At 44.2% G+C, this 115,343-nt stretch carries 95 protein-coding genes (2 of these 95 only partly in view); 73 read left to right on the forward strand and 22 right to left on the reverse strand.

Going from position 1 to position 115,343, the window contains the following annotated elements; translation table 11 throughout:
• The 24 genes from AC58U0_RS16620 to AC58U0_RS16735 form a co-directional block, all read left to right on the forward strand.
• Positions 1 to 513, forward strand: partial view of an MDR family MFS transporter gene (locus AC58U0_RS16620; RefSeq protein WP_497380096.1) — the 3' end only. 684 nt of this gene lie to the left of the window's left edge; only the last 513 of its 1,197 coding nucleotides appear in the window; its start codon lies beyond the left edge, outside the window; it ends in the stop codon at positions 511 to 513.
• Positions 514 to 624: 111 nt separating this feature from the next.
• A complete protein-coding gene (locus AC58U0_RS16625; RefSeq protein WP_497380097.1) occupies positions 625 to 1,689 on the forward strand; it encodes a Gfo/Idh/MocA family protein in 1,065 nt (354 codons plus the stop codon).
• 30 nt (positions 1,690 to 1,719) lie between these two features.
• On the forward strand, positions 1,720 to 2,580 hold the full coding sequence (locus AC58U0_RS16630; protein ID WP_497380098.1) for a sugar phosphate isomerase/epimerase family protein: 861 nt from the start codon (positions 1,720 to 1,722) through the stop codon (positions 2,578 to 2,580).
• Positions 2,581 to 2,620: 40 nt separating this feature from the next.
• A complete protein-coding gene (locus AC58U0_RS16635; protein WP_497380099.1) occupies positions 2,621 to 3,490 on the forward strand; it encodes a sugar phosphate isomerase/epimerase family protein in 870 nt (289 codons plus the stop codon).
• Between the two features lie 824 nt (positions 3,491 to 4,314).
• Complete coding sequence (locus AC58U0_RS16640; protein WP_497380100.1) at positions 4,315 to 5,982, forward strand: sensor histidine kinase; 1,668 nt, start codon at positions 4,315 to 4,317, stop codon at positions 5,980 to 5,982.
• A 9-nt stretch (positions 5,983 to 5,991) separates the two neighbouring features.
• Positions 5,992 to 6,651, forward strand: a complete 660-nt coding sequence (locus AC58U0_RS16645; protein WP_312880255.1) for a response regulator — start codon at positions 5,992 to 5,994, stop codon at positions 6,649 to 6,651.
• A 390-nt stretch (positions 6,652 to 7,041) separates the two neighbouring features.
• Positions 7,042 to 7,785 carry a YveK family protein gene (locus AC58U0_RS16650; RefSeq protein ID WP_497380101.1) on the forward strand — a complete coding sequence of 248 codons (744 nt, stop codon included), beginning with the start codon at positions 7,042 to 7,044 and terminating at the stop codon, positions 7,783 to 7,785.
• Positions 7,769 to 8,404 carry a CpsD/CapB family tyrosine-protein kinase gene (locus tag AC58U0_RS16655; protein ID WP_497380102.1) on the forward strand — a complete coding sequence of 212 codons (636 nt, stop codon included), beginning with the start codon at positions 7,769 to 7,771 and terminating at the stop codon, positions 8,402 to 8,404. The genes AC58U0_RS16650 and AC58U0_RS16655 overlap by 17 nt, the downstream gene beginning before the upstream one ends.
• 51 nt (positions 8,405 to 8,455) lie before the next feature.
• On the forward strand, positions 8,456 to 9,394 hold the full coding sequence (gene galU / locus AC58U0_RS16660; RefSeq protein ID WP_057306555.1) for a UTP--glucose-1-phosphate uridylyltransferase GalU: 939 nt from the start codon (positions 8,456 to 8,458) through the stop codon (positions 9,392 to 9,394).
• On the forward strand, positions 9,363 to 10,079 hold the full coding sequence (locus AC58U0_RS16665; protein WP_497380103.1) for a sugar transferase: 717 nt from the start codon (positions 9,363 to 9,365) through the stop codon (positions 10,077 to 10,079). Before galU ends, AC58U0_RS16665 begins: the two co-directional genes overlap by 32 nt.
• Before the next feature lie 29 nt (positions 10,080 to 10,108).
• Positions 10,109 to 11,041, forward strand: coding sequence for a glycosyltransferase (locus AC58U0_RS16670; RefSeq protein ID WP_497380104.1), 933 nt, complete (start codon positions 10,109 to 10,111; stop codon positions 11,039 to 11,041).
• A gap of 8 nt (positions 11,042 to 11,049) precedes the next feature.
• A complete protein-coding gene (locus AC58U0_RS16675; RefSeq protein ID WP_497380105.1) occupies positions 11,050 to 12,387 on the forward strand; it encodes an O-antigen ligase family protein in 1,338 nt (445 codons plus the stop codon).
• The gene (locus AC58U0_RS16680) at positions 12,387 to 13,172 is read left to right on the forward strand and encodes a WecB/TagA/CpsF family glycosyltransferase (protein ID WP_497380106.1); all 786 of its coding nucleotides are present in this window, start codon (positions 12,387 to 12,389) and stop codon (positions 13,170 to 13,172) included. Before AC58U0_RS16675 ends, AC58U0_RS16680 begins: the two co-directional genes overlap by 1 nt.
• A complete protein-coding gene (locus AC58U0_RS16685) occupies positions 13,165 to 14,676 on the forward strand; it encodes an O-antigen ligase family protein (protein WP_497380107.1) in 1,512 nt (503 codons plus the stop codon). The genes AC58U0_RS16680 and AC58U0_RS16685 overlap by 8 nt, the downstream gene beginning before the upstream one ends.
• A complete protein-coding gene (locus AC58U0_RS16690; protein WP_497380108.1) occupies positions 14,618 to 15,985 on the forward strand; it encodes a lipopolysaccharide biosynthesis protein in 1,368 nt (455 codons plus the stop codon). The genes AC58U0_RS16685 and AC58U0_RS16690 overlap by 59 nt, the downstream gene beginning before the upstream one ends.
• A 31-nt stretch (positions 15,986 to 16,016) precedes the next feature.
• Positions 16,017 to 16,853: a glycosyltransferase family 2 protein gene (locus AC58U0_RS16695; protein ID WP_497380109.1), complete on the forward strand. Its 837-nt coding sequence runs from the start codon at positions 16,017 to 16,019 to the stop codon at positions 16,851 to 16,853.
• The gene (locus tag AC58U0_RS16700) at positions 16,837 to 18,099 is read left to right on the forward strand and encodes a glycosyltransferase family 4 protein (protein ID WP_497380110.1); all 1,263 of its coding nucleotides are present in this window, start codon (positions 16,837 to 16,839) and stop codon (positions 18,097 to 18,099) included. The genes AC58U0_RS16695 and AC58U0_RS16700 overlap by 17 nt, the downstream gene beginning before the upstream one ends.
• Positions 18,068 to 19,210, forward strand: coding sequence for a glycosyltransferase family 4 protein (locus AC58U0_RS16705; protein ID WP_497380112.1), 1,143 nt, complete (start codon positions 18,068 to 18,070; stop codon positions 19,208 to 19,210). The genes AC58U0_RS16700 and AC58U0_RS16705 overlap by 32 nt, the downstream gene beginning before the upstream one ends.
• Before the next feature lie 30 nt (positions 19,211 to 19,240).
• Entirely contained in the window at positions 19,241 to 20,341 is a 1,101-nt protein-coding gene (locus AC58U0_RS16710; RefSeq protein ID WP_057306547.1) for a glycosyltransferase, read from the forward strand.
• 4 nt (positions 20,342 to 20,345) lie between these two features.
• Positions 20,346 to 21,677, forward strand: a complete 1,332-nt coding sequence (locus AC58U0_RS16715; RefSeq protein ID WP_497380113.1) for a UDP-glucose dehydrogenase family protein — start codon at positions 20,346 to 20,348, stop codon at positions 21,675 to 21,677.
• A gap of 32 nt (positions 21,678 to 21,709) precedes the next feature.
• Positions 21,710 to 23,080, forward strand: a complete 1,371-nt coding sequence (locus AC58U0_RS16720) for a sugar phosphate nucleotidyltransferase (protein WP_057306545.1) — start codon at positions 21,710 to 21,712, stop codon at positions 23,078 to 23,080.
• A 226-nt stretch (positions 23,081 to 23,306) separates the two neighbouring features.
• Positions 23,307 to 24,800, forward strand: coding sequence for a glycosyl hydrolase (locus AC58U0_RS16725; RefSeq protein ID WP_497380114.1), 1,494 nt, complete (start codon positions 23,307 to 23,309; stop codon positions 24,798 to 24,800).
• A 19-nt stretch (positions 24,801 to 24,819) separates the two neighbouring features.
• Positions 24,820 to 27,441 (forward strand): discoidin domain-containing protein, encoded by a 2,622-nt coding sequence (locus tag AC58U0_RS16730; protein ID WP_497380115.1) that lies wholly within the window; start codon positions 24,820 to 24,822, stop codon positions 27,439 to 27,441.
• 786 nt (positions 27,442 to 28,227) lie between these two features.
• Complete coding sequence (locus AC58U0_RS16735; RefSeq protein ID WP_497380116.1) at positions 28,228 to 28,728, forward strand: hypothetical protein; 501 nt, start codon at positions 28,228 to 28,230, stop codon at positions 28,726 to 28,728.
• A 142-nt stretch (positions 28,729 to 28,870) separates the two neighbouring features.
• On the opposite strand, the gene AC58U0_RS16740 is transcribed toward AC58U0_RS16735, so the two are convergent.
• From AC58U0_RS16740 to AC58U0_RS16750, 3 genes are all read right to left on the reverse strand, one after another.
• Positions 28,871 to 29,818, reverse strand: a complete 948-nt coding sequence (locus AC58U0_RS16740) for an alpha/beta hydrolase (protein ID WP_497380193.1) — start codon at positions 29,816 to 29,818, stop codon at positions 28,871 to 28,873.
• 64 nt (positions 29,819 to 29,882) lie between these two features.
• Positions 29,883 to 30,284: an NUDIX hydrolase gene (locus AC58U0_RS16745; RefSeq protein WP_497380117.1), complete on the reverse strand. Its 402-nt coding sequence runs from the start codon at positions 30,282 to 30,284 to the stop codon at positions 29,883 to 29,885.
• A gap of 263 nt (positions 30,285 to 30,547) precedes the next feature.
• Positions 30,548 to 31,426 (reverse strand): pentapeptide repeat-containing protein, encoded by an 879-nt coding sequence (locus AC58U0_RS16750; protein WP_497380118.1) that lies wholly within the window; start codon positions 31,424 to 31,426, stop codon positions 30,548 to 30,550.
• Positions 31,427 to 31,694: 268 nt separating this feature from the next.
• On the opposite strand from AC58U0_RS16750, the gene AC58U0_RS16755 reads away from it, so the two are divergent.
• Positions 31,695 to 32,252: a class I SAM-dependent methyltransferase gene (locus AC58U0_RS16755; RefSeq protein WP_497380119.1), complete on the forward strand. Its 558-nt coding sequence runs from the start codon at positions 31,695 to 31,697 to the stop codon at positions 32,250 to 32,252.
• Positions 32,253 to 32,352: 100 nt separating this feature from the next.
• Complete coding sequence (locus AC58U0_RS16760) at positions 32,353 to 33,762, forward strand: PAS domain-containing sensor histidine kinase (protein ID WP_497380121.1); 1,410 nt, start codon at positions 32,353 to 32,355, stop codon at positions 33,760 to 33,762.
• 89 nt (positions 33,763 to 33,851) lie between these two features.
• Here AC58U0_RS16760 and AC58U0_RS16765 read toward each other — a convergent pair whose 3' ends face one another.
• Positions 33,852 to 34,448, reverse strand: a complete 597-nt coding sequence (locus AC58U0_RS16765) for a 50S ribosomal protein L25 (RefSeq protein WP_497380122.1) — start codon at positions 34,446 to 34,448, stop codon at positions 33,852 to 33,854.
• Between the two features lie 164 nt (positions 34,449 to 34,612).
• Here AC58U0_RS16765 and AC58U0_RS16770 point away from each other — a divergent pair, with 164 nt between their 5' ends.
• The 5 genes from AC58U0_RS16770 to AC58U0_RS16790 all read left to right on the forward strand — a co-directional run bounded on the left by AC58U0_RS16770 (position 34,613) and on the right by AC58U0_RS16790 (position 41,884).
• Positions 34,613 to 34,906, forward strand: a complete 294-nt coding sequence (locus AC58U0_RS16770) for a hypothetical protein (RefSeq protein WP_057306536.1) — start codon at positions 34,613 to 34,615, stop codon at positions 34,904 to 34,906.
• Positions 34,907 to 35,092: 186 nt separating this feature from the next.
• Complete coding sequence (locus AC58U0_RS16775; RefSeq protein ID WP_497380123.1) at positions 35,093 to 39,247, forward strand: response regulator; 4,155 nt, start codon at positions 35,093 to 35,095, stop codon at positions 39,245 to 39,247.
• A 2-nt stretch (positions 39,248 to 39,249) separates the two neighbouring features.
• On the forward strand, positions 39,250 to 40,080 hold the full coding sequence (locus tag AC58U0_RS16780) for a CheR family methyltransferase (RefSeq protein ID WP_497380124.1): 831 nt from the start codon (positions 39,250 to 39,252) through the stop codon (positions 40,078 to 40,080).
• Between the two features lie 27 nt (positions 40,081 to 40,107).
• Positions 40,108 to 40,701, forward strand: coding sequence for a chemotaxis protein CheB (locus tag AC58U0_RS16785; protein ID WP_497380125.1), 594 nt, complete (start codon positions 40,108 to 40,110; stop codon positions 40,699 to 40,701).
• 10 nt (positions 40,702 to 40,711) lie between these two features.
• Positions 40,712 to 41,884, forward strand: a complete 1,173-nt coding sequence (locus tag AC58U0_RS16790) for an ATP-binding protein (RefSeq protein ID WP_497380126.1) — start codon at positions 40,712 to 40,714, stop codon at positions 41,882 to 41,884.
• A gap of 340 nt (positions 41,885 to 42,224) precedes the next feature.
• On the opposite strand, the gene AC58U0_RS16795 is transcribed toward AC58U0_RS16790, so the two are convergent.
• Positions 42,225 to 44,141, reverse strand: a complete 1,917-nt coding sequence (locus AC58U0_RS16795; RefSeq protein WP_497380127.1) for a PAS domain S-box protein — start codon at positions 44,139 to 44,141, stop codon at positions 42,225 to 42,227.
• 81 nt (positions 44,142 to 44,222) lie between these two features.
• A complete protein-coding gene (locus AC58U0_RS16800) occupies positions 44,223 to 45,083 on the reverse strand; it encodes an AraC family transcriptional regulator (protein ID WP_497380128.1) in 861 nt (286 codons plus the stop codon).
• Between the two features lie 134 nt (positions 45,084 to 45,217).
• Between AC58U0_RS16800 and lacZ the strand changes: the two genes are divergently transcribed.
• On the forward strand, positions 45,218 to 48,361 hold the full coding sequence (gene lacZ, locus AC58U0_RS16805; RefSeq protein WP_497380129.1) for a beta-galactosidase, LacZ type: 3,144 nt from the start codon (positions 45,218 to 45,220) through the stop codon (positions 48,359 to 48,361).
• A 160-nt stretch (positions 48,362 to 48,521) separates the two neighbouring features.
• On the opposite strand, the gene AC58U0_RS16810 is transcribed toward lacZ, so the two are convergent.
• The 3 genes from AC58U0_RS16810 to AC58U0_RS16820 are packed head-to-tail and all read right to left on the reverse strand — an operon-like array spanning position 48,522 to position 51,180.
• Complete coding sequence (locus AC58U0_RS16810) at positions 48,522 to 50,051, reverse strand: MDR family MFS transporter (protein WP_497380130.1); 1,530 nt, start codon at positions 50,049 to 50,051, stop codon at positions 48,522 to 48,524.
• A gap of 60 nt (positions 50,052 to 50,111) precedes the next feature.
• Entirely contained in the window at positions 50,112 to 50,834 is a 723-nt protein-coding gene (locus AC58U0_RS16815; protein WP_497380131.1) for a pentapeptide repeat-containing protein, read from the reverse strand.
• A gap of 16 nt (positions 50,835 to 50,850) precedes the next feature.
• Positions 50,851 to 51,180, reverse strand: coding sequence for a PadR family transcriptional regulator (locus AC58U0_RS16820; protein ID WP_497380194.1), 330 nt, complete (start codon positions 51,178 to 51,180; stop codon positions 50,851 to 50,853).
• Between the two features lie 175 nt (positions 51,181 to 51,355).
• On the opposite strand from AC58U0_RS16820, the gene AC58U0_RS16825 reads away from it, so the two are divergent.
• The 4 genes from AC58U0_RS16825 (at position 51,356) to AC58U0_RS16840 (ending at position 54,715) form a co-directional block, all read left to right on the forward strand.
• A complete protein-coding gene (locus AC58U0_RS16825; protein ID WP_497380132.1) occupies positions 51,356 to 52,237 on the forward strand; it encodes an NAD(P)-dependent oxidoreductase in 882 nt (293 codons plus the stop codon).
• 115 nt (positions 52,238 to 52,352) lie between these two features.
• Entirely contained in the window at positions 52,353 to 52,574 is a 222-nt protein-coding gene (locus AC58U0_RS16830; RefSeq protein ID WP_497380133.1) for a hypothetical protein, read from the forward strand.
• Positions 52,575 to 52,665: 91 nt separating this feature from the next.
• Complete coding sequence (katA, locus tag AC58U0_RS16835; RefSeq protein WP_497380135.1) at positions 52,666 to 54,117, forward strand: catalase KatA; 1,452 nt, start codon at positions 52,666 to 52,668, stop codon at positions 54,115 to 54,117.
• Between the two features lie 103 nt (positions 54,118 to 54,220).
• Positions 54,221 to 54,715, forward strand: a complete 495-nt coding sequence (locus tag AC58U0_RS16840; protein ID WP_497380136.1) for a hypothetical protein — start codon at positions 54,221 to 54,223, stop codon at positions 54,713 to 54,715.
• Here AC58U0_RS16840 and AC58U0_RS16845 read toward each other — a convergent pair.
• The 4 genes from AC58U0_RS16845 to AC58U0_RS16860 all read right to left on the reverse strand — a co-directional run bounded on the left by AC58U0_RS16845 (position 54,712) and on the right by AC58U0_RS16860 (position 58,661).
• Positions 54,712 to 54,930: a hypothetical protein gene (locus AC58U0_RS16845; RefSeq protein WP_497380137.1), complete on the reverse strand. Its 219-nt coding sequence runs from the start codon at positions 54,928 to 54,930 to the stop codon at positions 54,712 to 54,714. The two genes, AC58U0_RS16840 and AC58U0_RS16845, sit on opposite strands and share 4 nt — an antisense overlap.
• 113 nt (positions 54,931 to 55,043) lie before the next feature.
• The gene (locus tag AC58U0_RS16850) at positions 55,044 to 56,165 is read right to left on the reverse strand and encodes a Ger(x)C family spore germination protein (protein ID WP_497380138.1); all 1,122 of its coding nucleotides are present in this window, start codon (positions 56,163 to 56,165) and stop codon (positions 55,044 to 55,046) included.
• The gene (locus AC58U0_RS16855; RefSeq protein ID WP_497380139.1) at positions 56,158 to 57,246 is read right to left on the reverse strand and encodes a GerAB/ArcD/ProY family transporter; all 1,089 of its coding nucleotides are present in this window, start codon (positions 57,244 to 57,246) and stop codon (positions 56,158 to 56,160) included. The genes AC58U0_RS16850 and AC58U0_RS16855 overlap by 8 nt, the downstream gene beginning before the upstream one ends.
• Before the next feature lie 11 nt (positions 57,247 to 57,257).
• Complete coding sequence (locus tag AC58U0_RS16860; protein ID WP_497380140.1) at positions 57,258 to 58,661, reverse strand: spore germination protein; 1,404 nt, start codon at positions 58,659 to 58,661, stop codon at positions 57,258 to 57,260.
• A gap of 248 nt (positions 58,662 to 58,909) precedes the next feature.
• Between AC58U0_RS16860 and AC58U0_RS16865 the strand changes: the two genes are divergently transcribed.
• Both AC58U0_RS16865 and AC58U0_RS16870 read left to right on the forward strand, forming a co-directional pair.
• Complete coding sequence (locus AC58U0_RS16865; protein ID WP_497380141.1) at positions 58,910 to 59,839, forward strand: DMT family transporter; 930 nt, start codon at positions 58,910 to 58,912, stop codon at positions 59,837 to 59,839.
• Between the two features lie 342 nt (positions 59,840 to 60,181).
• Positions 60,182 to 60,796 carry a YitT family protein gene (locus AC58U0_RS16870; protein WP_497380142.1) on the forward strand — a complete coding sequence of 205 codons (615 nt, stop codon included), beginning with the start codon at positions 60,182 to 60,184 and terminating at the stop codon, positions 60,794 to 60,796.
• Between the two features lie 75 nt (positions 60,797 to 60,871).
• Here the strand turns inward: AC58U0_RS16870 and AC58U0_RS16875 are convergent, their stop codons facing one another.
• Positions 60,872 to 61,243, reverse strand: a complete 372-nt coding sequence (locus AC58U0_RS16875; protein WP_497380143.1) for a hypothetical protein — start codon at positions 61,241 to 61,243, stop codon at positions 60,872 to 60,874.
• A gap of 247 nt (positions 61,244 to 61,490) precedes the next feature.
• Between AC58U0_RS16875 and AC58U0_RS16880 the strand changes: the two genes are divergently transcribed.
• From AC58U0_RS16880 to AC58U0_RS16940, 13 genes are all read left to right on the forward strand, one after another.
• Positions 61,491 to 62,135 carry a chromate transporter gene (locus AC58U0_RS16880; protein ID WP_497380144.1) on the forward strand — a complete coding sequence of 215 codons (645 nt, stop codon included), beginning with the start codon at positions 61,491 to 61,493 and terminating at the stop codon, positions 62,133 to 62,135.
• A gap of 15 nt (positions 62,136 to 62,150) precedes the next feature.
• Positions 62,151 to 62,693: a chromate transporter gene (locus AC58U0_RS16885; protein WP_497380145.1), complete on the forward strand. Its 543-nt coding sequence runs from the start codon at positions 62,151 to 62,153 to the stop codon at positions 62,691 to 62,693.
• A gap of 222 nt (positions 62,694 to 62,915) precedes the next feature.
• Positions 62,916 to 64,496 (forward strand): phosphoenolpyruvate carboxykinase (ATP), encoded by a 1,581-nt coding sequence (pckA, locus tag AC58U0_RS16890; RefSeq protein WP_497380146.1) that lies wholly within the window; start codon positions 62,916 to 62,918, stop codon positions 64,494 to 64,496.
• A gap of 68 nt (positions 64,497 to 64,564) precedes the next feature.
• Positions 64,565 to 65,176 (forward strand): helix-turn-helix transcriptional regulator, encoded by a 612-nt coding sequence (locus AC58U0_RS16895; RefSeq protein ID WP_057306512.1) that lies wholly within the window; start codon positions 64,565 to 64,567, stop codon positions 65,174 to 65,176.
• A 15-nt stretch (positions 65,177 to 65,191) separates the two neighbouring features.
• Positions 65,192 to 65,992, forward strand: coding sequence for a pyruvate, water dikinase regulatory protein (locus AC58U0_RS16900; RefSeq protein WP_497380148.1), 801 nt, complete (start codon positions 65,192 to 65,194; stop codon positions 65,990 to 65,992).
• 41 nt (positions 65,993 to 66,033) lie between these two features.
• Positions 66,034 to 66,999, forward strand: coding sequence for a class II fructose-bisphosphatase (glpX, locus tag AC58U0_RS16905; protein WP_497380150.1), 966 nt, complete (start codon positions 66,034 to 66,036; stop codon positions 66,997 to 66,999).
• A 321-nt stretch (positions 67,000 to 67,320) separates the two neighbouring features.
• On the forward strand, positions 67,321 to 68,631 hold the full coding sequence (gene rpoN / locus AC58U0_RS16910) for an RNA polymerase factor sigma-54 (RefSeq protein ID WP_497380151.1): 1,311 nt from the start codon (positions 67,321 to 67,323) through the stop codon (positions 68,629 to 68,631).
• A 301-nt stretch (positions 68,632 to 68,932) separates the two neighbouring features.
• Positions 68,933 to 70,183 (forward strand): Glu/Leu/Phe/Val family dehydrogenase, encoded by a 1,251-nt coding sequence (locus AC58U0_RS16915; RefSeq protein WP_497380195.1) that lies wholly within the window; start codon positions 68,933 to 68,935, stop codon positions 70,181 to 70,183.
• 19 nt (positions 70,184 to 70,202) lie between these two features.
• On the forward strand, positions 70,203 to 70,496 hold the full coding sequence (locus AC58U0_RS16920; RefSeq protein ID WP_497380152.1) for an SAV0927 family protein: 294 nt from the start codon (positions 70,203 to 70,205) through the stop codon (positions 70,494 to 70,496).
• 147 nt (positions 70,497 to 70,643) lie between these two features.
• The gene (locus AC58U0_RS16925) at positions 70,644 to 72,116 is read left to right on the forward strand and encodes an aldehyde dehydrogenase family protein (RefSeq protein ID WP_497380153.1); all 1,473 of its coding nucleotides are present in this window, start codon (positions 70,644 to 70,646) and stop codon (positions 72,114 to 72,116) included.
• Between the two features lie 134 nt (positions 72,117 to 72,250).
• Positions 72,251 to 73,597 carry a putrescine aminotransferase gene (locus tag AC58U0_RS16930; protein ID WP_497380196.1) on the forward strand — a complete coding sequence of 449 codons (1,347 nt, stop codon included), beginning with the start codon at positions 72,251 to 72,253 and terminating at the stop codon, positions 73,595 to 73,597.
• A gap of 112 nt (positions 73,598 to 73,709) precedes the next feature.
• The gene (locus AC58U0_RS16935; protein WP_497380154.1) at positions 73,710 to 75,842 is read left to right on the forward strand and encodes a sigma-54 interaction domain-containing protein; all 2,133 of its coding nucleotides are present in this window, start codon (positions 73,710 to 73,712) and stop codon (positions 75,840 to 75,842) included.
• The gene (locus AC58U0_RS16940; protein ID WP_497380155.1) at positions 75,832 to 76,086 is read left to right on the forward strand and encodes a biotin/lipoyl-containing protein; all 255 of its coding nucleotides are present in this window, start codon (positions 75,832 to 75,834) and stop codon (positions 76,084 to 76,086) included. Before AC58U0_RS16935 ends, AC58U0_RS16940 begins: the two co-directional genes overlap by 11 nt.
• Positions 76,087 to 76,777: 691 nt before the next feature.
• On the opposite strand, the gene pdxS is transcribed toward AC58U0_RS16940, so the two are convergent.
• Entirely contained in the window at positions 76,778 to 77,662 is an 885-nt protein-coding gene (pdxS, locus tag AC58U0_RS16945) for a pyridoxal 5'-phosphate synthase lyase subunit PdxS (RefSeq protein WP_497380156.1), read from the reverse strand.
• Positions 77,663 to 77,952: 290 nt separating this feature from the next.
• Here pdxS and gabT point away from each other — a divergent pair, with 290 nt between their 5' ends.
• Both gabT and AC58U0_RS16955 read left to right on the forward strand, forming a co-directional pair.
• Positions 77,953 to 79,320 carry a 4-aminobutyrate--2-oxoglutarate transaminase gene (gene gabT / locus AC58U0_RS16950; RefSeq protein WP_497380157.1) on the forward strand — a complete coding sequence of 456 codons (1,368 nt, stop codon included), beginning with the start codon at positions 77,953 to 77,955 and terminating at the stop codon, positions 79,318 to 79,320.
• A gap of 7 nt (positions 79,321 to 79,327) precedes the next feature.
• Complete coding sequence (locus AC58U0_RS16955; protein ID WP_497380159.1) at positions 79,328 to 80,752, forward strand: aldehyde dehydrogenase family protein; 1,425 nt, start codon at positions 79,328 to 79,330, stop codon at positions 80,750 to 80,752.
• Between the two features lie 1,215 nt (positions 80,753 to 81,967).
• On the opposite strand, the gene AC58U0_RS16960 is transcribed toward AC58U0_RS16955, so the two are convergent.
• Positions 81,968 to 83,347, reverse strand: coding sequence for an APC family permease (locus AC58U0_RS16960; RefSeq protein WP_497380161.1), 1,380 nt, complete (start codon positions 83,345 to 83,347; stop codon positions 81,968 to 81,970).
• Positions 83,348 to 83,758: 411 nt separating this feature from the next.
• Here AC58U0_RS16960 and AC58U0_RS16965 point away from each other — a divergent pair, with 411 nt between their 5' ends.
• The 5 genes from AC58U0_RS16965 (at position 83,759) to AC58U0_RS16985 (ending at position 88,060) form a co-directional block, all read left to right on the forward strand.
• A complete protein-coding gene (locus AC58U0_RS16965) occupies positions 83,759 to 84,013 on the forward strand; it encodes a biotin/lipoyl-containing protein (protein WP_497380163.1) in 255 nt (84 codons plus the stop codon).
• Positions 84,014 to 84,110: 97 nt separating this feature from the next.
• Positions 84,111 to 84,785 carry a hypothetical protein gene (locus AC58U0_RS16970; RefSeq protein WP_497380164.1) on the forward strand — a complete coding sequence of 225 codons (675 nt, stop codon included), beginning with the start codon at positions 84,111 to 84,113 and terminating at the stop codon, positions 84,783 to 84,785.
• Positions 84,786 to 84,938: 153 nt separating this feature from the next.
• Positions 84,939 to 86,021 carry a Gfo/Idh/MocA family protein gene (locus AC58U0_RS16975; protein WP_497380165.1) on the forward strand — a complete coding sequence of 361 codons (1,083 nt, stop codon included), beginning with the start codon at positions 84,939 to 84,941 and terminating at the stop codon, positions 86,019 to 86,021.
• A gap of 32 nt (positions 86,022 to 86,053) precedes the next feature.
• On the forward strand, positions 86,054 to 87,139 hold the full coding sequence (locus AC58U0_RS16980; protein WP_497380167.1) for a Gfo/Idh/MocA family protein: 1,086 nt from the start codon (positions 86,054 to 86,056) through the stop codon (positions 87,137 to 87,139).
• 138 nt (positions 87,140 to 87,277) lie between these two features.
• Entirely contained in the window at positions 87,278 to 88,060 is a 783-nt protein-coding gene (locus tag AC58U0_RS16985) for an SDR family NAD(P)-dependent oxidoreductase (protein ID WP_497380168.1), read from the forward strand.
• Between the two features lie 492 nt (positions 88,061 to 88,552).
• On the opposite strand, the gene AC58U0_RS16990 is transcribed toward AC58U0_RS16985, so the two are convergent.
• Complete coding sequence (locus AC58U0_RS16990; RefSeq protein ID WP_497380169.1) at positions 88,553 to 88,663, reverse strand: YjcZ family sporulation protein; 111 nt, start codon at positions 88,661 to 88,663, stop codon at positions 88,553 to 88,555.
• A gap of 256 nt (positions 88,664 to 88,919) precedes the next feature.
• Between AC58U0_RS16990 and AC58U0_RS16995 the strand changes: the two genes are divergently transcribed.
• The 7 genes from AC58U0_RS16995 (at position 88,920) to AC58U0_RS17025 (ending at position 98,541) form a co-directional block, all read left to right on the forward strand.
• On the forward strand, positions 88,920 to 90,266 hold the full coding sequence (locus AC58U0_RS16995; protein WP_497380170.1) for an ABC transporter substrate-binding protein: 1,347 nt from the start codon (positions 88,920 to 88,922) through the stop codon (positions 90,264 to 90,266).
• Between the two features lie 152 nt (positions 90,267 to 90,418).
• Positions 90,419 to 91,450 (forward strand): LacI family DNA-binding transcriptional regulator, encoded by a 1,032-nt coding sequence (locus AC58U0_RS17000; protein ID WP_497380171.1) that lies wholly within the window; start codon positions 90,419 to 90,421, stop codon positions 91,448 to 91,450.
• A gap of 7 nt (positions 91,451 to 91,457) precedes the next feature.
• Complete coding sequence (locus AC58U0_RS17005; RefSeq protein ID WP_497380172.1) at positions 91,458 to 92,573, forward strand: glycoside hydrolase family 88 protein; 1,116 nt, start codon at positions 91,458 to 91,460, stop codon at positions 92,571 to 92,573.
• A complete protein-coding gene (locus AC58U0_RS17010; protein ID WP_497380173.1) occupies positions 92,566 to 93,717 on the forward strand; it encodes a DUF2264 domain-containing protein in 1,152 nt (383 codons plus the stop codon). Before AC58U0_RS17005 ends, AC58U0_RS17010 begins: the two co-directional genes overlap by 8 nt.
• 186 nt (positions 93,718 to 93,903) lie before the next feature.
• Positions 93,904 to 95,559 (forward strand): PucR family transcriptional regulator, encoded by a 1,656-nt coding sequence (locus AC58U0_RS17015; RefSeq protein WP_497380174.1) that lies wholly within the window; start codon positions 93,904 to 93,906, stop codon positions 95,557 to 95,559.
• A 122-nt stretch (positions 95,560 to 95,681) separates the two neighbouring features.
• Positions 95,682 to 96,797, forward strand: coding sequence for an alanine dehydrogenase (gene ald, locus AC58U0_RS17020; RefSeq protein ID WP_497380175.1), 1,116 nt, complete (start codon positions 95,682 to 95,684; stop codon positions 96,795 to 96,797).
• Between the two features lie 904 nt (positions 96,798 to 97,701).
• Positions 97,702 to 98,541, forward strand: a complete 840-nt coding sequence (locus AC58U0_RS17025) for a YitT family protein (protein WP_497380176.1) — start codon at positions 97,702 to 97,704, stop codon at positions 98,539 to 98,541.
• Here AC58U0_RS17025 and AC58U0_RS17030 read toward each other — a convergent pair.
• Entirely contained in the window at positions 98,525 to 99,418 is an 894-nt protein-coding gene (locus AC58U0_RS17030) for an AraC family transcriptional regulator (protein ID WP_497380177.1), read from the reverse strand. The genes AC58U0_RS17025 and AC58U0_RS17030 overlap by 17 nt on opposite strands.
• Positions 99,419 to 99,560: 142 nt before the next feature.
• Between AC58U0_RS17030 and AC58U0_RS17035 the strand changes: the two genes are divergently transcribed.
• The 5 genes from AC58U0_RS17035 (at position 99,561) to AC58U0_RS17055 (ending at position 108,253) form a co-directional block, all read left to right on the forward strand.
• A complete protein-coding gene (locus AC58U0_RS17035) occupies positions 99,561 to 101,531 on the forward strand; it encodes a glycoside hydrolase family 127 protein (RefSeq protein WP_497380178.1) in 1,971 nt (656 codons plus the stop codon).
• A gap of 80 nt (positions 101,532 to 101,611) precedes the next feature.
• The gene (locus AC58U0_RS17040) at positions 101,612 to 103,051 is read left to right on the forward strand and encodes an ABC transporter substrate-binding protein (protein WP_497380179.1); all 1,440 of its coding nucleotides are present in this window, start codon (positions 101,612 to 101,614) and stop codon (positions 103,049 to 103,051) included.
• Between the two features lie 120 nt (positions 103,052 to 103,171).
• Positions 103,172 to 104,086 carry a carbohydrate ABC transporter permease gene (locus AC58U0_RS17045; RefSeq protein ID WP_497380181.1) on the forward strand — a complete coding sequence of 305 codons (915 nt, stop codon included), beginning with the start codon at positions 103,172 to 103,174 and terminating at the stop codon, positions 104,084 to 104,086.
• Positions 104,086 to 104,916, forward strand: coding sequence for a carbohydrate ABC transporter permease (locus AC58U0_RS17050; RefSeq protein ID WP_497380183.1), 831 nt, complete (start codon positions 104,086 to 104,088; stop codon positions 104,914 to 104,916). The genes AC58U0_RS17045 and AC58U0_RS17050 overlap by 1 nt, the downstream gene beginning before the upstream one ends.
• A 244-nt stretch (positions 104,917 to 105,160) precedes the next feature.
• Positions 105,161 to 108,253: a DUF5695 domain-containing protein gene (locus tag AC58U0_RS17055; protein WP_497380197.1), complete on the forward strand. Its 3,093-nt coding sequence runs from the start codon at positions 105,161 to 105,163 to the stop codon at positions 108,251 to 108,253.
• Positions 108,254 to 108,325: 72 nt separating this feature from the next.
• Here the strand turns inward: AC58U0_RS17055 and AC58U0_RS17060 are convergent, their stop codons facing one another.
• From AC58U0_RS17060 to AC58U0_RS17070, 3 genes are read right to left on the reverse strand one after another with little or no spacing between them, the layout of a single operon-like run.
• On the reverse strand, positions 108,326 to 109,174 hold the full coding sequence (locus AC58U0_RS17060; protein WP_057306490.1) for a MetQ/NlpA family ABC transporter substrate-binding protein: 849 nt from the start codon (positions 109,172 to 109,174) through the stop codon (positions 108,326 to 108,328).
• 28 nt (positions 109,175 to 109,202) lie between these two features.
• Positions 109,203 to 109,865, reverse strand: a complete 663-nt coding sequence (locus AC58U0_RS17065; protein ID WP_497380185.1) for a methionine ABC transporter permease — start codon at positions 109,863 to 109,865, stop codon at positions 109,203 to 109,205.
• Entirely contained in the window at positions 109,862 to 110,887 is a 1,026-nt protein-coding gene (locus tag AC58U0_RS17070) for a methionine ABC transporter ATP-binding protein (protein WP_497380199.1), read from the reverse strand. The genes AC58U0_RS17065 and AC58U0_RS17070 overlap by 4 nt, the downstream gene beginning before the upstream one ends.
• A 241-nt stretch (positions 110,888 to 111,128) precedes the next feature.
• Between AC58U0_RS17070 and AC58U0_RS17075 the strand changes: the two genes are divergently transcribed.
• Positions 111,129 to 112,790: a hypothetical protein gene (locus AC58U0_RS17075; RefSeq protein WP_497380186.1), complete on the forward strand. Its 1,662-nt coding sequence runs from the start codon at positions 111,129 to 111,131 to the stop codon at positions 112,788 to 112,790.
• Positions 112,791 to 112,814: 24 nt separating this feature from the next.
• Entirely contained in the window at positions 112,815 to 113,774 is a 960-nt protein-coding gene (locus AC58U0_RS17080; RefSeq protein WP_497380187.1) for an alpha/beta fold hydrolase, read from the forward strand.
• Between the two features lie 45 nt (positions 113,775 to 113,819).
• Here AC58U0_RS17080 and AC58U0_RS17085 read toward each other — a convergent pair whose 3' ends face one another.
• Complete coding sequence (locus AC58U0_RS17085; RefSeq protein ID WP_497380188.1) at positions 113,820 to 114,698, reverse strand: helix-turn-helix domain-containing protein; 879 nt, start codon at positions 114,696 to 114,698, stop codon at positions 113,820 to 113,822.
• 130 nt (positions 114,699 to 114,828) lie between these two features.
• On the opposite strand from AC58U0_RS17085, the gene AC58U0_RS17090 reads away from it, so the two are divergent.
• Positions 114,829 to 115,343: the beginning of a family 78 glycoside hydrolase catalytic domain gene (locus tag AC58U0_RS17090; RefSeq protein WP_497380189.1), read on the forward strand. The gene runs 2,461 nt beyond the window's last position; the window shows 515 of its 2,976 coding nt (coding positions 1-515); its start codon is at positions 114,829 to 114,831; the stop codon falls past the right edge of the window.

The following is a 115,343-nucleotide window of genomic DNA, read 5'->3' on the forward strand; positions in this document are numbered from 1 at the left end:
CTTGTAGCACAGCTATACATTGCCGTTCCATTTCGAGTGAATCAGATTGCTGCAGGAGCCAATATCGGGTTCATTTATAGCTGCGGAGCCATTGTGATGGTACTATTGCAGGTTCCTTTTTCTAAATTAAGTCAGACTAAGATGCAGCCCTTTGGCGTGCTGTCACTAGGTACGTTACTTATTACGGCGGGGCTGTTTACAATTGGGATGTCGGGCTCGATGTTGGGGATTTATGCGGGGGTCATTTCATTAATGCTCGGGCAAGTGTTTTGGCAGCCAATGATGAATACAATGGTGTCTGAATTCGCTGGGACTGGAAGTATAGCCAGTTATTTTGGTTTTAACAGTTTTGCTTTATCCATCGGCGCTATGATTGGTAATGTTGGCGGGGGTTATTTGTACGACTTGGGGAGCATGCTCGGTTGGGGCGCTCTACCTTGGTTCAGCTTCTTCATTGTTGGACTTGCTAATATTTGGTGTATGCTCATAGAACAGAGATCTTATTCTAAATGAAAGCCTTTTTTTGACCATATAATCCATGGATATGCTCATCCTATGCATTCTACCTCAGCAAAAATCATGCTATCCTGATTGCATATGACACGAAGGAGGCAAGTATTTACAATGAGCGTAAATAAATTGAAAATTGGTGTAATCGGTGCAGGTTCGATTTCCGATATGCACTTTGAGTCCTATGTGAAGCAAGCAGACGCAGAATTGGTCGCCGTATGTGATTTGAATCGTCAAAGAGCGGAGGATAAAGCCGCCAAGTATAATGTGGAGCATATTTACACCGATTATCGGGAACTCCTGGCCAATCCAGAAGTGGATGCTGTAAGTATTTGTACATGGAATAATACACATGCTGAGATTAGCATTGCAGCTTTGCGTGCTGGTAAGCATGTTTTAGTAGAGAAACCGCTTTGTAAAACCGTAGAAGAGGCTGAGCGTATTCAAGACGCTGTTCGTGAAACAGGGAAAATTTTGCAGGTTGGTTTTGTACGTAGATATGATACCAATGCTCAGCTCGTTAAGCGCTTTATCGATAATGGTGATTTGGGAGAATTATACTATGCCAAAGCTTCGTGTCTTCGTCGATTAGGTAACCCAGGAGGCTGGTTTGCTGACTCGGAACGATCCGGCGGTGGACCTTTAATCGATATTGGTGTTCATGTAATTGACTTATGCTGGTACTTAATGGGGAGACCGAAACCTGTATCGGTCAGTGGTCATACGTATAACAAGCTTGGGAATCGGGCGAATGTACGCAATCTTTCCTTTTATAAAGCAGCCGATTATAATGTTGATTTGAATACGGTTGAAGATATGGCCAATGCCTTAATTCGGTTTGAAAATGGGGCTTCCCTTATGGTTGATGTTAGCTTTACCCTTCATGCCAAAAAGGACGAGATCGCGGTCAAGCTGTACGGAGATAAGGGCGGAGTGGAATTGGAGCCTGAGCTTGTCCTCGTCACGGATATGCTGGATACCATTTTGAATGTAGCGCCACAGACAGATAGCAAATCGATTAACATAACAGAAGCTTTTAATCAGGAGATCAGTCATTTCTTATCCTGTTGCAGGACTGGGAATTCACCGATTAGTCCAGTTGAAGATGGACTTACCATGATGAAGATTCTTTGTGGTATTTATGAATCAGCTGCCAAAGGTCAGGAAATCAGATTATAACGATCTAGGATCAGAAAAGGAGGAACGGATATGAAACTTGGCGTTAGTACGTATAGTTTATTTCAAGCTCTGAAGTCTGGAGAAATGGACATTTTTGGTGCTATTGATTGGATTGCTGACCAGGGTGGCGAACATGTTGAGATTGTGCCCCTTGGCTTTGATTTACCTGGGAATTTGGAGCTTGCAGATGAGATTCGCCTTAAAGCCCATTCGCGTGGCATCGAAATATCTAATTATGCGATTGGAGCAAACTTTCTAACAGATTCTCAAGAGGCCTATGAACAGGAAATTAAACGGGTCAAAGGGGAAGTTGATCTCGCTGCAAGGCTTGGTGTACAAAGAATGCGCCATGATGTCGCATCAAGTGAGGATCGTTCTATTGCGAACTTTAACAAAGAACTTGAACGTATGGCGGAGGCCTGTCGGCAAATTGCTGATTATGCTTCGCAATATGGCATCATAACGAGCGTTGAGAATCACGGATACTTTGTGCAGCATAGTGACCGCGTTCAAACGTTAATTCAAGCCGTAGACCGTCCTAATTTCCGCACAACGCTAGATGTGGGCAATTTCATGTGCGTAGATGAAGATTCCGTTGCAGCGGTGAAAAATAATCTGCCCTTCGCTTCGATGGTCCATGTGAAAGATTTTTACCTTCGTCCTTCGTACCAAAATCCAGGCAAGGGTTGGTTCCAGACCCTACAGGGTAATCATTTGCGCGGCGCTATTGTGGGCCATGGTGATATTGATATGAAAGAAGTACTGCGCGTTATTAAAAGCTCCGGCTATGACGGATTCATTTCCTTGGAATTCGAAGGCATGGAGGAATGCAAAATGGGTACGATGATTGGGTTGCAAAATATTAGAAGGCTATGGGAAGATGTGGAATAGGCATTAAAATTCAGCGATACGAAAGGTGTGTTGATGCAATATGGGGAATCCAATTGGCATTATGGTTGACAGTCTGCGACTAGGTTTGCGCGATGGTTTGAAGAAAGCCAAAGAGCTTGGTGCTGATGGAGTACAAATATATGCAGTCTCAGGCGAGATGGACCCGGCGAACTTATCACCTCAAGCGCGCAAGGAATTGAAAGCTTACATCGAGTCGTTGGGGCTTAGCATCTCTGCTTTGTGTGGGGATTTGGGCGGTCATGGCTTCCAAGATCAGTCCGTGAATGCCGACAAAATTGAAAAATCAAAGCGCATTCTCGACCTTGCGGTTGAGCTGGGAACCAAAGTCGTAACCACTCACATCGGTGTCGTACCTGAGCAGGCCAATGGCCCTATTTATGAAACGATGCTGCATGCGTGTGAGGAATTAGGCGTGTATGCAAGCAGCTTAGGAGCTTACTTTGCCGTGGAAACCGGTCCAGAAACAGCTGCACATTTGAAAAACTTTCTAGATTCGTTGTCTACTAAAGGTGTTTCCGTTAACTTTGATCCAGCGAATATGGTGATGGTGACTGGCGATGATCCTGTTCAAGGGGTTATCACGTTGAAAGATTATATTGTCCACACGCATGTGAAGGACGGTGTCCGACTGCGTCAGGCTGACCCTCGTGAAGTCTACGGTTCACTGGGTTATCAACCGATGAGTCACGAGCTTATCGCCGAGGCAGCGACATCAGGACCCTATTATCGAGAGCTCGCGCTAGGTGAAGGTCATGTCGATTTCGGTCGATACTTTCAAGCGCTTCGTGACATTGGTTACACGGGCTATTTGACCATTGAGCGTGAAGTTGGGGAGAAGCCTGAAGTAGATATTGCCAACGCGATTGCGTTTATTAAGAAATATCAATAATACATCAGGAAAGTATCGGTATCATCAGTGAATTATCGGTATGCAACGGCGAATTATCAGTGAATTATCAGAAAATCATCTGTAACCCATCAGGAAATCATCAGAATTTCATCAGAAATTCATCTGTAACTCATCAGGAATGACAAGAACTTCGCAATTTTGCGGGTTCTTTTTTTTTCGTGCTCGGTATGGTCTGCCGAGAAGTCGATATTCGGCTTCTCAGACTCTGTCGACGAGCTTCGGCTCGCGGAGCTCTGGCTGTGAGCGCGGTTTTCGCGCTTATTGGTTCTTTTAGGAGGACGGTAGGAGACGTGTTGCTTCGGGTTTGACCGAGATAAGAGGCGGGAGTATGAAGGCTGAGAAGCTGTTTTCCGGGCTTACAGCAACAAAGAGCGATGAGTATTGGTAATAAGCTCGAAAACTGAGCTTAAGTCTTGTATTACCCGATTTTGCCTCTAAAACAGGAATTATGTCAATCCCTGTTTTGAAGCTTCTCAAAGTGAGCTAAAACGAGTTTATGTGCACTAAAGTAGAATTTTTTGCAGGAAATTTATGGTACAAAAGGATGAATTTTTTTATAGCATTGAAATCCCTTTCAGTTTTTTATTCGCCAAATGGTTAGGTCTATGTAATCAAAACGTCTAGACCTTTACTCCTGAAAATCGTTAATTTCCATTTAATGAGACACAAAACTACAAATAATACGAAGTATATAGTCATATACAGCCCTTTTGACTGTAAAAATTTAACTGTTATGATAATGGTAAACTTGGGTATTGTTTAAGGAACCAAATACAAATATCGGTTAAAGGATGATTACACAGATGAGGAAGATGTTCTCTGGTGAAAGTAAAGTCTTTTACTTGTACCGGTATATTTCGCTCGCAGGAACTTCGTTAGTGTATGCCATCGAGGATCGTGGCCCCCCATTACGTTTCAAAATTGGCATCATCTTGGTGCTATTCATCTTTGCCAAGTGGATTACGGACATGTATACCCAAAGTGGCCAAGCCTCTCGCACAATTAAAATAACCGTAGGCTTGGAAATGACTGGGATGATGATCCTGCATCTTCTAAGCGGCGGTATGGACAGTCCGTTCCTTTGGTGCGTATTCAATCCCGCATGGATGGCTGCCAGCTACCTCTCCTCTGTCTACTGCTGGTTTATGATGCTGAGTTACTTCTTATTCGTCACCGCATTTTCCTACTTTTTTGCCAATGACCAGACGCAAACGCTAGCCACTATGTTATTAAATGAAAATCGTTTTTACCTGATGCTATTATTCATGACCCTCTCTATTCAACTATTAGCTGGTGTCAAAAGTAGGCTTGAAATTGCGAACGCTCGAACCACGGAGACGATGGAGCATATGAAGTCGCTGTATCAAATCGTGGAAGCAGCTACGCATAGTGAATCGGAGAATTTGAAAATTATTTTTGCAGAATTTGCGCTAAAGCTGACCAAGCTCAAGATGTCCTTCTTCTGGGATGTTAATGGGAGTGGGAATGGCGGCCACGATCATCTGATTACTCAGGGTATCACCCCTGTTGGCGTAGAAGCTTCCCTGTCTACTGCTATTGAAAATCATGCGGCCGAACTTAGACAGCTAGATAGCTGTATGGTGATGAGCCTTCCTGAGCATGGTGATTTTCTTGTGATTCCCATCAAGTCGTCGACCCGATTCTGGGGAGTGATGGGAGTTAAGGTCGAGCGCTCCAGCTATGAGGAAGGCAGACATTGGTTTGTTAAACAGCTATATTTTCTATCTGAGCTGTGCGCCGTCATTTTGGAGAGGCATCAGCTCGAGCGTATTGAGAACCAGTTGATGATTATCGAGGAGCAGAATCGGATTGCCGACGAGATGCACGACAGTGTTTCGCAGTACATTTTCGGAATTGTGTATGCCGTACATTCGCTCAGTCGCAAATGGAAAGACATTTCAACAGATCAGATTAAGGAGCAGTTGCAAATTATCCAAGAGTCATCTGTAGCGGCATCTCAAGAACTTCGTTCAACCATTTATAGTCTTAGTTCTAGGAAAAATGGCGGTGCTTTTTGGATCACAACCGTTAAATCTCATTTAGACAGCTTGTCCAAGCTGCACGCTGTGAAAGTAACCTTAAATGTGACTGGCGATGATCATGGTCTGCAGGTCAATTATCAAAAGGCTTTGTTCAGAATCATATCGGAAGCAACTGGAAACGCCATTCGTCATGGCCGAAGCAGTCACATTCAGGTAGATCTGAGTATGAAGTCAGATGAGGTAAGGCTTTCTGTCTTGGATAACGGAAGTGGATTCAGTGTTGCAGAACGGCTGTCTGATCCTAAGGTATCCGGACTTGGTGTGAATAACATGGAGCTGCTTGTTCAGTCTTTTGGCGGAACGATTAACATTCAGAGCACGAAAGGAAAAGGTACACATATTCAAGTGACCCTCCCATCCGGGCATCAGGATAAAAAGGAACTAAATGAACTTCAGATGATGGGCTAAAACAAGGTCATGAAGGCTATTCCCATTCTAACGAAAGCTGGTGGTACTTTGAAAGTTGTTATCGTAGATGATCATCCGTTGGTGCGAAAAGGATTGTCAGCTGTGCTAAAGCTTGAAGCTAACATCGAAATTTCTGGCGAATCGGAAACGGTGGAGCACGCACTCCAGTTAATCAAGGAAACGAAACCGGATCTGGCTATCGTGGATCTTAAGCTGGGGAATCGTTCTGGACTCGAAGTGGTTGAAATGATTAAAGATTCGCCATGCCGAAGTATCATTCTGACTTCATCGACCATGGAGCAGGATGTAAGAAGGGCAGAGGCTGTGGGTGCGGATGGTTATGTACTCAAAGAAGCGCTGCCAGAAGAATTGCTGCTTGCCATTAAATTGATTTTCAAAGGTAAAAAGTATTATGATCCAGGCTTGATGGAAATGTTGTTCAAGAAAGAGGAAGAAGACAGCTTCAGTAAGCTTACGCCGAAGGAGCGGGAAGTGTTAATTGGTCTTGGAGAGGGTTTATCCAATCAAGGAATGGCCAAGAAACTGATGGTTACCGAGTTCACAGTCAAGAAGCATGTTAGCCAAATTCTAAACAAGCTATGTGTCAACGATCGTACGCAAGCGGCTTTGTTAGCGCAATCCAAAGGACTAGTCAGCAGTTTTCAGTAAGCCATTTAAGCATTCATGGTCCGAAAGTATACCATCGCTTTATTACATATAGCCATTGGTGGATACACGAAATAGACCCTAAAAATTATAATATCGGGTAATATCATAATTTTGGGAATTCATATAGTATTTGTGTATAACCAACTAACTGACAAAAAGCGGCATTCTTCATTCCTTTTGATCGTAGAGTGCTTCACCTAAGCTACTAACTAGCTAACTCTGTCGAAAAGAGATTGTTGAATGCTCTGGCTAAAGGAGTGATTGAATGTCGGTTCGATAGTGGGGGTTCAGGCAAATAAAACGCTTTCATTGCAAATATCATAGCTCAATTTTTTTGGAAAAGCAATACTGAATTCATCGAGTTTCTAACTATTTTTTCGGGAGGGTACCATGGAGAAATCGATCTTGGATTACTTTGTACTCATTCGCAAAAAGCTGTGGATGATTGCACTTTTCGTTCTTCTTTCCTGTCTGACAACGTTCTATGTCAGCAAGACATTCGTAGAGCCTGTTTACAAGGCGAACACACAAGTGCTGGTTAGCAGCACGTTCAAGAGTGAAGAAGCGATAGATCTTAACGATGTGTCGATGAACTTGAATTTAATTGAGAGCTACAAGGAAATCATGAAGTCAGATCATATCATTCAATTGATGCTGCAGAGTCACCCCGAATTCGGAATGACGCAGAAGCAACTGCTGAAGAATCTGAAAGTGAGCTCCACGGATAAAACACAAATTATCAAAATTGAGCTTGAGGATCCTAGCTATGAAAAAGCGGTTGTGATTACCAAGACACTTGCGGATACGTTCATTAGTGAAGTGCCAAGCTTGATGAATATGAATAATGTCAAGATTCTTTCTAATTCAGATGCTGCTGTGAAGCCATTGCCAGTCAATTCCAGCGTAATCATCAATCTTGCTTTGAGCTTCATTTTATCGGCGATGGCAGCCATTGGTGTTTTCTTCTTCTTTGAAAATATCAATGACACGATTCGTTCTGAAAAAGAAGCCGAGCATATCATTGGTCTGCCAGTACTCTCTTCCATCGGAACGATTAAAAAGGGTAAAGCAGCTAAACCTTCGCGTGCACGAAGCAGAGAGGTAGGGGAAAAGGCATATGTCACAGCTAAGTAATGTTCTTGTGGCTGAATTGGATCCGATTTCGCCGGTTTCCGAAGCATATCGTTCCTTGCGTACAGCGGTACGCTATAAAAAGGTTGTACCAGCAGGTCAAGGAATGGTGCTCATGGTTGCATCTCCTAAGGCGCAAGAAGGCAAAACGACGACCCTTGCTAATTTGGCTATCACCTATGCACAGGAAGGTAAGTCTGTCGTGGTCCTTGATTGTAATTTACGGCAACCAGCCCTGCATGAGATGTTTGGTGCTAAGAATTCGAAAGGCTTGGTCCACTTTTTAACTAAAGGGCTAACCGTCCAAGAAGTCATTACACCGACAGGAATCGTCGGGCTTGATCTCATCGCCAGCGGTGGTCAACCGCTGAATCCATCTGAGCTGTTAGGCTCCGCCCAAATGGATTCCTTGATGAATGGGCTCAGGCAGCGATATGAAGTCATTCTCATCGATTCGCCATCAACGCTTGATTATACAGATGCTTGTTTACTCTCTGAGTATAGTGACGGCGTGATGCTAGTTGCCAAAAATGGCAAGACGAAGCGGGAATGGGCGAAGCAAGCGAGAACTCAGCTCGAGCAGTCCGGAGCCCGAATGCTTGGTATAGTTTTCAACCAATAATTGCATATGTTGACGGATAGACTTTCCATAATCGGTAGGAGGATGAGAGAGATGAAAAAGGTGAAAAAAGCAATTATTCCGGCCGCAGGATTAGGAACGAGATTCCTGCCTGCTACGAAAGCGATGCCCAAAGAGATGCTCCCGATCATCAACAAGCCGACTATTCAATACATCGTGGAAGAAGCCATCGAATCCGGAATCGAAGATATTATTATTGTTACCGGCAAAGGAAAGAGGGCAATCGAAGATCACTTCGATAATGCTTTCGAGTTAGAAAACAAGCTGTTGGAAACAGGGAAGCTGGAGCTTCTCAAGGAAGTTCAGCGTTCATCCAAGGTAGAGATTCATTACATTCGTCAAAAGGAACCCAAAGGTCTTGGACATGCGGTCTGGTGTGCAAGAAGGTTCATCGGGAATGAACCATTCGCAGTGCTGCTGGGCGATGATATTGTCACAGGGAAGGTGCCCTGCCTAAAACAGCTCATTCAACAATATGAATTATCAGAAAATTCAGTTATCGGCGTACAAACCGTACCGCCAGAGCTTACCAATCGTTACGGCGTCATTGATCCAGGTGAGCAAAATAACCGTCTTTATCAAGTGAAAGACTTGGTTGAAAAACCAAAATTAGGCACAGCCCCTTCCAATCTTGCCATTATGGGTAGATATGTGTTCTCCCCTAAAATCTTTGAATTTTTGGAGCTTCAGGAGAAAGGCGCTGGCGGTGAAATTCAACTGACTGATGCGATTCAGAAGCTTAATCAAATAGAACGAGTGCTAGCGTATCATTTTGACGGTATCCGTTATGATGTGGGTGAACGTCTCGGTTACATTCTCACGACAATGGCATTCGCCTTGGAGAGTAAAGATCTTCGGCTAGATGTTCTTGAAGCGATGGCTGCCATCCTAATCAAGGAGCAATATGCACCAATTCTAGAGCATCTGGGAGGTGGAGACCATGAGCTTGCGCGAACTGCAGGAGGATTATGAGTACCTGGGACCTCAGAAAATTCCCCAGAAGAGCTACTACACGGCTGCTACCCCTAGACCGCAAGAAGGGAAAAACGCTGCTTCCTATTTATTTGTAAAACGGATGCTCGATATTATGCTATCCATCATGGGCCTTCTCTTCCTGACACCGTTATTTATCATCATTGCTATCTGGATTAAGGTGGAAGATCCTAAAGGCTCTGTTTTCTTCAAACAAAATCGAGTCGGTAAAGACGAAATCCTTTTTCCAATGTATAAGTTTCGCTCGATGGTGTCCAATGCGGAAGAGTTGAAGCAGCAGTTGATGAGTCAGAATGAAGTTGAAGGCGCGATGTTTAAAATGAAGAATGATCCTCGCGTTACACGCGTCGGGCGATTACTGCGCAAAACAAGTATAGATGAGTTACCACAATTATGGAACGTACTTGTAGGTGATATGAGCTTGGTCGGACCAAGACCAGCTTTGCCTAGTGAAGTTAGTGAGTATACACCATACGAGAAGAAGCGTTTAGCCGTTACTCCTGGTTGCACGGGGTTATGGCAAGTGAGCGGGCGAAGTAATTTAAGCTTCGAGCAAATGGTTGAACTCGATTTGACTTATATCAGAAAACGAAGCATTTTCTATGATTTGAAAATTATCTTGAAAACAGTTTCGGTCCTTCTAGGCTCCAAAGACGCCTTTTAGAGAACAGAAGGGAAAGGAGTAACACCATCGTGCTTATTCAGCCAAAACCAAGGGTATCTATTGTCATCTGTACCTATAATCGTGCGGATTTACTTCAAATCACCTTGAACTCATTACCTGCTTTAAAAGCTATAGATAAAGCTGAGATTCTCATCGTGGATAACAATTCCACAGATCATACGCGTGAGATCTCACTCTCGTTTATTCAGCGTCAAGCAGGGATCACGGACGTTCATTACCTATTTGAACAAACCCAAGGGCTTTCGGCTGCGCGAAATAGAGGTATTCAAGAAGCTAAGGGTGATATTGTCGCCTTTCTCGATGATGATGCAGTTCCTTGCATGGAATGGATACGCACCATCATAGACACATTGGATACTCGGCAAGATGTGTATGCGGTGGGAGGTGTGATTCGACCTCGTTTCGAAAGTGAAAGACCGAAATGGCTGATCGAAGCGCTAGAATTGCCCTATACGATTGTTGATATGGGTGCAACTGTGCATGAATATCCGATGAACAGGCATCCATTTGGCGCGAATATGGCGATTCGCAAATCCTTTCATGATAAATACTTGTTCCCAACCGACCTAGGGAGGAAGGGGACACTGCTATTGTCTGGAGAGGAATCCTGGATATTTGATCAGATGAAGAAAGAAGGGAAGGCTATTCTTTATCAGCCTTCCATGGTGGTTGATCACTTCATCCCGGATAGCCGGTTGACGAAGGATTGGATCAAGCAGCGATATTATTATCAAGGTGTTACGAATGGCTCGATGCATAAGAGTCGTATTAGCAAGCTTGTTCTTCTCGGTAAGGTTGCCAGCAAGGTGCTCTACATTGCCGTAGATGCCTTGTTCGCGCGAACCGAAGGAAGAAAACTGCTGATTACATGCCGAATGCAAAGCATAAGAGGTACGCTAGACACGCTCAGTAGACGTGGAAAAATGCGCTTAATAGGGTGAGGATACTGATGACGCCGGATCTTCCAATTCAGAAAAAGCCAATGTATTACGGTGCGGTCTACGTACTCTTTGCTGTCATGGTGGGCGTAGCGGCTGCTTATCAGCCTATGTTCAGTATCTTGGGGCTGGGTGTGCTTTTCTCATTCGTTTATGCCATCTACCAGCCGGAGAAAATGAGTTATCTAGTCCTGCTCTCAACCGCCATATCGATTAACTACATCGTCGAAGCGAATATGCCTGGGCTAGAGATTATTTCTCTTTATAAACTTGGGATTTTGATTCTGTTAGTTCCCAGTATGCTGCAAAACGGACTTCGTTGGAAGTTCATTTATCCCATAGCAGCTATCGCCAGCATGTTATTCCTTACCATCTTCTTCTCAGATTGGCATCCAAGGCTGACGTTATCACTCACCTTGAAAGCATTTATCGGACTGACGCTTCCCTTCTTTTTTCTCATGATTAAATGGAAAAAAGGGACAGCGCAAAGGCACATCCGGATTATTTGTCTGCTGCCATTGGTAAGTGTTGGAGCTGGGGCGCTGCTTCAATTGGCTCATCTGTATTCGTTTCTCAATGTGGAGTTCACGGGAGCGATTCGGGTACAAGGGGCGAATATCGCACCCCACTTGGCGATGCTAGCTTTTCTAGGCATTACCGTTGCCTTAATAGAGACCAAACGCAATCCGCTGCAAGCCAAGTTTTACTATTGTACATTGGCTGCTAACTTTGCGATTCTGATCGCTACGGGAACTAGAGGGCCTATCCTCGCCATGCTGGCCATGGCTGCTTACTATTTCTTCGATATGGTTAAGCAGTATATCAAAGGGAAGCTGATCTTAATTATCCCACTGCTTTGTTCCTTGGCCTTGATCGGCGGGGCTGTCTATGTACAGTGGGACAATATGACAAAGCGTTCGTTCGAACGCCAGACAGGAACGGGTATTGACTTGTCAGGAAGAACCGAAGCTTGGAGCTATTTCTTGAAAGGGGTGAAAGATTCCCCCCTGACAGGCAGAGGGCTAGGTGCGGTTACCGTTGCGAATGACGGAAGTTTATACGAAGGTTTTGTGGTTCCCCATAACGAGTATATCCGCTTTTATTACGATGCTGGTTATATCGGATGCAGTCTGTTGTTTCTATCTTTACTAGTCTTATTTGGAATGATTTATCGAGTAATCCCGCAGAGAATTAAGATTTACTACGTGGCGTTCATCCTGGCGTTCTTTCTATATTCCTTGTCGGATAACACCTTATCGACTGTTCAATTCATCATTCCTTTTTGCTGGTATTTGAATTGCTTGTATATTCTGTCAACGACAAATTCGAAAAAAGAAGAAGTGATCTGATGAGTAGAGTGACTATGTTCGATGTTAATTTTGATAATTATGATTTTCTGGACTTGCTTGCCTATATGGATGAGGTCATACGTCAGAAAAATCATTCTTACATTTTGACCTGTAATGTCGATCATTTAATCAAGCTCAGAAAGGATGCTGAGTTTCAGAAGGTGTATTCAGGTGCAGGCGCCATTGTTGCGGATGGTATGCCGATCATATGGGCATCGAGGATGCTCCGTAAACCGCTTAAGCAGAAAGTATCCGGCTCCGATTTGTTCACAAAGTTAGGTGAAGCTTTCGCAAGCAGGCAATACAAGCTTTTCTTCTTAGGATCAGCAGTCGGTATTCCGGAGCAAGCGGTAAAGAATCTGAAGCTCATATTTCCAAATCTGAATATCGTTGGCTGTTATTCCCCCTCCTATGGATTCGAGAAGAAAAAAGAGGAGAATGAGCAAATAGTTCAGATGCTGATTGATACGCAGCCTGACATTGTGTTTGTTGGCGTTGGCGCTCCGAAGCAGGAGAAGTGGATTTACCAGAATTACCTTCAATATAAAGTCCCGATTTCTATTGGCGTTGGCGCAACGTTCGATTTCATCTCGGGCACGGTGAAGAGAGCCCCAAATATTATGCAGAAAACAGGATTCGAATGGTTTTGGCGTCTTGTCCAAGAACCGAGAAGGTTGTGGAAGCGTTACTTGGTTCACGATGCAATGTTTGTGGTCCTGCTATGGCGGGAAATTATTAAGCAATTCAAGATGAAACGGGAGGGGACGGGAATCAACAGTGGATGAAATAAGCAAATTGATTAAGCCCCCTTTTATCATGATGCAGGCTAGCCGGATGACAATCCTGTTGGTTGGAATGGCTTTGCTCGTCTCTTTACTCATTGGTTATTCTAGTGCGACTCTGAGCCCTGAGCTTAGTATCCAAATCACGATCCTTTCGATGCTGCTGTTTCCTGCTTTTGTGATGGCCTTGCTGGATTCGCGTCGATTGATACCTTATATCCTGCTCGTTTGGGTCATTTGCCCGGAGATCCGGAGAATTCAGGATTGGATGGAAGGTACGTACCATTCTGTCTCCTTATTGAGCATTGCCCCACTCTTAACGAGTGCGGTTCTTATCATTCCAATCCTTGCCAAGTTTCATCAGATGGAATCTCGCATATACAAGCTGCTCATTTATGTAGGTATTGTGCTGCTGTATGGAAGTCTGATTGGTGCAGCTAAGAATGGGAGCGGAGCCTTCTATGACTTAGCTAACTATGTGATTCCATTATTATTAATCCCTTATGCTGCCTTATCTCATTTCGATAATAAAGCGCTGGATCGCTTAGTTGTCGCATTCTCTAACACCGCTATCTTGGTTGCTGTTTATGGCATTATCCAATATGTGATGGTACCTCCCTGGGATGCATTCTGGATGAACCATGTGGAGATGACCTCAATTGGCCACCCGCTTCCCTTGGAGATCCGAGTATTCTCTACGTTGAATTCCCCAGGACCGGCAGGGATGTATATGGGAACTGCGCTTGCACCGATGATTCTGGAAAAAAGGTGGCGGGGACCGCTGGGCTGGATCGGTATTATTCTGGTAACGGTGGGGCTGCTCATCACATTAGTCCGTTCGGCTTGGGTTATGTTATTCATCGATATCGCCATTTATACGGCTGTATCAGCGGGTAGACAGAAATGGAAATTGATTGCTCAATTAACAGCGGTTATTGCAGCCATGTATCTGATTATTCCAAAGCTGCCCGGTGCACAGGGGCTGATCGCCCGATTGGATACAATGACAGCCATTCAGGACGATCATTCCTATAATGAAAGATTAGACTTCTTTCATACCGTTTTCCCGATGTTATTTGCTAAACCGCAAGGATTAGGTCTTGGCAGTATTGGTGTTGGTACGAAGCTAAGTAACGGAGGAGCACTAGGTGAATATGGCATTTTCGATAATGGATTCGTTGCCATTTTCCTTACCTTTGGTATTCTCGGAGGCTTACTGTTTCTATGGGCCCTATGGCTTGTCACCCGATATCTATTATCCCAAAAAAAACAACCAGGCGGTATAACAGCCTACGGGAAACTAGGGCTCTCAGCTTTGCAAGGAAGTATCGTTTGTCTCGTGTTTGAAAATGGTTATACGGGTTTGAAAGGCTTTCTACTATGGATGGTTGTAGGAATTGGAATCATGGCGCATCAAACGATCGTTCAAGAAAGGAGGCAAATTCCGGATGCAGCAACCAGTCAACTTGAAAATAGTCCGCATAAAGCCTCTATTCGGCTTCATTAAAGCATTCTTTTCAAGCAAAAGTCATATCTCAGCTTCCATTAGAACGATGTTTTTCAGTGTTCTAATCTTAGTGATTAATATGCTTACAGGTATTTTAACAGCACGTTTTCTAGGACCCTCCGGCCGAGGAGAGCAAGCGGCTATGGTCTTATGGTCACAGTTCCTAGCTTTTAGTTTTACTTTCGGTTTGCCTTCCGCCATTATTTACAACGTGAAAAAGAACATGAAGGATTCCGCCAAGCTTTATTCGACCGCTGTTCTCATGGGTTTGACAGCAGGCATGCTTGCAATGAGCCTGGGGATACTGGTGTTACCCTATTGGCTCCGCACGTATTCAGACAGCGTGGTCCTTTTCTCTCAATGGTCCATGGTGCTCGTACCTCTCATCGTATTGTCTCAGATTAATAATGCGATGATGCAGGTGAGAGGCGAATATAAGCTGTTCAACCGTCTGCGCTTTCTTGTTCCGCTTAGTACGCTCATCGGTTTAGGGCTGCTCATCCTAACAAGAACAATGAATCCTTACACGTCAGCCGTGGCCTATCTCGCTCCGGCGGTTCCCTTTTACATATGGACGACAGTGCGCTTACTTAAGCAGTACAAATTCGTGATAAAGGATGCTTATCAGTCCTTCCAGACATTAATCCGATACGGTATTGGATCATACGGTAACGATTTAATGGGCAATGTCTCCTATTATATCGATCAAATTGTTATTATCGGTCTCCTAAATCCAACGGAGCTTGGACTATATGCGGTGGCAGTAAGCCTCTCTCGTGTAGTCAATATTTTCTCCACTTCCATTATTGTGGTGTTGTTCCCGAAAGCATCGGGTTTACCTAAGGATAAAGTCGTTGAGATGACCTTCCGTGTATATAGGATCAGCACTTGTGTCGCTTTACTTTGTTCCATGATGATTATGCTAGTTGCACCTTTCGTAATGCCACTACTATATGGCCCTGATTTTAAGGAAGCGATCAGCGTTTTTCGAATGCTCCTGCTCGAAGTTTCCATATCCGGTGGAACCATGGTTTTGGCTCAAGCGTTCATGGCTTTAGGCAAGCCCAAGATTGTTACGATTCTGCAAGGGATAGGGCTGCTAATCGTCATTCCGTTACTAACGGTACTGATTCCGAAGTTCGGATTGTTCGGAGCGGGAATGGCCATATTATCATCAGGTTTACTGAGATTCGTCTTTATTCTACTTAATGTCAAATTCACCTTGAAGACGAAACTTCCTAAATTATTGATTAATAAAGATGATGTGCGTTGGTTACTTTCAGCAATATCAGCATATAAAGCCAAATAATTTGTTTGAAACTGGGGGAGGGGCGAACGAAATGAGTCACTATAGTGACGCTGTGGGAGAGAATCGGATTTCTGTTGTCATCATTGCACAAGACGATGAGACGAGAATAGCGGGTGCGATTGCCTCCTGCAAGCCTTTTGCAGACGAAATTGTTGTCATTGATGGCGGGAGCAAAGACGGAACAGTCCGTGTGTCTGAGCAGTTGGGCTGCAAGGTATATGTGAACGCTTGGCCTGGTTATGCAAAGCAGCGTATTTATGGCAGTGATCAAGCTGCGTATGATTGGATTTTCGTTATTGATACCGATGAGGTTGTTAGTGAACCTCTAACAGCTTCGATTCAGAAGTTGAAAAGTAACTTGTCTGATCCGAGCAAAGCTTATGCTGTTTTGCGTATTGGTGACTTTCTGGGACGCTGGATGGGCAAGGGCGAGAAGCTTGTCCGTCTATATAACCGCACCGAAATTCAATACCGGGAAAGTCTTGTGCATGAAACGCCGGATGTCGCAAGTGAGAATATTGTGTATGTGCCAGGTGTTCTGTGGCATTATGGTTTCCGCAGCATTCATGATCACCTTCAGCGGTTTAATAAGTATACCGACTTGGAAGCCGAAGGCGCTGTTGCTGCGGGGAAACGATTTAGCCTGCTGCGAATGATCGTTCGTCCTCCCTTGCGATTTGTCCAGAAATATATCGTTCATGGTTTGTATAAAAAAGGGATTCCTGGGCTTGCGGTGTCCCTGTTCTGGGGAATATATGAATTCCTAGTATGTATGAAACAGTATGAACTGGGGCTTGCTCGGAAAAGAGTGAAACAGTCCCAGGAAGAGCCAATTAAGGAGGGGAAAGCTTATGCTACACTGCAATAGTTTGCGGATCCTGTGTACCGGAATGGGTTGGCCATCTGCACAGCCTGGAGGACTAAACACTTATTTCAAACATATTTGCGAAAGCTTAGCTACCCGTCATGAGCTGGAGGCGCTGGTTTGCAGCGCGAACAAGCCGGTCGTTCAAGACGACCTCCGTGTCACGAACGTAGCCGTCACTGATTTGAAGTTAAGTAAAAGACGAGATGCCTTTCGGAAGCACGCTGCTGAACTGATGAATGGGCAGGATATCGATGTCGTGTATTCCCATTTTGCTCCCTATAGTATAGGAGTTGCCATGGAGGCCAAAGCGCGAAAAATTCCGGTGGTGATGACGTTTCATGGTCCTTGGAGCGAGGAAATCAGGCTCGAAGGCAAGGGATTTAAGCATCGAATCAAAACCATGATCGCTAAGAGTTGGGAGATGAAGGCTTATCGGCTGGCGGATGCATTCATTGTATTAAGTGAAACGTTCCGTGATATTCTTCATCACCAGTACGGTGTCCCGCTTTCGAAGATTCACATCATTCCAGGCGGTGCAGATGTTGCCCGGTTCAAGCCGGCTGCGGATCGCACAGCGATAAGAAAGAAATTGCAGCTGGAGGAAGGGACGACAGCGGTGTTGACCTTAAGAAGATTAGTCAACCGAATGGGTCTTCTTCAATTACTGGAAGCTTGGAAAGAGGTTGCGAGAACGATTCCGGATGTTGTGCTGTTCATTGGAGGCAAAGGGCCGCTGCAAGGAGAGTTGGAAAGCCGAATTGCTGAATATGGACTCCAGTCTCGCGTCCGAATGCTTGGCTATATTCCTGATAATGAGCTTGCTGACTATTATCAGGCTGCTGAACTATTCGTTGTACCGTCCCAAGCGTTGGAAGGCTTCGGATTAATTACCGTAGAAGCAATGGCCGCCGGGGTGCCAGTCATGGCGACACCGATTGGAGGCAACCGCGAAATTCTTCAGAAATACCGGCCAGATATGCTGTTTGCAGGTAAAAGCAGCCACGATATGGCTTCTGGTCTAATTCGCTTATTGCGGCACCGTGAAATGTGGCCTACTGCAGAGCAATGCAGAAGCCATGTGTTGGAGAATTACACCTGGGATCGTGTATCCAAACAGGTAGAAAGTGTATTTAATCACGTAATCGATCAGCATATGATTGCTTACGGCGGCAATCGTCAGGTAACCGCTGGAAAGAAAGGAGGACGTGAACAGGATGAGGGTAGCTTATTTGGATCATACCGCTAGATGGAGCGGGGGAGAAGTCGCACTTTATAACATTATTACCCATCTCGGAAACGAAGTTGACCCACTAGTCATCGTAGCCGAGGAGGGGGTACTCGTAGAGCGGTTAAGAGACAAAGGTATCGACGTTCGCGTCTTGCCTTTAAGTGATAAGGTACGCAATCGCAACCGGAATGCAGTGAATTTGCAAGCTGTATCGGCCGCTTTTGAGCTTCTCACCTATGGGAAGAGGCTCTCCAAATTATTGAAAGCAGAACAAGTCGTCTGTGTGCATACGAATTCATTGAAATCTGCTTTTTATGGAGCTGTAGCGGCTAAATTGGCCGGTATTCCTCTCATCTGGCATATTCGGGACCATATCGGAGTTCCTTACTTGAAACCGATCGTCGCTCAGGCGATACGATGGATGTCCCGCTTGCTGCCCAACGGCGTCATAGCGAATTCGAATTCAACCTTGAATGCTCTGCATTTGCCGAAATCGAAAAAAACGTTAGTTGTTTACTCGGCTTTCGCAAAAACGAAGAATTCAGGGATTGCTGTAGAGAAAAAATGGATGAAGCCCTACGTTGTTTTGCTAGTTGGCAGGCTAGCGGAGTGGAAAGGCCAACATATTTTACTCGAAGCTGCCAAGTCGTTTCTACCCGATCAGCAGGTTCAGTTCTGGTTAGCCGGGGATGCCTTGTTCGGGGAAGATGCGTATAAGCAGCAGCTGCTTCAGCAAATGGCAGACAACAAGCTGTACAATGTCACTTTATTGGGGCATGTGGATGACATACAAACATTAATGCAGCAAGCGGACCTTCTGGTGCATACTTCCATAACTCCTGAGCCATTTGGTCAGGTCATCGTAGAAGGTATGGCGGCTGGATTACCCGTAATTGCTTCTAATGAAGGCGGTCCGACAGAAACGGTTGTTGATGGCGAAACGGGACTTCTCATTACGCCCGGTGACCCCGCTTTGCTTGCCGATTCCATACGCTACCTGCTGGAGCATCCAGAGGAGCGGCGCAGAATGAGTGAGAATGGCATAAAACGCGTGGAACAACACTTTGTCATCGAACGAACCGTTACCCAAATCACTCATTACTATGCAGGTTTAATTGCTAATTCGTAATTATCCGCTAGTAAATAAAGGATGGATCAAATGAAAATAGCAATCGCGCATGATTATTTGGTTCAAATGGGCGGGGCCGAAAGAGTGGTTGAGGTCTTTCACCAAATGTACCCGAGTGCTCCCATCTATACGACCATGTTTAGCAATAATCGGCTGCTAGATGAGCTAAGAGATGCGGATATACGGGCCTCCTGGATGCAAAAAATGCCTGGAGGGAAAAGCCATTTTAAAGAAATGCTCCCCCTATACCCGTTTGCGATTAAGGATTTTGATTTCCGAGAATTCGATATCGTGCTTAGCTCAAGCAGCGCTTTTATGAAAAGTATTCAGGTTCCGAAGGAAACGTTTCACCTCTGTTACTGCCATACACCGATGCGATTCGCTTGGGATTATGACACGTATATGGAGCGGCAATCCAATTCAAGTGTGATGAAGCGGCTTTTGAAGATTTATATCGATAGGCTTAAGCAATGGGATCAAAAAACGTCGGCCAACGTGAATCAATTTATCGCCAATTCCTCCGTGGTAAAAAATCGCATTCGTAATTATTATCAACGCGATTCCGATGTGATTTTTCCGCCGATTAATACATCGCGATTCCATAGCTCATCTTCCATTGATGATTATTATTTGATTGTATCGAGACTTGTTTCGTATAAGCGAATTGATCTGGCGGTTGAAGCATTTAATCGAAATGGACTGCCTTTATACATCGTTGGAGAAGGACCCGACATGGTGAGGCTTAAGGCAATGGCCAAAGGGAATATCCGTTTCCTGGGAAGGCTGGATGACGGTTCGGTCACTCAAATGATGGCGCAGTGCCGAGCGTTAATCTTTCCTGGCGAGGAGGATTTCGGCATTACACCGCTGGAAGCGAATGCTGCTGGAAGACCCGTAGTTGCCTATCAGGCAGGAGGTGCGCTAGATACAATTGTGCCTCATGTGAATGGTGTGTTCTTCAAACGGCAAGAGGTAGAGGATCTGCTGCTTGCGATTCAGGAAGTAGAAAACCATGCATGGGATGTAAGGCAAATCGTGCAGCACGCGCAGAAATTTGATGAGAAAACATTCATGGATAAACTAAAAGACTACATGGGTAAGGCCTACCAACAATTCAGAGAGGGGCATTAATCGTATGGATATTGCAGTAATCGGGACGGGGTATGTGGGGTTAGTTTCCGGGGTATGCTTCGCTGAAGTTGGCAATAACGTAATCTGTGTGGATCATGATGAACAGAAAATTGAAAAGCTGCAAAACCTGATATCCCCGATCTATGAACCTGGGATTGAACAACTGATGGAGAAAAATCTCAATGCCGGTCGGTTGGCCTTTACCTCTGATTTGGCACAAGCCATCAGTCAATCCGAGCTCATTATCATTGCGGTGGGCACCCCTTCCTTACCAAATGGAGAGGCTAATCTGGCGTATATCGAGCAGGCGGCCTTGGAAATCGGGAAGGCGATGAACAGCTATAAAATCATTGCAACGAAAAGCACCGTTCCTGTGGGTACGAACGAGCATATTCAAATGATTATTGCCATGAATACGATGCAGTCATTCGATGTCGTATCGATTCCAGAGTTTCTACGGGAAGGCTCGGCGATCGACGATACCCTTCATCCGGATCGGATTGTCCTCGGGATTGAAAATCCAAGCTTAGCCGCACCTCTCACGGAGCTGCACCGTGCATTTACCGATCAAATCTTCGTTACAAGCATTCGCAGCGCGGAAATGATCAAATACGCTTCGAATGCCTTTCTGGCGACCAAAATCTCCTTTATTAATGAGATATCCAACATTTGCGAGAAAGTTGGCGCTGATGTCACCGAGGTTGCTAAAGGAATGGGGCAAGATAAGCGAATTGGCTCTTCGTTCCTAAGTGCGGGTATCGGATACGGGGGTTCTTGCTTTCCCAAGGATACAGACGCGTTGATACAAATTGCTGGTAACGTCGACTATGAATTTCAATTGTTAAAGTCGGTTGTCGAGGTGAATAAATCGCAGCGTTATAAGGTGATTTCCAAGCTGGAGGCGTCCCTCGGTCCGCTTAGCGGCAAATCCGTTGGCATCTGGGGATTGTCTTTCAAACCGAACACAGATGACATTCGTTACGCGCCTTCCATCGAAATCGTTGAAACCTTGATTCGTGCGGGAGCTCGGCTGAAGCTGTACGATCCCATTGCGATAGAGAAATTCAGGGAACGTATCGACCATCCGGCGATTCAGTGGTGCGAGAATGCCCTGGAAGCAGCCACGGGGTCAGACGCCATTTGTTTACTTACGGATTGGGAAGAATTCAAAACGGTTCCGTTGTCACAGCTCATTTTCGTCATGGAGCAGCCGATTCTTATCGATGGTCGTAATGTGTTTAGCAAAGAGCAGGTTCAGGGAACTGGGCTCAAATATTATTCCGTAGGAAGACCAGATTTGATTGGGGCATCCCGTCCAAAAGCGTTGGCTAGATAATAGACAAATAAATCGAGTGGAGCGTGGTATTCATGAAATTGGTTCTTCTTTCCGGCGGGTCGGGTAAACGACTATGGCCATTGTCCAATGATTCCAGATCTAAGCAATTTTTAAGGGTACTTGAAGATGCTGAAGGCAGAAGCGAATCCATGGTTCAACGTGTATGGAGACAACTGCAGAATACGGGCCTCGGTGATGATGCTTACTTAGCGACGAACCGCTCCCAGGTCGAAATGATCATAAGTCAATTGGGTGGCGACGCCCCGCTTATTGTTGAGCCTGAGAGAAGAGATACTTTCCCTGCAATCGCGCTTGCTGCTGCCTATATGTATGATGTCGAAAGTTTACCCCTGAACACAGTGATTACGGTGTTACCGGTAGATCCGTATGTCGATGAGGCTTTCTTTCAGAAAATCAAACAGCTAGAATATGTTCTGCACGAAACGGATGCGAATTTGGCACTAATGGGCGTTGTTCCAACGGTTCCGTCTGAGAAATACGGGTATATCGTTCCCTCTGACAAACGCAGAGAAGGGTCAGAAGCACTTCACGTTAACCATTTTGCTGAAAAACCGAATCGTGAACAGGCAGCAGCCTTGATTGAACAGAAGGCACTTTGGAACTGCGGTGTCTTCGCTTTTCGACTAGGCTATCTCATTGAAGTCATGGTGGAGAAGGGCATCCCGATTCAGTATGAAGAAATGCTTAAAAACTATCATCGATTAACGAAAATTAGCTTTGACTATGAAGTTGTAGAGAAGGAAGCTAGCTGTGTTGTCGTTCCTTACGACGGCTACTGGAAAGACCTTGGCACTTGGAATACACTGACAGAGGAAATGAGTCGATCCCAAATCGGAACGGGCATCGTGACCGAAGATTCCGAGAATACCCATTTGATTAATGAGCTAGACATTCCGGTTACGGTGATTGGGATTAAGGACGCTGTAATTGCTGTCAGCCCTGACGGGATTCTAGTTACGAGCAAGTCGGAAAGTCCTCGCATTAAGGAAGTCATGAATAAAATTGAACACCGTCCGATGTATGAGGAGCGCAGGTGGGGACGTTATCGCGTGATTGACTACGTCAAATATGCAGAAGATAATGAGGTGCTTACCAAACGGATTCTCGTCCATGCAGGTAAAAATATAAGCTATCAGCTGCATTATAAACGCAGTGAAGTGTGGACGATCGTAAGCGGCGTTGCGGATATTGTCATTAATGACAAGCTCTATCAAGTGAAGCCAGGTGATGTCGTTCGAATTCCAGATGGAACCCGTCACAGCATTCGAGCTATAACAGATGTTGAATTTATAGAGGTACAAAGCGGATCCGAATTAGTTGAAGAAGACACGGTTCGTATATGTATGGCATGGAAGGATATCCCCCTTCACCAATTTATTTAAGATTTGTTTTGAAACAACGAACCGCCTTCTATTCGACTTAAAGCGAATGGAAGGCGATTCCTTGTTTGAAAGCATAACTGAAATTGGAAAAACTTTCAAAACATTAATATAATGCTTATACAAATCTAATATATGCCCTGTATGGTAGATTAAGCAGAATGAACACGCGTATAAGAAGCGTAAATCAGGGTTCATTGTGTCAATCTACCATACTGGAGGAAAGATGATGATCGAATTTTTTGGAAAGGCGGGTGTGCGTAAGAAGGTGGTTTCTTTATTATTTCTACTCTCTTTGCTAGCACCGAATTTTTTGCTTCACCCTAACGTAACGAATGCGTCAATTGTTCCTATCAATTCACAGGCAACGGTCGAGGCTAAGGCAGTACTGCAGCAATTGTATGCCATTTCGGGTGTAAGCATCATTAGCGGGCAGCATGATTACCTAGAAAGTCCGGATGAATGGACGAATCAAGTCAAAGGCTGGACTGGTAAATATCCGGGTCTTCATGGTTATGAATTCGGTGCGATTATGGATCAATCCGAAAGTCAATTGGCAGATCAAAGACAAAAGGTGGTTAATAGTGCGATTGCGTGGAATCAGGCTGGCGGTCTGGTAACGATATCATTTCATGAAAGTATTCCGGGAGCGTGCCTCTGCTGGTCGAATGTAAAGAAGGAAATGAGCCAAGCCGATTTTGATAAGTACGTTACGCCAGGTACTCCCCAGTATACGCAGTTGCTTGCAGATCTCGATAAAGCGGCCGTGTACTTAGGGAAACTTAGAGATGCAGGTGTTCCTGTCTTATGGCGACCGTATCATGAAATGAATGGGAATTGGTTCTGGTGGGGTAAGAAGAGCAACTTCCCTGCATTATGGAATATCATGTACGACCGCTTTGTTAATGTGCATAAGTTGAACAATTTGCTTTGGGTTTGGAGCCCGAATGCACCGAATGCAAGTTCTGATTCGTATACAGCCACTTATCCTGGAGAAAATAAGGTGGATGTTCTCGCCGTTGATATCTATGACAATGATTACCATCCGGATTATTACGCGAAAATTGTTGAATTAGCGAATGGTAAGCCTGTAGCCGTCGGGGAAAATGGGGAGCTGCCTAGCGGCACTATTTTGAATGAGCAGCCCAAATGGGCCTACTTGATGACATGGGGCAAAATGCTGGCCGAAAATAATAACCTACAAGAAATTGAAACCTTTTATACAAATTCCAAATTATTGACAAGAGAGTCTCTCCAGCCTATTAAAGCACCTGTTTTACAACCTGTCTTACAGGATGAGAGATATGGGTTGCGAGCGGAATATTTCGATAATAAGGATTTGACTGCTCTGAAGGAAACGAAGGAAGATGCCAAGATTGATTTCAATTGGTCTACGTCGGCTCCTTTTCCTTCCATGCAAGCAGATACGTTTTCCGTGAGATGGACGGGTAAACTCAAGCCCAAATATACGGAAACCTATAAGATTTCTACTTTAAGTGACGATGGCATCCGAGTTTGGGTGAATGGCGTGTTGGTTATTGATAGTTGGTTTAATCAAAGCTGGGTGGAACGAACCGGAACCATTGCGCTAACCGCTGGCGTGCCAGTCGATTTGAAAGTCGAATATTATGATAATACGAATGGTGCTGTTGCCAAAGTCATGTGGACGAGTCCGTCCCAAGTGAAAGAAATTATTCCTACGAGTGCCCTATTACTTCCTTGAAGGTTGAGAGGTATCTACCATGATGAGATATGTGATTGTACCAACTGCCTTGTTGATCTTACTGATCCTGACCTCGGCTTCGAACAACTACGGTGCATCGGCAAAAACAGATTTTGTAAAAGTGATGACAGTATCCAATCAGATTGGTAATCAAATATGGATGTTGGGCAATCAGGACGATTCCGATTTGGAATTTGGAAAAGAAAGCGCAGGACAGAGCAACTATACCGTAACGTCCGACTTGAAGCTGACGGATGCTTGGGATACGGTGCCTCAAGGTCTTAATAAATCCTTGAATCCTACCTTTGCGATCAACTTCTCGCTCACTGAAATACCCGAATATGGTGTTCATTTCCGAGTTCGAATTCTGGATGCTCACAAAGCCATTCCTCAGATGGCGGTTTTCTCCAACAAGATGCTTTCTGGTATCATTCAAATTGCTGGAGTCGGGGGGACAACAAGCACCTACCCGTATAAGAAATTATATGAGCTTTATATTCCTAAGGAGCAGCTGCAGCTGGGAAATAACGAATTGAAGCTGTCAGCCGTAGGCTGTTTGTATTGTACAGCAGATGAGAATAAATTTCTCTGGTGGAAATGGGATTACCTCGCACTAGACGCGCTGTCTTCACCTGCCGAAGAACCGATTCATGGGAGATATGTGGAATCCGGGACGAAAGTAAGCAATCTGTCATTCTACTATGATCAGGGAGCAGTAAGGCACCTTCCTTATGTATTGAAATGGTTAGGAATCGCCTATAGCGGTAATGTAATGAGGGTAGATTGTGCAACCGATGTGAAGCAGGGGTGTTCGTCCATCAAGTCTTATTACGAAACCCTGCGTGATTACAACACTGAGGCGGTAGCGCTACATCTGCATACAGGGAATATTAAGCTGAAAGAGGATGGCACACTGCCAGCAGATGCAGAGAATAAATTACTGGATTATGTGAAGCAGTATGGGTCCATGTTTCAATACTATGAGATTGATAATGAACCAGGCTTATTCAATCGCTCCAAAGGGGTGAATCTAGCCATTGCGAAGTGGTTAAAAACCCATCTTCCTGAGCTTGCTCCTCATGTGAAAACAGTGGCTCCCGGCTGGGCATATGCACCTAAGTACAATATTAGAACATGTAGAAATCAAACTCCGTCTGGTATGTTTAAATGTGGAGATCCCGATGGGTGGGAAGACGATTCGGCGCAGCGAATGGAGCTAGAAGAATTGACAGATTTAACGAATGGGCATGCTTACGGAAATTCGTATTCCGATAATAAGGACGGAAGTTTCCTAGAAAATCTGCAAACCTTCGAAGGTTCAGAGGATGGGCTCAAGAAGCTAATGTTGAATACGGAATATGGAACTTCGGATAATCATACGGATCCCAAAGAATTTGGTGCTACGCAGCCCCATTCGGCGGTCTTCGATCGCATTATGAGGGCTCATATCGGTTATGCTGATATGTTTATGCAGCATGCAGCGTTTTATCCGCAATATTCCTTGTTTGAGTCGGGGAATGATTTAAATAATCAAAACCCAGCGCAAATGAAGATTTATAAGAGCTTAACGGATAATGATACACGTGTTGGGATTATGCGCAGGTTGAATCTAGCCTATGCCACGCATGGGAAGCCGCTAGTTTACGAACTAACGAACAAGTCTGAGTTGGCTGATAAGCTTGTTTATTTTCGCGGCGTGGATACATCGACTTTGCCTGCATTGCCAGGATCAGGAGCGAAGTCGGACAAAATTCTGCTTAACTTCGTAAATTTTGGGACGAGTACGCAAACGATACAAGCCAAAGTAACCATGCCCGAAGCTGCTTTGTACGAAGGAGAAAGATTCGGAGCGGGTGATACCTATGAATCCGCTCGTACGTATTTGACAGGATTGCAAGCGGCTCCTGAGCTTGAATTCAAGGAAACGCTGCTTCCTGGTGAAGCTGTGCAGTATATCCTGACTCGGACAGATAGGGTAAAACCGGCTGCTCCTGCGTGGATTCAGGCAAAGTCTATAGAGAATCATGCGATTGAGCTTAGTTGGGGAGAATCTGAAGGAGCACATAGTTACGATGTTTTACGAAAAATAGGCACGGCTGAGGGCAGTTACGAGGTGATCGCTGAACAAGTTTCAGCTACTGAATTTGTCGATGCGGATACGTTGGTAGGAAACAAATACATGTATCAGATTAGAGTTTCAGGTTCAAAGGAGTTTTCGCAAGCGGCAACGGCGACGGCTACCGATGAAGTTGCGCTAAAGCGGGAAGAATGGGAAGTAACCAGCAGTTCTGGCAAACCACAAGGTGCGATTGATGGCAGTCCTTATACGCGCTGGGATACAGGGACAGCTCAAGCACCCGGGCAATTTTATCAAATTGATTTGAAAAAAGCGTTCACAATCAATAAGATTGTGCTGAGAAGTGAGAACTCGCCGAATGATTATCCAAGGAAGTATGAGGTATATGTATCTTCTGACGGCTTCAATTGGGGACCTTCAGTCGCATCGGGTGTAGGCACAAACGTACTAGAAATCAATATCAATCCACAAAATGCGCGATACGTAAAGATTGTCCAGACAGTGAAAGCAGGGAATTATTGGTCCATTCATGATCTGCAAATTTACGGTCACAAAACGGATTGACAGAAGCTTATGAAGAATAGAAGTGAAAGAAAGCAGCTACTCCGTAGGAGAGCTGTTTTTTTACCATATAAGAAATTATAAGTTTTCGGATCACGAAAACCGCTTTCTTATTGGCGATAAAACCTACCTCTAAAAGCGGTCGCTCATCTTTGAATGGCCTCGATAGAGGTTTTCTCATCGCCAACCCGCACCCAGCATCACCAGATTTTCACGGAACGTAGATGCCTTATTTTGCTCGAAAACGCGTGTTTTCTATTTTCACGGAACGAGCATCCACTATTTCACTTCATTCGAGGTGTAAAAACCGGTAAAAGCCAAAATAGCGTCTCCACGTTCCGCTTATAGGCCCTGCAACGGCATAATTACCAAAATAGCTGATTCTCGTTCCGCGCGGTTCTCAGATTAGCAGCTTATATGTCCGAAATCACTCCACAAAGTGGCTTTGAATTGACTAACTGTTACACGGATTAATAACTTTCACTATGGACCCAGAAGATCGCTCCCTTGGCTGCTAAACCTTCTATTTGAAACCGATTATGAAGCTGATCTTCCCTCATCCAAGCAAAGGAGCTTCGCTTTTATACGATGCACTGTAGGTGGAAAAAACGAGGCATCGGGCGTCTTCCTAGTAATGAGCCAAGTGACAGAGCTGAAATTTGCCGATCAATGAAGTAACATCCTAGAGAAAGTTAGCGACATTTATGAGCGGGAGTTCACACCGCAGCACTAACAGAATACACTTAGAATAGATTACAGTAAACAACGGTGTGACGAGGAGGGGTACAGTTGAGATATACAGTGCAATATATACCTCTAAGTAAGATTAAGCCGGAAAGTATCGCTGCTAAAACCTCATTAAGAAATAAGGAATTTAAAAAAGTTGCACAAGATTTAATGCATCTATTGATTGTGCGTAAAAGCAGAAAAGAAGGTGGTTACGTCATCCAAGGCGGGCATCATCATTTCGATTTCCTCAAAAAGCAAACAAAGAAAAGTTCTGCTGTGTGTCTTGTAGATGAAGGGAAGATTTCGGCTAGCGTGGGGACGCTTATTAATCGGTTCAGGAAACGACAACTACCTTATGATGTTCCTTACATCTCACCGGATCGGATTGCAGTCAACAGCTGGTCTATCATTCGTACTTTTCTGAAAAGGGAGCCCCGATTTCGAAGGCTTTCTCGAAGACAGCAGTTGAAGGTACTCCGGCTTGGTATTCAATATAGGAAAACAACCATACAATCCATGCAAGCAAAAGTAGAAGATCTATTAAAAAAGATTGTGCACTGATGATAAAAGGCAAATCAGGGAAATTAGTTGAATTAAAATAAGATATAAACGAGTAAGGAGCTGCCGCGGGCAGCTCCTTAGTTTTTTGCAGACAAGTGTCCAATATTGTTTATTGATTTATCCAATTGGAGGAGGAATCCTGTTAATCCTTCATATATGTCTCAATAAATTGGGTAACTTCGCGGTTATACCTAACCGGATCGGAATGTCGAGCCAAACCATGCCCGGCACCGGGTACGATCAATAATTGTTTCGGCGAGGGACCGTTCTTGAACAATTCGTATACCATCTCGGTCGGCACGAACAAATCAGCGTCGCCGTGGATGAATAGCATTGGCGTTTTGGACTTTTGGAGTTGATCTAGGGCAGAAGCTTCACCGAAAAAATACCCAGCCCGAAGTTTGGTTAACAGACTGGTCAAATGAAGGAGCGGAAATACCGGAAGCCGATACATTCTCTTCAGTTGGTAAGCTAGTTGGTCCCTTACAGATGTATAGCCGCAATCCTCTACGATGGCTTTGACGTTGGACGGCAAAGCCTCGCCGCTGGTCATCATTACCGTCGCTCCGCCCATAGAGACACCGTGAAGGACGATCTTCGAATGCTCACCCGTATGTCCGATAACTTTGTTGATCCATTGGACGTAATCCTTGCGTTCAGGCCAACCGAATCCGATATAATAGCCTTCACTTCGGCCATGCCCGCGGGCGTCGGGGAGGAGGACGTTAAAGCCTAATGTGTCTCTATACATTTGCGCAAGATTGCCCATCTGCATAGCTTGTCCAGCATACCCGTGCGCGAGAATGACGGTTCTATCCGTCGGTCGATCGGCGGCCATATAATAAGCATAGAGCTTTAATCCATCGTTGGACGTTATGCTCCATGTTTCAACCGGTTGCTCACTCAACCAGTTTTCGTTGCCAATGAACGGATTTTCGACGCTTGTAGTAACAGCTAGATCGGGATTGTTGTTCAAAAAGCTCTTGTCAGCGCGGGCAATGGCAACACGATAGAAATAAAAGCTTGCGGATACGAGGATAAGGAGAACTAGTGCCACTAATGCTACGATCACCAACAAAATCAACAACAAAATCAACAACAAACACCCTTCCTTAGTACATGTTACCAAGTCAAATCAACTCAGATGAAGTAAATTATGAAAGCAACTTCAACTCACTCAATGTATCAAAAATAATTTGGCAAACAGGAGATACACGATCCCGGTCATGATAGGTTAACCAGACCAATTCATCTATTTCAGAAGCCGGACTCAGATTTCCTTCGAAATCCGCGGTATAACATGTCATTTTTACTTGCGTACCTTCCGATTTGCCATGGGCTTGAGCTTCGAACGTTCCAAAATGCGAGACGGTTTCTGGCTTTATTCGAACGGATAATTCCTCTTCTATTTCTCGAACAAGAGTATCGATATCGGTTTCATCGGGCTCCCTTTTTCCTCCAGGTAAATAATAGGTATCTTTTCCTTTGGAACGAGCGCCTAATATTTGACCATCAACAACGTATATCCATGCAATCTTATCAATTATTGAAGCCATTCAGTTCTCTCCCTTAGCCTATTTTTCTGAAATTATAGCATAATGGATTACAAGAGTGTACTTATTGATCAGGCAGCTGCGGCGGACTATTGAGTATAATTGAAGTAGCGGGAATTCGTTTTGAAAAAGGAATTTCAGCTGATTATACCGAAATAGAACATACTGTAAGACGGGCAAGGAAATGGGCAATCGATTGCCATACTTTGTGACTAAATCAAAAAAGGCCAACCAGTAAAAACTGGCTGACCTCATAATATAATACTCTATGCTTTGAAAGTAGACCAATGAGCTGGTCGAGTGAGCGACGGTGGCAACTTGGTGTTAGTATCGCCCTTCGCCGCGTTGAGTTGGGCTTGGGTGAGAAAGATACTATCGGTGAGGTTGGCGCCGCTAAGATCAGCGTCCCGGAAATCGGCCCCGATGAGGTCAGCCACTCTCAGGTCGGCACCTCTGAGGTTAGCAGCAATAAGGTAGGCCCCTCTCAAATTAGCGCCTCTGAGATCGGCACCTTTGAGATTGGCTCCGATAAGGTCGGCTCCTCGACCGTAGGTTTTCTGACGCCCCGCGGGTTTTTTCTGCTTGCGCTGGGCTTCGGCTCGCACGAGCTCGCTCGTCCGTAAAAGCAGAACATTGACATTGGCTCGGTGTGCTGCCACGTCCAGTTCCATGAGAGAGTCGCTGCTAAGGTGCGTAAGGCGTTCTGTTTCGTCGAGCGCAATGCTGAGTTCACCGTGGATAGGACGGGCAGGTTGCAGCGTCAGCGCTTCGGTCAAATACCAGAGCAGCTCATGGAGTTGACGCATGATTGGGAACACCTCGAACATCTGCTTCGCAGAACCTGGGACTTGACGCCAATCGTGTCCGCCGAAGGTGACATGGGAAACCTTTTGCCCTGCGCCGAAGCAGTCATAAACCGTACAACCTCGAAAGCCCAGCTGTCTGAGGTTAGTGTGAACGCCGCAGCGGAAGTCCGATTGCAGGTTGGGGCAGGGCTGGCCGGCGTCTTTGTCGATCGCGAAGTCTGACGATGCTGCGTAGGGCAGTGCGACACAGCACAAGCCGAAGCAATTCTCACAGTCAGATTGCAGACTGAGTGGATTCCTGCCGTTTAAAGTTTCTGCATATTCGTGATTTTCAAACAATGTTGGCCTCCTTCCGCTACACCATATTCTCATACTTGTCTAGTTAATCGCCTAGGCTATGGGATGGTTATAGAATTTGTTTTTATGTATGAAAATGAGTAATTTCTTCAATTCTATTATAGTATTACTGAATATTTTTTCTGTCAATCCTTGTCTGTGTTTAGGAGCTAGTTGGAGATAGAGGAGTTCTCCTAGGATATAGGGTCGAACAAGAAAGGAGTAGATATCTATCTGCGGCAATTGGTTCGTTAATAATTATGATAGATTAATGAAGCCCTTGGAGACCAAAAGATTTATAGATATTCGCTCCGAGTTAATAAGCAAAGCCAAGGGCGAAGTTTTGGAAATCGGATGCGGAACAGGAATTAATTTCAGCTTCTATAGGGACGTATCTGTAACAGCAATTGAACCAAATCCAGTTCTAAGGAAGACCTCGTATGAGCGAACTTCCGAAGCTAAAACTCCTATCCGTGTAATTGAAGGTAATGCTGAGCGATTGTCATTTGCAGATCATTCGTTTGATACTGTGGTTGGGACACTAGTTTTATGTACAATACCAAACCCAGTAGAAGCTATTAGAGAAATTAGTAGAGTTTGTAAGCTTTCTGGAACAATTTTATTATTCGAGCATGTTCGTCATGAAAATAGCATAATAGGCAAGCTACAAGATCTCCTGTCGCCGATATGGAAGAGAGCTTGTGATGGGTGCCATTTGAATAGAGATACAATTCACCTACTAAAACAAGAAGAGATAGAAATAATTGAAATAAAGAAACATTTAGGGGACATTTTTGTAACCGTTGAAGCTAGAAAAAGTGATTCATAATATTAATAATTTTTTGAAAATCCCAATTATAATAAAGGTTTTTTTCCATTAGAGACGAATAAGCTACAATCACTTGCTTGAGATAAGGGGATGTTTACTCTTGAAATTGAAAGAACATCTAATCGATTCCTTTATGAATTTAACCTCAGACGGAATTGTCGTCGTTGATGTGAATGGAAAAGTGTTAGAGGTGAATAAGAAGTTTGAAGAATTACATGGCTGGACAAGAGATGAAGTGATCGGGAAAGTATTGCCGATGACTCCAGATAAGTATAAGGAAGATGCTCTTCGGCTATATCAGTCTTTAATAGATGGGGAGCAAAGTTCGGATTTCGAAGCGTTAAAACTAAGAAAAGATGGTTCTACCTTTTATGCGAATGTTACGGTCTCACCAATGAAAGATAACGAAGGAGTTATTATTGGGTTCATTGGTGTGGAAAGGGACATAAGTGAGAAGAAAAGAGCCGATGAGGAGCTTTTAGAAAGAGAAAAACAATTTAGAAGGTTGATTAAACTTAATCCAGAACCCATTGCTCTGCATAACGATGGTATTATTCAGTTTGTGAATGATGCCTGCTGTACACTGTTTGGCGGTGTTTCTTCAGATGAATTTAAGGGGAAACGAATATATGATTTTTTCTGTTTAAGTGCTAAGGATTTCATTCTGGAGCGGCTTCAGTATGTGATGCAGTCTGATTCTTATACGGAGTTTATGGAGATAAAGCTGCAAAAGTTAGATGGAACTTTTTTTGATGCCGAAATATCATCCATTTATGTCCACAAAAACATGGGGGTTCCAGTCGTACAGACCGTGATACGTGATCTCACGGAGCGTAAAAAGTCTGAAGAAGCCATTATTAGATCAGAGAAACTGTCGCTCATCGGTCAATTGGCAGCTGGAATCGCACATGATATACGGAATCCTTTAACCTCCTTGAAAGGTTTTGTGAAATTATTAAAGGCTAAAAATGCGGACTACGTTGATGTCATGTTGGAAGAATTAGAGCATATCAACTATGTTGTCAATGAATTCATGACGTTAGCTAAACCACATCTAAATTGTTATATGGAGAGTACATCCCTTGGCCTTGTCAAAAGTGTGGTTGGTTTTCTGCAGCCTCATGCTCATCTCTATAACGTTCAAATACATATCGATATGGATCCAGACCTACCAGCCATTTATTGTAACCCAGATCAAATCAAACAGGTGTTAATTAATATTTTAAAAAATGCAATCGAGTCTATGCCAAATGGGGGAATCATACAAATCGCTATCCGAAATCCAATCCATCAAGGTGTGGTGATCCGCATCGAAGATCAAGGTGTAGGCATTTCTGGAGAGAGGTTATCCCAGTTAGGAGAGCCGTTTTATACGACCAAAGTGAATGGCACTGGTTTAGGGCTTATGGTGTGCAAACGGATAATCGAAGGACATGGAGGCAAATTGTTAATTCAAAGCAAAATTAATCAGGGTACTACAGTGGAAATTGATTTGCCTATTAGAAAATAGTGCTAAAACTAAAAACCGACTCTCCCGCATTAGCTGCGAAAAGAGTCGGTTTTATTATTCCTGTGTCAGCGAGGCAATCACTTTAAGCATTAGACTGACTCGGCAGCTTCCTCCGCCTGTTCTGCAGCTGGTTCAACCGCTGCGTCAAGCTTCTGCATGCCAAGTATGGTGGCCAGAATGGTTTCTGGATCACTTAACACTTCAACATGCTTGGGAACTTTAAGATCAGCAATGGTTATATGTTCGCCGATACCTAGCATACTAATATCAATGGCGAGATGTTCTGGCAGCTTATTCGGCATACAGCGAATCATGACCTCATGAGTTTCTATTTGGAGAATACCGCCTTCCTTGGTGCCCTTAGCTTCTCCAGTGAAATGGACGGCAATCGATGTGTCGAGCTGTTCTTTCATATTAATTTGAAGAAAATCAATATGCAGCAATTGACCCGTCAGGCTATCCTTTTGGACTTCATGGACGATTACCGGCTGTTTGGTTTTGGATGGCAGGGTAACATTCAGGATAGCGCGCGGATTGCGTTTCAGTGATGCGCGGATTTCTTTTTCCGGGACAGTGACATGTTCGGAATCCATACGTGAGCTATACACCACAGCAGGAATATGCCCCTCAGCTCGCAGCTTCTTTACTGGACCTGATCTTTCGGATAGTAAAATCGTTGTAGTCATTTGTTGCACCTCCGTAGCATTTGTAAAAGCGGCTTACAGCCCTATTACTCATTTACCCGATTTATTGTGCATTGAAACAGGTAAGCGGCAGGAAAATTTTTCGTTTTGGGCTTCTTTATCTCCTCATTTGATAGTAAAATAGAGGACAAGAGGAGGATTGATAAATGATGAGTACACTGAAGAGTTTCACTGATTCAGATCAACAAATATCCTTGGAGTTAAGAGATGATCATTTAACTGTGCTTCGTTTCTACGGTGAAACATCCATTTACCCTTTCAAAAATATTTCTCTTGCCTCTGAGCCTATTCCAGAATATCCACTCAATCGTGTGGCTTTAACAGTTATTGATTTCAACACAGGTGTAACCGATTTCAAATTTTCTTCTAGTAAAAATGATTTTGAGATATTCGTCCAAAAGCTGATCGAAGTTCATAGTGAATTTATTCCGAACCACTAGTTTTTTGGTTTTAGTTGAATCTACCAAGGACAGACGATCCCATTCGTTCTGTCCTTTTTGTATATGCTTTTTTGCGAGCAGATTTTTGTTCCTTTTGAGCTCAAAATAGAGGGGGTTTGTCGTAATTTGTAGAATATATACTCCTAAACGTGATACACAGTCTCAATCGAAGAGAGGGCTTGCCGCATGCAATGGATTCGGAATGCTAAAATAAATTACAAACTGATTATTATGATTGTACTACCTATGTTGGGGTTGTTATATTTCTCCTCCAATGCGATTTATGGAAAAGTGAAAGAGCTGTCTGAATTAAGCAGGCTGCAGACCCTTGTTACAACGGAAATCTACATCAATGATCTGGTTCATGAGCTTCAGAAAGAGCGGAGCCTATTATCAGGTTACTTTGAAGATAAAACGATTACGCGCCAACTAACGGATCAACGTAAGTTTACCGATGAGAAGACAAGTGCATTTCGGGAGCAATTAAAGTCATTGAACACATCTGTTTTGGGTGATAAGTTTAAGAAAAATGCAAATAATGCGGTAAGCAAGCTGGACCAAATTGTGATTCAGAGGACGCAAATTGATCAAGGGAAAGCCAATGAGAATGAAACACTTTCCTTTTATTTTGATACGATAAATAGTCTCTTTGATATGATGCAAAACACGAACGAAATAAGCTCGAATCAGCAAATTTCAAACATGCTTAATTCCTATATTCTCTTTTCCAAAAGCAAGTTTGCAGTGAGTAGGGAGCGCGCATTATTATTTCATGTTTTTTCCTCGGATCGTGCGGATTTAAATGAGATTGAACAGATCGGTGTATTAGAGAACGAACAATTGCTTTATTATAAGGAATCCAACTTACTCGCAACAGTGACTGCACAACAACTCTATCAGAAAACGGTGAAAGGACAAGCTGTTAATGAGGTCGATCGTCTCGTTCAACTAGTCCTAAAAGCGGAACCAGGGAAGACTCTCGGGGTGGACTCACAGCAATGGCACAACGTGGCGACACAAGAAGTAGATCTTCTTAAAGAGGTTGAGGATGGGCTTTCGTCAGAGTTAATTCAAAATATGGAAACAATCAAAAAGAATACCACGCAATCGTTGATTGGTGTGGCCATATTTAACGTCATTATTCTAATCCTCTCCTTTTTGGTCATCGTTTTGATATCTAGAATGCTTTTATCTCAAATTCGGCTGCTTAAGAAATCTACGGAACTCATTCTGACAGGAGCCACAGATATTCATCTGGACGTTCAATCGAAGGATGAATTTGGCGAGCTGATGGAAGCCTTCAATCACATGGTAGCTAGTTTTAAGGAGGTCATTACTCAGGCGGATCGCATCTCATTAGGTGAATATGAGCAGACGATTGTTCCACGATCTGATCAAGATCAACTGAGCGTGGCATTAATTCGAATGCTGACCTCTTTAAAAGAAACAACCGCTGAGAATGAGCGGCAATTTTGGTTGAAAACCCAGTTAGCTCGTCTGACGGGGCTTGCACAAGGCGTTGCAAGTATACAGCAGTTAGTGGGCATGCTTATATCTGAAATTTCTCGTCTTGTCGGAGCAGGTCAAGGCATTATGTATTTGAAAGATACACAATCAAGTGAATATCAATCCAATGAATTTGTCTTACTGGGCAGCTATGCTTTTAAAGAAAGAAAGAATGTAGCGAATCGGGTTCGACCTGGTGAAGGTCTTGTGGGTCAATGTATTCTTGAAAAAAAGCCTATCTTGTTATCGAATGTGCCGGGCGATTATATACACATACAATCGGGTCTGGGGGAAGCGAAACCTTTCCAAATCGTCGTTCTTCCTATCCTCTTCGAGGAGGAAGTGCTGGCCGTTATAGAGCTTGCCGCTTTTAAACCATTTACAGGCATAGAGCATGATTTATTAGAGCAATTATCCGATACACTAGGCGTTGTCATACAAGCCGCTAACAGCCGACAGAAAACAGAAGCATTATTGCGTGAATCACAGCTGTTAACGGAAGAGCTTCAAACTCAGCAGGAAGAATTGCGCACGGCCAATGAAGAATTGGAAGAGCAGACGCTGATGCTGAAGCAATCCGAGGAAAAGATGCGAATCCAAAGTGAGGAACTTCAGGCAATTAATGAAGAGCTAGAAGAAAAAACCAACTATTTGGAAGTACAAAAAGCCGACATCGAAAAGCAAAATGCCTTTATTCAATTATCGAAGCAGGACTTAGAAGAAAAAGCGAAAGAGTTGGAACAAGCGAGTCAGTACAAATCGGAGTTTTTGGCCAATATGTCGCATGAACTTCGGACGCCGCTTAACAGCTTGCTGATCTTATCTAAATCATTATCATCAAATGAAGATGGTAATTTAACGGAAGATCAAATCGAGTCTGCTAAGATTATTCATAGCGGCGGCTTGGATTTATTGACTTTAATTAACGACATTTTGGATCTATCCAAAGTGGAAGCGGGCAAATTGGACATCCAAATGGAAGAAGTGAGACTGGACGATCTGCTTCAATCACTCCGTTACCAATTTAATCCAGTTTCCAAAGAAAAGGGCCTTTCGTTTATATTAAAACTCGACGATCAAATCCCAGAAATTGTGACGACAGACGGTCAGCGTACCGAGCAAATTCTGAAGAATCTGTTGTCCAATGCATTTAAATTTACGGCTTCCGGAAGCGTTACGGTTGCGATCGCAAGGGCTGCAAAAGGAACGGCTTTCCAAAATAACCATCTGGAAGAAAACGGGGCCCTAGCGTTAACTGTAACCGATACGGGGATAGGTATTCCTGCTAGTAAACAACAAGCTATATTTGAAGCCTTTCAGCAGGCAGATGGCACGACGAGTCGGAAATATGGCGGGACGGGCCTTGGTTTAACCATTTCTAGAGAGTTGGCTAAGCTATTGGGCGGCGAAATTCACATGAATAGTACCGAGGGGAAAGGCAGCAGCTTTACACTTTATCTCCCGCTCGGAGGAGTCGTTAATGCCGAAGTGTCAGAGCCAAAGATAGCGTCGTTTAAAGCCGAGGTTGCTGCAGCAGTCGATTCTTTACAGATTTCAAGTGAATTGTTGATTGCAAGCACTAATGAAGATCATCTTTTAGCGGCTCAGCCAGCGAAAACGTTCTTGCCTGATGATCGCGAACTCCTTAAGAATAGCGTACAAGACAAAGTTATTTTGATCGTAGAAGACGATCCGGCGTTCGCCAAGATTCTTATGGACATGTCTTACAAAAAGGGATTCAAGTGCCTTGCGGCAGGAGATGGCTTTAGTGCCCTTCAATTAGCCAAGCAGTATATTCCAAGCGCGATTCTGTTGGATTTGGGGCTTCCAGATATGGACGGATTGAAGGTCCTTGATCATTTGAAATATCACAATGAAACACGACATATTCCTGTGCACATCATTTCAGGCAGGGATAAAAGCTCAGACTCCTTGCAGCGCGGGGCCATCGGCTATTTGTCGAAACCGATTCAAGCGGAAGACATTGAAGCTGTTTTTAACAAAATTGAACATAAGCTGCAAGAGCGCATCCAACAGGTCTTAGTGGTTGAGGATGATTTAAATAATCAAAAAGCTATTCATGAACTGCTCAAGCATAAGAAGGTTGACATCCTCAGTGTCACTACGGGTAAAGAAGCTCTGCTGCTTATGAGATCACAACCTTTTGATTGTGTGATTCTGGATTTAACATTGCCCGATATGACAGGCTTTGAACTGCTGCAGCAATTAGTTGTTGATTCAGAGGGCTCTATACCGCCGATCATTATTAATACTGGAAAAGAGCTCACACAGGAAGAGTATAAAGAACTAAACCAGTTTACGGACAGCATTGTGATTAAAGGCGCGAATTCACCGGATCGCTTGCTGGACGAAGTTTCTCTATTCCTTCACAGTGTGCATAAATCTCTTCCGCAAGCGCAGAAAGAAATGATTCGTATGGTGCGTGATTCCGATGAAACCTTGAAGGGGCGCAAAATTTTACTGGTGGATGATGACCTTCGCAACACGTTTGCCTTATCTAAAATATTAAGAAAACACGGCTTGGATGTTGTGATGGCGGATAATGGGAAGCTGGCTTTGGATAAACTGGAAAGTGAAACTGGGATCGAGCTGGTCATTATGGATATTATGATGCCGGTGATGGACGGTTATGAAGCCATAGGTCATATTCGCGCCATGCCAAAGTTCCAGTCCCTCCCGATTATCGCTTTGACCGCAAAGGCCATGACGGGTGACCGTGAAAAATGTATAGAGAGGGGAGCCAATGATTATATGACGAAACCGGTTGATACCGATAAATTGTTATCATTAATCAGGGTATGGCTCTTACGATAAAAATGCCGGAAAAACTCGCAGAAAAGATTGAAGTCGATCTCGTACTGGAAGCTATATATCAGCGGCATGGATATGATTTCCGTAACTATGCCCGTTCATCTTTAATGAGAAGATTGCACTATGTTAGGCAGAAGTCAAGATTGGCTCGACTGTCTGATATGATTCCGTTGGTTCTCTATGATGAATCGTTTGCCAATCAATTATTACTGGATATATCGGTGACCGTCACCGAAATGTTTCGTGACCCTGAGTTTTTTGTTGAGCTGCGCAGTCTCGTGATTCCCTTGCTCAAGACGTATCCTTTTGTGAAAATATGGCATGCCGGATGTGCGACAGGGGAAGAAGTTTACTCAATGGCTATTTTGCTAGAAGAAGAAGGCTTCTATGATCGTGTTCAGATTTACGCGACGGACATGAATCAAGAGTCACTAACTACTGCGGAAGAAGGCATTTACCCGTTAGAAAGTATCCGGAATTTCACTAAAAATTATCACAAAAGCGGAGGCAAATCCTCCTTCTCGGATTACTACCATGCTAAATATCAGATGGGCAAAATGAAGGAAGCTTTGAAAAGAAACATCGTGTTCTCGCAGCATAATTTGGCAACGGATAACGCCTTTGGTGAAATGCATCTCATCATTTGCCGGAATGTGCTCATTTACTTCGATAAGCAATTGCAAAATCAAGTCTATCAGCTATTCAACCAAAGTCTCGTTCCACGCGGCTTCTTATGCCTCGGGAGTAAGGAATCTATCGAGTTTTCAGAGATTCATTCTCAGTATGAAGCACTCTCCTCTAAGTGGAGAATTTTTAGGAAGCAGCTTCCAGTGTAAGTAAGGTTATAGAGGGGGAGTGAGTCCATGCGCCCATTGGAAGCCGTTGTTGTGGGGGTATCGGCAGGCGGGCTTAAGGCACTCTCGCGACTGTTATCCTATCTCCCGTCTGACTACAGCTTACCGATTATCATCGTACAGCATATTTTGGAAAGCAGCGACAGCTATTTAGCTGAATATTTAAATACGCAAGTTGCTATACACGTCAAAGAAGCGATAGATAAAGAGACCATTCAACCTCATCACGTATATCTCGCTCCACCTGGTTATCATTTGCTCATTGAAGATGATCGCTCGTTAAGCCTATCCATTGATCCTAAAGTCAATTATTCTCGGCCTTCGATTGACGTTTTGTTTGATAGTGCAGCGTTTGCCTTCCAAGAGGCGTGTGTAGGCGTTGTCTTAACGGGAGCAAACCGAGATGGTAGTTCTGGACTCCGGACGATCAAGGAGAGTGGCGGTATAACGATTGTGCAGGACCCTGAAACGGCGGAGTTCCCTGTCATGCCACAAGCAGCAATTGACACTGTAAAGGTTGATTATATTTTGTGCTTAGAAGACATTGGAAAGTTTCTGAGACAATTACATGATCTCGAACGAATCCATCATTCTAAGAATTAGGAGGGCCTTTATGGATACTCAGAAAAATAGGTATCAGGCGCCAAAAATTTTAGTCGTTGATGATCGGAAAGAAAATTTATTCGCTATGCAGAAAATTCTGCAAGTGCTCCATTGTGATGTGTATGTCGTCCAATCAGGCAATGAAGCCTTATCTTATACCTTGCGCCATGACTTTGCGCTTATTTTACTTGATGTGAATATGCCGGAAATGGATGGCTTTGAGCTTGCGGAGCTGCTGCGAAGTAACGAGGAAACGAAGCATATTCCCCTCATTTTTGTAACAGCCAGTAATAAAGAAGATCAGAGCGTATTTAAAGGCTATGAGAGCGGTGCTGTGGACTACTTGTTCAAGCCTGTCAATGCCGATATTCTGCTCAGCAAAGTGAAAATATTTCTAGAACTCAATCGAAGGAATAAAGAGCTTGAGGCGATTCAATCGGAGCTTGAGCGCAGTAACGAGAGCTTAAGGGAGTTTGCACAGGTCGTTTCGCATGATTTGAAGAATCCGTTGAATGTGATTACAGGGTTGAGCGAGCTTCTTATAGCTAGACATAGTGCGGATCTGACGCCAAAAGGTAAAGAATATATGAACCAAATTTCAGCGACCGCTGAGAGGATGAACCACTTGATCACCGATTTGCTCTCGTATGCCCAGTTAAACGCGAAATCGGTTACTTTTGGAAATGTTGATTTGAATGAAGTTGTGATGAATGTGATCTCGGACCTAAGCAGCACGATCGAACAAAATGAAGGTCAAATCCTCATCCAAGACAGGCTTCCAATTATTCAAGCGGATGCTACGCAATTGTATCAGCTGTTTCAAAATATTATCGCAAACGGGCTGAAGTATCGTAGGAAGGAACAATCGCCGATTATTCAGATTTCCTTATTGGAAGGAAATGAACCGGATTCCTTTGTCATTCAAATCGAAGACAATGGCATTGGCATGAAAAAAGAGGACATCCCGTCAATTTTCACTCCCTTCAAACGGCTGGACAATGCCAAGGCGTACGAGGGAACTGGTCTAGGGCTTGCCACCGTGCAAAAAATCATTGAGAGACACGATGGCCTTATGGAAGTGGAAAGTAGTCTTGGTGGAGGATCCATTTTTCGTGTGCATCTGCCTATATCTCAAGGTTTTCAAAACAAAAATGTTACGAACACTGTGAAAGATTTGGTTTAACCTAGGTTTTTCCTATGTCTTTATAAAGGGAAACTTCAAACCGCCGCGGCGGTTTTTTTGTCTTGGTTTTGGTTTGGGGTAAGTGGAAATTCCCCCGAATTCCCTACGTATTTAGTATAGTCATTTTTGTGTCCTGATTTATGGGAGAAATGGGGAATTCGCAAAGGAAGTTGTACAACGTACAACAATTTCCTTGTTTTGAGCAAGCAAAGCTGAAGATGTTGTATTTTCTGCAACAATCGCGTGAAAAACGTGGATTTGCTTGCAAAATGTTGTACAACATACAACAATGCTACGGGTGAGTAAGGTATGTTGGCAGCATAGATTCGCCCATTTCGGTCTAGCCAGTAAAGCGTTTGTTCTCCATATAGGTCTCGATAATAGCCAGAAGAGACTTATTTTTGATCGGTTTGCTCAAATAATCATCCATGCCCGCAGCGAGGCATTTATCGCGATCTTCTTTTAAGGCGTTCGCAGTTACAGCGACAATCATGGGACATCGTTCTGGCGGGAGTGTTTGTTTAATCATTGCGGTTGCATCTAATCCGTTAATGATCGGCATTTGGAGATCCATAAATATAATATCAAAATTGTCCCTTAAGGCGGTCTTCACAACTTCTTCCCCATTAGCAGCAACTGCAATGAGATGTCCCTGCTTCTCTAACATTTTTATTAAAACAAATTGGTTAATGGCATTGTCTTCGGCGATGAGTATGTGTAAAGAAGCCTGCGTTATACCTTCATTCGTATAAGCCTGATATTCATCTGAGTAATGATCTTCTTTGAGACATATGGTAAACATAATCGTAGTACCCGGATCGTCAGTAGGCTCTACCCAAATATCGCCGCCCATGAGTCGGACCAGCTTTTTCGATATCGCTAAGCCAAGCCCTGTACCCTCATATTTGCGTGTCATCACATGATCGACTTGATTGAAAGGCTCGAAGATATAGCTTCTTTTATCCGCTGGAATACCGATTCCGCTATCTTTTACGATAAATTCCAGTTGTATGATGTGATCTTCTTGTATGCGTTTATTGACATGTACGGAGATTCCGCCGAATGGCGTAAACTTGATGGCATTGCCAATCAGATTAATAAGAACCTGCTTCAACCGTTCTGAATCACCCACCAAAGAGTGCGGGACATTGGGATCTACTGTAAATGTCGTGGATAACCGCTTTTCATCCGCTTTGGTCGATAATATGTTAAACGTTTCTGAAATGGCATCTCGGATATTAAATGGGATTTCAAGTAATTCCGTTTTACCGGATTCGATTTTGGAGAAGTCTAAAATGTCATTAATGATACGAAGCAGCGTTTCACCGCTCTTATGAATAATTTCGACGTACTCTTTTTGTTCATCGTCTAATGTAGTCGCTTGAAGCAAAAGGTCTGTCATTCCGATAACACCATTCATCGGCGTCCGAATTTCATGGCTCATTATCGCCAGAAATTCACTCTTCGCTTTATTCGTATTCTCAGCTGTTTCCTTCTCAATCATTAATTTCTTCTGTTCTGTCATGTCCTTGGCAATGATATAGAACCCAACATTCATTTCGTTCATGATGATGGGAGCAATCGTCGTCAGTACTTCTACAATATGACCATTGATTTGACGAATATGGTCAATCTTCTTCTCCATGGAAGCATCTAACAGGGAATCCGTTAGGATTTGTTTCACATTATTTTTACCTACAAATCTGGAAAAAGGCATTCCTACGAATTCATTGTTGTAGAAGCCTAATAGTTCCTGTGCCCGCGCATTACCATTGACAATAATTCCGTCCAAATCAAGTGAAATGACGGCATCATGTGTATGCATTTTCAGCGGTGTATATCGATCGATGGACTCTTGCAGTTTTTGTTCGATGGACTTGAGCTGTGAAATATCCGTCATATGAACGATACCATACAGAGGGGACCCGGTTTGAGTATCGCAAACGAATGTGAGTTGGACAGATGTCCAGATGATGCCACCATTCTTGTGCAAATATCGTATATCCATGGTAAAAGAAGAAGTCAGACGAGTTATCAAGCTTTGAACTTGATCAGAGTAGTGGAGCCAATCATCTGGAAAGGTGAGTTCACGAATGTTTAGCTTCTCGAGCTCATCTTCCGAATACCCCAGAATCGAGCAATATGCTGGATTTACTTTCAGTAGGGACCCGTCTAAGGATAAACAAGCGATCCCATGAGGAGAGAATTGAACCATCTGCTCGAAGAAACGATGTTTATCGAGTTGTAAGCTGCTCATCATTAGCCCCCAATCTTTTTACCCATATATAACCATCATAAGCTTTTTTTGAAACGAAAACGAATATCAAGGGCTTTCAAACTAACGGAATTCTTCTGATTGGTTCTTTTTGTTGTATTGATTTCTGAAAACTTCGGGCGTCAAACCGACAGATTTGCGAAATGTCGAGATGAAATGCGAAGCGTCGAGGAAGCCGGTAGCGTCAGCGATCTGTTTCACGGTTTGATTAGGCTGAGCGATAAGCAATTCCTTGGACTTCTGTAGGCGCAGCTGCAGTAAGTATTGGTAAGGAGAGAGACCGAATGCTTTGCGGAACAATGTATTGACGTGTTGAGAGCTTATGCCAAGCAGCTGAGACATCCATCCGAGTCCTACATCGGAAGATGCGAAGCTAATCTCAAGCTCCAACAAAAGCGGCAGTAAGCGCTCGTGACTTTGGGAAAAGGATGCGCTTTTATTTACGTTGCCGTGTTTTTTGAGCAGTGTCAGGAATTGATAGATTTCAAGTGAACCATTCATGCCTGTGAAGTCATGGCTGTAGCGGTACTTTTCATAATAGTATTCATGAATACTAGCGAGTGGGGTATCCATGCCCCAACTGATTGGTGTGGATAACGGTATCTCTAAGGCATATACAATGGAGGCAGCAAGCGCACCATCGAAGGTTAAATACCACGTCGACCACTTGGCGGCCGTGATGTTATATTCATGCGGGACGCCAGCAGGCAGGAGCATACCTTGATTCTCACTCAGCCTGACGGATCCGCTTTCTAGGATAATCTCTCCACTGCCTTCAATCGTTTGGAGCCAATGGAAGCAGGGATAACCTTCTTCTCGCTTGTAGAACTGCTGTTCATTTTCGTAACCGACTGTTTCCAGGATGAGAGGAAGCTTTCGATCCGTTTCTGTAATGACGAAAAATTTCCTGTAATCGGTAGCCATCGCTCTTAGTTCATCTCTTTCATTTTTTAATATGAGATGCGTATTATCTTATATTTTAAAAGAAATTATTGTCTTGTACAATAAGAAGGAGTTGAAGAAATTTATATAACCTATAGAAGTGAGGAATTCAAGAGATGGCTAAAAAATTCAAATATACACCGCCTGCAAATGGATACCCGGAATGGAATAATAATCCTCAGATTTTTCAATTGAACCGCATGGAAGCTCATGCCACATTAATGCCTTACAAGTCCGAAGAAGAGGCACTTGCTGGGGTTCGTGAAGCGTCCGATTCTTACCAATCATTAAATGGAACTTGGAAGTTTCATTTTGCTGAGAATGCGCAAGGCCGTCCGCAAGAGTTTCACAAGATCGACTATGATTGCAGCAGTTGGGCGGATATCGCCGTGCCATCCCATTGGCAGCTGCAAGGCTTCGACTTTCCACAGTATACGAATATCATCTATCCTTGGGTGGGCCATGAAGACTTGAAGTCACCGTTTGCTCCTGTAAAGTATAACCCTGTGGGTTCATATACCCGCAGCTTTACGGTTCCGGCAGCATGGGCAGATCAACCTGTATATCTGAGCTTTCAAGGGGTTGAATCGGCTTTTTATGTGTGGGTAAACGGCGATTTAGTAGGCTTTAGCCAGGATTCGTTTACACCTGCGGATTTTGATATTACCCCCTACTTGATGGAGGGTGAGAATAAGCTTGCCGTCGAGGTTTACCGTTGGAGTGATGCGAGCTGGTTGGAGGATCAAGATTTCTGGCGCTTAAGCGGCATTTTCCGCGATGTATATATGTATAGCACGCCAACGACGCATATTTCAGATTTCAAGGTGCTGACGAATCTGGACGATTCCTTTGAAAATGCGGAGCTGTGTATTCAAGCAAAAGTCACAAATTACGATGGACTTAGCAGCGGTACACGCCGTGTGGAAGCTTCTCTTTATGATAGTGAGTTAAAGCCGCTATGGAAGGAGCCTCTTTCCTTAGAAGTAAATGTAAGTGGCCTTGATAAACAGGAAGTAGAGCTCTCCATCCAGGTGGATTCGCCTGCAAAATGGAGCGCGGAGAAGCCTACTTTATATACACTTGTTTTGAGCTTAAAAGATGAGGATGGCTCACTTCTGGAAACGGAAAGCTGCAAGGTTGGATTCCGTAAATTCGAAATCCAAGACGGTTTGATGAAGATCAATGGTGAGCGTATTGTGTTCAAAGGGGTTAATCGTCATGAATTCGATACGGATCGTGGCCGTTCTGTTGATAAAGCAAGCATGCTTGCTGATATTTTGCTCATGAAACAACATAATATCAATGCTGTGAGAACCTCACACTATCCAAACAATACGTACTGGTATGAACTGTGCGATCAATATGGGCTGTATGTGATTGATGAAACGAATCTCGAGACACATGGCTCATGGAGTTATGGATCGGACGTTGAAGCAGACGCCGTTCCGGGAAGTAAGCCGGAATGGACAGGAGCTGTGCTGGATCGGGCGAATTCGATGATGCAAAGAGATAAGAACCATCCATCGATTGTGATTTGGTCGCTAGGTAATGAGGCTTTCGGTGGTGATAACTTTATTAAAATGCACGACTTCTTACGTGAAGCAGATCCATCCAGAGTTGTACATTACGAAGGAGTTTTCCACTTCCGCGCATCGGACGCGGCGTCGGATATTGAAAGTCAGATGTACAGCAGAATTGAGAAAATCGAAGAATACGCGAGAGATAATCCCAAGAAACCGTTCATTCTGTGTGAATACAGCCATGCGATGGGGAATTCATGCGGCAATCTATTTAAGTACTGGGAGTTGTTTGACAAGTATCCGGTTCTCCAAGGCGGCTTTATTTGGGACTGGATCGATCAATCGATCCGGACAACAACACCTGAGGGTGTTACCTATCAAGCCTATGGCGGCGATTTCGGGGATACACCGAATGATGGCAACTTCTGTGGAAACGGATTAATCTTCGCTGATCGTACACCATCACCGAAGATCTATGAAGTGAAGAAATGCTACCAGAATGTGAAGTTCGAAGCGCTCGATCTTGCTAGTGGCCAAGTGAAGGTGACGAATCAATATTTATTTACAGATCTGAGTGAGTTTGATTGGATATGGTCCATCGCACGTAATGGTGAGTCTGTGGGTGAGGCTAAACGTGGACAATTCACTGTAAAGCCAGGAGAAACAGCTATTATTGAGTTGGTTCTAGATCCCATGGAAGCCATTTTGCCGAAAGATGAGTTTGTACTGACGATCAGTCTACAACTGAAAGCGGATACGAATTGGGCGCAGAAAGGACATGAAATCGCTTGGGAGCAGTTCTTACTTCCAGTTCGTAAAGCGGCTTGGTCTTATTCTGAAAAGGCTGTCCAAGAATCCGCGGCGACCTTGTCCACTCTAGAAGCTGTACAAATTGCATCAACAAAGGAAACAATAAGCCTTAAGGGAGGCAATTTTTCTCTTCAATTCAATGCTGCAACCGGTGATATCACCTCCTACGTGTACGAGGGAAGCGAGTTGTTCCTAACAGGTCCTGCTCCTAATTTCTGGCGTGCTTATACCGATAACGATCGCGGCAACCAGCATCACATTCGCTGCGCGCCATGGCAAGAGGCAGGCAGCGGAAGAGTGCTGCAATATTTGACAGCTAAATCGATTGGCGATGGCCGTGCCGAGGTGCGCGTTCACTTTGAATTAGCAACGAAACCAACCTCCGAGGTGCAATTGGTTTACACAGTATCACCAAACGGCGAAGTAGAAGTACGTATGGAGCTCGCACCTGGAACTCACTTACCTGAAATTCCGGAGATTGGCGTACTCTTCCAATTAGACCGCTCCTTCCAGCAATTGAGCTGGTACGGCCGCGGACCACACGAGAACTATTGGGACCGAGCTGCCGGAGCCAAACTAGCTTTGCACAGCGGTACCGTTGAAGAACAGTTCGTGCCATATTTACGCCCGCAGGAATGCGGCAATAAAACGGATGTGCGCTGGGCAACGTTGACAGATGCGAACGGGCGTGGGCTACGCATTACAGGACTGCCTACCGTTGAACTGAATGCTCTGCCATATTTACCTTCCGAGTTGGAAGCTCATGACCATACGTATAAGCTGCCGGTTAGCGACAAAGTCGTGCTGCGAGTGAACTATAAGCAAATGGGCGTCGGCGGGGATGACAGCTGGGGAGCAAGAACACACCCTGAGTTCACGCTGTATGCTAACCGTAATTATTCGTACTCATTCACGTTTAAAGGAATTTAAACAATTGGAAATGAAAAGTGCCGCTTCATCTACAGATTGCTGTAGTTGAAGTGGCACTTTTTTTAAGTAGATAAGAAAGTATAAGTTTTATACTTTTGCTTCGCATCTACCTTGACAAACGCGCTCGTCCCAGTGGGACGACGGAGTCGTTTATCCTTGCTTAATGTGACATAGCTGCTTCGGTTTCTTGGGCTGGATCCAGCTTCTCTTTACTCATCGCGATGGCACAAACGAAGGCAAGAACAGCTGGAAGAATAGTCCAAGCAAAGGTGAGTACGATGGAAGACGATAATGCGGTTGTGATTTTCTCAAGAACAGGTGCAGGAATCTCCATTCGTTTCGCGGGATCAAGCAGCGTATGTGAGTCTCCGGTTGGTATGGCAGCTCCCGTTTGACCTTGACCAGCAAAAACATCGGTCAACTTTCGCGTTAAAGCATGACTCTGAACAATTCCGAATACGGTGATACCCAGCGTCATCCCCAAGGAGCGGAGGAAGTTCAGTGTTGATGAGGCTGAACCACGCTGCCGTGGCTCGAACAGATGAATGGCAGCATTACTTAATACGGAGAAGGAAGCCCCGATGCCAAGTCCGATAATGATCATGTAGATCGTGACAAGCCAACGAGGGGATTCTGGCGATAACGTAGTCAAGAGAGCTGTTCCGACAATAAGGAGGAAGGTCGTTGGAATCATAATCGCGCGATAACTCATTTTATTCATTAAGAAACCGCCGCCTGTTGCCGTTACGACGGAGCCTAACATCATAGGAAGAAGAACTAAACCCGAATTGGTAGCGGTCCCGCCTAATACACCTTGAATGAAAATTGGGATATAGACAGATGCTGTGATAAAAGCTGCACCGCTAAAAATGGCAACGGCATTGCTTGATGCATACAAACGATTTTTGAACATCGCAAAAGAGATAATAGGTTCGGCAGCCCGACGTTCTACGAAGACGAAGATGATTGTCAACACCGCAAACAAGGCGAATAAACCAAGGATAAATGCTGAATCCCATGCGTATTCCTTGCCTCCCAATTCCAGAGCGAACATGAGGGAGACGATGGCGCCAACGAGTGTCAAAGCGCCCCACCAATCGATTCTTTGTTTAGAATGCTCAACGGATTCGCGATAGAAGAAAGCTACAAAAATAAGTGAGATTAAACCAAGAGGGAGATTGATGTAAAATACCCATTTCCAGTTCACATAATCTGTCATATATGCGCCAAGAAGGGGTCCGAAAATGCTGGACATGCCGAACACAGCGCCGAACAGTCCACCTAGTTTACCGCGGCTTTCTACGGGAACGGCATCGAACATAATCGTGAAAGCAACCGGCAGCATGGCGCCGCCGCCGATACCTTGAATAGCGCGATAGACACTGAGCTCTATAATCGAACTTGCTGTTCCACAAAGAATAGATCCAAGCATGAACACGATAACACCAAAGATGAAAAACTTTTTGCGTCCGTACATATCGGATAGTTTGCCGAATATCGGCATGCCGGCCATTTCCGCCACCATATAAGCCGAAGTGACCCAAACGAATTTATCCAATCCGCCTAATTCACCGATGATGGTGCCCATGGCTGTGGCTACAATGGTATTATCCATGGCAGCCATTAGGATACCCAGCAATAGCCCGGCGATGACAATGCCTAAGCCTTTGTTTTTGTTTTGCGCAACCATAATGATTGTTTTCCTCACTTTCTCTGAATCCGATTTAATTTTTATCTATGGGGTGGGTTACTAAATGATCGTAACATGACTTAAGTTGGCTTTAAACCCTTTTAACAAAGCATAGGTGCCTCTATCCATCTTGGCGCCATCAAAAATTGTTTTTTTGACATCAGCTTTGAAGGAACAGCTTTGAAATGTGGTATTTCGAAACGATGTTCCTTTGAGATCTGAATGTTGAAAAGTAGTTCTTGTAAAAATTAGGTTATCCATACATACACCAGTTAAATCGCAAGAACGGAACTCCACAAGGTGTAACGTACAATTCTTGAAGCTGGCTCCTCTAAGATTGGATTTCGAAATCTTCGCTCCTGTCAAATTAGCACCGTCGAACTTTACCCGATCTAAGTTGCTGCACTTAAAGGAAGCATTGGTTAAGTCTGAATGGCTGAAATCGGAATCTTGCAGGTTGCTGTAATTGAACTTGCCATCATGCACTTGGATAGACTTTAGGTCGGATTTTTGCAAATTCTGCATAGAGAAATCAATGCCAATGATTTGTTGGAGCTTCGTGGTGTTTGCATGAATGCTTTCGATCAACTCGGATATTTCTCCGATGGAAGCGATCGTCCTTTGAAAGGCAGCTTCTTCATCGAAGCCATCTTTTCTCAGATCTTGGAGTCTTTCCTGCAAATCAGTTAAAAGCTCTTCTTTTAATTCCTGGATGGGTCTCAAATCTTCATAATGTGAAAAAACATCATTCAAATAAGCAATGAGCCTCGGGTTTGGTTTCATCCATCATACCGCCTTTCTAAATGAGCAAATCGAGAATGGTCTTCGCATGTTCCCAATTTAACTTGTTGATCTTAAAAGCTTCTTTGCCCTTATCGGTAATGCGATAGTACTTTCTACGGCCGCCTTGCGTTTCGTCCCCCCAGTAGGAGGTAATGCTTTCTTCCTGTTCTAGTCGCTTGAGGCTGGAGTACATGGTTGCTTCCTTCAGTTCATATTCCCCGCCTGAAATAACTTGCACCAGCTTTGAAATTTCATAGCCATATTTATCTCCGGAAATTAGCAATTTGAGAATAATGCTGTCGGTGTGTCCTCGAATAAGATCAGACGTTATTTTCAAGTCAACGATAACCCTCACCTCCTATATTATAATATACAAGACAATACTATGTCTGTCAAAGTAATTTTATTTTCGTTACACATTTAGGTAGGAGCTCAGTTTGACCAGATGCACAGACGGTGATAACTTAAGAATGGAACATATTCGAAATCAGTTACTGTTAAAATGAGAGGTGGCATTCATTGTGGTAATCAATCCGGCACAAACGATTGTAGGCTTAGTAGGAACAGGTGTCATGGGCAAAAGTATGGCGGGCCATTTTATTCAAGCAGGCTACGAGGTACATATATATAATCGAACGAAATCCAAGGCACAAGAGCTGTTGGATCAGGGGGCTCACTGGCAGGATTCACCGGGAATATTAGCGCAGCAATGTGATGTAATTATTACAATGGTAGGCTTCCCTAAGGACGTAGAAGAGATTTATTTAGGCGAAAATGGCATTCTTTCTAACACTAAGCCGGGCAGCTATGTAATTGATATGACAACGTCAAGTCCGATGCTGGCCAAACAGATTTATGAAAAAGCACTCGCGCGACATGTGTTTTCACTAGATGCTCCTGTTTCGGGCGGTGATATTGGAGCTAAGGAAGCGAGATTATCGATTATGGTTGGGGGTTCGCGTGAAGCTTTTGATACCATGCTGCCGCTTTTTGAGAAGATTGGCACCAATATCGTCTACCAAGGAGAAGCGGGTGCAGGCCAGCATACCAAAATGTGCAACCAAATCGCAATCGCAAGTAATATGATGGGCGTTGTTGAAGCGCTCGTATATGCGAAGAAATCAGGACTCGACCCTTCGACTGTGCTCAAAAGCATTGAGTCGGGCGCGGCGGGCAGTTGGTCCTTAAGTAACCTGGCCCCCCGCATCATCGCTGGGAATTTTGCTCCAGGCTTTTATGTGAAGCACTTCATCAAAGATATGAAGATCGCGCTTCAATCTGCTGCGGAAATGAAGGTGGAGCTGCCCGGACTAACCCTGGCGAAATCCCTTTATGAGCAGCTAGCAGCAAGCGGGGAAGAAGACAGCGGTACACAAGCGTTGTTTAAGATTATTGATAAATAGCTCGAGATAGTGAGCTATTGAAGGAGAGCAAGCATCCCGTGAGGGATGTTTTTTTTGTAAGATCATTTATATCTTTTGGGTGACCGAGATAAGGCCTGATATCCGCGCTGCAACTATGATTTCCATCGGTGCAGATGAAAACAGCGCTGACATCGGGGCTGCAGCAATAGCTAAAAGCGCGAAAAAGGTACTTACGAAGACGCGGCCGGAGGGGGAATTGAGCCGAAAGCGCGAAAAACGCGCTTTCGTGGAAGCAGCAAGACCTATTAGCACGAAAACCGAGCTTGCATGGACGCAGCATCATATCATGACAGGTTCTCGAATACATATGAATTAGGGAAATGGAAGGTTGTCACATACATAATCCTGTAAGCGATGAGAGCGCTTAACGCTGAGTTTCAACATTTTACTGAAGAGGTGATTCGAAAATGAGTACAGAAAAAAACAAGCTTACGACCAGCTGGGGAGCTCCGGTTGGGGACAACCAAAACTCGATAACGGCGGGGACACGGGGGCCGACGTTGATACAAGATGTCCACCTTTTAGAAAAGCTGGCACACTTTAACCGAGAACGCGTACCTGAGCGAGTGGTTCATGCCAAAGGTGCGGGAGCGCACGGTTATTTTGAAGTCACACAAGATTTGACGAAGCATACGAAAGCAAGCTTGTTCTCAGAGGTAGGCAAACGAACACCGCTGTTCGTTCGATTTTCGACCGTGGCGGGTGAGAATGGTTCTTCGGACACGGTTCGGGACCCGCGCGGATTCGCAGTGAAATTTTATACCGATGAAGGGAATTATGATTTGGTCGGCAATAATACGCCTGTGTTTTTCATACGCGACGCGATTAAATTCCCTGACTTTATTCATACACAGAAAAGACACCCACAAACTCATTTGAAAAATCCAAACGCCGTCTGGGATTTCTGGTCATTATCTCCTGAATCTTTGCATCAAGTGACGATACTAATGTCCGATCGGGGTATTCCCGCAACGCTGAGGCATATGCATGGATTTGGCAGTCATACGTTCAAATGGGTCAATGCCGAGGGTGAAGGTGTGTGGGTGAAATATCATTTTAAAACCGAACAAGGCGTTCAGAACTTAGCGCCAGATGTAGCTGCACAGCTCGCGGCCGACAATCCGGATTATCATACCGAGGACTTGTTTAATGCGATTGATAAAGAAGATTTCCCAGCCTGGAAGCTGTGTGTACAGATTATGCCTCTTGAGGATGCGGATACGTATCGTTTTGATCCTTTTGATGTCACGAAAGTTTGGTCACAGAAAGACTATCCTTTAATTGAAGTTGGGCGCATGGTGCTGGATCGCAACCCGGATAATTATTTTGCTGAGGTAGAGCAAGCTACATTCTCGCCAGGGACACTCGTACCAGGAATCGATGTTTCACCTGATAAAATGCTGCAAGGACGATTGTTTGCTTATGGAGATGCACATCGGTACCGGGTAGGGGCTAATCATCAGGCATTGCCAATAAATCGCCCGCGGAGTGAAGTGAATAACTATCAGCGTGATGGTCAAATGCGTGCGGATAGCAATGGTGGGGGTTCCGTATACTACGAGCCGAACAGCCTTGGCGGACCAAAGGAGACGCCTGCGGACAAACCTGCACCCTACGAAGTGTCTGGGTCGGCGGACAGTGTTCCCTATGATCATCATGATCATTATACGCAACCTGGTGATTTATACCGCTTGTTAAGTGAAGAGGAACGTACCCGTCTTGTTCAAACGATTGTTGGTGCAATGAAACCTGTGGAGTCGGATGAAATTAAGCTCAGACAGATTGGTCATTTCTATAAGGCAGATCCCGAATATGGGATCCGCGTGGCAGAGGGTCTCGGGTTATCCATACCGGAATGAAATGAAATAGTGAGAGGCAGCTACCTTTTCGCCACAAAAGGATAGCTGTCTTTTTTCTATGGCATATGCTAAAGCGAGCAAGGCATAATCCGAAGAGGTGATCATGGTGGGAACTCGTTTATTGTCCGAGAAACTTGTAAGAAATCGTTTTCCGCATTTAAGATATATAAGAATTCATACACCTGAAAAGCATAAAGCAACGATCTACGCTTGGACTGGAGATTTGTATTTACCCGAGAAGGATGCTCAAAGCCTACAGCATTTTGCAAGCGGTTACTTATATCCCTATGTCAACTTTCAAGTCAAGGCATACAGCGCGGTTCAACCCGATAAAGTCCCACAACTGCAAGAAATACCGACAGCAATCATCCAAACAGCGATGCGGAGAAATTTGAATCAATATGGCATCTTAGATGCGATAAATCGGTTATTTCCGTATGGTCGTTTAACATTTAACAGATATCAAGCTGCGGATAGTATCATTCATTTTGATTTCAATGCAATTAGATTGCTCCATGATAAGGAAAAAAGGGCTATGTACGATTATTTACAAGAATTGATTCCCCTAGGTTCCTATTGTGAAGTGACCTTTTATTAAGACAGACGGCTTGAACGTTCATCAATGCGGAACTCGCTTTCATCCCGCAAATAACTCGTTGCGCCAATTTTTACGGAATGAGCCGTATACTTTTCTATCACGCCTGAAGCAATGAATACGGGAATGTCATCCGCTGTATGTTGAATGACAGCTACAGTAACTTGCGATAGCGCAGCCGCGAATAATTCCATATCCGTTGACAGTGTTTTGTTCATTGGGCTTTTCACCTCCGTGCTCCTTGTCTCGTTAAGCCATTCCTCTGATTCTAGCACAGGAACATTAACGTTAAAAGAGTCTGGATCGGTTATCGCGGCTTTCAAGGTGAAAGCTATCGAATCATGCCGTAGTCACGAATTGTGGCGTCTACTTCTACACGGATATCTGCACGGGGGTAAATGGATTTCCAATTCAAATTGTTCCATTTCTCATAGCTCATACTGTTTCGAACATAAGTGCCAATACCCAAGTTATCCCCGCCACTGCGCTGCACATGACTAACGATCTCTTGTAATTGTTCACGAATGGCTTCGGACAAATCCTGATCTAAATTTTTTTGCTCTTCCGGTTTTTTGAACGTCGATTTTCCTGTGTATTCCAAAATAATGCCACTCAATCGAATACGGATAACGACTTGGGGTACAGTTCTTGTACGTTCCTGTTTGTTTACAATCACTTCTCTCTTGCTCGCGATTGAAGTAATCATCACACTTTCTTTCTGTCCAGATGAACGATCCATGAATGTAATATCGAATTCACCCATTTTTAGGTTTTTATTAAGAATAGCAAACAGTACGGTTTGTTCTGCATTGATTTTGCCAATGTATCGATCTTTTTTGAAAAGGGCGATTCCGTCGATTTCAACATTATCACCTTTCAAAGCAAGCATAGGAACGATTGGATCAATGCCATCGTCAAAATAGTCGCGTGCGAAACTGTAAAGAGTGACGTCAGGAACCTCATGGATTTTGGACTCTTGGGTTAATAACTGATCAATATGACTCCCGATAGATCGTATTTGTGCATATTTATGGGTCAACATGTCTACGGCACTGCCGTTAACTACGACAATTTTCAACTTTTCTCCAACGGTATAATCGCGGCGATAGGAATCAAGTTCCTTCCAAATCCCCTGTTTAGCCAAGTCTTTCCCGAACAGCATACTTCTCAATTGCCCTGAAACAAGGATTTTGTTAATTTTACGAGACATTTTGATCCGCCCGTCTTTAGGGGATTCAGCTATCGTTTGTAGAATGTCTGCTTGCTGATTGTCCATAGTTCCTGATTTCGGGATAGAGATAGCCGTAGACACGTCCGTTTCAGAAAGTTTTCCATTCTTTTCATACACAGAGTCCAAAGCAACGGTATCAGACATGCCTAATTTCTCAATACGATTTTGTTCGACACAACCGGTGAGACACAATAGTACGCCAACCATAACCCAGCTACGCATATTTCCGCCCTCGATACTTGTTAATTAAAAGGAGCACGACTAGAAAGATCGGCAGCAAGAAAGCAACTCCTGCTTCAGATAATCCAAACAGGTTTAACCAATGTTCTGTCTTTTCAAGTGCTGATGGTATGACAAACAAGGCAGTTATTGGGAAAATAGCGAAAATAACATAGGGGATCCACTGCTTGTTTGAGGCTGGCAGGATCCATTTTATCGTTTCAATCGCTGCCCAACCGTAGAGGGCATTTGTAATGAGAACTCGGAACAAAGTGATATTAAATACGATATCATCGATTCTTTTCACAAAGGGAAGTTCCACATACGAGAGCAAACTGAGTATAGGAAACTTCATATGTTGAAGTTGATGCAGGCTGAAAAAGCCAAAGGAAGCAAATGCAACTATCGTATAAGTAAATGTGGTGATCAGATTTGCAATTTGAAAAGCACGGATCAAGTGTGTTTTTTCATTGGTATAAGGAAAAAGCAAAAGACTAAGTTCATAACCCAGAAAGGCTATGTAAACTTGAAGCCATCCTTTGAATGAGTGAGTAGCCTCCTTAAACCAAAAGGTAGTCATTCGCGATAGTTCAAAATCTTCATAAGCATAAATCAATAGCAAAATATTCCAAATAATGAAGTAAAAAGAAATGACCACGGTATTTGAGATACTCATAATGCCCTTGGTTAAAAGCAAGAAAACAAGAATCTCAAACAAAATATACAAGTAGGCGGGATGGAGCGAGGGAAAAGATAACGATGTTAGAATCAAAATAAATTCTTTCCCAACTAAGCTGCCTAGAATTGCCCATAATCCAGCTAGAACCCCGAAAAATGGAACTAAAATGATTTTCGGTAAAGCAGATTGTGAAATTTCAAAAATAGATCTTCCTTTAGCAAATCGATAAACGAATGAAATGAGCAATAGATTGAAAGCGGCAACGGAAGAACAGATAAGTAAAGCTAACCACCCATTTGTACCGATATTCTCTGATAATAGCCGAGGAAGGCTGAATACGACGACACCGGTTTGAGCGAAGTTTGCCATAATAGTGGTCTGATAAAATGGAAGCTTAGCGCGCATGAGTGTCTCCTTCATTCGTTCGGATTATTGGTGGGAGGCTTTTTGAGTTTGGTCAAAATATGAATAGGTGCTCGGATAATAAGTTCTAACCAACGACTTGGTTTCGACGGTGCAATTGGGTATAGATAAGAGATGCCAAACATGTTTAAACCAGAAAGTTGAATCATAATAAAGCTGAGTCCAAACACCAGTCCGAAATTTCCAAAGAGACCAGCCATAATAATGATCCCAAATCGGAGTAAGCGTATGGAAGAGCTCATGATATAGCTTGGTATGACGAAGGAGGCGATAGCCGAAATTGCAACCGAGATAATGAGGATATTACTAGTAATACCAGCCTGGACGGCTGCTTGTCCGATGACGATCCCGCCGACAGTACCGATGGTTGGACCGATTTTGGTAGGTAAGCGTGCGCCTGCTTCACGAAGCAGCTCGATAGTCATTTCCATGACAATGGCCTCTAGAAGAGGCGAGAACGGCACTTTATTGCGTGATTCCATTAAGTTTAATAATAGAGATGGCGGAATCATTTCATAATGATAAGTAACTAGAGATACATAAAATGCAGTGAAGCAAATTGTGATGAATAAGGCAATGAAGCGTAGAATGCGAATAGCAGAGGCAACAGGCCACGGTTGATAATAATCGTCTGGCGATGAGAAAAATTCAATAAACGAGGTAGGCGCACTGAAAGCGAACGGACTCCCGTCAAGAAGCCCGATTATTTTGCCGCTTGTCAGCTTGTCTGCTATATGATCAGGTCGAGCACTTGTCAAGAATTGCGGAAAAATCGATAGTTTGTTAGGTGTTAAGTGTTGTGAAAGTGTATTTGTATCATAGATCGTTTGGATATCAAGCTTATCAATCATTTCGCTTAACTGCTGCACATGTGTGGGTTCTGCAAGTTCCTCTAAGTAAAGCAGAACCATCGTCGTCGCTGTTCTTGTACCGATGGTGAAAGTGATCGCTTTTAATCCAGAATCCTTGATGCGCCTCCGTATCAACGACAAATTTGTATTTAGCGATTCAGTAAATGAATCCATGGGACCATTAATGACGCTTTCTGTCTCTGAATTTTGGATGGATCGAGATTCAGGCGCGTAAGCTTCGTGTAAGTAGCCTCTATTTTTATAGAAAATAGCGATGTTTCCACCCAAAATGCCTGTAACTAGCTCGCTTGCTTGCAGCTTAGGTATATACGAAGACTGGCTCAGAATAGCGACCATATTAGCGTCCTTACTATTGAAAGGCTCTATGGCATCTTTTCTTAAAGTCTCTGTACTGACAAGGTGACCGAAATAAATGATATCAATTTGCGGAAGCGGGAGATGCAGATGAGATAAATCGGAGCAATCGCAGAGCAACTGCAAGGTTTGCTCTAGCAGACCATCCCCAAACGTCATGTCTCCGTTCATACTTATCGATCTCCTTCCTCACTGTGATTCAGGATTGCCCAATATTTCCATTCTTTATTATGTTTCTTTTTCGAATTCGCTATTCGACTTCACGGAAACGATCCCAATCCTGAGTCTTATTTTCCATACATCGCCATTTGGGTTAAATCATATGTTATCATGATGAATGAATAAGTGATGAATGAATAACTGAATTAGTTAATAACTGAATGATCCAATAGATATACAAAAAAGGAGCTCGAATCTATATGATCAAACATTCTCCCTACATTCTGCTAGTTCTCGCCACATGTATATGGGGAGGCAATTTTGTTGCGGGCAAGGCGCTTGTCCTTCACATTCCACCGATTACGCTAGCTGCATTACGTTGGAGTATTGCTTTTATTTGTCTTCTTCCTTTCTTCGGTAGGCAGGCTTGGCAGTTAAGATCTGAGTTTCTACGCAGTTGGAAAATGATCCTTTTTCTGTCGGCAACCGGTGTTGCCGGATTCAATACGTTAACCTATGTGGCTGTCCAATATACAGGCTCGATTAATGCTTCGTTAATGAATTCGGCTACACCCATCATAGTTGTGCTTTTAACCTGGCTAGTTATGAAAGAGCGCTTCGCTTGGTCAGCTTTACCTGGAATTGTGGTGTCCATGGCCGGTGTGAGCTGGATTATTAGTCGAGGTAGTGTGTCGGCGCTGTTGAGTCTTTCCTTTAACAAAGGCGACCTGTTCATGCTAGTGGCGGTTCTGTGTTGGGCTCTATATTCGGTGGGTATGAAAAAGATGTCAGGACGATTCCCATCCAGTCCTTTTTTATTGATTCAAATGACTGTGGCTTTAGTGCTGCTGCTTCCGCTTTCGGCAGTGGAATGGGCGCTGAAGTCGCCGCATGTTGACTGGAGTCCACCTCTTGTAACAGGACTTATTTATATTGGTTTATTTGCTTCGATTGTTGCTTTCTTGAGCTGGAATCGTGCCATTGAGCTTGCTGGACCTCAGCGTTGTGCGGGTTTTCTGAATTTGATTCCGATGTTCAGCGCCGTTTTTGCAACTGCTTTTACGGGGGAAGCGTTAAGGATGTATCATCTTTTAGGGGCTATTTGGATCGTGGTTGGGGTGTATATCACGAATTATGCAATTAAGAAGCAGCAAACGAAAGGCGCAAGAATAGAGATAGCAAAAACCTAGCGGGGTTTCCGCTAGGTTTTTCATTGAATCGATTTTCTTCAAATGATGTAGATGAATATAGCATACTAAACACAAACATATTAAGAATAAAACAGATAAGGGGTGTAAGATGTTTGTAACCAAAGGCTCTCATATGTACTTGATGTTCAACAGGGAAGACCTGTAGCCGGTTTTGTTGATCAGTTTAAAGAGATCGTAGCTAGAGTTTTCCCGACCACCAAATAATTTCTTATCAGAGATGGAAATCATAAATAAGCAGGCAGCCCGCATTTTTAGCGGTTGCCTGCTGCGTTTAACTTTCATTTTCAAAAGATTAGATTCTTTTATTTCAGTTAACAGCATATGAATCAGACAAGCCTTTTACAGGAGCTGGTTTGTTTGCTTTCGTTACAAAAAAATGCAGCAATCATTTTGGGGAGTTTACTGATCTCAATGGGTATCAATTTTTTTCTTATGCCTTTTAAGGTACTAGATGGCGGGCTCATTGGAATTGCTCTTATTATCAATTATTTATTTGGACTCAAAGTGGGACTTGTTATGTTTTTGTGCAGCATTCCTATTTTTATTTTGGTGTGGTTCCATTTCAGTGACATGTTTTACAACAGCATGTATGGATTATTTTTTTCTTCATTCGTTATCGATTTCTTAGGGGCATACCGCGATTTTTTCTTATATTATGTGGATTTAACACCATTTAGCAGTTCATTGATCGGCGGATTTATTGTAGGTACTGGAATAGGAATCATGCTGCGTTATGAAACCAGTACCGGAGGGACGGACTTGCTGGCTCAATATTTTTCAAAATGGGTTCCTATCAATGTGGGAATAATTGTTTTTATAATCGATGGTATGATTATATGCCTAGGAGGACTGCTGCTTTCGGCTGAAACATTCCTGCTTTCCATCCTTACAATTACCGCAGGCGGGATAGCGACAAGTCTTTGTACGATGAAATGAAAAATCACTGAAATACTGTTTGGAATATGCAAAAAAATGCGTTCCCTACAATCGTAGAGAACGCGTTTTTTTGTCTTAATCGATTTTCTCCATATGGGCATGATTGCGGCGAAGAAGATCAACAGCAGCCGGATAATCGGCATCGCTGACTTTGGCTGAAAGTACATAATGAAGAGCATCTTCATCCTCATTCTTATCCCAATATGCATCCGAAGAATGTGTCTCGACTGTTGGCATAACACCTACAATTCCGACACCATTGTTCAGATTCGTTTCTCCGCCAGTTCCAACTCCGTCTACAAAAGGCAGCAGTACACGTCCGGTGCCATTGTAGCCGTCTGGTAATCTGCCAACTTCGAGCATGTCCGGACTATACTTCAGCAGTAGAATCCTTGCATCCTCAGCTTGATTTTCAGTGTGAAAATAGGCTTGAATCATTCGGCTCATGAAGAATCACTCCTTATACAAGGTGATGGTAAGGTTGTTCTTATAGAAAACTTACCCTGTTCGTGGAAGAAGCCTACCTTTTAATCAAAATAAATTAAACTTAGCGTAATACTCGGGATGATCGGAATTGAATTAGACGTTAATCTTGCATTATAAGCGATATTGAGAGAAGGGATTAAATCTTTTGATTGGACAATACACTGTCTTTAGTTCAAAATAGAATTAAGTGCAGGGGAGGTCAACCAACATGCCGATGAATAACTTTCGTCATTTATTACGTATTTTTTGGACGTTTCTTCGTATAAGTCCACTCACATTCGGTGGTGGTTATGCCATGCTGCCTGCCATCCAAAGAGAAGTTGTCGTTACGAACAAGTGGATGTCCGACGATGAGATGTCGGAACTGCTTGCTATTTCAGGTGCCGCTCCAGGTGGTGTAGGCGTTAATGTATCAGCTTTAGTAGGGTATCATTTAGCAGGAATAAGAGGAGCTGTAGCAGCCGTCATCGGCATTACGCTTCCTACTTTTTTTATCGTGATACTGCTTAGTATCATTTACACGTTCCTTCAAAGTTATCCCAAGATGCAAGCCATTATGGAAGGAATCCATGCCGCTATCATAGGATTGATTGCTGCCGCTGCTTACAAAATGGCGAAATCATCTATTATAGATAAAATGACGCTAATAGCCGCAGTTAGTACCGTTCTTCTGCTGCTCTTCATACCGATTTCACCCATTTTAATGATTATATTCGGCCTACTGGTCGGGATTGCCGTTGTTTTCTTGAAACAACGCTGGGGAATGAAGAATCCGATCAAGAGGCAAGAAGATGCAATGTCAGGGAACAAAAGCAATCGTGCTGCCGACTATTTCATCGCAGACGGGATATGAGGAATGAGGTGAACTATGCTTTTAAGTTTGTTTATTACTTTCTTTAAAATTGGCATGATCTCATTCGGTGGCGGTTACGCCATGATTCCTGTTATCCAACGTGAGGTAGAGAGGCATCAATGGCTCAATTTAGATGATTTTAATAACGTTATATCCTTAGCAGGTACAGGACCTGGACCGATTGCAACGAATAGTGCCACATTAATCGGTTTTCATACAGCCGGTGTGCCTGGCGCTATTGCAGCTACGCTAGGAATGGTTTTGCCTTCACTCATACTTATCATCGTATTAGCTGCTTTCTTATATAAATGGCATACGAATAAATGGTTTAAATCTTCTTTCTACGGTTTGAAACCGGTAGTAACGGGCTTTATCATTTTTGCAGCGATACACTTCGGGTTGTCGGGGTTAGGCCAAGTAGAGTACCAAATAACTTGGGACCAAATTGCGACGGTGCTTATCGCGGTAGGTGCCTTCTTGGCAATTATTAAATATAAGCTGCATCCTTTTTTGGTCATCGTATTTGCTGGTGTTATGGGCATTGTTTTTTTTCAGTGATCTATAAAGCTTCTTCTAACAGGGCTCTCTTTTCATTCCTTCAGATGGGGTGAAAGGAGAGTTTTTCGTATTATTGTGTATTATTTGTGTCGAATAGTGATAAAAAAATATTTTATGTGCTATAAACAATATTATATTCACTTATTTCGTTATATAATGTACACTATATAACAAATAGAACACACTATATAAAACAGCCTTATTGATGAGAGGAATGGGAGAATGAGCATAGAACTAAAGGTTGAACAGCTAAGAGCAGGTGCCACCCACTACAATTTGTCAGTGTCAGAGCTAATGAGAATGAGCATCGAGCGTAAAGAAGGAACTTTCGCGTCCTCTGGAGCGCTTCAAGTGAACACTGGTAAGTATACAGGGCGTTCTCCCAAGGACAAATACATTGTAAATGAAGCTTCTGTAACTGATCATATCGATTGGGGAGCTGTGAATCAGCCGATGTCGGAGCAGCAGTTCGAGCGGCTGTATCAAAAAGCGCAAGACTACATGGCAAAGAAAGAATTGTTCATCTTTGATGGGTTCGCAGGAGCAGATTTGGCGTACAGGCTGCCGATTCGAGTTGTCAATGAGTATGCTTGGCACAATTTGTTCGCAAGACAACTGTTTATCCGTCCTACTAAGATTGAACTGATGGCACATAAGCCGGAGTTCACAGTCATTGCTTTACCCGGCTTAAAAGCCGATCCTCTCACCGACGGAACTAGATCAGAAACGTTCATCTGCCTCTCCTTTGAGAAAAAGATCGTACTGATTGGGGGTACGGAGTACGCTGGTGAAATGAAGAAATCTATTTTTAGCGTTTTGAATTATATTTTGCCTGGGCAAGAAGTTCTGCCTATGCATTGCTCGGCCAATGTCAGTGAAGAAGGAAATGTAGCCTTGTTCTTCGGGTTATCTGGCACTGGGAAAACGACACTTTCCGCAGATCCGAATCGTCGTCTCATTGGCGATGATGAGCACGGCTGGTCGGAGACGGGTGTGTTTAATTTCGAGGGAGGCTGCTACGCAAAATGCGCTGGCCTTACCGAAGAGAAGGAGCCGCAGATTTGGCAGGCGATCCGATTCGGCACTGTTTTGGAGAATGTGGTGCTTGATCCTTCCAGCGGCATTGCCGAATACGGCAATACGCAGATTACGGAGAATACACGCGCAGCCTATCCTTTGGAGTATATCCCTGGAGTGAAGATTCCGGGAACCGCCGGTCACCCTGATGTCATCATGTTCCTGACGGCAGATGCTTCCGGAGTTCTGCCTCCTATATCCAAGCTGACAAAAGAACAAGCGATGTACCACTTCTTGTCTGGCTACACGTCAAAGCTTGCTGGTACGGAACGTGGAGTTACGGAACCGGAAGCCACCTTCTCTACATGTTTTGGAGCGCCTTTCCTGCCGCTTCGTCCTAACGTTTATGCACAGATGCTGGGGCGTAAGATCGAAGAACATAAGGCCAACGTGTACCTCATTAACACAGGTTGGGTCGGCGGTTCCTATGGCGAAGGCAAGCGTATGAATTTAGGTTATACAAGAGCAATGGTTACAGCAGCTCTTAACGGCAGCTTGGAGCAGACGACGTTCACGGAAGCTCCGTTCTTCGGTCTGTTATGTCCTGATGCTGTTCCAGGGGTTCCTAGCGAGCTCTTGCTGCCAAGGAACACTTGGCAAGATCAAAGTCAATATGATGTCAAGGCGAAGGAATTAGCGCAGCGTTTTATCCATAACTTCCAAAAATTCGCGGGTGTTGATGAACGTATCATCGCTGCTGGACCTAAGATTTCAAACGAAGTTTAGATGGGTTAGAATAGATAAGACATGAATGAGGAAGGGAGGGAAATATCATAGAGCTTACATCCCGACAGATGGAAATGATCGATCTCGTCAAAAAGCATGCACCTATTACAGGGGAACGAATAGCTGAATTGCTTGGAATTAGCCGTCCAACCATTCGTTCCGACCTTGCTGTTTTGGTTATGCTTCGCTATATTGACGCCAAACCAAAAGTTGGATATTTCCTAGGAACGGCTGCTCTGGAAGTAGATTCACCATTTAAACATATAGAAGCAGTAAGAGTAAAGGATGTTATGGGAATCCCCATTGTTCTAAGGGAAACCGTCACCGTAAGCGATGCTGTAGTCACTCTTTTTCTCGAAAATGTAGGAAGCTTGATTATCGTGAATATGCAAGGGACTTTAGCTGGTATTGTTACACGAAAGGACTTGCTAAAGGTTACGCTTGGGCAGGCGACGGCAAATACGATGCCCGTTTCACTAGTCATGACAAGGCATCCGAATGTTGTGACGGTAAACCCGGAAGACAGTGTATTAGAAGCAGCACGGAAAATGATTCATCATCAAGTGGATGGGCTGCCTGTGGTTAAGAGTGAGGCTGATCAAGAGCCAGGTGAAGTGGTTGGCCGAATTACGAAAACAACAATGACCAAATTGCTGCTTGATGTGGCGCTGGGGACTTAATCAGGGGGAGTGTAAGTGGGAGAGAAGATCCATACGATTTTCGTTTGTTCGGATTCAGTGGGGGAAACGGCGAATACTGTCGTACAAGCAACGATCCGCCAATTTAATGCAAGCCAAGTGCAAGTCAGACGTTTCGGATCGATCCGAACGGAAGATGAAGTACGCGCTTTAGTAGAAGAGGCAGCGAAAGTGGATGGGTTCATTGCTTATACGCTAGTACTACCTGAGCTTAGAGAGATGATGCGGCAGGAAGCCATACGTTTAAGTGTAAATGCCATTGATATCATGGGACCCATGATGCAGGCTTTCATAGATACCTTTAAGGGTTCTCCGAAGCGGAAAGTAGGTCTGCTTTATCAGCTGGATGAACAATACTACCAACGGGTTGAAGCGGTCGAGTTCACGGTAAACAGTGACGATGGCAAGGACCCAAGCGCAATGAAACAAGCACAGATTGTTTTAATTGGACCTTCCCGAACCTCCAAAACGCCACTGAGCATTTATTTGGCGCACAAAGGCTATAAGGTGGCGAATTACCCGCTTGTTCCTGAGGTAAAGCCGCCTGCAATTATATATGAGCTAGACCCGAATAAATTGATTGGTTTGACGATGAGCCCCGAGCATCTGGTACGTATTCGTACAGAACGTTTGAAAGCGGTCGGACTTCCTTTTGGCGCTAAATATGCGACAGGGGAGCGAGTCGAAGAGGAGTTGTCATTCGCAATGAAATTATATCGTGAGCTTGGTTGTAAGATCATCGATGTAAGTGAGAAGGCCATTGAAGAAACGGCTGGCCTGATTCTAGCAGACAGATAGCCAGGAAGCCAACATTTCCTAATAGAAAGGGTGAATGATGTATGCAAAGAGATTTGTCTCTGGAAATTGTACGAGTAACAGAATCTGCAGCTTTGGCGTCCGCACGTTGGACGGGAAAAGGGAATAAACACAGCGCTGACGAGGCAGCAACTTCTGCTATGCGTTCTATTTTTAGCTCCATTCCTTTTCGAGGAACGGTTGTCATTGGTGAAGGTGAGATGGATGAAGCCCCGATGCTGTTCATCGGTGAGTCTTTAGGAAATGGGTTGGGTCCCGAATATGATGTGGCTGTTGATCCGCTCGAAGGTACCGATATTGTAGCTAGCGGCAGGAGTAATGCCCTTTCCGTGGTAGCCATAGCTGAGAAAGGGAACCTGCTGCATGCACCGGATATGTATATGGAGAAGCTGGCAGTAGGACCGCGGTTGGTTGGCAAATTGAATTTGGATGATCCCTTAGAACTAACGATTAGAAAGGCTGCTCTTCAGTTACAAAAAGAGATAACAGAGCTGACTGTCTCCATCCTGGATCGCAAAAGACATGCAGATAAAATCCTTGTATTAAGGACGCTAGGTGTCAAAATTCATTTACTGAACGATGGCGATGTGGCGGGTGCTATGGCTGCCGCTTTCCCTGAAACGGGCATTGATCTGCACGTAGGTTCCGGAGGCGCACCGGAAGGGGTGCTCGCCGCGGCTGCACTACGTTGTATGGGAGGCGAATTTCAAGGACGGCTTCTTCCCGATAACGAAGAAGAAATACTACGATGCAAGCAAATGGGGATTGCTGATCCATCCAAAGTGCTTGGAATGCGCGAGTTAGTAGGCGAATCTGACATTTATTTCGCTGCAACTGGTGTAACCTCGGGCGACTTCCTGAGCGGAGTTAAATTTCTATTTGGCGGTCGCGCAGAAACACATTCGGTCGTTATGAGGGCGCAAACTCAGACGGTCCGTTTCATCCAATGCGTGCATCAGATGCATGAGTACCACCTCGGGAGCGCCTGAGCAGACATAAAGGGACTACATAAACGCATGCAAAGAAATCTCTCTTTGGTTTAAAGGGAGATTTCTTTGTGTTTAAAAATAGATCAATTTTATGTGGTATTGTTTTCTTGGCACGATTATTGCTAGATAAAAGAAGGAGAAAGCGTCATCATACGGCTGGAGATGATAAACAGGAGAACTGTAGGATGTTACCATAAGCAAAATGGGTTTAAATAGAGCTATAATTGATTTATAATAATCGTAAGCGTTTTCAATAAAAGTGACTTATGCTCAACACGAAAAGTAAGTATTGCCATGGATAAACGCAAGGAGGAACCAGGTATGAGAGCAGGCCATAGTCTAACACAAGTGCAGAACCAAAAGCTAACAATGACTCCTGAACTGCAACAGTCCATTCATATATTGCAATTATCAAGCTATGAGTTGTCGCAGTACCTCCAAGAGCAAGCCTTGGAAAACCCTATACTGGACATCGAATCTTTCACAAGTTCTTATTTGAAATCGGGTAAATCTTCACAAATAGCTGGGTCCATCACAGATCCGCTATGGAAGGCGAAGGCGAGGGAGGAAACATTGGAGCAGTGGCTTCTTAGCCAACTGCGGATAGCAGGGGTTTCCGATACCTTATATCAGACGGCAGCCTATCTGGCAGGAAATTTAGATGATAGAGGTTATTTACCCCTTTCCATTACGGAAGTAAGCTCGTTTATGAATAAGCCTAAAGAGGTTGTCGAAGAAGCGCTAACTTGTATACAGTCGCTGGATCCGCCGGGCGTAGGAGCTAGAGACTTGCAGGAATGCTTATTGCTGCAGATTTCTAAGGATCATGCCGCACCGCATGGCACTTTTGAAGTAGTCAGTCAATGTATGCAGCTGCTTGCTCAAATGAAGCTGGATAAGATTGCGGTGCAGTTAGGTGTAACACTCATGCAAGTGAAGGAGATCGTCACCTATATTCGTAGTTTGAATCCACGTCCTGGTATGGCCTTCAGCTGGATCGAAGAATCTTATCTCATTCCCGATGCTACTATTTATAAAGAACATGGGAACATCGTGATTCAAATGAATGCGGGCGCAGTCCCTAAGACCTCAGTTAATACGGACTATTATACTCATATCCAGCATGCAGGTTGTAAAGAATCGGTGTCCTTTCTGAAAGAAAAATGGAAAACAGCCGATTGGATTGTGCGCAGCCTGGAGCAGCGGAAGATGACCCTGTACCGGGTCATTCGGGCTATTTTTGAAGAACAGCTGGCGTTTTTAGAAATCGGCGAACGTGGCATGAAGCCCTTAACTTTAAAAATGATTTCCGAGAAACTTGACCTCCATGAATCTACGATTAGTAGGACGGTACAAAACAAGTACATTCGTACCCCCTATGGCGTGCTTGAGCTTAAATATTTCTTTTCTTCGGGGCTGCAATCAGATGTAGGTGAACTAACGTCTATCAAAACAATCAAGATAAGAATCAAAGAACTCATTTCACAGGAACATAAGAAACAGCCTTATTCTGATCAAAAGGTTGTAGAAATTTTATCGGAAGAGGGCATTCGTATTTCACGCAGAACGGTGACCAAATATCGTGAAGAGCTGCATATTTTATCTTCTGCACTGCGTAAGAATATTTTGTAAGCATAAACCCGTCAGAGGCAATTCCTCTCGGCGGGTTTTTCTTGTCTTTCAACTATGCAAAAGGTAGTTATTATTCAAAAATGCATATATGCAGATCAGTCCCAAGAGAATCCAACGGTTGCAACTGCATACATAATGAAGCTAATTCTCAATTCGCCTCCTAAGTTACGCATTGGCACTGTTCTTGCTGATATAAAAAGTTATAAAGATATCAAGAAAAACTACATTGAATGAGGTGCCCATGATGCTAAGTATCGACGCAAAAAGAGAAACAGCGCATTCTACAGCTTCTACAGAAAGTATGGCAGTTGAAAATCCCTTAACCGCCTTTCAATCCCTATTAAAAGAAGCGACTGACCTACTGCTGTATCCCGAACCCGTTTATCAGTTGTTAAAAGATCCGATCCGATTCCTAGAAGTGAAGATTCCGGTTCGGATGGATGATGGCAAAACGAAAATGTTTGCCGGATACCGATCTCAGCATAACGATGCCATTGGCCCAACCAAAGGCGGTATTCGGTTCCACCCCGAAGTCACTCCTGAAGAAGTGAAAGCGCTCTCTGGCTGGATGAGCTTGAAATGCGGTATCACCGATCTGCCCTATGGGGGAGCAAAGGGAGGCGTCATATGCGATCCAAGATCGATGAGCTTGGGCGAGCTAGAGCGGTTGAGCCGTGGGTACGTGAGAGCAATCAGTCAATTGGTCGGACCTTCCAAGGATATTCCTGCACCTGATGTATTTACGAATTCGCAAATTATGGCATGGATGGCTGATGAATATGATCATATCCGCGAGAATGATTCGCCTAGTTTTATCACAGGAAAACCGATTATTTTAGGTGGATCCTTAGGCAGGGAAACCGCAACCTCCAAAGGGGTACTATACATTTTGAAGCTGGCAAGTCAATTGAAGAATCTCCCATTGGATAAGATGCGGGTCATCGTGCAAGGATTCGGTAACGTAGGAAGTCATTTGGCGCAGATGCTTTACATGGAAGGAGTTATGGTCGTTGGGATTTCTGATGCCTTAGGTGCAATTTACGACGAAAATGGACTGGACATTCCCTATTTGATGGACCGCCGAGACTCCTTTGGTACGATAACGAATTTATTTTCAAACACGATCACTAATCAGGAATTACTTGAAAAAGAATGCGAGATTCTTGTGCCTGCAGCTTTAGGCGGTCAAATTACAGAAGAAAATGCAAGTAAGATAAATTGTCAGATTGTTGTGGAAGCTGCTAATGGCCCAACGACAATTGAAGCAACCAAAATATTAGAAGAACGCGGCGTGATGGTAGTTCCTGATATTTTGGCCAACTCCGGCGGGGTAATTGTTTCTTACTTTGAATGGGTTCAGAATAATCAAGGATTCTACTGGACGGAAGAAGACGTGGATCAAAAGCTAAAGGCAAAAATCGAAGCGAGTTTCTACAAAGTATATAAAACCGCGCAAACCTATGGAGTGGATATGAGAATGGCGGCTTATATGGAAGGAGTACGCAAACTAGCGGAAGCCTCATTGGCCCGTGGATGGGTCAACAGAACTTAATTGAAGGAGAATGGATCCTATGAAATTAGATATCTTGTATGACGAGACCGAAAGACCATTCACACGTTATGTTTCCTATGCAGCTATGAATAAGCGATACGATTTTGGGTTGGTTTATACGAAGCAGTTTTTCGGAAAAACGATTGTCTTCTCTATACAAAGTATGCAGATGATCTTTATGTCTTATGATGATATTTTGGATGATACTTTTTGGATTGAGAAATTGGATATACACGCACAGGATGTTGAGGCTGTGAAGGAGTTTTTACAAAACGTGTTGGTTCCTCTCCACAGTTTGATGACGCAATACTGATTATGCAATTTTGCATAATATGCTTTTTTGCATAAGAAGCAGGTCTTCGAAAGCTGATTTTTGCGTGGAAAAGTGGGCTTCGGTCTTTGGCATCATTATTGCTAAGTCATAAGTTGAGTCTTTCAATAGCTGAAGGAAGTGATAAAAATGATTCATCTAAAGATGTATATCAATGGCATATGGGTAAAGGCAATAAGCGGAAAAACTCGTGAGATTATCAATCCGGCGAATGGGGAAGTCATTGCTCTTGCCGCCGAGGGGGACGAAGAAGATGCTCGCCTGGCCATACAAATAGCAAGGGAAACCTTTGATCGCGGCGATTGGTCTGAAATGCCTGCTGCCAAGCGTGCATCGTATTTATTTGCCATAGCGAATAAGCTTGAAGAAAAAGCTAAGGAAATCGCTCAGCTTGAAACGCTCGATAATGGCAAGCCCTTGAGAGAAGCTAGGTTCGATGTAGCGGATGCTGTAGCTTGCTTTCGATATTATGCCGGTTTGGTAACCAAACCGCATGGACAGACTTACCAGGTGGCAGACCCTGTGCAGACCCTTGTCATCCATGAACCGATCGGTGTATGCGGATTAATCGTTCCATGGAACTATCCGTTGTTGATGGCCGTCTGGAAAATAGCTCCTGCCTTAGCTGCAGGAAATACGATTATATTCAAACCGTCTGAGGTCACTCCAGTCTCGGCTATGAAGTTGTTTGAAATCATTGATGAAGCGGGAGTGCCGCATGGCGTTGCGAATATGGTGATGGGTGCGGGAGCAGCGGTTGGAAATGAGTTAGCCGAAAGTATCTTGGTTGATAAAATTTCATTTACAGGCGGTACCGCGACGGGGCGCAGCATTATGAAAGCGGCAGCAGGCAATATCAAGAAGATTTCCTTAGAGCTCGGCGGAAAATCCCCAAATATCGTGTTTGCTGATGCTGATTTTGAAATCGCTGTGGACTATGCCTTATTTGGTATTTTTGCCAATCAAGGTCAAGTCTGTGCTGCCGGATCTCGATTGCTTTTGCAAGATTCGATTTATGATTCGTTTATTGAACGTCTCGCCCAAAGAGCGCAGCAAATCCGAATAGGTAAAGGGGATGACCCCAATACCGAAATGGGACCGTTAATTAGCGGGGCTCATATGGAGAAAGTGCTGAGTTATATTGAAATCGGCAAGCTGGAAGGCGCTCGTCTCCTATGTGGTGGGCATCGAATGACGAAAGATGGACTAGATAAAGGTTATTTCGTGGAACCGACGATATTTGTGGATACGACGCCAACGATGCGCATCGTGCAGGAAGAAATCTTTGGGCCTGTGCTTGTTGTTCAGAAATTTACGGATGAGGCCGATGCGATCCGAGTGGCTAATGATTCTCCGTATGGTTTGGCTGCTGGTGTCTTTACCAATGATGGCGCCAAGGCGCTTCGTGTTATTAAAAAGCTTCGCGCAGGCATCACATGGATTAATACCTATCATAATACTTACAATGAAGCGCCGTGGGGCGGTTACAAGCAAAGCGGGATTGGGCGCGGCCTTGGGACTCATGGATATGAAGAATTTACAGAAGTGAAGCAGATTAATATCAATTTAGACATCCAGCTAATAGGTTGGTTCGAAAATTAACAGAGGAGAGACTTTGAGCTACGCTCAGGGATCCCAACAAAGGAGAGACTTTGAGCTACGCTCAAAGATCCCTATATTAGGAGGATACGACTATGAATAAAACATCAGTGCCAACAGAGGGAAAAGAAGAGTTAATGACTAAATATGCGGATGTTTATGCGTATACGAATAAAGTGCTTGGTTTAATCGAGAAGCAAGATATTAATAAAGAAGAGGCTGCGTGGATTACGAAACAAACGGTTGAAAATTTCCGTGATCACGTCAATCCAGGTTTTCTCTCCTATCGCAAATCGGTAACCAAAGACGGTCAGTTCGCTGCCGTAGAATGGAAAGACTCTGGACTTAACTGTTTCATGGACGTAAATGGCAAAGAATATATTGATTGTCTAGGCGGGTTTGGCATTTATAATGTTGGCCATGGACATCCCAAAGTTAAACAAGCCGTTATCAATCAGTTGAGCCGACAAGCGCTGCATAGTCAGGATTTGCTTGATCCGCTTCGTGCTATTTTGGCCAAAATTGTTGCCGATGTTTCACCAGGAGATTTGAAATATGCGTTTTTTACGAATAGCGGGACTGAATCTGTAGAAGCGGCGTTGAAGCTTGCCAAAATGCATAGCGAACGGACGACGTTTATCGCAACAACCCGGGCTTTCCATGGAAAAAGTCTTGGAGCTTTGTCAGGTACGGCGAAAGGGATGTTCCGCAAACCGTTCCTTCCTATGATTCCTGGCTTCCGCCATGTTCATTTTGGCGACATCGACATGATGAGAAAGACGTTCGAGGCGTGTTCGATGGTTGGCGAGGAAGTAGCTGCTGTTCTTCTTGAACCGATTCAAGGAGAAGGCGGCGTTATCCTTCCTCCGGATGGCTACTTGAAGCAAGTTCGCGAGCTCTGCGACGAATTCGGTGCGCTCTTAATCTTTGATGAAGTTCAAACGGGTATGGGACGTACGGGAAAAATGTTCTGCTCGGAACATTACGATGTAGTTCCAGATATTATGTGTCTAGCCAAAGCGTTTGGCGGAGGCATTATGCCTGCGGGAGCGGTCATTGCCAAAGAGGACGTATTCAAAAGCTTCTTCCCGAATCCATTTATGCATACGACTACATTTGGCGGAAACCCGCTAGCTTGTGCGGCGGCTATTGCTACCTTTAACGTTCTGATTGAGGAAAACCTGCCTGCCAGAGCAGCGGAGCTTGGGGAGTATATGCTGAAAGGGCTTCGCGAGGCAGCTGCTGATTACAGGGATAAAGTGTTGGAAATCCGCGGGCTGGGACTTCTGATTGGTATTGAGTTCCATAACGATGAGATCGGGTATGAAGTATCCAAAGGTTTATTTGATAATGGGATCCTTGTTGCCGGAACGCTCATTAATGCCAAAACGATTCGGATCGAGCCGCCTCTAACGATTACTTACGAGCAAGCTGATATCGTCATTACTGAATTTAAGAAAGTACTTGGACAAGTACGGATCTAATGAAGTTAGAAAAGGAGGCTGCTTATGGCCTTCTTTTTCCATTGTAAAACAGCAGGTGCTTATTATTGTATAATACAGGTATACAGTTTAAACATCTTAGGGGGAGCATTAAATGGCTACACAATGGTATGTTAGGAAAGCTTATACAGTCACTTTCGACTCTTCTGCAAATGATGTATGGGATTTGATGTCTCAGTATAACGAACCCTATGTTTTCATAACAGACCCGGATCAAGCAGGTAAAATTATTGCTTATATTCGTAATACAGACATTATGCCGTCTGTAGGCAATAAGGAATGGATGAATAGACAGATTAGCTCATTTCCGTTTCATACCCATATCATGTTCATTCAGCAGGAAGCGGATATGCTGGATTTTTTCAAGGTGTTTGGTGAAGAAGTCGTCGTTATTCTTAATGCGCAAAGTCAGCAGGTGGGTTATTTACAGCGGGAAGATGTTCTGTATTATTTGCTGACGAATCAATCCTCAGGTTCAGATTGGATGCGTTCACTGCTGAATTCGATCCCTATGGGGATTATGATTGTTGATGTTCATGGACGAATAGAAAACTTTAGTTCAGAGGCTCTTCGAATGATTCGAATGAATCCGGAAGAGCTGCGCAAGCAGCGAATCGGTGATCTATTTGGTGAGGAACAGTTCAAGAAGGTCATTGATCATGGTGAAGTCACGTTAAATCATATTATCGTCAACGATCGCATTGGCGTTCTAGCTGACTTTGGTCCGATTCGGAACAAGCATGGCAATGTGACGGGTGCGATCGTTGTCCTACAGGATTTACCGTATATTGAGAACATGGCGATGGAGCTTGAATATGTCAAAAATCTCAATACGGATTTGCAGGCCATTCTATCCTCGATTTACGATGAAATCATCGTTGTGAACGAGAAGGGGGTTCTGCTCAGGTACAGCGGCAATTTAATTCAAGATTTCTGGGAAATCGATAAACAGCAGCTAATCGGCATTAACCTGATGGAGCTCGAGCATGAGGGTACTTTTTTTTCAGCTATTGTGAAGATGGTTCTAGAACGAAAAAGAAAAATATCCGTGACCCAGGAAAGTAAATCCGGAAAGAATGTGTTGGCTGTAGGTAACCCAATCTTTGATGATAAGGGGAAATTAGAACGTATCGTCATTGCCCTGCGGAATATTACGGAAACCATGATGCTAAAAGAAGAATTGCGCAATGTCAAAAAAATGTCAGAACGGTACAAAAAAGAACTGGAACATTTGCGTGATCAGAAAAATTATACCAGTCCTCGTCAGATGATTTATGGCAGCGAGGTCATTGAGAAGGTCATGAAATATATTCACAAGGTTGCCAATGTGAGCTCGACCGTTCTACTTACCGGTGAATCCGGAGTCGGCAAAGAAGTGTTTGCCCGTACGATTTATGAAATAGGGCCGAGAAGCAATAAACCGTTCATTAAAGTCAATTGCGGGGCAATCCCAGAAAGTTTGCTCGAGAGCGAATTATTCGGTTACGTAAAAGGCGCTTTTACAGGTGCCAATACGACAGGCAAGATGGGCTATTTTGAAATGGCGAATAAAGGGATTATCTTCTTGGATGAAATTGCCGAGATGCCATTGAACTTGCAAGTGAGATTATTACGTGTGCTGCAAGAACGGGAAATTACCCCTATTGGGGGGACAAGCGTTGTCGAAGTAGATGTGCAGATCATCACCGCAACGAATAAGAATCTCGAGAAAATGGTGGAGGAAGGGACGTTCCGGGAGGATCTTTATTACCGCCTGAATGTGATTCCCATTCACATTCCCTCGCTTCGGGAAAGACCGGAGGATATTCCTTTATTAAGTTTACACTTTTTGCAGAAATTCAATGAAAAATACGAACGTAATAATCAACTCTCCCAAGATGCCTTAGATGTGCTTGAATCTTATTCTTGGCCAGGAAATGTACGGGAGCTGCAAAATATTATTGAACGTGTCTCGGTAACCACAGACGAAGAATTAATTGATTCGAATCAAATTACACCCCTGTTGAAAAAAGGTAAACAAAATCAAGTACAGCGGAAAGTAAGCAAAATCGTTCCCTTAAAGGATGCGACGAAAGCGTTGGAGGAACACTTGATCAAAATGGCGATGGATGAATACAAAACGACATCTTTGGCTGCCAAAGCGCTGGGAGTTAGTCAATCCACAATTAGTAGGAAATATCAAGAAATCCAAGAGAAGCTTGAACGGGGTGAAGAAATTGGGATTTAGATTTGATGTGATAACACCATTCGCCGGAACGATAGATCGAATATATTACGCAGCAGGGGAAAGCGTAGAAGAGGGAGCCGTATTGCTATCTCTTCAATCAAGCGGCTTGGTCCACCAGATTCTATCGCCGGTTACAGGTTATTTGGATAGTGCTGAAGTTTCTCAAGGAGATTTTGTTATATCTGGAATGATTGTGGCTTGTATTTTAGAAGCTGAAAAGACAGAAGAAGAGTCGGCTGTATAAGCCATAAGAAACTGTTATCAGGAAACTGTGACAGTTTTTTTTGTTTTGTGAATCGGATTATTCGAAATTAATTGAATTAACGATGTTTTCCATCGTTAGATGTGTTACATGTTGAACTGCATCCTCTATAACGATGTATTGTATCGTTGTTGAGGTATAAGCCGACTAGCGCGATGTTGTAAAAACTGCAACAATTCTGCCAAGATTCCGCCTCTCTCTCTTCGTTGTTGTATCATGTACAACAATTTTGCCCTATACAGGCCATTTCGCAACAAATGCGTTCAAATTGTTGTACAAACTGCAACATCAAGTAGCAAATTTGCCTTTTGGCGTGTGAATTGTTGTATTAATTACAACAATGGTAACCAACTATCGCCCATCTACCCTAACGAAGATGCCTGAATGACTGGCCCGTACCCGTCAATCTCCAAAGGCGGCCCATAAACAATTTATCCGCATAACCGTGCCCTTCCGTCAGTCTTCTAAGTTGCTCTCCGCGTCGTTGATAAACACGTCATATGAGATATCAAAACCCAATCATGGCACACCCCCATACAAAAAAAACCGCTCCCTAAGCAGCATGTGCTGGATAGGAAAGCGGCGTGTACTAAACGGACCGTCAAAACTATGAATTAATACAGATATTGCAGCGTAGTTGTATGAAAGGAGTCAATTACTACGAACAACATTACTACCAGCCGCGCTGAGCCATAAGCTCACTTGGTTGCAAGGTAGAAAGTTCAATTCCTTTCATGGCGGTGCCTAAATTTTTGGATACGGAGGCTATCAGTGCATAGTCTGTATAATGAGTAGTCGCTGCGACAATCGCGCGAGCAAATTTCTCTGGACTTTCGGATTTAAAAATGCCGGAACCAACGAAGACCCCTTCCGATCCCAGATGCATCATTAAAGCTGCATCCGCAGGAGTTGCTACACCGCCTGCAGCAAAATTGACAACAGGTAGCTTACCGGTTCTATGCACAAGCTCTATCAATTCATATGGGGCTCCAAGTTGTTTGGCTTCAGCCATCAATTCATCAGAAGACATGCTTTGCACTTTTCGAATTTGCTGCTGCATCGTACGCATATGACGGACGGCCTCAACGATATTGCCCGTGCCTGGTTCGCCTTTCGTACGAATCATAGAAGCACCTTCACCGATTCTACGGAGTGCTTCCCCTAGATCTCTGGCGCCGCATACAAATGGAACGGTAAAATCTTTTTTGTTGATATGATAGACTTCATCTGCTGGAGTAAGCACTTCACTTTCATCAAGATAGTCTACTCCCATTGATTCCAGAACGCGTGCCTCAACATAATGGCCTATTCTGGCTTTGGCCATAACGGGGATGGAAACAGCCTTGATCACCTCTTCGACCACAGATAAATCAGCCATTCTGGCTACTCCACCAGCTGCGCGAATATCGGAAGGGACTCGTTCTAAAGCCATAACGGCTACAGCTCCGGCTTGTTCTGCAATCTTAGCTTGTTCTGCATTCACGACATCCATGATGACGCCGCCTTTTTGCATTTCAGCCATCCCGCGTTTAATTCTGTCTGTTCCTACTTGTGTCATGTTGTATACTCCTCCTGCAATATGAATCTAAATGAATTGTACGATACACAGTATACTAGCAAAATGTATGCCAACTTTAGGCTCAGGGATAACAGGGTTAATGAAAGCCGAAACATGCATTTGTGCATGAACTATTCAAAAATGCATAAATGCAACCTCGACTCGTTAATTGAGTCTTTTCAGTTGGGCTGTTATAACGTAAGCTTTGATCTACTGCTCAGTGGCATCGTTATTGCTAGAAGAATATACATATGCTAATTTCAGCGTTGTTACTAAGGAGGATGCTTAACATGAGCACTAATAATCGACAATTTGTATCTATCACAAGTTCAGTACCAGGAGTGAAATCACTGGAACTGCTTGAGCAAAGAAAAAGATATGTACCTAAAGGGGTTAGCAATAATACACCTATTTTTGTTGAAAAAGCAGAAGGGGCTTTATTGCACGACGTAGATGGCAATGTATTTTTAGATTTTGTTGGTGCGATCGGTTCATTAAATGCAGGACACTGCCCGCCGGAAGTAGTACAGGCTATTCAAAAACAAGCAGAATTATATCTGCATACTTGCTTCCATATTGCGATGTACGAACCTTACGTGCAGCTTGCCAAGAAATTAGATGAAATCACGCCAGGTAACTTCGAGAAAAAGACGATTTTTCTTAACAGTGGCGCGGAAGCCGTAGAAAATGCGGTGAAGATCGCTCGGAAATACACAGGGAAAACAGGTATCGTCTCGTTTACTCGCGGGTTTCATGGACGTACATTACTTGGCATGTCACTGACTAGTAAAGTAAAGCCATATAAATTTAATATGGGACCCTTTGCCCCGGCTACCTATAAAGCTCCGTTCCCGTATCCCTTCAACCGTCCTGCATCGATGACGGAGGAAGAATACGCCGATTTTTGCCTGAAGCAGTTTGAAGACTTCCTATTTACGGAAGTGGCACCAGAAGAGATTGCCGCAGTTATTATGGAGCCTGTACAGGGAGAAGGCGGCTTTATAGTGCCTCCAAAATCTTTTGTGCAAGGTGTGTACAAAATCTGTAAGCAGAATGACATTCTTTTTATCGCGGATGAGATTCAGACGGGTTTTGGACGGACAGGTACGATGTTTGCTTCCAGTCAATTCGGTATTGAGCCGGATTTAATGACGTTATCTAAATCAATTGCGGCGGGACTTCCCATTAGCGCAGTGGTAGGCAGAGCGGGAATTATGGATGCACCTGGACCAGGTGAAATCGGGGGCACCTACGGTGGGAGCCCGTTAGGCTGCGTTGCTGCTTTGGCTGTTATTGAAATGATGGAGCGAGACGACCTTCCAGGGAAATCCAAAATCATAGGTGATAAAATCCGCAGTTTCTTTGTAGCATTGCAAGAAGATGTTCCACATATTGCTGATGTGAGAGGACTTGGAGCGATGTGCGGTATTGAGTTTGTGGATCCCGTGACGGGTAAGCCCTCCAAAGAACTGGTAGCTAGCTGCGTAAAAGCCTGCTATGAAGCGGGCGTAATCGTTCTGAGCGCAGGAGTTCAAGGTAACGTTCTGCGTTTCCTCACGCCGCTAGTCATTACAGATGAGCAGCTTCAAGAGGGGCTGGACATTATCGGCGATGTTCTAAGGAAGTTAGTTCCGGCCAAATTAACGATGGGGGTATGATGTTCGTATGAAAAAACATTTATTTATTAATGGAAAATGGAAAGAAGCAGCCGTTTATACCGATTTATTCTCGCCTTATTCGGGGGAACTTATTGCTCAGGTAGCTCAAGCAGATGATGAGGATGCAGAAGACGCGATCCAGGCAGCCGAGGCTGCAAGTACGATTATGAAGAAAATGACTGCACACGAACGCGCAGCAATTTTGGAGAAAACTGCGCTTCTGATGGAAGAGCGCAAAGAGGAATTAGCCCGTCTGCTGGCGATGGAAGCGGCCAAACCGATAAGAACAGGCAGAACGGAAATTTCTCGAACGATTCATACTTACAAATTTGCCGCAGAAGAAGCTAAACGCATTCACGGTGAGACTGTACCGCTAGATGCAGCACCGGGTGGCGAGGGGCGTCTAGCGTTCACCGTGCGTAAACCGCTTGGCATTGTAGGAGCTATAACACCATTTAATTTCCCGTTCAACCTTGTTGCCCATAAAGTGGGGCCTGCGATTGCAGCCGGCAACACGGTTGTATTGAAACCAGCAGGTCAAACACCGTTAAGCTCACTTGCGCTAGCTGAGATCATGCTTGAAGCCGGTTTACCTGCAGGGGCACTTAACGTTATCCCGGGCAAAGGATCAGTCATTGGTGAGAAGCTGGTACGTGATCGGAGAATTGCGGCTATCACGTTTACAGGCAGTCCAGAAGTGGGCATTGCGATGAGGAATAAAGCAGGTCTTAAACGAGTCACCCTTGAGTTAGGATCCAATTCAGCCGTAATCATAGACAGTAATGTGGATATAACGCAACATCTAGTGGATCGTTGTGTGCTGGGAGCATTCTCGTTCAGCGGTCAAGTGTGCATCTCCATTCAACGTATTTATGTTCATGAAAGCAAATACGAAGCCTTTGCAGCTATGTTCAAAACCGCGGTAGAGAGATTGGTCATTGGTGATCCGCTTGAGGAAGCTACTGATATGTCGGCGCTAATCTCCAGCAAAGAGGTTGACCGCATCGCGAGTTGGGTATCCGCTGCCATAGCGGGTGGAGCGATTGCTCTGTCCGGAGGCAAAGCGCTGTCACCGAGCCTATTTCCGCCAACGATACTGACAAATGTTGCTGAAACAGCAACGGTCTCGTGCCAAGAGGTCTTCGGTCCCGTTGTGACACTGACTCCCTTTACCACGTTGGATGAAGCGGTCTCAGCCGTCAACAACTCCCGGTTTGGTCTGCAAGCAGGAATCTACACAAACGATATCAATGCAGCGTTAAGAGCTGCTGAAGATTTAGAGGTAGGCGGCGTGATGATCAACGACATTCCTACCTTCCGCGTCGACAACATGCCCTATGGAGGGCTCAAAGATAGCGGAGTTGGCCGTGAGGGTGTGAAATATGCGGTGGAGGAAATGACTGAGCTGAAGCTAATCAGTCTGAAGTTGTAATCATATCGAAACTGACGCGAGTTACGGACGTGCTGATAGGCCACAGCTAGCGCTACTGCTGCCAAGCGAAGCCCGCTTGCTAAGCGCCGAAAAGGCGCTTACAGCCCGTTCGCACAGCGCGGGCCCGCTCGATAAGCGCAGAAAAGGCGTTTACAGCCCGTCGCGCCGCGTGAATCCCGGTCGTTAAGGTTTAGGTTTGTATCTGAAATTTCACAATGAAAGGCCATCTCATGGATGACTTGGAATTTCAGATAAAGAGTAGAACAGAAGGAGGATGGGAATGGGAGGGAAAGCGATAGCGTCCGTATTCTCTTTATCCACCAAATGTATACATTAAACAAGGACCTGAGGCGGGCCTCAGGTCCTTTGTTTAACATGTAATTTATAAGTTTTGGGTGGGGTTAACTCAAAAGTGTTCGTATGATTAAGAACGTCTCGAATTTTTACGCAAAAGAACCTCCAATTCTGCTAACACAGTGGTGAAGTGGGAAATGGAGGCTCTTTATTGCTGATTTGACATGTCATACATACATATCCATTTCTATTTTGCGTACAAACCTAGCCTTTGGCTAGGTCATTTAAAAAATCTACATTGAGCTATGGAATGAATAAGCAAGCTAGGTGTGCTAATTCCTTCTAACTATGGAGGTATCTTGTGAGATAAGACAACAGATCGTGCTAATGTTCTACATAACGCTAGATTCTGGGAGCATTAGGGAACAATAAGCAAACGTAGCTTGCTTAAGCATCCATAACAGGAGCTATTTGAACAAATAAGAACCATCAGTTGCCCTATTTTCCGTATCGATCCGCGTTAAACGGGTCCCCTTCGGAAAATGGAGGTTCTTTTGTTTATGAAATTTGACTCATAAAGAGTACTCGAAAATCATAAATAGGTTTTGAGACAGCCCTATTAATTGGAGCGCCGCGGAATAGTGAATTAATAATGAGAAATGCACGCTTAATATCGGAGGATACATCCGGAACCTCTGTAAAGTTTGCTGATGCGATGAAATTCATCTCTAAAGTGTGGGAATAGTGTTTATGTGCTGCTTGCAAGAGCTGATTTTGTATGAGACGCATTTTATTGGGGAACCACCCAGCGCAGAAAAAATTGAAAAACCTCCTCATGCTTGAGGAGGCTATCGTTCTGTGCAAAAAAAGAATGGACCAATGAAGTCCATTCTTTTTTTTCCTAAATTTAGCAAGCTCGATTTACAATTCGACGACAGAAAGGCTATCCAATCGTGGGTCATCGACTTCTTCAACAACAGCAGCGAATGGATTTTTTCTGAAGAATTTAGTCGCAAAGAGAAGGTAAATGAATCCAATAGAAGCCCAACCGATGCCAAGCATAAAGGCACTTTTCTCCAGATTAAACCAGAGGATTGATACAAGAGAGGCTCCGATTAATGGCATAATTACATTGGAGACAAATCCTTTTAACGTTCTGTACATCTTCAACTTTACAGCATAATGGGCAATAACAGATAAATTAACGAATGTGAAGGCGATAAGAGCTCCAAAGCTGATAAAAGCAACGGCTATTTCTAGACTAAAGAATAAGGCGGATAGGGAAACAATACCGACCAGAATGACATTGTAAAAAGGCGTTCTATAGGTTGGATGAACATAGCCGAAAAATTTGCGGGGAAGAATATTATCCCGTCCCATTACGTACAAAATGCGCGATACACTTGCGTGTGACGAAAGTCCTGAAGCTAGTTGGGCTGCAATGGCTGCTGAAAGGAAAAATATTTGAAATATTTTACCCCCTATATAAAGAGCAATTTCGGGCGCAGCGGCTTCCGGATCATGGAACAAGGAGTCATCAGGAAATGCTGCTTGTACGAAGTAAGAAGTGACAATAAAAATAACACCGCCAATTAGTGCTGTAAGAAAAATAGCCCGCGGGATCGTCTTTGTCGGGTTTGGTGTTTCTTCCGCATACGTAGTCACCGCATCAAATCCCAAAAATGAAAAACACAAAATGGTTGCACCTGTTACTAGTATGGAGAACTTCATGTCAGGTTTATAAATAGGCTGAATGGTGAATGCGCTGCCATAACCTATGCCATTGTTAAGTGCATGAAAGGCTAGAATGATAAAAAATACAGTAATCAGCACTTGAAACAAAACCAAAAATGCATTTAGTCGGGATGTCGTATTAAGACCCATTAAATTGACAAAGGTCAGCAATAGTACAAAACTAACAACCCATATCCATGACGGCACGCCTGGAAAAAAAGCGGTGAGGTAAATCTTAGCTAATAAAGCAGTAATCATAGGTATCATTAAATAATCTAGCAGTGAAGCCCATCCAACAAGAAATCCTAAATTGGGATCAATCGTTTTTTGCGTGTACGTATACGCGGATCCTGCGCTTGGAAAAGCACGTACCATTTTACCATAACTGAAAGCTGTAAATAACAAGGCAATTAAAGCAATGACATAAGCAGTCGGAACATGTCCATTCGTCGCCTCAGCTGTAATTCCAAACGTATCAAATACAGACATTGGCGTCATATACCCAATACCAAGCATTACAATCGGCCAAAGTCCAAGTGAACGCTTTAATGTTACCGTTTTTTCCATTTACCATTCCTCCTCATGAATTGAAGGTTGCTAGTTTGAAACCGCTTTCGTATTGATATAAGCAATTATGATGCCGATCTATTGTTTCATTCGCAATTTCGTTGATTTCTAATTTAATCATTCCGTCTAACGGCTTTTTTCGCCTATTTATATATCGTATCAAAACGCAATCCACATCTATACTGGGAAAGTTTGTTTAAAAAAAGAGTCAGCAATGAAATGAAGCTAAAAATGAGTATGCATTTTTTCATAACTAACCCAAATATGCATAATGGTCAAGGGCAAGAAGCAAGAAACGTAGCTAAACTTACAAGAAATCATATTTGTTGTATGAATAATCTAGAAGTTGGAATGTTTATTGCTAGATTAATTTCAGAATAAATCAATAAGAAAAAAAGGGGTTGAGATTGTATGTTTATCAAGTATGAAGTGATCAGCCCTTTCCGTGGAATGGTTGAGAGTGTGCTTAGCCAAGAATCCTCCTATGTGTATGAGGGGGAGTCCTTATTTGTAATAAGAACAGCGGAGAGGTTAGTTCATATTTCAGCGGAATACAACGGAGTTGTAACAGGACTTCATGTACAACCAGGTGATGAAATCATGCCGGGAATGATACTGGCCCAAATGGGAGAGAGCATGCATACGATTTTAATGGGGAGTGATTAGTTGGGAAGAGATTCGATAGGATGTTGAGTGTCACACATGGGCCAAGTTCTTTATCGCATATACTTTAGTTGAGAATGATGCGAAAAGAGGGATAACGATGAGTTTGACCCCAATTGATTTCCATTCTGTCGTCCGAAGCTGTATACCTCAGGAAGCCGAAGTTGTCGTATTGAAGAGGGAGGGGAGTCCTGCGGCTATTATTTATGCGGATGTAGATGGCGATGGTCACCCTGAAATCACAGCCTTGTATAGATATTTAGACAATCAGTACCTGTTTTCCCTGAAAAACTATTCCGGTAATTGGTTTCCAATCGCCTCTGCTGCAACGGGGAGAAGGCAAGAACTCACGGATTTCGCAGCTGCCCCAGTGTCACGAAGAGAAGGCTGGGACCTGATTATTGGCTGGCAAAATGAGCGCGAATCTTCCTCCGAACTCGATATCGTCCAATGGACACCAACTGGTTTCCAGCGTCTGATTCCTCCGGGAACTTTCTACAACCATCTGGAAATTGAAGATATGCCTGGCCGCGACGGAAGAGACGGCCTTTGCGAAATAGCGCTATGGGTGCATGAGCAGGATCAGGCTTACAATGTGGAAACCTATCGATGGGATCCTTACAGACTTGTCCCCATACAAGATGTGTATTCGTATTATTTTCAGAAGGTCACTCGCTACTATGAGGATTTAGCACGTGAGCATCCGGATGAGCAAGTCTACAGAAGTTATCTGGAGGAAGCACAAAGGAAAGCAGGAGAAAGCATTTCATCGTAGAAACATGATAAACCAGGTGGTTAACTCCCGCCTGGTTATTTTGTGTCGTAATTTCTTAGCCTGATTGTCCTAAAGTTAGACTAAAAATATCGTTATTCCTATGCTACATTTATGACAGATGTCTTAATATCATATAGCGATGAGGTAATCTCAATGAACAAAACATTGAAGATCGGCATTATTGGAGGCGGCGGTATTGCTGGCTCTCATGTAAGAGCATATCGTGAGCTAGCTGACGTAGAGATTGTAGCGGTAGCTGATGCGGTACCAGGCAAAGCGGCACAATTCATTGATTTTTGGCAAATTCCTTCGGCACAAGCCTTTGATGATTATCGGCAGCTGCTGGAATTAGACCTTGATGGGGTAAGCATTTGCACACCCAATGTGGCTCACCATCGGACAACAGTAGATTCGTTACTGGCAGGGAAAAACGTTATGCTGGAAAAGCCGATGTCCGTCACGCTGGAAGAAGCCGTCGAGATGGCGCAAACGGCTAAGAAAACGGGCTTCATGCTCAATGTTGGTTTCCAGCCGAGATATGATCCTAATATGAAGATTATTCAAGACGTGGTTCAGTCCGGTCAACTTGGTAAGGTTTATTATGTAGAAACAGGCGGAGGACGCCGCAGAGGCATGCCTGGCGGTACATTTATTAGCAAGGAAATCGCTGGAGCCGGAGCAATGGCTGATATCGGTTGTTACTCACTTGATATGGCTCTGAATGCGATGGGTTATCCGAAACCGCTTACCGTATCCGCTTACAGCAGTAACTATTTTGGAACAAATCCGTTATATCATAACGAAGCTAGTCGATTCGATGTGGAAGATTTCGGTGTTGCGATGATCCGTTTTGAAGACGATCTCGTGTTGAATTTCAAAATTTCATGGGCGATGCATATGGATACATTAGGACCAACCTTATTCCTTGGCACCGATGGTGGACTCAAAGTAACACCAGCTGGAAAAGGGCCATGGAGCGGAGTGTTCGACGGAAATGTGGGTTCCATTGCCTATTTCCACGACGTTCGTGGACATCACACAGAAAGCCAAATTCCGCTGATTGATCATAAGCTAAATTTGTTTAACGAGAAAGTCCGCGATTTCGTAGAGGCTGTCCGAGATGGCAAACCAGCCCCGATACCTGGTGAACAGATCGTTCGCAATCAAGCAATTATTGATGGCATCATTCGGTCATCGCTCATTAAACGCGAAGTCGCAATCGAACTTCCTAATTAACTCAAACTAATCATTATTCTGGAGGTATTCACATGTCACGTATTTTCCGTATTGGTATTATTGGTTGTGGAGGCATTGCAAACGGCAAGCATTTGCCAAGTTTGAAAAAGCTTTCGAATGTTGAACTGGTCGCATTCTGTGACATCGTGCAAGAGAAGGCTGAAACTGCCGCTGAGAAATATGGCTCCAAAGCAGCTAAAGTATATGAGGATTACAAAGAGCTTTTGCAGGATGCTACTATTGATATCATTCATGTGTTAACACCGAATGATTCACACGCCGAAATTGCTATTGCTGCGCTAGAAGCTGGCAAGCACGTGATGTGTGAGAAGCCAATGGCCAAGACAGCAGCAGATGCTAAGCGCATGGTTGAAACAGCGAAGCGTACAGGCAAGAAGCTAACGATCGGATACAACAACCGTTTCCGGCCTGATAGTCAGCATTTGAAGCGTGTATGTGAGGAAGGGGAGCTTGGCGAGATTTATTTCGCGAAAGCGCATGCCATTCGTCGTCGCGCAGTTCCAACATGGGGCGTATTCCTGGATGAAGAGAAGCAAGGCGGAGGACCGCTTATTGATATCGGTACACATGCTTTGGATCTAACGCTTTGGATGATGAATAACTACAAGCCGAAAGTTGTGCTGGGAACGTCTTACCACGAGTTATCCCAGAAAGAAAATGCCGCCAATGCTTGGGGGCCTTGGGATCCGAGTAAATTCACGGTAGAGGATTCTGCTTTCGGTATGATCGTCATGGAAAACGGAGCTACGATTATGCTGGAATCCAGCTGGGCACTGAATACGCTTGAGGTCGATGAAGCCAAATGCTCATTAAGCGGTACTGAAGGCGGAGCTGACATGAAAGGCGGGCTTCGCATCAACGGTGAGAAACATAGCCGCTTATTTACAACAGAGGTGGATCTGAAAGCAGGCGGTGTAGCTTTCTATGACGGCGCTAAGGAAAGCGATGCGGATCTGGAAATGCGTACATGGATTAAAGCCATTGAAAATGATGTTGATCCAGTAGTGACGCCTGAGCAAGCTTATGTCGTTTCACAAATTCTTGAAGCGATTTATGAGTCTGCACGCACAGGGAAAGCTGTTTATTTGAATCAATAATACGTCAAGATTTATCAGGAGGAGCCAAGGCTCCTCTTTTTTTTTAATTCATTGAAATTTGAAAAAAGAAGTGGAATAGGAGTATGCTAGAATTATTGAAATACTAACTAAGGATTGAAGGAAAGGAAGCGTGAAGCGATGCATTTGGGATTACAGGGTAAGGTAGCCTTGATTACTGGGGGAAGCAAAGGAATTGGATTGGCAACAGCGATTTCCTTATCGCGAGAGGGAGCCAAAGTAGCGATACTCGCGCGGAATGAGGAGCAGCTTCAAGAAGCTGCTGTCCATATTGCCAATTTGACAGAGGGTGAGGTGCTTGCGATTCAAGCGGATGTGACCTCGGAAGCCGACTGTCAACGCGCCGTGGAACAAGCCTTTCAGCGATTTGGAAGTTTACATATTCTTGTGAACAATGCAGGTACGTCTGCAGCCCAGCCATTTGAACAGGTAGGCACGGAGTTATGGCGGCAAGATCTTGAGTTGAAATTATTTGGAGCCATTCATTGCTCCCGTTATGCAATCCCTTACATGCGTCAAGCAGGAGGGGGCTCTATCGTCAATATAACGACTTCAGCAGCCAAAACACCGCCTGCTTCTTCGCTGCCTACTTCAGTCAGCCGTGCCGCAGGTCTTGCATTAACGAATGCGATGAGCAAAGACCTGGCATCCGCCCAGATTCGTGTGAATACTGTCTGTATTGGGAAAATTCGCAGCAGTCAGATTGAGAGAGGCTGGAAGCGGGAGGCGCCAGAACAGACTTGGGAGGAGTATGCATCGGATCCAAAGCATGACATTCCGCTCGGCCGGATTGGGAATGCGGAAGAAGCGGCTAATGTAATCACCTTCTTATCCTCGGATGCAGCGTCCTATGTTACAGGCACATCCGTCAATATTGATGGCGGTAAGGGTGCAGCGCTTTAAGTTGAAAAGCTATACGAAGGTAAACCGTCCAAGCATGGGCGGTTTTTTGTTTGCTTTTTTCAGGTTAGAGCTACAAATTCCTTACAAACAGTAAAAAGGCTGCATCTCTAGAAGGAATTCTTCAGAGGAGCAGCCTTTTTCCACTCAACCCGGATAAACGCTAGCGTCCTGCTGGACGTCATAGGTGTTCATTCGGATGTATTTTTTTCGTAGGGATACGAGTCATGTTACGCTCTTCGCTTCTTTCGTAGATACCAGACCAACATGGAGATAGCGTCCCGGATCGAAGCGGTTTGGTGAAAATGGAGTGTCGTTGTCATAGGCAAGAAACCTCCCTAACCCTGAAAGAATGTCATGCATAAACAGTATTACGTAAGAAAAGCGTAAGAGGTTTTATTTTTTTTTTTTTTTATTATTTATGTAAATGATCACTGAAAAAAGATCCACAGAGAGTGCTGTGGATCTGAATTTATTGTTACAGAATACGCCGTATTACCATACAAAAGTCATTGTAATAATAACCAATAAAACAAATAGAACCAATATTGCTGCTGAACTAGACCCGCCGTAGCCCGCTGTTGCTACTTCTGCTGGATATCCCATATTCAGTCACCCCTTTCATCGTAATTGAAGGCTCCTTCGTTCCCTTCTGTATTAATAGACTATTGTATTACAATGGCATTTGAAATGTATGGACGAATGTCAGGTAAAGAAGTCTTTTTTTTTGATTGGAACAAATGATCACTGTTTTTTGAACAAACACCACTATTTTCTGCATTAATCTTTCCTTCCGAAAGTTGGATAATAAACATGTAAGCGTTACCCAAATTTGATCGACTCATGTAGGGGAGGAATAGAGATGAAAAAAGTTTTCACCTTAGCTCTGTCGCTTTCTATGATGTTCACGGCAGCAGCTTGCTCCACAGGCACTAAAACGTCAACACCAGCAGCTAGCAGCGAACCGTCCAAAACAGCAACGACAGCACCGAGCACCGCACCAAGTAAAGATCCTGTTAAGCTTCGTGTTGCTTGGTGGGGAGGGCAAGCGCGTCATGATTACACATTGAAAGTTATCGAGCTTTATGAGAAACAGCACCCAAATGTAAAAATTGAAGCGGAATACGCACCATTTGACGACTATTGGAAAAAGCTTGCTCCTCAGGCTTCGGCAAACCAATTACCTGACGTTATCCAGATGGATATCTCTTACCTTTCACAGTATGGTGGGAAAAATCAGTTAGCTGATCTCACACCCTATACGAAAAATGGCCTTCTCGATGTCTCTTCAATCAGCCCTAATGCGTTATCCGGCGGTGAGGTCGGAGGTAAACTTGTGGCGATGAACTTAGGGGTAAACGCGTTAAATTCGACATTAGATGTGAATACGTTCAAAAGCTTAGGAATCACAGTCCCAGGAAAAGATTGGACTTGGGAAGATTACGACGCGATTGCAGCCAAAGCCAAAGCAGCCGGCAAACAAATAGGCGGTTTCGGTGTCCGTCATGAAGTATTTTTCCCGTATTATCTCAGAACGATCGATCAAAAAATGTACAATGCAGATGGAACGGCACTTGGTTTTTCTGATGATAAGCCATTAATTGACTACTTCAAGCGTTATCAAAAATGGTACGATGCCGGCTATATCCTTTCACTCGACAAAGAGTCACAGAAGAAAGGCGTAGCGGAAGAAGATGAAATCTTACTAGGTAATGCAATTACAGGTAATGGCTGGTCTAACCAATTTTTGGCGGTAGCCAATTTGATCAAAGATCGCCCGCTTGAACTATTCCCGCTTCCTGGCCGTAACGGTAATAAAGGTTTGTTCTTGAAGCCTAGTATGTATTTCTCAGTAACGAATAACTCTAAGCAAAAAGAAGAAGCCGCGAAATTCATCAGCTTTTTCGTGAATGATATCGAAGCGAACAAATTGATTAAAGGTGACCGCGGTGTTCCAGTATCCTCCAAAGTGAAGGAAGCGTTGAAGCCGCTCTTATCACCGAATGAAGTCAAAATCTTTGACTATGTGGCGTGGGCTGAACAGAACAGCAGTCAAATGGATCCACCAAATCCAGTAGGTTCCATCGAAATTGAGAAGCTGTTAAAAGCAACGAGCGAGCAGATCCTGTATAAGAAAACAACGGTTGAAGAAGCGGCAGCTAAATTCCGCAAGGATGCGAATGCCATTTTGGAGAAAAACAAAAAGTAAGGCGGTAATAGAAAGATCGAACTACCTTCGAAAGAGGGTGTTCGGTCTTTTTTTTTGGAAAAGTGCTGCAATTTCTCTTGACATGTTAAACGTTTCAATTTAAGCTAATAAAGGATGTTAAACGTTTAACATAAAACGGAGTTGAAACAAGTATGAACAAGCCCAAACAAGTCACAATTGTAGAAGTGGCAGCAGCAGCAGGAGTATCCATTGCCACAGTCTCCAATGTGCTGAATCGAGGTGGTATTCGTTCGTCCAAAGAGACGATTCGCAAGGTCGAATTGGCTGCTGAGCAATTAGGTTATCGGCGGAATACGATGGCAGCGGGGTTAAGCCGCAGTAAAACGTATGAGATCGGTCTCATCTTACCAGGGTTAACGAATTACTATGGACAGCTCGCCGAACATTTGCAGATTGAAGCACATAATGCGGGGTATCACTTATCTGTATTCTCATCAGGGGGATTCGATCCGGATATTGAGCGGAGAAATCTGGAAGTTTTGCTGCAGCGTAGAGTAGACGGATTGATATGTCATGGTTTAGCAATGGGCTTCGAATCTACAAGGTCAATCGTAAACAGCGGTACGCCGTTAGTTCTTATCAATGGTTGGAACTGGCCGGAGGATATTGCGTTAGGTGCAGTGAATTTAGGCTTTGCCGAAGCTTGCAAACAATCCACAAAATTGTTGGTGGAACGTGGCTGTAGAGCGCTTTGCTACGTAGGCAGTAAAGGTTCGAAAGTCATCGACGAACAGCGCCGCATGGGTTTCAATGCTGGGATCCAGCAATATGCAAGCGATGTCATTCATGAGATCGTTGACACTACCAAGGATTTGGATATTGAAGCTTTTCTTACAAGCTTGCTGCAGCGCCATGTGGCACCCGTAGGCATCGTTGCTTTTGATGACCATGTAGCCTTACGAATCTTATCGGCAGCCAATAAGCTGCGAATTGAGATTCCAAACCAGCTACAGATTATTGGAATTAATAACGATTATATAGCTAAAAACAGTTATCCGGGTATATCTAGCTGGGACATTCCTTATAGCTATCAAGCTCAAACGGCCATTAACAAGCTGCTACATAAATTTGGAAATAAGGCTGAGTCTGATGAGGAACGAGAGATTGAGGTCCCGCTTACATTCATAGAACGAGAATCAACCAAATTATTGAAAACGGAGTGAATCGATCATGTGGAAACAAGCCATTGAAGATGCTTTGCAAAAAACGAGATTGAATATTGAACGTTTTGGGGATTTATTTCCTCACGTAAGCGAGAATGATGTGTATCATTTGAATCCGAATACAGATTGGACAGACGGCTTTTGGTCGGGTATTTTGTGGTTAGGCTACGAATATAGCGGTGACAAGGCGTTCCAGCAAGCCGCTCAGAAGACAGTTGCAAACTTTAAGCAAAGACTTGAAAGCAATGTAGCACTAGACCACCATGATATTGGGTTCTTATATTCTTTATCTTCTAAAGCGCAATGGATCATTGAGAAAGATGAATCTGCGAAACAACTTACGCTGCAAGCAGCTGATGTGCTGATGAAGCGCTGGAGACCGAAAGGTCAATACATTCAAGCTTGGGGTCCTGAAGGAGATAAAGAAAATGGGGGTCGTATCATCATTGATTGTTTGATGAATTTACCCTTGCTGTACTGGGCTTACGAGCAAACAGGCGATGCCAAATACAAGGATGTTGCCATGATTCATGCGGATTTGAGCCGCCGCTATTTGGTTCGTGGCGATGATTCTTCCTATCATACGTTCTACTTTGATCAAGAGAATGGTGAACCCCTTCATGGCGGGACTGCACAGGGTTATAGCGACGGTTCGACGTGGACTCGGGGCCAAGCTTGGGGAATTTATGGGTTTGCGCTTTCTTACCACTACACCAAGAACCCGCTTTATCTAGAAACAGCCAAACGCTTGGCACGTTATTTCTTTGACCGCTTGCCTCAGGATGATGTTGTTTACTGGGATTTCAATGCGCCTGTGAACGCAGAAACGAAGCGGGACAGCTCAGCTTCAGCCATTGCTTCTGCGGGAGCTTTGGAAATATTAGAGCATTTACCGGCAGATGACGCAGATCGCGGTTATTTGGAAAATGCGATACAACGCTCCATGGCTGGCCTGGTGAAAACTTACGCAAGCAAGCCGGATGCACAAGGCTTCATCGAGCGCGGTTCTTATAGTGTTCGCGGGGGAGCGGCACCGGATGATTTCGTGATTTGGGGCGATTACTACTATTTAGAAGCCTTGGTTAGATTGGAAAAAGGAATCAGAGGCTACTGGTATGAATAATCGCGCTGCAGCCGGCAATGACCGTGCTTATTGGTTAGCTACGATGCTTAGTATCGCTGACCCTGTGATTAAGGCATTGGCATCCCGAAAGCTGCGCGCAACAATGCCAGTAGAGAATAAGAAAGAAGAGCAGCTCCAGTACTCGCATCTTGAAGCATTTGCGCGGACATTGGTAGGCATGGCACCGTGGTTAGAAAATCCAGCTCAGGACGCTGAGGAAGAGAAGCTTCGCGTTCACTATGGCGAGCAGGTCCGAGCTGGTCTTGACGCGGCGACAGATCCGGAGTCTCCTGATTTTTTAAACTTTTCCCATGGCCAACAGCCGATTGTAGATACGGCATTTCTGGCTAATGCGATTCTAAGAGCCCCTAACGCACTGTGGCATCGTTTGGACAGCCGCGTTCAGGGCAATCTGGTGAAAGCTATGAAGGCAACAAGAACGCGCAAACCGGCTTTCAACAACTGGCTCTTATTTGCAGCTATGACTGAAACGGCTCTAGGTGTAATGGGCGAGGATTGGGATAAAATGCGCGTTGACTTTGCCCTCAAACAGCATGAGCAGTGGTACCTTGGTGATGGGATGTACGGTGATGGGGTCCACTATCATGCCGATTATTACAACAGCTTCGTGATTCAACCCATGTTAGTTGATATCATTGAGCATGTACATGGGCATGATGTTGATTGGGCGGGTATGCGCGAGAATATTTTGATTAGAGCACAGCGCTATGCTGCCTTGCAAGAACGATCGATTTCACCGGAGGGAACGTTTCCTGTCACGGGTCGGTCGCTTGCCTACCGCTTTGGCGCATTTCAATCTCTAGCGCACATTGCACTGCGGCGTGAATTGCCGGAAGGTGTTGCGCCAGCTCAAGTAAGATCCGCGCTAAGCGCGGTCATCCGCAAGCTGATTGAAGCCCCAGGCACTTTCGATGAGGCTGGCTGGCTGAAGATTGGACTTTGCGGACATCAGCCTGAGCTTGGCGAAACATATATCTCTACGGGCAGTCTATACTTATGTAATGCTGTTTTCCTCCCGCTAGGATTGCCAGCAGATGACGAATTTTGGCAGGGAGCAGAAACCCCGTGGACGTCTCAAAAGGTATGGTCAGGGCAAACCGTTGCCATTGATAAAGCATTATAATAAATTGCTTAATAAAAAGCGTACTGTTTCTTAATGAAACAGGCGCTTTTTTCGTGTAAACTTAGAAGGGAAACTAGCTTGATCGGATGACATTTAGCAGTTGGTTTATAATTATCCACAAGCAGTCTAATACGACGGTTGTGGATAACTTTTAGATATGAGTGGAAAGAAAGTGGAGTGACTCTTTTGAATCAAGATTATCAATTAACGTTACAGGAAGTGCTGGGACGACCCACTTTCGAGAAAGCTTATATTGCAGCAGGTAAACAGGGATTACAGCGTCTAGTCCGCTGGGTTCATATCATTGAAGTGATACAGTTTGAACAATTGCTGCAGGGTGGTGAAATGATCCTAACGACAGGGGCTGCCTTCAAGAGCGATACGGAATTGTTCATGACATATCTGGAGCAGTTGATTAATAAAAACGTGTCATGCCTCTGCATTGAAATGGGACACTACTTGAGTTCAGTTCCACAAGAATGGATACATGCGGCGGAATCCTATCATTTCCCGCTTATTATTTTTCCGCAAGCTGTGCGGTTTATTGACATTACGCAGGATATTCATGCGCATATTATCAATCAACACCATAAAGCACTTCAGGATTTGGAGAAAATATCGCGTGAATTCCATCGAATGACCCTATCTTCACAAGGCGTCTCCCATGTACTCGGGCTGCTGCAAAGCAGTACCAAAGCCCAAGTTATTTATGTACCACTGAATGGACAGCCGAAGTTTATCCCGCATTTGGGAAGCCGGGAGTCTGGACAGTGGCTGGATTTTCTAGAAAGTCGACTCGTCGAAAGCCCAAACAACGGAAATATAGCGGCCCCTTCCGTGATAGAAGATGAGGGTCAAACGGTTATCGTACAACCCGTTGGGGCTATGGGCAAAACATGGGCGCATATCATCCTGGTGTTCAGCCGAAAGCCGCAAGAATATGAGTACTTAATTCTGGACTCCGCTTCATTGTCTATCGCACAGGATTTGCTTCGCAAACGCTATATCGAGGAGCGTAAATTGTATTCACAGACACTTTGGGTAGATGATCTGCTGCATCTGCGAATACGTGACGAAGAGCAAATAAAAGTATTGATTGGATCTGAATTTAAGCGGCTTAACGAGCTTCCTTATCACGTCATCTTGATCGAATTTGATCATGAACAAGCGGAGGGGGATAGCACGGGAGAGGAGGGTGTGGAGTCTTCGGGTATTCATCTTTCACTTGCCGTAAGATCTGTTTTTGAGCAGCATTCCTTTCATCCATTGATTACGTTGAAAAATAATAGACTCGTTGTTGTAGCCTTTGATAAAGCAACGAAAAAACGATCGTCTAAAGAACGCCTTCAGCACGTTTTCCAATCCATTCAATACCTGAAGGCCGAGGATGAGATCAAGTTAACCATTGGCGTTGGACAAAGTTATCGAAGGTTTATGCAAGCTCACCTAAGCTACCAGGAGGCGCTTCAAGCGATTTCGCTCTCTCCAACACTGCAAGGGAAGGTACAGTTTTATGATGAGCTTGGTGTATTTCAATTGTTATTTCATATCCCAGATAAACATATTTTACAATCCTTCGTACGTACGTATCTGGGACCGATTATCGATCATGATCAATTGAAAGGCAGCGAACTGCTGCGAACACTTAAGGTTTACCTCGACACGGATGGTTCTAAGCAAATCGCTGCTCAGCAGCTTTTTATCGTCCGACAATCGCTCTATTACCGCTTGGAAAAAATAGAGGAGCTCCTTGGAGCCGACTACATGCTGCCGGAAAAACGCTTGGCGCTTCAGGTGGGGATAAGGGCTTACCAGCTGTTGAATCCGGAAATAAAAATGTGAAAAGAATTTGTTAACTTTTTTTACAATTTGTCTAATGGAACGTCCATGGATCGGTCTTATACTTGGAGACAAGTAGAGATTGATCCATTTTTTATGGGATCGTCAAGAGAGGCTGATGCAAAATGATTATTGGGGTTCCTAAGGAAATAAAAAATAATGAGTTTCGCGTTGGTATGACGCCTAGCTCCGTACTATCTTACAAAAAAGCAGGGCATGACATTATAGTCGAAACCTTAGCAGGTCAAAGCATTGGATTCTCGGATGAAGATTACACAGAGGCAGGCGCAACCATCGTTGCCTCAGCAGCTGAAGTATGGTCGGCAGATATGGTCGTTAAAGTGAAAGAACCACTTCCTGAAGAGTACATTTATTTTCACGAGGGTTTGATTTTATACACGTATTTACACCTCGCACCTGAGGCTGAATTGACGCATGCCTTAGCTCACAATAAAGTGACAGCAATCGCCTATGAGACCATTCAATTAGACAATGGCAGCCTTCCGCTGTTGACGCCAATGAGTGAAGTGGCTGGACGCATGTCTGTTCAGATCGGTGCTCACTTTCTAGAGAAAGCGCATGGCGGCAAAGGGATTCTGCTAGGCGGTGTACCGGGAGTTGAGCCGGGTAAGGTAGCTGTCATCGGCGGGGGGATTGTTGGTGCGAATGCGGCGAAAATGGCCATCGGGCTTGGCGCCGATGTCAGCATCGTTGATTTGAACCCGGATCGCCTCCGTCAATTAGACGATCAGTTCCAAGGTCGCGTGAAGACGATTATGTCCAATCCCTACAATATCGCCGAGGTTGTTCGTCGCGCTGATTTGGTTATTGGGGCTGTCCTTATTCCAGGAGCTCGAGCACCGCGTCTCGTGACCGAAGACATGGTCAAAATGATGAGCCCTGGCAGCGTTATCGTTGACGTAGCGATTGACCAAGGCGGGTCCATTGAGACGATCGACCGCATTACCACGCATGATCAACCAACTTATGTGAAGCATGGGGTCATCCATTACGCGGTGGCTAACATGCCTGGAGCTGTCGCTCGTACGTCCACGCTGGCGTTAACTAATGTGACAACACCGTACGGCGTGCAAATAGCAAGCAAGGGCTATGCGCGTGCAGCTTTGGATAACAAAGCAATTGCAAAGGGCATCAACGTGGTTGCAGGTCATGTTACTTACCAAGCTGTTGCTGAGGCACATGGTTACACGTATACCGATATTTATTCGCTTTTGCAATAAATTTTACTAACAAGGAGGACTTTCGCTGCTTTGCGGAGGTCCTTTTTTAGTTATTGGTGAGAGGGACAAGAAGTTCGAGTCAAGTTTAGTTTGGGAACTACAATCCAACGAATGTGGTGGTTTCATTGTTTAGAGGAACTACGATAAACTACGATGCGCGATTCGTGGAAAAATGCGCTAAAAGTTGAATTCGCGGAACGTGAGTGCGGTATTTAATGGAATTTGAGGTGTCCAGAGGAAAACTGGAGAATAGCAGCTCCTCGTTCCGCGAAATCGGGAAATGGCAATTTCGAGCCAAATAAGGTCCCTACGTTCCGCGGGCGCAATGCTAGGAGCAAGTTCGGACATATAAGCTGCTAATCTAGGCTAGCGGGGAACAAGGAGCCGCTATTTAGACGATTATGCCGATACGGGGCTGATACGCGGAACGTAGGAACGTTATTTTGGTGTTTTACGGCTTTTACACTTCGAAAACGGGAGAATAGCGGCTCCTCGTTCCGCGAAATCGGGAAATGAGCACTTTCGAGCCAAATAAGGTCCCTACGTTCCGCGAGCGTAATGGTAAGAGCGTGTTTGGACATATAAGCTTCTAATCTATGCTGGCGGGGAACAAGGAGCCCACTATTTCGGCGATTATGCCGATACGGGGCTGATACGCGAAACGTAGGAGCGTTATTTTGGTGTTTTACGGCATGTACACCTCAATGAAATAGCGAATCGTTGTCACTTCTACGTTCCTCTGAGAGGATGACAATCCACTAAATTAGCTAAAGAACCTTCTTTTAGCGAGGATATGGATCAAAAACTTAGCCAATGGTTTTTTCACTAAATGTATGGATAGGTTCATTTTATGGGTAAATAAGGGAATAATAGACGATTAATGTCGTTATTAAGGAGAATTAGTATGAATAGAATCAAATGGATCAATATAGCTGCCATTGTTGTAGGTTCAGCCATTATTGGTTTTGGTATCAATTATTTCAATCTTGCAAATGGGCTGGCAGAAGGGGGGATAACCGGTCTTGCTCTTTTGCTCAAATATGTGCTCGGTTGGAATCCGGCATGGACGAATCTGCTCATTAATATTCCGCTTATTCTTATCGGCTGGAAGATGCTGGGACGCATTAGTTTCATTTACACAGTTGTAGGCATGTTATCGGTTTCGCTGTTTTTGTGGTTGTTCGAGAGCTTTTCGTTGCCAATGCCTGACCCTCTGTTAGCATCGTTATACGCGGGAGGGATTGTTGGACTAGGTTTTGGCATTGTGTTCCGTTTCGAAGGGATGACAGAGGGGACAGATATCATTGCACGTCTGATGCAAAAGCATTATGGGATAGGGATCGCGAAGACTATACTAGCAATAGATTTCGTCATTCTGCTGTTATCTTTGATTTATTTGGATCTCACGCGTGCGATGTATACGTTAGTTGCGATTATCGTAGGAGCTAGAGTCATTGATTTTGTGCTGGAGGGTGCCTCCGGCGCGCGAGCGGCTTTTATTATAACACTCAAACCGGATCTGATAGCCAATACGATTATGACGGAATTAAATAGAGGGATTACTTTTCTTGAAGGAAGAGGCGGCTATACAGGCAAACACAGAGAAGTGATCTATTGTATCGTAAGCCGCAAAGAAATCATCAAGCTGAAAACACTGGTACATCGCGTGGATCCATCCGCTTTTGTTACTTTCAGTGATGTGAGGGAAGTGGTTGGGAATGGATTCGCTACGCATGACCAATAAACTTTCGACGGAAGTTCATGGGAGAAATGCCTTCCTTGTTGGAGAAACAGTATGAGAAGTACGAGCCATGCTGAAAGCCAACCTCTTCAGCGATTCGCGTCATCGACCATCTGGTTTGGATGAGAAGCTTTTTTGCTTGTTCAATTCGGTATTGAAACAAGTAATCCATTGGCGTAACCCCATACACTTTAAGCATACATTTGGCCAAATAGTTAGGGTGGTAATTAAGTTCCTGCTGTAGTAGTGAATTCGTCACTCTTTGCGTATAGTTTTGCCGGATGAATAGCTCCACTTTTTCCGCGAGATGGAATGCCGTCACATCGGAGGTTGCCGCGAGGTCGCGATCGACTAATTGCATGAATTGTTGGAACACGCTTTGCCGTTTCCAATTGCGCAGTGACCTCGGCTCCTCATCCAATTGGAAAAATTGCTCCAAAATATCTAGTGCCTTTTGGGACAACTTCATAAATTTAGGGATAAATACAGAACACACTTCGCTGTGATTCAAATATGCCATTTGCTTATGATTAGCAATTAGCGAGGCTTGGTTATCCAAGCAATCGCTCATACTGCTGCACTCATCCCACGCGCCAAATGTTTGAAAATGAATCCAAATAATCTCCGTCTCACTCGCACATGGAATGGTCGCATAATGACTCGCATCCGGTCTTAATATGAGGGCTTCGCCTTTCTGAATCGCCCACTCCGATGTTCCTTCACCTACGTGCAAGGTCCCTTTTGTCACGACCATCAGGTCAAAAGCACCGATCTGACTTCTGCTAACATGCTGTTCTCCTTCCCGATATTGAAAACGCCCACAATCAATAAAATAAGGGATGGGAGGGGAGATAAAGTGTAAAATCGGTGAGTTCATCATCGTTTTTTACTCCAATCAAAAGGTTGATATTTTTAAAAATGTGGTTGGAAAATGCTATATAAATACCATGGTACACCATGTAGTATATTAATTAAAGCGCTTACGAAAAAGATCATATTTATAAAATAAAGGGGACCCCTACATGGCGAATTTATCAATCTCCAGACCATTCCCATTGAAGAATGTACGCATCTCGGATGATTTTTGGTCTGCTTATATTCGATTGGTTCGGAATGTTGTCGTTCCTTATCAGTGGGAAGCGTTAAACGATCGAATTGAAGGAGCAGAACCCAGCCATGCGATGAAAAATTTTAAAATTTCCGCTGGATTGGAGCAAGGTGAGTTTTACGGAATGGTATTTCAAGACAGTGATGTAGCGAAATGGTTGGAAGCCGTAAGTTATTTGCTGGAAACTGGTCACGATCCGGAATTGGAGAAATTGGCTGACGAGGTTATCACGATTATAGCAAAAGCACAGCATAAGGATGGGTATCTGAATACTTATTTTACACTGAAGGAACCGAATGGAAGATGGACGAATTTGGCCGAATGTCATGAATTGTATTGTGCAGGTCATTTGATCGAAGCGGCAGTTGCTTATTATAAGGCGACAGGAAAGCGAATGATTTTAGATGTGGCTTGTCGTTTAGCCGATTGTATTGATGAAGTGTTCGGACCCGGTGAGGGACAAATTCACGGTTATGATGGTCATCAAGAAATCGAGCTAGCGCTTGTAAAACTGTATCAAACGACGAACAATGACAGCTACCTTCGATTAAGTCTGTATTTTCTGGATGAGCGAGGGAAGGAACCCAGCTTCTTTGAACAGGAGCTTCATCGTCGGAATGGTCAGGTTCATTTTCCCAATTTGGATATGGTCCATGACCGAACCTATAATCAAGCCCATTTACCAGTAAGGCTACAGCAAACAGCTGAAGGGCACGCCGTTCGCGTCGTGTACATGTGTTCCGGAATGGCGGATGTCGCCGCAGAGACCGGAGATCAGGAGCTGCTTGAAGCGTGTCGAAGGCTGTGGACGAATATTGTAAGCAAAAGGATGTACATCACAGGAGCCATTGGTTCCATGGCACATGGGGAATCCTTCACGATGGACTACGATTTACCTAATGATACAGCCTATGCCGAAACCTGCGCGTCCATTGGATTAATCTTCTTCGCACAGCGAATGTTGCAAATAGAAGCCAAAAGCGAGTATGCAGATATCATGGAGCAGGCGCTTTATAATACCGTCATCAGTGGAATGTCTCAGGATGGTAAACGCTTCTTTTATGTGAATCCACTTGAAGTATGGCCGGATGCGATACTCAAAAACCATCATATGAGCCATGTGAAGCCTGTAAGACAAGGATGGTTCGGGTGTGCTTGCTGTCCTCCTAACATCGCTCGGCTGCTTGCTTCTTTAGGACAATATATTTATACATCGCAAGGGAACACTGTTTACACCAACTTATACATTGGCAGTCAAATTACGCTGGATATCGAGGGGCAACAAGTAAGCATTGATCAACATTCCGAGTTTCCATGGAACGGGAATGTGCGATTCATTATCCAAGTGACTGAAAAAAAAACGTTCACGTTAGCTCTGAGAATTCCAAAATGGTGCACAGAGCCTAAGCTGACCGTACAAGGAATCCCTATCCAACTTGATGAACAGGTCCGAGACGGATATGTCTATATCACCAGAGAATGGCAATCCAATGATCGTGTAGAGTTGATCTTACCCATGCAGGTTAGCCGAATGAAAGGCCATCCACATGTTCGTGAAACGATCGGTAAGGTTGCCTTGCAATGCGGTCCGTTGATCTATTGTTTAGAGGAAACAGATAATGGAGCAGGTTTGCATCAGATCATGTTGGAACCACAGGATGAACATCGGAAGTACTTCGACCATGAACTGTTAGGCGGGATACAGACGATCTCCGTCCCGGCGAAACGAATTCGTTCTGACGATTGGGAACAAAAGTGGGGAGAACATTTGTATATCGCCAACGCTTCTCATGAATGGGAGACGATAACCGCAACCTTCATTCCTTATTACGCATGGGCCAATCGAGGGCAAGGTGAAATGTCGGTTTGGGTCAAAGAAAAGTAAAAAAGGCTTTAACCTGCAAAGGTTTATGGTATATATAGGTAAAAGTGAAAATGATAAACGATCATTTGGAGGGGTTAAATTTGAAGTCTTTGAGAAAAGGATTGGAAGTGAGCACGGTTACAACGTTAGCGTTAGGTTTAATGGTCGGTTGTAGTTCAACGAATACCCCAACATCCACCGGCACCGCTTCCCCGGCAGCGAACACTCCGGCAAACTCGACAGCTGTGGCAGCAACGAAAGCGCCGGACGCTGGGGAGAAAGTGACAATTCGATTCACTGATTGGGCGAACAATGAAGAAGCGAAGTCTACACGAGTTAGCTTGGACGCCTTCGAGAAAGCACATCCTAACATTAAAGTGGATTATCAGAACGTAGCACTCGCAGAATTCGGTGCAAAGCTTAGCGCCATGGCCGCCTCTAAAACACTTCCGGATATCAGTACGATGCTGGAAGCACAAGCGCTCAAATATGCAGAATCAGACATCCTGATGGATTTATCATCGTACTACAAAGATGGTTCGGTAACACCGAAGCTGGAAAGTAACAAGTTCGTCACCCCTGACGGTAAATTGCTAGGATACAGTGTTGCGAACGAAATCATCCTTCTTCACTATAACAAAGCTATGTTCGACGAGGCAAAGCTTCCTTATCCGCCAGCTGAAACGGAAAAAGCGTGGACTTGGGATCAAATGCTGGACGTCGCTAAAAAACTAACGAAAGATAAGGGCGGTAAACACCCTGGCGAAGCAGGCTTTGATGCCAAAAACATTGTGCAATACGGCATCAACGTGTCTCACGGTCAAGACTTCTTCTGGACACCTTTCGCGATTTCCAATGGCGGTGGGGAAGTGAGTCAGGATGGTAAGCAGCTATTACTCGATAAACCGGAAACCATTGAAGCGATTCAGAAAATTGCTGATCTATCTAATGTTGAGCACGTGTCACCGACGGCTGCCCAATCTTCCGGCCTGCCAGGCGATGTTGGTCAATTGCTTCTTTCCAAAAAAGTGGCGATGGTTACTTCTGGACAATGGGAACTGGTCAATATTAATCCGCAGCTAAAAAATGGGTTGAAAAACGGAATTGGCGTGCTCCCTATTTTCAAAAAGCCTGCAACAACCAATACCGGAACGCCAATGGTCGTGTATAAGAGCACGAAACATCCAAAAGAAACCATTGAGCTATATAAATGGCTCATGGATACGGAGAAAAACATAGCTAACATTGACAGCGGGGTTTGGATGCCTACAGAGATGAGCTGGTACACAGATCCAGAGAAAATCAAAAGATGGACGCAATCACCCGTTCACCCGCCAGAGTATAAAACGGCAGTTATTGATTACGCTTTAAAAGCAACCTATCCTACACCTTGGTTTTTCCTTCCTACTTACAGCCGGATTGGCGATGTACTAAATCCGGGATTAGATCCGGTTTGGTTAGGCACCAAATCAGCGAAGGATGCCATTGCCGAAATGATGCCGAAAATTAAGCCAATCTTTGAAAGTGGTAAGGCCAATTAAAGATCACCCGCATAGGAGTTAACAGATAGGCAAACAGCACGCAGGAATAAGGTGAATTCAAAGTACTTGTTCCTGATGTGCTACGATGTAAGTTTTGCCACACATAGGAGGTACAGGTTCATGTCCACAGGTCAGCAGTCCAGTTACAGAAGCCTCAAACGGCAGCAGGTGATTGTCGGATACTTGTGCATACTGCCAGCTATTCTGGGATTATTCATCTTTACGCTCGGTCCTTTGCTCTATAGCTTATATTTAAGCTTTACGGATTGGACCATTCTGAAACCGAAACAATGGGTTGGGTTCGATAATTACCGCCAAATTTTCACACAGGACCTCTTTTTCTTCGACTCTCTCAAAGCTACAGCCTACTATGCCATTGGATCCGTTGCAGCCTCGATCCTGTTTTGCTTTGTCGTTGCTTTATTTCTTAATCAGAAGATAAGAGGCCGGGCTGCTTTTCGTGCGATTTTCTACTTACCATCGATTATTCCGGTACTAGCGAGCAGTATCATTTGGTTATGGCTCTATAATCCCGATTTCGGCATCATTAATCATCTCTTAAGCTTTATTGGTATTGATAAACTTATGTGGGTGAACAGTCCGGACACGTCTGTACTTTCGATGATTATCATTGCGGTATGGGGATCCGGCAACGTTATTGTGATCTTTCTTGCAGGCCTGCAAGATGTGCCTGCGCATTTACTCGAAGCTGTGGAAATCGATGGTGGAGGCTGGTGGCATAAATTACGTTCTGTAACTATTCCACTCATGTCGCCCATCATTTTCTATAACGTCATTCTCGGATTTGTGAATTCGATTACGGCTTTTACACAAGCTTATCCCATGACGCAAGGTGGTCCGGGTAACTCCACTTTATTTTACGCCTTTTACATTTATCGAGAAGCATTTCAACGTCAAAATATGGGCTACGCCTGCGCACTCGCTTGGGTACTATTCATCATTGTTGCATTCTTCACGTACTTGTTATTCCGTTCTTCAGCTGGGTGGGTACATTACGAAGGAGGGAATAAATAATGACCTATCGTATCAGAGGGAAAATCGTTACGTATGCTGTGCTTTTCCTGCTTTCTCTCATCGTGTTTTTCCCCATGTATTGGATTGTTCGTTCGTCGTTACTCAACCTGCAAGAAATTTTGGAGTTTCCGCCGATCTGGTTTCCAAATGCGTTCCGCATCGATAATTACACCGAGGTCATGGAACGTGTTAATTTCGGTAAGTATTTTGTAAATACGTTCATAGTCATCATACCGGTGTTAGTTGGTGTGGGTCTGACAGCAAGCTTAACGGCTTTTGGATTTGCACGACTTGAATTTCCGCTCAAAAACCTCTGGTTCTCTCTCATCATCATGACGATTTTACTTCCTAGCATTGTCACTTTAGTCCCCACATACATTGGTTGGTCCAAATTGCAGTTAACGAATACCTATTGGCCGTTAATCATTCCTGCTTTTTTCGGCGGCGGCGCTTTTAATATCTTCTTATTGAGACAATTTCTAATGACGATTCCCAAAGAGCTTGACGAATCAGCCGTTATCGATGGTGCCGGGTATTTTACCATTTACCGTAAAATTATTCTTCCTCTCATTAAACCTGCGATTGTCGTAGTGCTCTTATTCACGTTCGTTGGCGTATGGAATGATTTTCTAGGTCAGCTTGTGTATCTGAATGATGCCAATAAATATACGGTGTCACTGGGATTATCCACACTTCGCGGAGCCAACAATACACCGATGAATCTGCTGATGGCGGGAACAGCGATCATGGTCATACCAGCAGTCATTGTCTTCTTGTTTGGACAGCGGTATTTCATTGAGGGAATAGCAACAACAGGCATTAAAGGATAATCCAAGAATAGCCAAATAGAGTGACAGACAACGTAAGGGTCGTTCTGTCTATTCTCTATTGTCTTGATTGTATGCGCTTTCACCGATTAAGGGAGAGTTGTCTCTCGTTGTAAATGGCAGAAAGGGGGTGATGAAAGGTCAACCGCTTCAAAAATAGTTTTGCGAAATCAATTTGATGGAGGTGCAATTCATGAGTATGCCAAGCTTTCAATTCAACAAAAGGATTCTTGCTCTACTTGCCAGCATGTTCCTGACGGCCATTGTTTGCTTGTTCTTTTCCCCTGGTATGGCGTTTGCGAATACCTTGTCGAACAGTACGTTTAATGTGCAAACAGGGACGAATGGTGAGATTACGTCGCTTAAGTTAACAGGAGACACTTTCTCCACTGATTATGTTATGAATGCTACGAACGCCCCCAATCAGAACACGGCCGATCATGAATGGCTGGGCGAATTGATGTTCACGTACAAGCTGGGCAGTGGGGCTTGGACCAAGGCCTACACGAATAAATCTGCAGATGGGAGAACCATCACACAGAGCGGCAATACCGTGACGGTCACATATCAGAATTCGGCGAATGCCGAAGGGATTAAAAACTTTAAGGTCATTGTAACCTATTCCTTAATCAGTGATTACTTGCAGTGGTCCATCAATATTACGAATACAAGCACGCAGTCTATTGAGTTCGGGGATGTCGGACTTCCGCTTCCTTTCAATGAATTCTGGACAGCTGGAAATGATCCGATCTACGAAACAAGAGTAGTCACGCATTCCTATGTAGGTAACAATAGCTCGTATATTACTGCTGCTCGTCCAAGTGGAATTGGTCCTTTCTTACTGATGGTGCCGGACGCCACAACAGGAGCCGGTTTCGAGTATCAAGATCGTTGGAGAATTGAAGAGCATCCGGGCAGCATGTGGGCCATGGATCAAGGCGGTTGGGTAGAGGGCTTAAATGTTTTCTATATTCATTCCAACGTGATTAAAAGCACCAATCGTGGATATTTACCGAATACGAGTCTAATTCTCGCTGCGAATCAAAGCAAAACGTATGCGTTTAAATTCTTTAAAGTGGCGAATGAGAATGCGATGAAAGATAAACTATACACGGAAGGTCTTATAGATGTAACTGCTGTACCAGGTATGATGTTCGCAACGAATATGAAGGCGAAGATCGATCTGCATACATCCAAAACGATCACATCGGTTACAGCACAGTATCCGTCTGAAACAACGATTACGTATCTAAATACGACAGGTACCGATCATAAGATCTATGAGCTCAATTTAAATCATCTCGGGCCCAATAACATTACCGTTAACTACGGGACTGGTGAGAAAACGGTGCTGCAATTTTATGCCATTGAACCTATCGATGCAGCGTTGCAAAGACATGCAACGTTTATGGTGAATAAAACGCAATGGAATGCACCCGGTCAAATTTATGACAAGGTGTTCGACGATTGGATGATGCAAAATAAAGCGAAGCGGGGTTCCTTTGCCGGGTATTGGGGCTGGGGCGACGATTGGGGCTATACACACGGGCAATTCCTTGCCGAGAAAAACGCACTGACGCCAATAGCTTCTGAGGTTACCGCAGTAGATCAATATTTAGAGACGGCGATCTGGAATCGACTTATGGTAAATAACCATAGCGATTATCTCGTTCATGATTTCCTGATGCCAGAGCCGAACGATACGCCAACCTACCGCGGCTATGCTTATCCGCACATTTATAACACATATTTCAGCATGTACAAAATCGCGAAGCTTTACCCGAATCTCATCACATACACGCAGCCCAAGAATACCTATTTGCTGAGAGCTTATAACATTTTCAAAACCTTATATGATGGCCCTGTGGCTTATAACTGGAATACCGGTTTGATGGGGGAATTGACAACTCCGGATATCATCAAAGCCTTACAGGATGAGGGCTATAGCTCTCAGGCTAATGACATGATAGCGAAAATGGCAACGAAATATAACAATTTCAAAAACACGACCTACCCTTACGGTTCTGAATACTCCTATGATAATACAGGGGAAGAAGCCGTGTACACCTTGGCCAAAATGAATAACAATACCACGATGATGAGTAAAATTAATAACAAAACTCGGGCAGCCCGCGGTCAAATGCCAATCTGGTATTACTATGCGGACCCGGTGACGATTACAGGCGAGAACTGGTGGAATTTCCAATATACCGTTTCCCTTGCTGGGTACGCGATGGATGATTGGATTCGAAACCATTCCACAACACCTGAAGTTGAAGAGCGATTGTCCTATGCTGCCAAAATTGCTAATGTCGGCGCGATTAACTCTGGTCAAATTTCCTCGGATGCTGCCAATATCGGTGCCGTTTCTTGGACCTACCAAGCGGAGAAAGGCAATTATGGAGCCCTGGGTCTGGACGGCGGACCTTTGTTCAATGGCTGGAGAGGGATGAGCGGTGAAGCCGATCTCGGATTGTTCGGCGCACTCAAAATTCTAAGCAGCGACATCGCTGTCGATCCGATCTTTGGACTGCTCGGTTACGGGGCTGATGTTACTCAAACCGGTTCTAGCTATGTCATCACGCCAAAAGATGGTTTGTTCAAACGCTTGAATTTAATCACGCAGAAGCTATCCATGGATCTGGAAAAAGATCAGTATACCTCAGCCACTGTGGCGATTGCGAAAAACAATGTCAACTTTACATTGAAGAATTTGACTACAGGTACGGCTCATACGACGAAAGTGACATTTGACGGCCTTGCTGCAGGCACCTATGACATTTTGGTCAATAATGTAAATGTTGGTACGGCAACTGCTGTGAATGGCGCGAAAACAAGCATTAATCTAAATGTAGGTACAGCTGCCACTTATGATGTAAAACTGCAAGTTGGAACTGCTACCGGCCCTGTTGACATAGCTCCTCTAGGGACAGCTACGACATCGTTTGTATCCTCTTGGGAGAGTCTGGCTGGCTTAAACGATGGGTACACGCCTACAAGCTCCAATGACAGAGGGCATTCCGTGTATGGAAACTGGGATAATCCGGGAACGACGCAGTGGGTGCAATATGATTTTGCAACAGCGAAGACGATTTCGAGATCAGATATTTATTGGTTTGATGACGACCAAGGCATCGATCTTCCTGCTTCCTATACACTCCAATATTGGAGCGGAACCGCATGGGTCAATGTAGGAAACCCTTCAGGATTAGGTGTCGCGGCAAATCAATATAATACGACGACCTTTACACCGGTATCGACGACCAAAATCAGACTGAATATCACAGCAAAATCGACTTTCTCTTCAGGGATTGAATCATGGAAGGTTTACGGGTCTTAAGTGTGAAAAAAAGCTGTTCCTTAGGTCAGTTAAGACCTAAGGAACAGCTTTTTGTTTGGATCGAAAGGTTGCTTAGAACGCAGGCACGATTGCGCCTTTGTATTTATCTTCAATGAACTTTTTCGTGTCAGCGGAGTTCAGTTCCTTAGCAAGCTTTTGCATCGCTTCGGAATCCTTGTTGTCCGGACGGGAAACGACGATGTTCACGTAAGGTGAATTTTTGTCCTCGATGAACAAAGCGTCTTTCGTAGGATTTAGATTCGCTTGAAGCGCGTAGTTCGTATTGATCAGAGCCAAATCAAACTCACCGATCGTACGTGGCAGCATAGCAGGGTCTAATTCTTTGATTTGAAGTTTCTTTTTGTTTTCAATGATATCTTGAACTGTACCTTTGATGCCAACGCCGTCTTTCAATTTGATCAAACCGTTTTTCTCCATCAAAGCAAGCGCACGGCCGGCATTTGAAGGATCGTTAGGAATAGCGACGGAAGCGCCATCTTTCAATTCTGCAGCAGCTTTCACCTTTTGGGAATAAGCGCCGAACGGTTCAATGTGCACACCAACTACTTTTACTAGGTTTTGCTTTTTATCTAAGTTATATTGATCCAGGTAAGGCTGATGTTGGAAAAAGTTAGCGTCCAATTGTTTTTCAAACACTTGCACGTTCGGTTGAACATAATCGTTGAACTCAATAACTTCAAGTTTCACGCCTTGCGCTTTCATTTTGTCTTTAAGGCTATTCAAAATTTCAGCATGAGGGACTGAAGATGCACCGACTTTAAGCGTAACTTCTTTTGCGGCAGCTGGAGTAGCAGAAGCAGCAGGTGCCGAGCTTGCAGGTGTTTCAGCGGCTTTCTGTCCGCATGCTGCAAGAGCAAGCACAACGAAAATAGTCATTAAAGATAGAGTAAGTTTCTTCATGATGAGATTTCCTCCAATATAATGTGTTTTATTTGCGGTTAAATTTGGCGACCAAGCGGTCTCCTAGCATTTGTAAGAGCTGAACGAATAGAACGAGAATGACGACGGTCACGATCATGATATCGGTACGGAACCGCATGTAGCCGTAGCGAAGCGAGAGATCACCAAGCCCGCCGCCGCCAACTACACCTGACATGGCGGAGTAGGAGAGCAGGGCAACAGCCGTCACGGTAATGGCTGAAATCAGACCCGGGCGCGCTTCCGGCATCAGGACGCGCCAGACGATTTGCCATGGCGTAGCGCCCATTGACTGCGCGGCTTCAATGACGCCGCTGTCGATCTCGCGCAGCGCGGTTTCAACCAGCCGCGCGAGAAACGGCGCGGCTGCGATAACGAGCGGCGGGATCGCGCCCTGGACGCCGATGGTTGTATGCACGATAGCCTTCGTGATCGGAAAAACGGAGATCATCAGAATCACGAAAGGCACAGAGCGAAGGATGTTCACGATCAGCGAGAGCACTCCGTAAAGCGGCAGATTTTGCAGCAGCTGCCCTTTGGAAGTAAGAAATAAAATGATGCCCAGTGCCATGCCGATGATGACAGTGAATAAGAGCGACCAACCCAGCATGACGAGTGTATCGCCAGTTGCTTTCGTAATTTCGGACCAGTTAATGTCCCAGGTCATATTCATTGGTTGAGCACCTCCACGTCGATTCCTTCTTGCTCAAGCTTGGCAATCACAGAATCGATTTCTTCTTGGTGTCCGCCTGTTAATTCCACAACCAATTGACCGTAAGGAACACTTTTCATGGAAGAAATTGTACCCTGAAGGATGGCAAAGGACACATTCGTCGACTTGACGGTTTCGAACAAGATCGGTTCATAGGTTTTGGCACCGATATAGGTAATTCGGATCACCGTTCCGTGCTTTTCTCCCTGTTTCACCATCGGATCCTGGTCTGAACTTTGTGCGAAATCAGAAACTTGTCCAACGAACTCCTTCGTAACCGCATGCTGGGGCTTCAGGAATACATCAAGCACTTTCCCGGTTTCAACGATCAAGCCTTTCTCCATGACAGCAACACGGTCGCAGATCGCACGAATGACCTGCATCTCATGTGTGATGAGCAGGATCGTAATGCCAAGCTTTCGATTAATATCGAGCAGCAGTGCAAGAATGGCATTCGTTGTCTGAGGATCGAGCGCTGAAGTCGCTTCGTCGCAGAGTAGAATATCCGGATGATTGGCCAAAGCTCTTGCAATACCGACGCGCTGCTTCTGTCCGCCTGAGAGCTGGCTTGGATACTTTTGCGCGTGTTCCTGTAAACCGACTAAATCGAGCAGTTCCTTAATTCGGGACTGAATCGCCACTTGCCCCATCCCAGCCAATTTCAAAGGAAAGGCAATGTTTTCGGCAACGGTCGATGAAGAGAGGAGATTGAAATGTTGGAAAATCATCCCGATTTTGCGGCGTTTTGTTTGCAATTGGCGAGAATCCAACTTAGTCATTTCTTCACCATCAATGTGAATGCTGCCAGAGGATGGTCGCTCCAGTAAATTTACACAACGCAGTAAAGTACTCTTTCCTGCACCGGAGTGTCCGATGATGCCGAATATTTCTCCGCGATCGATATGTAAATGGATCTGCTGGATGGCCGGTACACGTCCCGGAATATCCTCATATACTTTTTGTAAATTTTCGATATGAATCAGGATGAATACCTCCTATTCCATGCAAATATTGGTGATGATATATTTTGACCAACGGTAGATCATTTTATAAGAAATTGCAAGAGGATGCAACGTCTAAAATATGGTAAATGAAAGGCCGCTTTGCATTGACGCTCCATTTATTTGCAAGTAAACTGAGGTTAACCGTTTCAATTATGAAGGATAGCGCTTAAATAACGTGAAAATCGGTATTTTTTAAGTTTTTGCTAAGGAGGTGACAAAATTGACAAATTTGCAACAACGCCAAAATGAGATCAAGTCCAGAATTGCTGAAGCGGCATTCAAGCAGCCTATTTTAAACAGCGGTTTATTATTTCATCATGATATCCGAGATAATTTCTACTACGGTTCCTATTTATTTGCAGCTTCTCAGGAAGAAACAATCCCATTTGACGGAGATCGCCTACAGGCTAAGATCAAGGCGGAGGGCATCCTGTTTCAAGTTTTGGAACTTCAGGACAAGAACGAAGAAAGTGGAACCTATGGTCATTGGCCCTTACATTTGAGACCTACTCCTAAAGAAGCACCAAAAAATGCACTTCCTGTTGAACTGATGGGGAGTCTAATGGTTTTTTTCTATCAACGCTATTCAGATAACTTGAGTGAATCCTTGCGAAGCTTATTTGCTTTAGCACTGCGTCATATTTATAGAAGTAACTTCTATCGTAAACCATCGGAGCACTATAACCATCATGAAGCAAAATACACAGCAGCTAAGATTATTTTCGGACAGCTTTATGAGGATACGGCATTGCTGGAGGATGGCTGCCAAAGCTTGCGCAGTACACTGAATCGGGTCACTTCGATAGGCATGTCGGAGTATGGAGGGTTACCTTGGTTCTGGCACTGGATGCAGGCTTTTACGTGCGCTTGGGAGCTTATGAAGGATGCGGAAATCAAAGCTGATTTAGCTCGTTTATTGGACTACCTCTGGAAGGTTCGCTCGGCGTATTATCTGGGAGGGGCATGGGTGGGCCCGCATTCGCGGATATGGCCGCATGATATGCCTAAGGACACCAACGTGCTGCACGATTATGTTCAGTTTGGTGATTTCACATTACCGGATCACATGCCTCGAACCGAATATGCAGGTTTTATTGCCTATGAAGCTTCATCAGAAGTTCAGCGAACAGCCTTACATCGTGCGTCTCCAGTAGAAATTACTCGCAGAGTTCCCAAACAAGCAGCTCTAGCTGTTGGCAATAACGATGTGCTGCATAGTTATGTATATATCACAGAAAGCTTTGCGCTAGGCGGTATGTGGGAACGCATACAAGAGTTTGATAATGAACAACATCGCTGGGATATAGCTCTTCCGCTAGATGCGGTCCAAGGTGTAAATCATTTGTATTTTTTTCACTCAGGCCAGGGCTATACAGAAGGAGATTTACGTCATCAAAGTGAATTTTCAGATGTGCTTTTTCATCAAAATGCATTGATCGCTTCCTATCAAATTCCAGATGGTCAGCCTGAATTCGTAATAGGATGTCTGCCTGTAGGAGAATGGGTAGAAGAACCGAACGGACTGTTTGGATTATGTGGTCATGTTTACATGGCAGTTTATGTGCAGCAGTCCTTCCAAAGGGAAGTACGCGAAGATCGATCCGTTGTCACAAGCAAAGGGAGAATGAATTCCGTCGTTGTCGAGTGTATCGACCAGCGAACAGCAGAAACTCTCCAGATAAGGGATATACAGCAATTTGCATATGTGATGAAGCAGAAGCAACCCGTTTATATCCTGTCTGGCGAGGACGATTTGCAAATCACCTATACGACTTTGAAGGATGAAACGATGGTTTTAAGCAGTGGCATACATAGTGAAGGGAAGATTATCAGACTTGTGAATGGCAAAGCTGTTGATTTCTCTAGCTATACGGTCGCTTGAAAATTATAGAAAAGAGGATATGACATGCCATTATTTGATTTTTCATTAGATAAGCTAGTTACTTATGAAGGACGTAATCCCCGGCCTGAAGATTTCGATTCTTATTGGGAGCGGGCCATTGCTGAAATGAAGGCAGTTGATCCTCAAATCGAACTTCGTCCGAGTGAATTTCAAGTGCCTTACGCTGAATGTTTTGATCTCTATTTTACAGGTGTCAAAGGGGCTCGCATTTATGCCAAATATGTTCGCCCTAAACACACAGATAAGCCGCATCCAGCTATCGTTGAATTCCATGGTTACTCCGGAAGCTCAGGCGATTGGTCAGGGAAATTACCGTATGCCGCTCTAGGCTACTCGTTCTTTTCCATGGATTGCCGTGGTCAAGGCGGTTTATCGGAAGATGCAGGTGGTGTAAAGGGGACGACACTTCGCGGGCATATCGTTCGCGGCTTAGATGATCATCCTGATCAATTGCTGTACAGGGATATTTTCTTAGATACGGCTCAACTCGCCGGCATTGCAATGAGCATGCCAGAGGTTGATCCCGAGCGTGTAGGCGCATTGGGTGGCTCTCAAGGAGGCGCCTTGACGATCGCTTGTGCTGCACTGGAGCCTCGCATTAAGCGGTTAGCGCCAGTTTATCCATTCCTTAGCGATTATAAGCGCGTTTGGGAAATGGATTTGGCGAAGGATGCCTACCAGGAATTGAAGGACTTCTTCCGACGTCATGATCCACAGCACAAACGCGAAGATGAAATATTCACGAAGCTGGGCTATATTGACATTCAGAATCTGGCAAATCGCATCCAAGGTGAAGTTCTGATGGCCGTTGGTCTTAGCGACACCGTATGCCCGCCTTCCACGCAGTTCGCTGCTTATAACAAAATCAAGTCGAAAAAGCAGTTTGAGTTGTACCCGGATTATGGTCATGAAGGTTTACCTGGCTTCAGTGATAAAACCTTGCAATTTATGTTGGGCCTTTAAAATGAAATGCCTCTCACATCTTCGTGATGGAGGGGCATTTTTTGTTTATCTATGCAGCTGTCGGTACTGGCTGGGAGTGACACCGGTTATCTTTTTAAAAAGCTGGTTAAAAAATTTCATATCCTGATAGCCGACACGTGCAGCGACATCGCTGATCTTGTGATCATTCGCTCGTAATTGCTGGCAACAGGCTTCAATTCGTGCGTGCTGCACGTACTCCATGAAGGACATTCCCGTATGCTTTTTAAGCTGGCGATGAAGCTGACGCTCGCTGATGGACAATCTGGCGGCAGCTTCTGTGAGCGAGATTGGGCTGCTGCAATGCCCGCGAATATGGGCGAGTAAACTATCTAAGTCCTGAAGGCTCGCTTTGGACACTTCCGGTGTGAAATCCATTTTGGAGCGATGCATGTAAACAAGAAGCTGTGCCACACAAGTTTGTAAAATCGTCATAAAACCGCTTCGATGGGCGTTATATTCGAAGTGCAAACGTTCAAAAAGAGGCTCGAATTCCCCATTGCGTTCTTTAAAAGAAAGCCAAGCAGATTGTTCAGTTGCCTGCGAGAATAGGACATTGAATTCATCTTTACTTCCATTCAATTGCGATTGAAATAATTGGTTCAACCATTCCTGAGTGAAAATGCAATTGTAAACTACAAGGTTTTTTTTCTGTGCCATAGATGATGGGCGGAACACATGGGAGACGCCAACTGGAATGAAGAAGAGATCTCCTTTGGAAACGGGTAATGAGGTATTATCGATATAATGTGCACCGCTGCCCTCAGCAACATAGCTAATTTCAATAAAATCGTGCGTATGCTGCAACATTTCAAAAGATTCGTGAACGCGGTTGACGTAAAGAGGAAGTTCCGGAAGGAAATATTGATCGCCGGGTGTTTCGATAATACTTCGTTTAATGGTCATTTCGTTTTACTCCTCTTATGTCAATTAAGACCCTAATGAATGTCGGAATTAACCCTAAAAATGAGTACGCTCTCATCATAAAATAAAGCTATCGAAGTAACAATCATTATTTTTGGTGGAGGCAGCTGAAATGAGACAATTAGAAATCGATTGGCAAGCACAATGGGTTTGGGGTAATGGTGAAGCAAGTCCACGAAATGAGTGGCGGTGTTTCAGAAAGACATTCGATGTGGGCTCTGAAGGCTGGGGAGCAGCAACAATATCCATTACTGCCGATTCACGATACGCTTTATATGTGAATGGAACCAAAGTGGGACGAGGTCCTGTTCGCTCATGGCCATTCGAGCAGTCTTATGATACATACGAAATTGGACACTTGCTGCACAAGGGAAGACCTAATGTGATTGGGGTCATGGTGCTCCATTTCGGTGTGTCCAATTTCTACTATTTGCGCGGACGCGGCGGTTTGTTAGTGCAAGTGGAGAGTGAGCATGAGGGTCATTCTCACGTAGAGTTGGTGACGGATGAAAGCTGGAAAACCTCGCTGCATCTTGGGTATGATAGCCGCTCTGGGCGGATGTCGTGTCAGCAAGGCTTTGCTGAACGGATGGATGCGAGCGCTTGGAGAGCGGATTGGTATTTGCC

Source organism: Paenibacillus sp. J31P190 (assembly GCF_059692075.1).

Coding starts and splice junctions, on each gene's coding strand:
- AC58U0_RS16640 (WP_497380100.1), top strand. CDS start 4,315: ATGAGGAAGATGTTCTCTGGTGAAAGTAAAGTCTTTTACTTGTACCGG.
- AC58U0_RS16860 (WP_497380140.1), bottom strand. CDS start 58,661: ATGAACGGAGACATGACGTTTGGGGATGGTCTGCTAGAGCAAACCTTG.
- AC58U0_RS17000 (WP_497380171.1), top strand. CDS start 90,419: ATGAACAAGCCCAAACAAGTCACAATTGTAGAAGTGGCAGCAGCAGCA.
- AC58U0_RS16675 (WP_497380105.1), top strand. CDS start 11,050: ATGACGCCGGATCTTCCAATTCAGAAAAAGCCAATGTATTACGGTGCG.
- AC58U0_RS16970 (WP_497380164.1), top strand. CDS start 84,111: ATGAGTTTGACCCCAATTGATTTCCATTCTGTCGTCCGAAGCTGTATA.
- AC58U0_RS16650 (WP_497380101.1), top strand. CDS start 7,042: ATGGAGAAATCGATCTTGGATTACTTTGTACTCATTCGCAAAAAGCTG.
- AC58U0_RS16975 (WP_497380165.1), top strand. CDS start 84,939: ATGAACAAAACATTGAAGATCGGCATTATTGGAGGCGGCGGTATTGCT.
- galU (WP_057306555.1), top strand. CDS start 8,456: ATGAAAAAGGTGAAAAAAGCAATTATTCCGGCCGCAGGATTAGGAACG.
- AC58U0_RS16880 (WP_497380144.1), top strand. CDS start 61,491: ATGCCGATGAATAACTTTCGTCATTTATTACGTATTTTTTGGACGTTT.
- katA (WP_497380135.1), top strand. CDS start 52,666: ATGAGTACAGAAAAAAACAAGCTTACGACCAGCTGGGGAGCTCCGGTT.
- AC58U0_RS17050 (WP_497380183.1), top strand. CDS start 104,086: ATGACCTATCGTATCAGAGGGAAAATCGTTACGTATGCTGTGCTTTTC.
- AC58U0_RS16725 (WP_497380114.1), top strand. CDS start 23,307: ATGATCGAATTTTTTGGAAAGGCGGGTGTGCGTAAGAAGGTGGTTTCT.
- AC58U0_RS16965 (WP_497380163.1), top strand. CDS start 83,759: ATGTTTATCAAGTATGAAGTGATCAGCCCTTTCCGTGGAATGGTTGAG.
- ald (WP_497380175.1), top strand. CDS start 95,682: ATGATTATTGGGGTTCCTAAGGAAATAAAAAATAATGAGTTTCGCGTT.
- AC58U0_RS16710 (WP_057306547.1), top strand. CDS start 19,241: ATGAAAATAGCAATCGCGCATGATTATTTGGTTCAAATGGGCGGGGCC.
- AC58U0_RS17085 (WP_497380188.1), bottom strand. CDS start 114,698: ATGACCATTAAACGAAGTATTATCGAAACACCCGGCGATCAATATTTC.
- AC58U0_RS17055 (WP_497380197.1), top strand. CDS start 105,161: ATGTTCCTGACGGCCATTGTTTGCTTGTTCTTTTCCCCTGGTATGGCG.
- AC58U0_RS16680 (WP_497380106.1), top strand. CDS start 12,387: ATGAGTAGAGTGACTATGTTCGATGTTAATTTTGATAATTATGATTTT.
- AC58U0_RS16755 (WP_497380119.1), top strand. CDS start 31,695: ATGAAGCCCTTGGAGACCAAAAGATTTATAGATATTCGCTCCGAGTTA.
- AC58U0_RS16770 (WP_057306536.1), top strand. CDS start 34,613: ATGATGAGTACACTGAAGAGTTTCACTGATTCAGATCAACAAATATCC.
- AC58U0_RS16690 (WP_497380108.1), top strand. CDS start 14,618: ATGCAGCAACCAGTCAACTTGAAAATAGTCCGCATAAAGCCTCTATTC.
- pckA (WP_497380146.1), top strand. CDS start 62,916: ATGAGCATAGAACTAAAGGTTGAACAGCTAAGAGCAGGTGCCACCCAC.
- AC58U0_RS16810 (WP_497380130.1), bottom strand. CDS start 50,051: ATGGTTGCGCAAAACAAAAACAAAGGCTTAGGCATTGTCATCGCCGGG.
- gabT (WP_497380157.1), top strand. CDS start 77,953: ATGAGCACTAATAATCGACAATTTGTATCTATCACAAGTTCAGTACCA.
- AC58U0_RS16695 (WP_497380109.1), top strand. CDS start 16,017: ATGAGTCACTATAGTGACGCTGTGGGAGAGAATCGGATTTCTGTTGTC.
- AC58U0_RS16870 (WP_497380142.1), top strand. CDS start 60,182: ATGAATCAGACAAGCCTTTTACAGGAGCTGGTTTGTTTGCTTTCGTTA.
- AC58U0_RS16935 (WP_497380154.1), top strand. CDS start 73,710: ATGGCTACACAATGGTATGTTAGGAAAGCTTATACAGTCACTTTCGAC.
- AC58U0_RS16960 (WP_497380161.1), bottom strand. CDS start 83,347: ATGGAAAAAACGGTAACATTAAAGCGTTCACTTGGACTTTGGCCGATT.
- AC58U0_RS16780 (WP_497380124.1), top strand. CDS start 39,250: ATGCCGGAAAAACTCGCAGAAAAGATTGAAGTCGATCTCGTACTGGAA.
- AC58U0_RS17030 (WP_497380177.1), bottom strand. CDS start 99,418: ATGATGAACTCACCGATTTTACACTTTATCTCCCCTCCCATCCCTTAT.
- AC58U0_RS17010 (WP_497380173.1), top strand. CDS start 92,566: ATGAATAATCGCGCTGCAGCCGGCAATGACCGTGCTTATTGGTTAGCT.
- AC58U0_RS16665 (WP_497380103.1), top strand. CDS start 9,363: ATGAGCTTGCGCGAACTGCAGGAGGATTATGAGTACCTGGGACCTCAG.
- AC58U0_RS16930 (WP_497380196.1), top strand. CDS start 72,251: ATGACTAAATATGCGGATGTTTATGCGTATACGAATAAAGTGCTTGGT.
- AC58U0_RS16875 (WP_497380143.1), bottom strand. CDS start 61,243: ATGAGCCGAATGATTCAAGCCTATTTTCACACTGAAAATCAAGCTGAG.
- AC58U0_RS16715 (WP_497380113.1), top strand. CDS start 20,346: ATGGATATTGCAGTAATCGGGACGGGGTATGTGGGGTTAGTTTCCGGG.
- AC58U0_RS16630 (WP_497380098.1), top strand. CDS start 1,720: ATGAAACTTGGCGTTAGTACGTATAGTTTATTTCAAGCTCTGAAGTCT.
- lacZ (WP_497380129.1), top strand. CDS start 45,218: ATGGCTAAAAAATTCAAATATACACCGCCTGCAAATGGATACCCGGAA.
- AC58U0_RS16765 (WP_497380122.1), bottom strand. CDS start 34,448: ATGACTACAACGATTTTACTATCCGAAAGATCAGGTCCAGTAAAGAAG.
- AC58U0_RS16635 (WP_497380099.1), top strand. CDS start 2,621: ATGGGGAATCCAATTGGCATTATGGTTGACAGTCTGCGACTAGGTTTG.
- AC58U0_RS16655 (WP_497380102.1), top strand. CDS start 7,769: ATGTCACAGCTAAGTAATGTTCTTGTGGCTGAATTGGATCCGATTTCG.
- AC58U0_RS16850 (WP_497380138.1), bottom strand. CDS start 56,165: ATGCGTAGCTGGGTTATGGTTGGCGTACTATTGTGTCTCACCGGTTGT.
- AC58U0_RS16990 (WP_497380169.1), bottom strand. CDS start 88,663: ATGGGATATCCAGCAGAAGTAGCAACAGCGGGCTACGGCGGGTCTAGT.
- AC58U0_RS16865 (WP_497380141.1), top strand. CDS start 58,910: ATGATCAAACATTCTCCCTACATTCTGCTAGTTCTCGCCACATGTATA.
- AC58U0_RS17060 (WP_057306490.1), bottom strand. CDS start 109,174: ATGAAGAAACTTACTCTATCTTTAATGACTATTTTCGTTGTGCTTGCT.
- AC58U0_RS16840 (WP_497380136.1), top strand. CDS start 54,221: ATGGTGGGAACTCGTTTATTGTCCGAGAAACTTGTAAGAAATCGTTTT.
- AC58U0_RS16980 (WP_497380167.1), top strand. CDS start 86,054: ATGTCACGTATTTTCCGTATTGGTATTATTGGTTGTGGAGGCATTGCA.
- rpoN (WP_497380151.1), top strand. CDS start 67,321: ATGAGAGCAGGCCATAGTCTAACACAAGTGCAGAACCAAAAGCTAACA.
- AC58U0_RS16700 (WP_497380110.1), top strand. CDS start 16,837: ATGCTACACTGCAATAGTTTGCGGATCCTGTGTACCGGAATGGGTTGG.
- AC58U0_RS16795 (WP_497380127.1), bottom strand. CDS start 44,141: ATGAGCAGCTTACAACTCGATAAACATCGTTTCTTCGAGCAGATGGTT.
- AC58U0_RS16895 (WP_057306512.1), top strand. CDS start 64,565: ATGGAAATGATCGATCTCGTCAAAAAGCATGCACCTATTACAGGGGAA.
- AC58U0_RS17005 (WP_497380172.1), top strand. CDS start 91,458: ATGTGGAAACAAGCCATTGAAGATGCTTTGCAAAAAACGAGATTGAAT.
- AC58U0_RS16985 (WP_497380168.1), top strand. CDS start 87,278: ATGCATTTGGGATTACAGGGTAAGGTAGCCTTGATTACTGGGGGAAGC.
- AC58U0_RS16995 (WP_497380170.1), top strand. CDS start 88,920: ATGAAAAAAGTTTTCACCTTAGCTCTGTCGCTTTCTATGATGTTCACG.
- AC58U0_RS16775 (WP_497380123.1), top strand. CDS start 35,093: ATGCAATGGATTCGGAATGCTAAAATAAATTACAAACTGATTATTATG.
- AC58U0_RS16790 (WP_497380126.1), top strand. CDS start 40,712: ATGGATACTCAGAAAAATAGGTATCAGGCGCCAAAAATTTTAGTCGTT.
- AC58U0_RS16625 (WP_497380097.1), top strand. CDS start 625: ATGAGCGTAAATAAATTGAAAATTGGTGTAATCGGTGCAGGTTCGATT.
- AC58U0_RS17025 (WP_497380176.1), top strand. CDS start 97,702: ATGAATAGAATCAAATGGATCAATATAGCTGCCATTGTTGTAGGTTCA.
- AC58U0_RS17080 (WP_497380187.1), top strand. CDS start 112,815: ATGCCATTATTTGATTTTTCATTAGATAAGCTAGTTACTTATGAAGGA.
- AC58U0_RS17045 (WP_497380181.1), top strand. CDS start 103,172: ATGTCCACAGGTCAGCAGTCCAGTTACAGAAGCCTCAAACGGCAGCAG.
- AC58U0_RS16885 (WP_497380145.1), top strand. CDS start 62,151: ATGCTTTTAAGTTTGTTTATTACTTTCTTTAAAATTGGCATGATCTCA.
- AC58U0_RS16855 (WP_497380139.1), bottom strand. CDS start 57,246: ATGCGCGCTAAGCTTCCATTTTATCAGACCACTATTATGGCAAACTTC.
- AC58U0_RS16955 (WP_497380159.1), top strand. CDS start 79,328: ATGAAAAAACATTTATTTATTAATGGAAAATGGAAAGAAGCAGCCGTT.
- AC58U0_RS16920 (WP_497380152.1), top strand. CDS start 70,203: ATGAAATTAGATATCTTGTATGACGAGACCGAAAGACCATTCACACGT.
- AC58U0_RS16830 (WP_497380133.1), top strand. CDS start 52,353: ATGATTTCCATCGGTGCAGATGAAAACAGCGCTGACATCGGGGCTGCA.
- AC58U0_RS16785 (WP_497380125.1), top strand. CDS start 40,108: ATGCGCCCATTGGAAGCCGTTGTTGTGGGGGTATCGGCAGGCGGGCTT.
- AC58U0_RS16645 (WP_312880255.1), top strand. CDS start 5,992: ATGAAGGCTATTCCCATTCTAACGAAAGCTGGTGGTACTTTGAAAGTT.
- AC58U0_RS17065 (WP_497380185.1), bottom strand. CDS start 109,865: ATGAATATGACCTGGGACATTAACTGGTCCGAAATTACGAAAGCAACT.
- AC58U0_RS16815 (WP_497380131.1), bottom strand. CDS start 50,834: ATGAAACCAAACCCGAGGCTCATTGCTTATTTGAATGATGTTTTTTCA.
- AC58U0_RS16925 (WP_497380153.1), top strand. CDS start 70,644: ATGATTCATCTAAAGATGTATATCAATGGCATATGGGTAAAGGCAATA.
- AC58U0_RS16705 (WP_497380112.1), top strand. CDS start 18,068: ATGAGGGTAGCTTATTTGGATCATACCGCTAGATGGAGCGGGGGAGAA.
- AC58U0_RS16845 (WP_497380137.1), bottom strand. CDS start 54,930: ATGAACAAAACACTGTCAACGGATATGGAATTATTCGCGGCTGCGCTA.
- glpX (WP_497380150.1), top strand. CDS start 66,034: ATGCAAAGAGATTTGTCTCTGGAAATTGTACGAGTAACAGAATCTGCA.
- pdxS (WP_497380156.1), bottom strand. CDS start 77,662: ATGACACAAGTAGGAACAGACAGAATTAAACGCGGGATGGCTGAAATG.
- AC58U0_RS17035 (WP_497380178.1), top strand. CDS start 99,561: ATGGCGAATTTATCAATCTCCAGACCATTCCCATTGAAGAATGTACGC.
- AC58U0_RS16800 (WP_497380128.1), bottom strand. CDS start 45,083: ATGGCTACCGATTACAGGAAATTTTTCGTCATTACAGAAACGGATCGA.
- AC58U0_RS16745 (WP_497380117.1), bottom strand. CDS start 30,284: ATGGCTTCAATAATTGATAAGATTGCATGGATATACGTTGTTGATGGT.
- AC58U0_RS16915 (WP_497380195.1), top strand. CDS start 68,933: ATGGCAGTTGAAAATCCCTTAACCGCCTTTCAATCCCTATTAAAAGAA.
- AC58U0_RS16720 (WP_057306545.1), top strand. CDS start 21,710: ATGAAATTGGTTCTTCTTTCCGGCGGGTCGGGTAAACGACTATGGCCA.
- AC58U0_RS16730 (WP_497380115.1), top strand. CDS start 24,820: ATGATGAGATATGTGATTGTACCAACTGCCTTGTTGATCTTACTGATC.